This is a genomic window from Cupriavidus gilardii (genome assembly GCF_008801915.1).
Lineage (GTDB): Bacteria > Pseudomonadota > Gammaproteobacteria > Burkholderiales > Burkholderiaceae > Cupriavidus > Cupriavidus gilardii.
Window position 1 is genome coordinate 1 of the sequence record NZ_VZOV01000012.1, and the last position, 112,215, is coordinate 112,215.

At 65.1% G+C, this 112,215-nt stretch carries 110 protein-coding genes and 2 pseudogenes (1 of these 112 only partly in view); 70 read left to right on the plus strand and 42 right to left on the minus strand.

Annotated elements, in window-relative coordinates:
- The 3 genes and pseudogenes from F7Q96_RS15240 to map form a co-directional block, all read right to left on the minus strand.
- Positions 1-812: pseudogene (locus F7Q96_RS15240) on the minus strand (pseudouridine synthase); the annotation flags it as partial.
- Positions 813-833: 21 nt separating this feature from the next.
- Positions 834-3,419 (minus strand): [protein-PII] uridylyltransferase, encoded by a 2,586-nt coding sequence (locus F7Q96_RS15245; RefSeq protein WP_053821657.1) that lies wholly within the window; start codon positions 3,417-3,419, stop codon positions 834-836.
- A 145-nt stretch (positions 3,420-3,564) separates the two neighbouring features.
- A complete protein-coding gene (gene map, locus F7Q96_RS15250) occupies positions 3,565-4,383 on the minus strand; it encodes a type I methionyl aminopeptidase (protein WP_053821658.1) in 819 nt (272 codons plus the stop codon).
- Positions 4,384-4,770: 387 nt separating this feature from the next.
- Between map and rpsB the strand changes: the two genes are divergently transcribed.
- From rpsB to F7Q96_RS15330, 16 genes are all read left to right on the plus strand, one after another.
- On the plus strand, positions 4,771-5,514 hold the full coding sequence (gene rpsB / locus F7Q96_RS15255) for a 30S ribosomal protein S2 (RefSeq protein WP_053821659.1): 744 nt from the start codon (positions 4,771-4,773) through the stop codon (positions 5,512-5,514).
- Between the two features lie 275 nt (positions 5,515-5,789).
- A complete protein-coding gene (gene tsf, locus F7Q96_RS15260; RefSeq protein WP_053821660.1) occupies positions 5,790-6,668 on the plus strand; it encodes a translation elongation factor Ts in 879 nt (292 codons plus the stop codon).
- A gap of 285 nt (positions 6,669-6,953) precedes the next feature.
- Entirely contained in the window at positions 6,954-7,664 is a 711-nt protein-coding gene (pyrH, locus tag F7Q96_RS15265; RefSeq protein WP_006578101.1) for a UMP kinase, read from the plus strand.
- A gap of 110 nt (positions 7,665-7,774) precedes the next feature.
- Positions 7,775-8,335, plus strand: coding sequence for a ribosome recycling factor (gene frr / locus F7Q96_RS15270; protein ID WP_053823064.1), 561 nt, complete (start codon positions 7,775-7,777; stop codon positions 8,333-8,335).
- 68 nt (positions 8,336-8,403) lie between these two features.
- On the plus strand, positions 8,404-9,174 hold the full coding sequence (locus F7Q96_RS15275; protein ID WP_006578099.1) for an isoprenyl transferase: 771 nt from the start codon (positions 8,404-8,406) through the stop codon (positions 9,172-9,174).
- A gap of 44 nt (positions 9,175-9,218) precedes the next feature.
- A complete protein-coding gene (locus F7Q96_RS15280; RefSeq protein WP_053821661.1) occupies positions 9,219-10,040 on the plus strand; it encodes a phosphatidate cytidylyltransferase in 822 nt (273 codons plus the stop codon).
- Between the two features lie 19 nt (positions 10,041-10,059).
- Entirely contained in the window at positions 10,060-11,256 is a 1,197-nt protein-coding gene (ispC, locus tag F7Q96_RS15285) for a 1-deoxy-D-xylulose-5-phosphate reductoisomerase (RefSeq protein WP_053821662.1), read from the plus strand.
- A 14-nt stretch (positions 11,257-11,270) separates the two neighbouring features.
- The gene (rseP, locus tag F7Q96_RS15290) at positions 11,271-12,686 is read left to right on the plus strand and encodes an RIP metalloprotease RseP (RefSeq protein ID WP_053821663.1); all 1,416 of its coding nucleotides are present in this window, start codon (positions 11,271-11,273) and stop codon (positions 12,684-12,686) included.
- A gap of 130 nt (positions 12,687-12,816) precedes the next feature.
- Positions 12,817-15,117: an outer membrane protein assembly factor BamA gene (gene bamA / locus F7Q96_RS15295; RefSeq protein ID WP_053821664.1), complete on the plus strand. Its 2,301-nt coding sequence runs from the start codon at positions 12,817-12,819 to the stop codon at positions 15,115-15,117.
- Positions 15,118-15,130: 13 nt separating this feature from the next.
- Entirely contained in the window at positions 15,131-15,658 is a 528-nt protein-coding gene (locus F7Q96_RS15300) for an OmpH/Skp family outer membrane protein (RefSeq protein ID WP_006577559.1), read from the plus strand.
- A 34-nt stretch (positions 15,659-15,692) separates the two neighbouring features.
- On the plus strand, positions 15,693-16,799 hold the full coding sequence (lpxD, locus tag F7Q96_RS15305; protein ID WP_053821665.1) for a UDP-3-O-(3-hydroxymyristoyl)glucosamine N-acyltransferase: 1,107 nt from the start codon (positions 15,693-15,695) through the stop codon (positions 16,797-16,799).
- The gene (gene fabZ / locus F7Q96_RS15310) at positions 16,796-17,248 is read left to right on the plus strand and encodes a 3-hydroxyacyl-ACP dehydratase FabZ (RefSeq protein ID WP_006577561.1); all 453 of its coding nucleotides are present in this window, start codon (positions 16,796-16,798) and stop codon (positions 17,246-17,248) included. Before lpxD ends, fabZ begins: the two co-directional genes overlap by 4 nt.
- 96 nt (positions 17,249-17,344) lie before the next feature.
- Complete coding sequence (gene lpxA, locus F7Q96_RS15315) at positions 17,345-18,148, plus strand: acyl-ACP--UDP-N-acetylglucosamine O-acyltransferase (RefSeq protein ID WP_053821666.1); 804 nt, start codon at positions 17,345-17,347, stop codon at positions 18,146-18,148.
- A gap of 107 nt (positions 18,149-18,255) precedes the next feature.
- Entirely contained in the window at positions 18,256-19,389 is a 1,134-nt protein-coding gene (gene lpxB / locus F7Q96_RS15320) for a lipid-A-disaccharide synthase (RefSeq protein ID WP_226994891.1), read from the plus strand.
- A 164-nt stretch (positions 19,390-19,553) separates the two neighbouring features.
- On the plus strand, positions 19,554-20,300 hold the full coding sequence (rnhB, locus tag F7Q96_RS15325; protein WP_082371621.1) for a ribonuclease HII: 747 nt from the start codon (positions 19,554-19,556) through the stop codon (positions 20,298-20,300).
- A gap of 49 nt (positions 20,301-20,349) precedes the next feature.
- On the plus strand, positions 20,350-21,129 hold the full coding sequence (locus F7Q96_RS15330) for a TrmH family RNA methyltransferase (RefSeq protein WP_053821667.1): 780 nt from the start codon (positions 20,350-20,352) through the stop codon (positions 21,127-21,129).
- Positions 21,130-21,241: 112 nt separating this feature from the next.
- Here F7Q96_RS15330 and ppsR read toward each other — a convergent pair whose 3' ends face one another.
- Entirely contained in the window at positions 21,242-22,093 is an 852-nt protein-coding gene (gene ppsR, locus F7Q96_RS15335; protein ID WP_053821668.1) for a posphoenolpyruvate synthetase regulatory kinase/phosphorylase PpsR, read from the minus strand.
- A 276-nt stretch (positions 22,094-22,369) separates the two neighbouring features.
- Here ppsR and ppsA point away from each other — a divergent pair, with 276 nt between their 5' ends.
- The 3 genes from ppsA (at position 22,370) to F7Q96_RS15350 (ending at position 26,428) form a co-directional block, all read left to right on the plus strand.
- Positions 22,370-24,754 carry a phosphoenolpyruvate synthase gene (gene ppsA, locus F7Q96_RS15340; RefSeq protein WP_053821669.1) on the plus strand — a complete coding sequence of 795 codons (2,385 nt, stop codon included), beginning with the start codon at positions 22,370-22,372 and terminating at the stop codon, positions 24,752-24,754.
- A 189-nt stretch (positions 24,755-24,943) separates the two neighbouring features.
- Entirely contained in the window at positions 24,944-25,369 is a 426-nt protein-coding gene (locus F7Q96_RS15345; RefSeq protein ID WP_053821670.1) for an NfeD family protein, read from the plus strand.
- A gap of 126 nt (positions 25,370-25,495) precedes the next feature.
- Entirely contained in the window at positions 25,496-26,428 is a 933-nt protein-coding gene (locus F7Q96_RS15350; protein ID WP_053821671.1) for an SPFH domain-containing protein, read from the plus strand.
- A 117-nt stretch (positions 26,429-26,545) separates the two neighbouring features.
- Here the strand turns inward: F7Q96_RS15350 and smpB are convergent, their stop codons facing one another.
- Positions 26,546-26,998: an SsrA-binding protein SmpB gene (smpB, locus tag F7Q96_RS15355; RefSeq protein ID WP_006579356.1), complete on the minus strand. Its 453-nt coding sequence runs from the start codon at positions 26,996-26,998 to the stop codon at positions 26,546-26,548.
- 226 nt (positions 26,999-27,224) lie between these two features.
- Here smpB and F7Q96_RS15360 point away from each other — a divergent pair, with 226 nt between their 5' ends.
- Positions 27,225-27,662, plus strand: coding sequence for a type II toxin-antitoxin system RatA family toxin (locus tag F7Q96_RS15360; protein WP_053821672.1), 438 nt, complete (start codon positions 27,225-27,227; stop codon positions 27,660-27,662).
- A complete protein-coding gene (locus F7Q96_RS15365) occupies positions 27,649-28,017 on the plus strand; it encodes an RnfH family protein (RefSeq protein WP_082371445.1) in 369 nt (122 codons plus the stop codon). Before F7Q96_RS15360 ends, F7Q96_RS15365 begins: the two co-directional genes overlap by 14 nt.
- Positions 28,018-28,033: 16 nt before the next feature.
- Here F7Q96_RS15365 and F7Q96_RS15370 read toward each other — a convergent pair whose 3' ends face one another.
- The gene (locus tag F7Q96_RS15370; protein WP_082371446.1) at positions 28,034-29,089 is read right to left on the minus strand and encodes a DMT family transporter; all 1,056 of its coding nucleotides are present in this window, start codon (positions 29,087-29,089) and stop codon (positions 28,034-28,036) included.
- A 136-nt stretch (positions 29,090-29,225) separates the two neighbouring features.
- On the opposite strand from F7Q96_RS15370, the gene guaB reads away from it, so the two are divergent.
- The 6 genes from guaB to F7Q96_RS15400 all read left to right on the plus strand — a co-directional run bounded on the left by guaB (position 29,226) and on the right by F7Q96_RS15400 (position 35,479).
- On the plus strand, positions 29,226-30,689 hold the full coding sequence (gene guaB / locus F7Q96_RS15375; RefSeq protein WP_151022927.1) for an IMP dehydrogenase: 1,464 nt from the start codon (positions 29,226-29,228) through the stop codon (positions 30,687-30,689).
- Positions 30,690-30,838: 149 nt separating this feature from the next.
- The gene (locus F7Q96_RS15380; RefSeq protein ID WP_053821674.1) at positions 30,839-31,453 is read left to right on the plus strand and encodes a hypothetical protein; all 615 of its coding nucleotides are present in this window, start codon (positions 30,839-30,841) and stop codon (positions 31,451-31,453) included.
- Positions 31,428-33,047 carry a glutamine-hydrolyzing GMP synthase gene (guaA, locus tag F7Q96_RS15385; protein ID WP_023264342.1) on the plus strand — a complete coding sequence of 540 codons (1,620 nt, stop codon included), beginning with the start codon at positions 31,428-31,430 and terminating at the stop codon, positions 33,045-33,047. Before F7Q96_RS15380 ends, guaA begins: the two co-directional genes overlap by 26 nt.
- A gap of 310 nt (positions 33,048-33,357) precedes the next feature.
- Positions 33,358-34,614, plus strand: coding sequence for a tyrosine-type recombinase/integrase (locus tag F7Q96_RS15390; protein WP_054668696.1), 1,257 nt, complete (start codon positions 33,358-33,360; stop codon positions 34,612-34,614).
- A gap of 60 nt (positions 34,615-34,674) precedes the next feature.
- Positions 34,675-34,950: a hypothetical protein gene (locus F7Q96_RS15395; RefSeq protein ID WP_082394034.1), complete on the plus strand. Its 276-nt coding sequence runs from the start codon at positions 34,675-34,677 to the stop codon at positions 34,948-34,950.
- Between the two features lie 4 nt (positions 34,951-34,954).
- Positions 34,955-35,479 carry a helix-turn-helix transcriptional regulator gene (locus F7Q96_RS15400; protein WP_054666242.1) on the plus strand — a complete coding sequence of 175 codons (525 nt, stop codon included), beginning with the start codon at positions 34,955-34,957 and terminating at the stop codon, positions 35,477-35,479.
- Positions 35,480-35,495: 16 nt separating this feature from the next.
- Here the strand turns inward: F7Q96_RS15400 and F7Q96_RS15405 are convergent, their stop codons facing one another.
- Positions 35,496-35,873 (minus strand): helix-turn-helix transcriptional regulator, encoded by a 378-nt coding sequence (locus F7Q96_RS15405; protein WP_082394032.1) that lies wholly within the window; start codon positions 35,871-35,873, stop codon positions 35,496-35,498.
- A 445-nt stretch (positions 35,874-36,318) separates the two neighbouring features.
- Between F7Q96_RS15405 and radC the strand changes: the two genes are divergently transcribed.
- Positions 36,319-36,828, plus strand: coding sequence for a RadC family protein (gene radC / locus F7Q96_RS15410; protein ID WP_054666238.1), 510 nt, complete (start codon positions 36,319-36,321; stop codon positions 36,826-36,828).
- A 41-nt stretch (positions 36,829-36,869) separates the two neighbouring features.
- Here radC and F7Q96_RS15415 read toward each other — a convergent pair whose 3' ends face one another.
- Positions 36,870-37,634, minus strand: coding sequence for an abortive infection family protein (locus F7Q96_RS15415; protein ID WP_082394030.1), 765 nt, complete (start codon positions 37,632-37,634; stop codon positions 36,870-36,872).
- 262 nt (positions 37,635-37,896) lie between these two features.
- Between F7Q96_RS15415 and F7Q96_RS15420 the strand changes: the two genes are divergently transcribed.
- The 3 genes from F7Q96_RS15420 (at position 37,897) to F7Q96_RS15430 (ending at position 42,034) form a co-directional block, all read left to right on the plus strand.
- Positions 37,897-38,289 (plus strand): hypothetical protein, encoded by a 393-nt coding sequence (locus F7Q96_RS15420; protein WP_054666236.1) that lies wholly within the window; start codon positions 37,897-37,899, stop codon positions 38,287-38,289.
- Positions 38,290-39,060: 771 nt separating this feature from the next.
- Positions 39,061-39,888 (plus strand): DUF932 domain-containing protein, encoded by an 828-nt coding sequence (locus tag F7Q96_RS15425; RefSeq protein WP_054666224.1) that lies wholly within the window; start codon positions 39,061-39,063, stop codon positions 39,886-39,888.
- A 79-nt stretch (positions 39,889-39,967) separates the two neighbouring features.
- Positions 39,968-42,034, plus strand: a complete 2,067-nt coding sequence (locus tag F7Q96_RS15430; RefSeq protein WP_054666222.1) for a ParB/RepB/Spo0J family partition protein — start codon at positions 39,968-39,970, stop codon at positions 42,032-42,034.
- Positions 42,035-42,416: 382 nt separating this feature from the next.
- On the opposite strand, the gene F7Q96_RS15435 is transcribed toward F7Q96_RS15430, so the two are convergent.
- On the minus strand, positions 42,417-42,851 hold the full coding sequence (locus F7Q96_RS15435; RefSeq protein WP_054666219.1) for a hypothetical protein: 435 nt from the start codon (positions 42,849-42,851) through the stop codon (positions 42,417-42,419).
- Positions 42,852-43,673: 822 nt separating this feature from the next.
- Here F7Q96_RS15435 and F7Q96_RS15450 point away from each other — a divergent pair.
- Positions 43,674-43,988 carry a DUF736 domain-containing protein gene (locus F7Q96_RS15450; protein WP_054666217.1) on the plus strand — a complete coding sequence of 105 codons (315 nt, stop codon included), beginning with the start codon at positions 43,674-43,676 and terminating at the stop codon, positions 43,986-43,988.
- A gap of 36 nt (positions 43,989-44,024) precedes the next feature.
- Here F7Q96_RS15450 and F7Q96_RS15455 read toward each other — a convergent pair whose 3' ends face one another.
- From F7Q96_RS15455 to F7Q96_RS15465, 3 genes are read right to left on the minus strand one after another with little or no spacing between them, the layout of a single operon-like run.
- On the minus strand, positions 44,025-44,900 hold the full coding sequence (locus F7Q96_RS15455) for a DNA adenine methylase (protein ID WP_075806994.1): 876 nt from the start codon (positions 44,898-44,900) through the stop codon (positions 44,025-44,027).
- 2 nt (positions 44,901-44,902) lie between these two features.
- Positions 44,903-46,591: an AAA family ATPase gene (locus F7Q96_RS15460; RefSeq protein ID WP_082394029.1), complete on the minus strand. Its 1,689-nt coding sequence runs from the start codon at positions 46,589-46,591 to the stop codon at positions 44,903-44,905.
- A gap of 37 nt (positions 46,592-46,628) precedes the next feature.
- Positions 46,629-46,925, minus strand: a complete 297-nt coding sequence (locus F7Q96_RS15465; protein WP_054668695.1) for a helix-turn-helix domain-containing protein — start codon at positions 46,923-46,925, stop codon at positions 46,629-46,631.
- A gap of 230 nt (positions 46,926-47,155) precedes the next feature.
- On the opposite strand from F7Q96_RS15465, the gene F7Q96_RS15470 reads away from it, so the two are divergent.
- The 9 genes from F7Q96_RS15470 (at position 47,156) to F7Q96_RS15520 (ending at position 54,540) form a co-directional block, all read left to right on the plus strand.
- Positions 47,156-47,506 (plus strand): DUF2958 domain-containing protein, encoded by a 351-nt coding sequence (locus F7Q96_RS15470; protein ID WP_054666214.1) that lies wholly within the window; start codon positions 47,156-47,158, stop codon positions 47,504-47,506.
- 308 nt (positions 47,507-47,814) lie between these two features.
- A complete protein-coding gene (locus F7Q96_RS15475) occupies positions 47,815-48,576 on the plus strand; it encodes a DUF2285 domain-containing protein (RefSeq protein ID WP_054666211.1) in 762 nt (253 codons plus the stop codon).
- A gap of 83 nt (positions 48,577-48,659) precedes the next feature.
- Positions 48,660-48,941, plus strand: coding sequence for a helix-turn-helix transcriptional regulator (locus F7Q96_RS15480; protein WP_054668694.1), 282 nt, complete (start codon positions 48,660-48,662; stop codon positions 48,939-48,941).
- A 26-nt stretch (positions 48,942-48,967) separates the two neighbouring features.
- Positions 48,968-49,825 (plus strand): replication initiator protein A, encoded by an 858-nt coding sequence (locus tag F7Q96_RS15485; protein WP_054666210.1) that lies wholly within the window; start codon positions 48,968-48,970, stop codon positions 49,823-49,825.
- Positions 49,826-50,078: 253 nt separating this feature from the next.
- Positions 50,079-50,717 carry a ParA family partition ATPase gene (gene parA, locus F7Q96_RS15495; RefSeq protein ID WP_054666209.1) on the plus strand — a complete coding sequence of 213 codons (639 nt, stop codon included), beginning with the start codon at positions 50,079-50,081 and terminating at the stop codon, positions 50,715-50,717.
- Positions 50,714-50,986 (plus strand): hypothetical protein, encoded by a 273-nt coding sequence (locus F7Q96_RS15500; RefSeq protein WP_054668693.1) that lies wholly within the window; start codon positions 50,714-50,716, stop codon positions 50,984-50,986. Before parA ends, F7Q96_RS15500 begins: the two co-directional genes overlap by 4 nt.
- On the plus strand, positions 50,983-51,516 hold the full coding sequence (locus F7Q96_RS15505; protein ID WP_054666208.1) for a DUF2840 domain-containing protein: 534 nt from the start codon (positions 50,983-50,985) through the stop codon (positions 51,514-51,516). The genes F7Q96_RS15500 and F7Q96_RS15505 overlap by 4 nt, the downstream gene beginning before the upstream one ends.
- Positions 51,513-52,109, plus strand: a complete 597-nt coding sequence (locus F7Q96_RS15510; RefSeq protein WP_054666207.1) for a S26 family signal peptidase — start codon at positions 51,513-51,515, stop codon at positions 52,107-52,109. Before F7Q96_RS15505 ends, F7Q96_RS15510 begins: the two co-directional genes overlap by 4 nt.
- 448 nt (positions 52,110-52,557) lie before the next feature.
- Complete coding sequence (locus F7Q96_RS15520; protein ID WP_054666206.1) at positions 52,558-54,540, plus strand: relaxase/mobilization nuclease domain-containing protein; 1,983 nt, start codon at positions 52,558-52,560, stop codon at positions 54,538-54,540.
- 100 nt (positions 54,541-54,640) lie between these two features.
- Here F7Q96_RS15520 and F7Q96_RS15525 read toward each other — a convergent pair whose 3' ends face one another.
- The 14 genes from F7Q96_RS15525 to F7Q96_RS15590 form a co-directional block, all read right to left on the minus strand.
- Positions 54,641-57,013, minus strand: a complete 2,373-nt coding sequence (locus tag F7Q96_RS15525; protein ID WP_054666205.1) for a phosphoketolase family protein — start codon at positions 57,011-57,013, stop codon at positions 54,641-54,643.
- Positions 57,014-57,096: 83 nt separating this feature from the next.
- On the minus strand, positions 57,097-58,305 hold the full coding sequence (locus tag F7Q96_RS15530; protein ID WP_054666204.1) for an acetate/propionate family kinase: 1,209 nt from the start codon (positions 58,303-58,305) through the stop codon (positions 57,097-57,099).
- A 54-nt stretch (positions 58,306-58,359) separates the two neighbouring features.
- On the minus strand, positions 58,360-58,821 hold the full coding sequence (locus F7Q96_RS15535) for a cytochrome c (protein ID WP_235499705.1): 462 nt from the start codon (positions 58,819-58,821) through the stop codon (positions 58,360-58,362).
- Between the two features lie 60 nt (positions 58,822-58,881).
- Complete coding sequence (locus F7Q96_RS15540) at positions 58,882-60,081, minus strand: lipid A deacylase LpxR family protein (protein WP_015912927.1); 1,200 nt, start codon at positions 60,079-60,081, stop codon at positions 58,882-58,884.
- Positions 60,078-60,944 carry an LOG family protein gene (locus tag F7Q96_RS15545; RefSeq protein WP_054666200.1) on the minus strand — a complete coding sequence of 289 codons (867 nt, stop codon included), beginning with the start codon at positions 60,942-60,944 and terminating at the stop codon, positions 60,078-60,080. The genes F7Q96_RS15540 and F7Q96_RS15545 overlap by 4 nt, the downstream gene beginning before the upstream one ends.
- Positions 60,941-62,353: an MBL fold metallo-hydrolase RNA specificity domain-containing protein gene (locus tag F7Q96_RS15550; protein ID WP_054666197.1), complete on the minus strand. Its 1,413-nt coding sequence runs from the start codon at positions 62,351-62,353 to the stop codon at positions 60,941-60,943. Before F7Q96_RS15550 ends, F7Q96_RS15545 begins: the two co-directional genes overlap by 4 nt.
- 16 nt (positions 62,354-62,369) lie before the next feature.
- Positions 62,370-62,570 carry a YgaP family membrane protein gene (locus tag F7Q96_RS15555; RefSeq protein ID WP_015912930.1) on the minus strand — a complete coding sequence of 67 codons (201 nt, stop codon included), beginning with the start codon at positions 62,568-62,570 and terminating at the stop codon, positions 62,370-62,372.
- A 20-nt stretch (positions 62,571-62,590) separates the two neighbouring features.
- Complete coding sequence (locus F7Q96_RS15560; protein WP_054666194.1) at positions 62,591-64,135, minus strand: efflux transporter outer membrane subunit; 1,545 nt, start codon at positions 64,133-64,135, stop codon at positions 62,591-62,593.
- Complete coding sequence (locus tag F7Q96_RS15565) at positions 64,132-65,250, minus strand: ABC transporter permease (RefSeq protein WP_054666191.1); 1,119 nt, start codon at positions 65,248-65,250, stop codon at positions 64,132-64,134. The genes F7Q96_RS15560 and F7Q96_RS15565 overlap by 4 nt, the downstream gene beginning before the upstream one ends.
- Positions 65,251-65,254: 4 nt before the next feature.
- Positions 65,255-66,424 carry an ABC transporter permease gene (locus F7Q96_RS15570; protein ID WP_054666188.1) on the minus strand — a complete coding sequence of 390 codons (1,170 nt, stop codon included), beginning with the start codon at positions 66,422-66,424 and terminating at the stop codon, positions 65,255-65,257.
- Positions 66,421-68,178: an ATP-binding cassette domain-containing protein gene (locus tag F7Q96_RS15575; protein WP_235499704.1), complete on the minus strand. Its 1,758-nt coding sequence runs from the start codon at positions 68,176-68,178 to the stop codon at positions 66,421-66,423. Before F7Q96_RS15575 ends, F7Q96_RS15570 begins: the two co-directional genes overlap by 4 nt.
- A gap of 19 nt (positions 68,179-68,197) precedes the next feature.
- Positions 68,198-69,241, minus strand: a complete 1,044-nt coding sequence (hlyD, locus tag F7Q96_RS15580; protein WP_054666184.1) for a secretion protein HlyD — start codon at positions 69,239-69,241, stop codon at positions 68,198-68,200.
- A gap of 27 nt (positions 69,242-69,268) precedes the next feature.
- On the minus strand, positions 69,269-69,688 hold the full coding sequence (locus F7Q96_RS15585; protein WP_054668692.1) for a hypothetical protein: 420 nt from the start codon (positions 69,686-69,688) through the stop codon (positions 69,269-69,271).
- 68 nt (positions 69,689-69,756) lie between these two features.
- Positions 69,757-70,365 (minus strand): TetR/AcrR family transcriptional regulator, encoded by a 609-nt coding sequence (locus F7Q96_RS15590; RefSeq protein ID WP_151022930.1) that lies wholly within the window; start codon positions 70,363-70,365, stop codon positions 69,757-69,759.
- 322 nt (positions 70,366-70,687) lie between these two features.
- Here F7Q96_RS15590 and F7Q96_RS15595 point away from each other — a divergent pair, with 322 nt between their 5' ends.
- From F7Q96_RS15595 to F7Q96_RS15715, 24 genes are all read left to right on the plus strand, one after another.
- Positions 70,688-72,445: a PHA/PHB synthase family protein gene (locus F7Q96_RS15595; protein ID WP_054666180.1), complete on the plus strand. Its 1,758-nt coding sequence runs from the start codon at positions 70,688-70,690 to the stop codon at positions 72,443-72,445.
- Between the two features lie 108 nt (positions 72,446-72,553).
- A complete protein-coding gene (locus tag F7Q96_RS15600; protein ID WP_054666179.1) occupies positions 72,554-72,997 on the plus strand; it encodes a phasin family protein in 444 nt (147 codons plus the stop codon).
- Positions 72,998-73,007: 10 nt separating this feature from the next.
- Positions 73,008-73,754: an acetoacetyl-CoA reductase gene (gene phbB / locus F7Q96_RS15605; protein ID WP_054666176.1), complete on the plus strand. Its 747-nt coding sequence runs from the start codon at positions 73,008-73,010 to the stop codon at positions 73,752-73,754.
- A gap of 68 nt (positions 73,755-73,822) precedes the next feature.
- Positions 73,823-74,386, plus strand: coding sequence for a universal stress protein (locus F7Q96_RS15610; protein WP_082394023.1), 564 nt, complete (start codon positions 73,823-73,825; stop codon positions 74,384-74,386).
- The gene (locus F7Q96_RS15615; protein WP_082394021.1) at positions 74,379-75,353 is read left to right on the plus strand and encodes a bifunctional enoyl-CoA hydratase/phosphate acetyltransferase; all 975 of its coding nucleotides are present in this window, start codon (positions 74,379-74,381) and stop codon (positions 75,351-75,353) included. Before F7Q96_RS15610 ends, F7Q96_RS15615 begins: the two co-directional genes overlap by 8 nt.
- Before the next feature lie 73 nt (positions 75,354-75,426).
- The gene (locus F7Q96_RS15620; RefSeq protein ID WP_123676507.1) at positions 75,427-77,454 is read left to right on the plus strand and encodes an esterase/lipase family protein; all 2,028 of its coding nucleotides are present in this window, start codon (positions 75,427-75,429) and stop codon (positions 77,452-77,454) included.
- Positions 77,455-77,645: 191 nt separating this feature from the next.
- The gene (locus tag F7Q96_RS15625) at positions 77,646-78,572 is read left to right on the plus strand and encodes a LysR family transcriptional regulator (protein ID WP_054666170.1); all 927 of its coding nucleotides are present in this window, start codon (positions 77,646-77,648) and stop codon (positions 78,570-78,572) included.
- Positions 78,573-78,585: 13 nt separating this feature from the next.
- Positions 78,586-78,813 (plus strand): EexN family lipoprotein, encoded by a 228-nt coding sequence (locus F7Q96_RS15630; protein WP_054666167.1) that lies wholly within the window; start codon positions 78,586-78,588, stop codon positions 78,811-78,813.
- A gap of 242 nt (positions 78,814-79,055) precedes the next feature.
- Positions 79,056-81,065 (plus strand): conjugal transfer protein TraG, encoded by a 2,010-nt coding sequence (locus tag F7Q96_RS15635; protein WP_054666165.1) that lies wholly within the window; start codon positions 79,056-79,058, stop codon positions 81,063-81,065.
- A complete protein-coding gene (locus F7Q96_RS15640) occupies positions 81,062-81,526 on the plus strand; it encodes a ribbon-helix-helix protein, CopG family (protein ID WP_054666163.1) in 465 nt (154 codons plus the stop codon). Before F7Q96_RS15635 ends, F7Q96_RS15640 begins: the two co-directional genes overlap by 4 nt.
- The gene (gene trbB, locus F7Q96_RS15645) at positions 81,523-82,578 is read left to right on the plus strand and encodes a P-type conjugative transfer ATPase TrbB (protein ID WP_054666162.1); all 1,056 of its coding nucleotides are present in this window, start codon (positions 81,523-81,525) and stop codon (positions 82,576-82,578) included. The genes F7Q96_RS15640 and trbB overlap by 4 nt, the downstream gene beginning before the upstream one ends.
- Positions 82,575-82,967, plus strand: coding sequence for a TrbC/VirB2 family type IV secretion system protein (locus tag F7Q96_RS15650; protein ID WP_054666159.1), 393 nt, complete (start codon positions 82,575-82,577; stop codon positions 82,965-82,967). Before trbB ends, F7Q96_RS15650 begins: the two co-directional genes overlap by 4 nt.
- Positions 82,964-83,236: a VirB3 family type IV secretion system protein gene (locus tag F7Q96_RS15655; RefSeq protein WP_054666156.1), complete on the plus strand. Its 273-nt coding sequence runs from the start codon at positions 82,964-82,966 to the stop codon at positions 83,234-83,236. Before F7Q96_RS15650 ends, F7Q96_RS15655 begins: the two co-directional genes overlap by 4 nt.
- 15 nt (positions 83,237-83,251) lie before the next feature.
- Entirely contained in the window at positions 83,252-85,717 is a 2,466-nt protein-coding gene (gene trbE, locus F7Q96_RS15660) for a conjugal transfer protein TrbE (protein ID WP_054666146.1), read from the plus strand.
- A complete protein-coding gene (gene trbJ, locus F7Q96_RS15665) occupies positions 85,714-86,469 on the plus strand; it encodes a P-type conjugative transfer protein TrbJ (RefSeq protein WP_054666143.1) in 756 nt (251 codons plus the stop codon). Before trbE ends, trbJ begins: the two co-directional genes overlap by 4 nt.
- Positions 86,470-86,480: 11 nt before the next feature.
- Positions 86,481-86,807 (plus strand): hypothetical protein, encoded by a 327-nt coding sequence (locus F7Q96_RS15670; RefSeq protein WP_054666141.1) that lies wholly within the window; start codon positions 86,481-86,483, stop codon positions 86,805-86,807.
- A complete protein-coding gene (gene trbL, locus F7Q96_RS15675) occupies positions 86,804-88,156 on the plus strand; it encodes a P-type conjugative transfer protein TrbL (protein WP_054666138.1) in 1,353 nt (450 codons plus the stop codon). The genes F7Q96_RS15670 and trbL overlap by 4 nt, the downstream gene beginning before the upstream one ends.
- Positions 88,157-88,173: 17 nt before the next feature.
- Positions 88,174-88,878 carry a conjugal transfer protein TrbF gene (gene trbF, locus F7Q96_RS15680; RefSeq protein ID WP_054666135.1) on the plus strand — a complete coding sequence of 235 codons (705 nt, stop codon included), beginning with the start codon at positions 88,174-88,176 and terminating at the stop codon, positions 88,876-88,878.
- Complete coding sequence (trbG, locus tag F7Q96_RS15685; RefSeq protein ID WP_054666133.1) at positions 88,875-89,879, plus strand: P-type conjugative transfer protein TrbG; 1,005 nt, start codon at positions 88,875-88,877, stop codon at positions 89,877-89,879. Before trbF ends, trbG begins: the two co-directional genes overlap by 4 nt.
- A 2-nt stretch (positions 89,880-89,881) precedes the next feature.
- The gene (locus tag F7Q96_RS15690; protein ID WP_054666130.1) at positions 89,882-91,147 is read left to right on the plus strand and encodes a TraB/TrbI/VirB10 family type IV secretion system protein; all 1,266 of its coding nucleotides are present in this window, start codon (positions 89,882-89,884) and stop codon (positions 91,145-91,147) included.
- Positions 91,144-91,371, plus strand: coding sequence for a DUF2274 domain-containing protein (locus F7Q96_RS15695; protein ID WP_054666128.1), 228 nt, complete (start codon positions 91,144-91,146; stop codon positions 91,369-91,371). Before F7Q96_RS15690 ends, F7Q96_RS15695 begins: the two co-directional genes overlap by 4 nt.
- A 127-nt stretch (positions 91,372-91,498) precedes the next feature.
- A complete protein-coding gene (locus F7Q96_RS15700; RefSeq protein WP_054666126.1) occupies positions 91,499-92,236 on the plus strand; it encodes a type IV toxin-antitoxin system AbiEi family antitoxin in 738 nt (245 codons plus the stop codon).
- Positions 92,233-93,153, plus strand: a complete 921-nt coding sequence (locus F7Q96_RS15705; protein WP_054666124.1) for a nucleotidyl transferase AbiEii/AbiGii toxin family protein — start codon at positions 92,233-92,235, stop codon at positions 93,151-93,153. Before F7Q96_RS15700 ends, F7Q96_RS15705 begins: the two co-directional genes overlap by 4 nt.
- A gap of 526 nt (positions 93,154-93,679) precedes the next feature.
- Positions 93,680-94,162 (plus strand): DUF3592 domain-containing protein, encoded by a 483-nt coding sequence (locus F7Q96_RS15715; RefSeq protein ID WP_082371447.1) that lies wholly within the window; start codon positions 93,680-93,682, stop codon positions 94,160-94,162.
- Positions 94,163-94,305: 143 nt separating this feature from the next.
- Here the strand turns inward: F7Q96_RS15715 and F7Q96_RS15720 are convergent, their stop codons facing one another.
- From F7Q96_RS15720 to F7Q96_RS15740, 5 genes are all read right to left on the minus strand, one after another.
- The gene (locus F7Q96_RS15720; protein ID WP_053821675.1) at positions 94,306-95,292 is read right to left on the minus strand and encodes a Bug family tripartite tricarboxylate transporter substrate binding protein; all 987 of its coding nucleotides are present in this window, start codon (positions 95,290-95,292) and stop codon (positions 94,306-94,308) included.
- A gap of 87 nt (positions 95,293-95,379) precedes the next feature.
- Positions 95,380-96,231: an enoyl-CoA hydratase-related protein gene (locus tag F7Q96_RS15725; protein ID WP_053821676.1), complete on the minus strand. Its 852-nt coding sequence runs from the start codon at positions 96,229-96,231 to the stop codon at positions 95,380-95,382.
- A gap of 13 nt (positions 96,232-96,244) precedes the next feature.
- Entirely contained in the window at positions 96,245-97,462 is a 1,218-nt protein-coding gene (locus F7Q96_RS15730) for a CaiB/BaiF CoA transferase family protein (RefSeq protein ID WP_053821677.1), read from the minus strand.
- A gap of 148 nt (positions 97,463-97,610) precedes the next feature.
- On the minus strand, positions 97,611-98,495 hold the full coding sequence (locus tag F7Q96_RS15735; RefSeq protein ID WP_053823066.1) for a LysR substrate-binding domain-containing protein: 885 nt from the start codon (positions 98,493-98,495) through the stop codon (positions 97,611-97,613).
- 60 nt (positions 98,496-98,555) lie between these two features.
- Positions 98,556-99,935 (minus strand): NAD-dependent succinate-semialdehyde dehydrogenase, encoded by a 1,380-nt coding sequence (locus F7Q96_RS15740; RefSeq protein ID WP_151022932.1) that lies wholly within the window; start codon positions 99,933-99,935, stop codon positions 98,556-98,558.
- 239 nt (positions 99,936-100,174) lie between these two features.
- Here F7Q96_RS15740 and F7Q96_RS15745 point away from each other — a divergent pair, with 239 nt between their 5' ends.
- Positions 100,175-101,098 carry an AraC family transcriptional regulator gene (locus F7Q96_RS15745; RefSeq protein ID WP_053821678.1) on the plus strand — a complete coding sequence of 308 codons (924 nt, stop codon included), beginning with the start codon at positions 100,175-100,177 and terminating at the stop codon, positions 101,096-101,098.
- Here F7Q96_RS15745 and F7Q96_RS15750 read toward each other — a convergent pair.
- The 4 genes from F7Q96_RS15750 to F7Q96_RS15765 all read right to left on the minus strand — a co-directional run bounded on the left by F7Q96_RS15750 (position 101,087) and on the right by F7Q96_RS15765 (position 103,763).
- Complete coding sequence (locus F7Q96_RS15750; protein ID WP_053821679.1) at positions 101,087-101,353, minus strand: hypothetical protein; 267 nt, start codon at positions 101,351-101,353, stop codon at positions 101,087-101,089. The two genes, F7Q96_RS15745 and F7Q96_RS15750, sit on opposite strands and share 12 nt — an antisense overlap.
- Before the next feature lie 91 nt (positions 101,354-101,444).
- Positions 101,445-101,948 carry a hypothetical protein gene (locus tag F7Q96_RS15755; RefSeq protein WP_053821680.1) on the minus strand — a complete coding sequence of 168 codons (504 nt, stop codon included), beginning with the start codon at positions 101,946-101,948 and terminating at the stop codon, positions 101,445-101,447.
- A 119-nt stretch (positions 101,949-102,067) separates the two neighbouring features.
- Positions 102,068-102,655, minus strand: a complete 588-nt coding sequence (locus F7Q96_RS15760) for a TetR/AcrR family transcriptional regulator (protein ID WP_144425885.1) — start codon at positions 102,653-102,655, stop codon at positions 102,068-102,070.
- A 166-nt stretch (positions 102,656-102,821) separates the two neighbouring features.
- Positions 102,822-103,763, minus strand: a complete 942-nt coding sequence (locus F7Q96_RS15765) for a LysR family transcriptional regulator (protein ID WP_053821682.1) — start codon at positions 103,761-103,763, stop codon at positions 102,822-102,824.
- Between the two features lie 112 nt (positions 103,764-103,875).
- On the opposite strand from F7Q96_RS15765, the gene F7Q96_RS15770 reads away from it, so the two are divergent.
- Complete coding sequence (locus tag F7Q96_RS15770) at positions 103,876-104,196, plus strand: nuclear transport factor 2 family protein (RefSeq protein WP_053821683.1); 321 nt, start codon at positions 103,876-103,878, stop codon at positions 104,194-104,196.
- 204 nt (positions 104,197-104,400) lie between these two features.
- On the opposite strand, the gene F7Q96_RS15775 is transcribed toward F7Q96_RS15770, so the two are convergent.
- The 3 genes from F7Q96_RS15775 to F7Q96_RS15785 all read right to left on the minus strand — a co-directional run bounded on the left by F7Q96_RS15775 (position 104,401) and on the right by F7Q96_RS15785 (position 105,677).
- Positions 104,401-104,811, minus strand: coding sequence for a type II toxin-antitoxin system death-on-curing family toxin (locus tag F7Q96_RS15775; RefSeq protein ID WP_053821684.1), 411 nt, complete (start codon positions 104,809-104,811; stop codon positions 104,401-104,403).
- Positions 104,808-105,032 carry a hypothetical protein gene (locus F7Q96_RS15780; RefSeq protein WP_144425779.1) on the minus strand — a complete coding sequence of 75 codons (225 nt, stop codon included), beginning with the start codon at positions 105,030-105,032 and terminating at the stop codon, positions 104,808-104,810. The genes F7Q96_RS15775 and F7Q96_RS15780 overlap by 4 nt, the downstream gene beginning before the upstream one ends.
- Before the next feature lie 165 nt (positions 105,033-105,197).
- On the minus strand, positions 105,198-105,677 hold the full coding sequence (locus F7Q96_RS15785; RefSeq protein WP_053821686.1) for a winged helix-turn-helix transcriptional regulator: 480 nt from the start codon (positions 105,675-105,677) through the stop codon (positions 105,198-105,200).
- A 122-nt stretch (positions 105,678-105,799) separates the two neighbouring features.
- Here F7Q96_RS15785 and F7Q96_RS15790 point away from each other — a divergent pair, with 122 nt between their 5' ends.
- Together F7Q96_RS15790 and F7Q96_RS15795 are read left to right on the plus strand one after the other, a co-directional pair.
- Positions 105,800-107,053 (plus strand): MFS transporter, encoded by a 1,254-nt coding sequence (locus F7Q96_RS15790; RefSeq protein WP_390885759.1) that lies wholly within the window; start codon positions 105,800-105,802, stop codon positions 107,051-107,053.
- Between the two features lie 43 nt (positions 107,054-107,096).
- A complete protein-coding gene (locus tag F7Q96_RS15795) occupies positions 107,097-107,366 on the plus strand; it encodes a hypothetical protein (protein WP_053821687.1) in 270 nt (89 codons plus the stop codon).
- Between the two features lie 19 nt (positions 107,367-107,385).
- On the opposite strand, the gene F7Q96_RS15800 is transcribed toward F7Q96_RS15795, so the two are convergent.
- Positions 107,386-108,003: a LysE family translocator gene (locus F7Q96_RS15800; protein WP_053821688.1), complete on the minus strand. Its 618-nt coding sequence runs from the start codon at positions 108,001-108,003 to the stop codon at positions 107,386-107,388.
- A gap of 80 nt (positions 108,004-108,083) precedes the next feature.
- On the opposite strand from F7Q96_RS15800, the gene F7Q96_RS15805 reads away from it, so the two are divergent.
- The gene (locus tag F7Q96_RS15805; protein ID WP_053821689.1) at positions 108,084-109,031 is read left to right on the plus strand and encodes a LysR family transcriptional regulator; all 948 of its coding nucleotides are present in this window, start codon (positions 108,084-108,086) and stop codon (positions 109,029-109,031) included.
- A 56-nt stretch (positions 109,032-109,087) separates the two neighbouring features.
- Here F7Q96_RS15805 and F7Q96_RS15810 read toward each other — a convergent pair whose 3' ends face one another.
- From F7Q96_RS15810 to F7Q96_RS15820, 3 genes and pseudogenes are all read right to left on the minus strand, one after another.
- Positions 109,088-109,924, minus strand: a complete 837-nt coding sequence (locus F7Q96_RS15810; RefSeq protein WP_226994854.1) for an alpha/beta fold hydrolase — start codon at positions 109,922-109,924, stop codon at positions 109,088-109,090.
- 29 nt (positions 109,925-109,953) lie between these two features.
- Positions 109,954-112,066, minus strand: a pseudogene (locus F7Q96_RS15815) (acetate--CoA ligase family protein).
- A 61-nt stretch (positions 112,067-112,127) separates the two neighbouring features.
- Positions 112,128-112,215, minus strand: the end of a protein-coding gene (locus F7Q96_RS15820; protein ID WP_053821690.1) for an acyl-CoA dehydrogenase family protein. The gene runs 1,076 nt beyond the window's last position; the window shows 88 of its 1,164 coding nt (coding positions 1,077-1,164); the start codon falls outside the window, past its right edge; it ends in the stop codon at positions 112,128-112,130.

A 112,215-nucleotide genomic window follows, 5' to 3' on the forward strand; every position in this document is an offset into this window, starting at 1 on the left:
GCCGGGGCGGGGCGCCGCGCGTCGTCGCGGACACGGTCGCTGCCGGGTTTGGGGGCACGGCCGGCGCCGGCGCCGAAGCCGGAGCGGGCCGGGCGCAGTTCGCCGGCTTGCGCCTGCGGTCGGCGGGGACGGTCGCGCGATTCGGCTGCCGCGAAGCGTGGCGGACGCTCGCCGCGCTCGCCCGGACGGCCGCGCTGAGCGCGCTCGCCATGATCGGCGCCGAACTCGCGGCGCGGACCGGCACCGGGGCGGGCGCCGGGCCCGCTGCGATCCGCGCCAAATTCGCGACGCGGGCCGGCACCACGTTCGGTGCGTTCGCCGCGCTCGAAGCGCTGCGGCCGTTCGGTGCGCTCGCCGCGCTCGAAGCGCTGCGGCCGTTCGGTGCGTTCGCCGCGCTCGAAGCGCTGCGGCCGTTCGGTGCGCTCGCCACGCTCGAAGCGTTGCGGCCGTTCGGTGCGCTCGCTGCGTTCTCCCCAGCGTGCCGGCCGTTCGCGCGCTTCGTCGCCGAAACGGCGCGGGCCGCGTTCTTCGCCGCCCGCGCGGCGCGGACCGCGCTCGTCGCCACCAGGCCGGCGCAGGCCGCCCGCTTGCGGCGCCGGACGGCCGCCGCCTTCCTTGCGCGGCTTGCCGCCGGCTTCGGCGCGCTGCTGCGCGGCGCGCACGCCTTCGGCTACCGTCTGCACGCGGCGCCGGTTCAGGTCGGACACGCGTACCGGCCGGGTGGCACCGCTCTTGCGGGCCGGGCTGGTACCCGCGCTGGCGGCGGATTTCAGTCCCAAGGTCTTGCGCTTGGGGGAGGGTTGATCGCTCATGGTTTTCAATGGTGTCGCGGCTCAGATGTCGAGTGCCGCGAGCAGGTCCTGTTCAAGCTGGATTTCGAGCCGGTTGTCGGCGGCGAGGCGGCTGCCGTCGACCAGGAACATGTCCTCGACCCGTTCTCCCAGCGTGTTGATGCGTGCGGTATGCACGGAGATATGGTGGCGGCCCAGCACGCGGGCGATCGCGTACAGCAGGCCGGTGCGGTCGTTGGCCGACAGCTCGAGCAGGAAGTACTGCCCGCGCTCGTCGGGCCGCAGATCGACGCGCGGCTTGATCGGGAAGCTGCGCGACTGCCGCGACAGCCGGCCCTGCGACGGCTCGGGCAGCGGCGCCTGATGGGTCAGCCGCTCGCACAGTTCGTGCTCGACCAGCGCGATGATGTCGCGATAGGTGTCGCGCCCGCCGCCGACGACGCCCGGATCGAATACCTGAAAGGTGTCCAGCGCGTAGCCATGCCGCGTGGTGTGGATCTTCGCCTCCTGGATCGAGAAGCCCTTGCGCTCGAAGTAGCCGCAGATGCGGGCGAACAGGTCGGGCTGGTCCTTGGCGTAGACCGCGACCTGCAGCCCCTCGCCGGCCGGCGACACGCGGGCCTTGACCACCGGCTGCTCGCTGTCGACGCGGTGGGCCAGATGGCGCGTCAGCCAGGCGATGTCGCGCGCGTCGTGGCGCAGGAAGAAGGCCACGTCGAGCCGTTCCCACAGTGCCTCGGCGCGGGCCGGATCGAATGCCTGCAGCCGCAGCGCGGCAATGGTTTCCTCGCGCCGCTGCGCCCACAGCGAATGCGGATCGACGCGCGCGCCGCCGAGCACCCGCAGCGTGATCCGGTACAGATCCTCCAGCAGCTTGCCCTTCCACGCGTTCCAGACCTTGGGGCTGGTGCCGCGGATATCGGCCACCGTCAGCAGGTACAGCGCGGTCAGATAGCGCTCGTTGCCGACCACGCGGGCGAAGGCATGGACCACCTCGGGATCGGTCATGTCCTGCTTCTGCGCGACGTGGCTCATCGTCAGGTGGTGCTCGACCAGCCAGGCGATCAGGTTGGCGTCCTCGCGCGCGATGCCGTGCTGGCGGCAGAAGCGGCGCGCATCGGCGGTGCCGAGCTTCGAGTGGTCGCCGCCGCGGCCCTTGGCGATATCGTGGAACAGCGCGGCCAGCCACAGCACCCACGGCTTGTCGAAGTTCGCCATCAGCTGGCTGCAGAACGGGAACTCGTGGGTGTGCTCGACGATCGCGAAACGGCGCATGTTGCGCACGACCATCAGGATGTGCTGGTCCACCGTATAGACGTGGAACAGGTCGTGCTGCATCTGCCCGACGATGCGGCGGAAATTGATCAGGTAGCGGCCCAGCACGCTGGTCTGGTTCATCAGCCGCAGCGCATGCGTGATGCCCTGCGGCTCCTGGATGATGGCCAGGAACTGCTGGCGGTTGACCGGGTCGTTGCGCCAGCGCGCGTCCATGACCGTGCGCGCGTTGTACAGCCCGCGCAGCGTGCGCGGCGACAGGCCCTTGACGCCTGGGGTGCGCTCGTAAAGCAGGAACGTTTCGAGGATCGCGTGCGGATTGCGCTCGTACAGGTCGTCGCTGGTGATCTCGAGCATGCCCTGGCGCTCGACGAAACGCTCGTTCAGCACGCGCGTGACCTTCGACTCGCTGGGAAACAGCATCGCCTCGATATTGAGCAGCAGCACGCTGTTGAGCTGGGTCACCGCCTTGGCGGCCCAGTAGTAGCGCCGCATCAGCTGCTCGCTGGCGCGCTTGTTGGCGTTCTGCCGATAGCCGAAGGCCTCGGCCAGCGCGGTCTGCAGGTCGAACACCAGCACGTCCTGGCGGCGTCCGGCCAGCAGATGCAGGCGCGCGCGAATGGTCTTGAGCAGGCGCTCGTTGCGCGTCAGCTCCTGTGCCTCGCGCTCGGTCAGCAGGCCCTTGTCACGCAGCTCCTTCCAGCTGTCGCCGTAGCCCGCCGCCTGCGTCATCCACAGGATCACCTGCAGGTCGCGCAGGCCGCCCGGGCTTTCCTTGCAGTTCGGTTCGAGCGCATAGGGTGTGTCCTGGTACTTGGCGTGGCGCTGGCGCAGCTCGAGCAGCTTGGCCTGGAAGAAGGCGCGCGCGTCGAGCTCGGCGCGATAGCGCGCCTGCAGTTCGGCGAACAGCGTGCGGTTGCCGGTCACCAGCCGGGCTTCGAGCAGCGCGGTGCGGATCGTCACGTCCGCGCGCGCCTCGCGCATGCAGTCGTCGACGGTGCGTACCGACGAGCCGATCTCCAGCCCCAGGTCCCAGCACAGGCCGATGAATTTCTCCATGCGGGCGACGGTGTCCGCGTCGGGCTCGGCCGGCAACAGCAGCAGCACGTCGACGTCCGAGTGCGGGAACAGCTCGCCGCGGCCATAGCCGCCGACGGCCACCAGCGCCATGCCGGCCGGCAGCCCGAGGCCGCGCCAGCATTCGATCAGCGCGTGGTCGACCGCCTGGCGCAGCCGCGTCAGCAGCGAGCCGACCTGGCCGCCGACGGTGAAGGCGTCGAACAGCGTCTGCTTGTCGGCCTTGAGCCGGTCGCGCACGCGCGTGGCGAGCAGCAGTTCCGGGGAAGTATCCATGGCTGGGACGGGTTGGGTCGACATGGGAGCTGAGGCGGAGCGAGGCGGCGAGGGCGCGGGGAAGCTGCGAGGGTGCGGTCGGTCGGCGAACGGGCGAAATCGGCGTGGCGCAAACGACAGGGGCGCCTTCCGGCGCCCCCTGCGATCAGGCCGCGAGCGTGTCGGTGATGAAGGCGGGCGGCGCCTGCGTGCCGGCCGACACCGTCAGCACCTCGTAGCCGGTGTCGGTCACCAGCACCGTGTGTTCCCATTGCGCCGACAGGCTGCGGTCGCGCGTCTTGACGGTCCACTGGTCGGGCATCGTGCGGATGTCGCGCTTGCCGGCGTTGATCATCGGCTCGATCGTGAAGATCATGCCGGCCTGCAGTTCCATGCCGGTGCCCGGGCGGCCGTAGTGCAGGATCTGCGGGTCCTCGTGGAAGTTCTTGCCGATGCCGTGGCCGCAGTATTCGCGCACCACGCTGTAGCCGGCCGCCTCCGCGTGCTGCTGGATCACGTGGCCGATATCGCCGAGCCTGGCGCCCGGGCGGACCTGGGCGATGCCCTTCCACATGCATTCGAAGGTCACCTGGACCAGGCGCTTGGCCAGGATCGAGCCCTCGCCGACGATGAACATGCGGCTGGTGTCACCGTAATAGCCTTCCTTGGTGATCACCGTGATGTCCAGGTTCACCGCGTCGCCGTTCTTCAGCACGCGATCGCCCGGGATGCCGTGGCAGATCACGTCGTTGACCGAAGTGCAGATCGCGCCGGGGAAGGGCGGATAGCCGGGAGGCGCATAGTTCAGCGGCGCAGGTACCGTGCCTTGTACGTCACGCATATAGGCGTGGCACAGGCGGTCGAGCTCGCCGGTGGTGACGCCGGGCTTCACGAACGGCGTGATGTAGTCGAGGACTTCGCTGGCCAGCCGGCAGGCGACGCGCATCTGGGCGATGTCTTCGGCGGTCTTCAAATGGATGCTCATGCTGCGACGCGGAAAATGTGTCACGGGCGCCAAGTGGGGTTGGCGCCCGTTTCTGGATTGGCAAACCGGGATTATCGCACCATCGGCAGCCCGCCGCACCCCGCGGCGGCGAGAAGCCGGCGCCGCACCGTGACGGTGCTCACGGATCGCCGGCGTCGGTCAGGCTTGAGCGATGGCCGGGATGTTGCTACAATCGCGGGCTCGCTTGGCTTCGCCTCGCCCCTTGAATTCCTGACCTTGGGAATTGTTGGGTGCGCAACGGCGGTCCGGGCGGGTGCGGGGTGGCGCAGCCTGCCACGTCCGCGAAATCGCGAGTCCGCCCATCCGGGGTGTTCCTGTTCAGGAATGTCGGGGCGGACTTCAGACCGAACCCTTATGGAGAATTCAATGTCCGTCACCATGCGTGAAATGCTGGAAGCCGGTTGCCACTTCGGCCACCAGACCCGCTTCTGGAACCCCAAGATGGCCCCGTTCATCTTCGGCCATCGCAACAAGATCCACATCATCAACCTGGAAAAGACGCTGCCGATGTTCCAGGACGCGCTGAAGTATGTGCGTCAGCTGGCAGCGAATCGCGGCACCATCCTGTTCGTCGGCACCAAGCGCCAGTCGCGCGAGATCCTGGCCGAGGAAGCGGGCCGCGCCGGCATGCCCTACGTCGACGCCCGCTGGCTCGGCGGCATGCTGACCAACTTCAAGACGGTCAAGACCTCGATCAAGCGCCTGAAGGACATGGAAGCCGCCAAGGAAGCCGGCGCGCTGGACACCATGAGCAAGAAGGAAGCGCTGATGTTCGAGCGCGAGATGGAAAAGCTCGAGAAGTCGATCGGCGGCATCAAGGACATGGGCGGCATTCCTGACGCGATCTTCGTGGTCGACGTCGGCTACCACAAGATTGCCGTGACCGAAGCCAACAAGCTGGGCATTCCGGTGATCGGCGTGGTCGATACCAACCACTCGCCGGACGGCATCGACTATGTGATCCCGGGCAACGACGACTCGAGCAAGGCGGTGGCGCTGTACGTGCGCGGCGTCGCCGACGCGATCCTGGAAGGCCGTGCCAACGCGGTGCAGGACGTGGTCGAAGCGGTCCGCGGCAGCGACGACTTCGTCGAAGTCGAGGAAGCCTGAGGCCAGCCCCGCCGGCAGGCGGGACGGCCCGGACGGCCCTGACAGACCCGTGGCGCGCGCCGGCATCGCCGGCCGCGCGACCACCAGAAAAGGGGGCGACATGGTACGCCCCCTTTTTTGAATGCGCGCGGTGCGCGCGCAGCAAGCAGGAATGATTGTCATCCGATGTGGCTACGATCACGGCGGGTGAGTCTTTGAACACCACGCGGCCGGCCGCGGCGCGGGACATCCAGGTCCGGCGGGCGGCGGTGCGTGAACCAATCAAGGAGTGACAAATGGCGGCAATTACCGCAAGCATGGTGGCTGAACTGCGCGCGAAGACCGACGCGCCGATGATGGAGTGCAAGAAGGCCCTGACCGAGGCCGACGGCGACCTGGCCAAGGCCGAGGAACTGCTGCGCGTCAAGCTGGGCAACAAGGCCAGCAAGGCCGCTTCGCGCGTGACCGCCGAAGGCGTGGTCGCCGCGTTCATCGACGGCACCACCGGCGCGCTGGTCGAACTGAACTGCGAGACCGATTTCGTCTCGAAGAACGACGACTTCCTGGGCTTCTCGGCCAAGGTCGCCGAGCTGGTCGCCAAGCAGAACCCGGCCGACGTGGCCGCGCTGTCGGCGCTGCCGCTGGACGGCCAGACCGTCGACCAGGTCCGTGCCGCGCTGATCGGCAAGATCGGCGAGAACATGACGATCCGCCGTTTCGCCCGCTATGACGGCGGCGGCAAGCTGGTCTCGTACCTGCACGGCACCCGCATCGGCGTGATGGTCGAGTTCGACGGCGATGAAGTCGCCGCCAAGGACGTCGCCATGCACATCGCGGCGATGAAGCCGGTGGCGCTGTCGTCGGCCGACGTGCCGGCCGAGCTGATCGCCAAGGAGCGCAGCATCGCCGAGCAGAAGGCCGCCGAGTCGGGCAAGCCGGCCGAGATCACCGCCAAGATGGTCGAAGGCTCGGTGCAGAAGTACCTGAAGGAAGTCTCGCTGCTGAACCAGCCGTTCGTGAAGAACGACAAGCAGACCGTCGAGCAGATGCTCAAGGCCGCCAACACCACGGTCAAGGGCTTCACGCTGTACGTGGTCGGCGAGGGCATCGAGAAGCGCCAGGACGACTTCGCCGCCGAAGTGGCCGCGCAGGTCGCCGCCGCGCAGAAGGGCTGATATCCCGGGCGGGAGGCAGGCGCCGGTCTGGCGCCATGACGGCCCGCCGTATAATCCCGAGGGGCACCGCGAGGTGCCCCTCGGCACAAGAAGAGAGAACAATGGCGCGTGCCGGCCTGCGAGCCGCACGCGGAGCCCGTTTTCGCCGTCGCCCGTTTTGACTGGCATCGCCCTCGAGGCCCTGCCGACGCGCCCGGGCCACGGGGAAAGCCGGCTTGGTCCCGGCGGCATCCGCCCTCCGGGGCAAGGCCCAGATCGAAGACTCGAACCAGCCCGAGGGTGAATATGCCAGCCTACAAGCGCGTCCTTCTGAAACTGTCCGGTGAGGCCCTGATGGGCGACGATGCCTTCGGCATCAACCGGTCCACGATCGAAGGCATGGTCAATGATATTGCCGAGATCGTGAAGCTCGGCGTGCAGGTGGCAGTGGTGATCGGCGGCGGCAACATCTTCCGCGGCGTCGCCGGCGGCGCCGCCGGCATGGACCGCGCGACTGCCGACTACATGGGCATGCTGGCCACGATGATGAACGCGCTGGCGCTGCAGGACGCGATGCGGCACGCCAATATCGAGGGCCGGGTGCAATCGGCGCTGCGCATGGACCAGGTGGTCGAGCCCTATATCCGCCCGCGCGCGATCCGCCAGCTGGAAGAAGGCAAGGTCGTGATCTTCGCCGCCGGCACCGGCAATCCGTTCTTCACCACCGATACCGCGGCCGCGCTGCGCGGCTCCGAGATCGGTGCCGAGGTGGTGCTCAAGGCCACCAAGGTCGACGGTGTCTATACCGCCGATCCGAAGAAGGACCCCAGCGCCACGCGCTACACCACGATCAGCTTCGACGAGGCGATCTCCCGCAATCTGCAGGTGATGGACGCCACCGCCTTCGCGCTGTGCCGCGACCAGAAGCTGCCGATCAAGGTGTTCTCGATCGTCAAGCCGGGCGCGCTCAAGCGCGTGATCCTGGGCGAGGACGAGGGTACGCTGGTCCACGTTTGAGGCGCCTTGCGGGCCCGCCGCGAGGTGGCGCACGCAACGGCACAGAGTAGAATGATTCGTTTTCGGCCCCGTCCGCCGGGGTCATGGCAGCCAGTTTTCCGGAGGTTATGATGAGCGTCGCCGACATCAAGAAGAGCGCCGAGCAGAAGATGCAGAAGACCATCGAAGCGTTCAAGGCCGATCTGGCCAAGATCCGCACGGGTCGTGCGCACACCGGTCTGCTCGACCATGTCCAGGTCGAATACTATGGCTCGCCGGTGCCCATCAGCCAGGTCGCCAATATCGGCCTGGCCGATGCCCGCACCATCAGCGTGCAGCCGTGGGAAAAGAAGATGGTCGCCGCGGTCGAGAAGGCCATCCGCGACGCCGACCTGGGCCTGAACCCCGCCACCATGGGCGAGGTGATCCGCGTGCCGATGCCCCCGCTGACCGAGGAGCGCCGCAAGGAGCTGACCAAGGTGGTCAAGGGCGAGGGCGAGAGCGCCAAGGTGGCGGTGCGCAATCTGCGCCGCGACGCGAACGAACAGTTCAAGAAGCTGGTCAAGGACAAGAGCATCTCGGAAGACGACGAGCGCCGCGGCCAGGACGAGGTGCAGAAGCTGACCGACCGCTATGTCGCCGAGATCGACAAGCTGGTCGCCGAGAAGGACAAGGAGATCATGACGGTCTGAGCCACGGCGCAGCGCGCCAGCCCCGCAGGGACTGGCGCGGCGCCGCCGCCCGGGACCCGTCCACCATCATGCACATCAGTTCCACACTCGCCATCCCCGAGACCGGTTACGTACCGGCCCACGTCGCCATCATCATGGATGGCAACGGGCGCTGGGCCACGCAGCGGCATCTGCCGCGGGTCGCCGGCCATAGCCGCGGCCTGGATGCGGTACGTACCGTGGTGGAGGCGTGCGCGGTGCGTGGGGTCAAGTACCTGACGCTGTTCGCCTTCAGTTCGGAGAACTGGCGGCGGCCGGCCGACGAGGTCACCTTCCTGATGCGGCTGTTCATGATGTCGCTGCGGCGCGAAGTGGTGAAGATGCACGCCAACAATATCCGCCTGAAGGTGGTTGGCGACCTGACCCGCTTCAGCCCGCGCATCCAGCAGCTGATTGCCGACGCCGAGCGCCGCACCGCGGGCAATACCGGCCTGACGGTGACCATCGCGGCCAACTATGGCGGCCGCTGGGACCTGCTGCAGGCAGTGCGCAAGATGCTGCTGCAGCAGCCGATGCTCGACCCCTCGACGATCGAGGAATCGACGCTGGCGCCGCACCTGGCAATGGCCTACGCGCCGGAGCCGGACCTGTTCATTCGCACCGGGGGCGAGCAGCGCATCAGCAATTTCCTGCTGTGGCAGCTGGCCTATTCCGAGCTGTATTTCACCGACGTGTTCTGGCCCGACTTCGATGCGGCCGAACTGGACAAGGCGTTCGCCTCGTACCGGCAGCGCGAACGGCGTTTCGGCCGCACCAGCGCGCAGGTCGTGGCGCCGTCCGGGCTGTCCGGCACCGCTTGAGCGGGCCGGCCGCTCGCCATCGAACCAACCCGGACTCGCAGCGCATGCTCCTTACCCGTGTCATCACCGCCCTGTGCCTGTTGCTGCTGATCCTGCCGATCCTGTTCCTGGCGCCGCCCGCGGCGCTGGCCGGCCTGATGGCGGTGATCGTCGCGCTGGCCGCCTGGGAATTCGGCCGCCTGCTCGGCCTGCGCGGCGCTGGACCGTGGATCTACGCGATCGCCTGCGTGGTCGCGATGATCGCCTGGCATGACCTGCCGGCGCGCGGCGCGATGCTGTGGCTGCTGCAGGCCTCGGTGGTCGCCTGGGGCGTCGCCATCGTGCTGCTCGCGCGCGGCGTGCGCAAGGCCACGCCGGCCTTCGCGATCGTGGCCGGCCTGGTCGGCCTGGTGATCCTGCCCGCGTTCGGCCATGCCGCGATGCTGTTGCGCGGGCTCGGCGTCGGCGTGCTGCTGTCGGCCGCGGCGCTGGTCTGGGCCGCCGATATCGGCGCCTATTTCGTCGGCAAGGCGATCGGCCGCCGCAAGCTCGCGCCGTCCATCAGCCCCGGCAAGTCGTGGGAAGGCGCGATCGGCGGCTGGCTGTTTGCGCTTGCCGTCGCGCTGTCGCTGGCGGCCACCCATGCGTTTGCACCGACCTGGTTCGATCGTGTCGCCGACCGCAGCGGTCTGCTGACGGTGGCGCTGCTGACCACGCTGATGGTGATCGCCAGCGTGGTAGGCGACCTGTTCGAATCGCTGCTCAAGCGGCAGGTCGGCAAGAAGGACAGCAGCCGGCTGCTGCCGGGCCATGGCGGCGTGCTCGACCGCATCGACGCGTTGCTGCCGGTATTGCCGCTGGCGGCGTTGCTGATCCTGTATCTCTGATTTTCCCCAGGCCTCTTTCATGCGTCGCATTACCGTCCTTGGCGCCACCGGCTCGATCGGCGACAGCACGCTGGACGTGATCCGGCGCCATCCCGAGCGCTACGCCGTACATGCGCTGACCGCGCATCGGCAGATCGACAAGCTGGCCGAGCGCTGCGCCGAGTTCCGTCCGGCGCGGGCGGTGGTCGGCAGCGACAGCGCCGCGGCCGAACTGCGCGAGCGGCTGCGCCTCGCCGGCGTCGGCACCGAGGTGCTGCACGGGGACGCGGCGCTGGCCGAGGTGGCCGCCGACGCCGAGGCCGATACCGTGATGGCGGCGATCGTCGGCGCCGCCGGGCTGCGGCCGACGCTGGCCGCGGCGCAGGCCGGCAAGCGGGTGCTGCTGGCCAACAAGGAGGCGCTGGTGATGTCCGGCGCCATCTTCATGGACGCGGTGCGCGAGCATGGCGCGACGCTGCTGCCGATCGACAGCGAGCACAACGCGATCTTCCAGTGCCTGCCGTTCGACGATCCGCGCTATCGGGCCGGCGTCGCCCGCGTGGTGCTGACCGCCTCGGGCGGGCCGTTCCGCACGCGCGATCCGGCCTCGCTGCACGACATTTCCCCCGACGAGGCCTGCGCCCATCCGAACTGGGTGATGGGGCGCAAGATCTCGGTCGATTCGGCCACGATGATGAACAAGGGCCTGGAGGTGATCGAGGCCCACTGGCTGTTCGGCGCGCCGGCCGAGCGCATCGACGTGCTGATCCACCCGCAGAGCATCGTCCATTCGATGGTCGCGTACGCCGACGGCTCGGTGCTGGCGCAGCTGGGCAACCCCGACATGCGCACGCCAATCGCTTACGGTCTCGCCTATCCCGAACGGATCGATGCCGGCGTCTCGCCGCTGGACCTGGTCGCGGCCGGCACGCTCGCTTTCGAGACGCCGGACCTGCAGCGCTTTCCGTGCCTGGCGCTCGCCTTCGACGCGCTGCGCGCCGGTGGCGTGGCACCCGCGGTGCTGAACGCCGCCAACGAGATCGCGGTCGACAGCTTCCTGCAGGGCGCGATCCGCTTCACCGAGATCGCCAACGTGGTCGCGCGCGTGCTCGAGCAGGGCCCGCGCCATGCGGCCGACTCCCTCGACGCGGTGCTGCAGGCCGACCGGCAGGCCCGTGCGCTGGCCCGGACGCTGGTGCACGCAGGCGCCAGCGCCGGCGCGGCCACGCCAGGCTGAACCGGATCGCCGCCATGCAGACCATTCTTGCCTTCATCGTTGCGCTCGGCATCCTGATCTACGTGCACGAGATGGGCCATTACCTGGCCGCGCGCGCCTGCGGCGTCAAGGTGTTGCGCTTCTCGATCGGCTTCGGCCGTCCGCTGCTGCGCTGGGTGTCGCGTCATCGCGACCGCACCGAATGGACGCTCGCGGCGATTCCGCTGGGCGGCTACGTCAAGATGCTCGACGAGCGCGAACGCGATCCCGAGCGCGATCCTCCCTACGATCCCGCCGACCTGCCGCGCGCGTTCAACCGGCAGCCGGTCGTCAAGCGCATCGCCATCGTCGCGGCCGGGCCGGTCGCCAATTTCCTGCTGGCGATCGTGCTGTATTTCACGCTGTTCGCCGGCGGCATGCAGGAGCCCGCGCCGGTGCTGGCCGCCCCGGTGGCCGGTACCGCGGCGGCCCAGGCCGGCGTGCGCGAGGGCGACCGCGTGCTCGCGCTGACCGCCAACGACGAGACCGAGGCGGTGCGCTCGTGGAACGATCTGCGCATGGCCGTGATGGCGCAGGGATTCGATGGCGCCGGCGCGGTGCTGCGCGTGCGCGGTGCCGACGGCGCCGAACGCGACCTGACCATCGCGCGGCTGCCCAGCACCGGCGGCGATCCCGAGCGCGATCCGCTGGCGACGCTGGGGCTCGCGCTCAAGGGCGGGCCGGTGACGATCCGCGAGGTGCTGCCCGATTCGGCCGCCGAACGCGCCGGCCTGCGCGCCGGCGACCGCGTGCTGGCATGGCAGGGCGAACCGATCCGTCAGGCCGATCAGCTGATCCGCGCGGTGCGCGCCAATCCGGGCGTGCAGGCGACGCTGTCGATCGAGCGCGATGGCAGCGCGCTGCAGGTGCCGGTGAAGGTCGACGCGGTGCCCGACGACAGCGAAGGGGCGCAGCAGAAGGCGAAGGAGGGCGGCGGCAAGGCCGCGACCGCCGGCAAGCTCGGCGCGGCGCTGACGCAGGCCGTGCAGATGGAGACCGTGCGCGATGCCCCGCTGCAGGCGCTGGCCCGTGCCGGCCAGCAGGTGTGGGACACCAGCGTGCTGTCGCTGAAGCTGCTCGGCCGCATGCTGATCGGCCAGGCCTCGCTGCAGAACCTCAGCGGTCCGCTGACCGTCGCCGATTACGCAGGCAAGGCGGCGAACCTCGGCTGGCAACCGTTCGTCGGCTTCCTGGCGCTGGTCAGCGTCAGCCTCGGCGTATTGAATTTGTTACCCATTCCGGTATTGGACGGGGGGCATTTGCTGTATTATTGCGTTGAATTTTTGACTGGCAGGCCCGTTCCAGACCACTGGCAGGCTGTGCTGCAGAAGGTCGGCATTGCCTGCATCTTGCTCCTGACTTCGCTCGCCTTGTTCAACGACGTCAGCCGCCTGTTTCTCGCGCGCAGCTAGAATCCGGTGCGCAATGACGTAGCGGCGTGCCGCGGCACCGGCCACGGCGACCCGTTGCGGACCTCGTCGCGAGGCCGCCCGGCGAAGCATCAGAGCCCAATCCTGCATGGAATCAAAGAGGGGATCAAGATTGATCAGACATAAGCGCATCTCGCTTAGCATGCTGGCGAGTGCCATCATCGCGGCCTGGGCACCGGCGGGCTGGGCCGCGGATCCGTTTGTGGTCAGGGATATTCGGGTCGAGGGTCTGCAACGGGTCGAGCCCGGCACGGTCTTCGGCTATCTGCCAGTCAAGGTAGGCGAGACCTTCACCGACGACAAGGGCGCCGACGCGATCCGCGCGCTCTACAACACCGGCTTCTTCAAGGACGTGCAGATCCGCGCCGAGGACGGCGTGCTGGTGGTCCACGTCGAGGAACGCCCGGCCATCTCGCAGCTCGAGTTCGTCGGCATCAAGGAATTCGACAAGGATACGCTGCGCCGTTCGCTGCGGGCCGTCGGCGTGGCCGAGGCGCGCTACTACGACCGCGCGCTGATCGACAAGGCCGAGCAGGAACTGAAGCGCCAGTACGTCGCGCGCGGCTACTACGCGGCCGAGGTGCAGACGACGATCACGCCGGTGGACCGCAACCGCGTCTCGGTCGTGTTCAACGTCGACGAAGGGCCGATCGCCAAGATCCGGCAGATCAATATCGTCGGCAACAAGGCCTTCAAGGAAGGCACGCTGCGCGACGAGATGCAGCTGTCGACGCCGAACTGGCTGTCCTGGTACACCAAGAACGACCTGTATTCGAAGCAGAAGCTGACGGCCGACCTCGAGGCGCTGCGCTCGTTCTACCTGAACCGCGGCTATCTCGAGTTCGCGATCGAATCGACCCAGGTGTCGATCACGCCGGACAAGAAGGACATCTACCTGACGCTGAACATCAAGGAAGGCGAGCAGTACAAGGTGTCCGACATCCGCCTGGCGGGCGAGCTGCTCGGCAAGCAGGAAGAAATGGAGAAGCTGCTGACCCTGAAGAAGGGCGACATCTTCTCGTCGGAAAAGCTGACGCAGAGCACCAAGGCCATCACCGACCTGATGGGCACCTATGGCTATGCGTTCACCACGATCAATCCGCAGCCGCAGATCGACCGCGAGAAGCGCGAGGTCGCGCTGACGCTGATGGTCGACCCGGGTCGCCGCGTCTACGTGCGCCGCGTCAACGTGGTCGGCAACAGCAAGACGCGTGACGAGGTGGTGCGCCGCGAGATGCGCCAGATGGAAAGCTCGTGGTTCGACAGCGAGAAGCTGACGCAATCGCAGGCCCGCATCAACCGCACCGGCTACTTCACCGACACCAACATCACCACCGAGGACGTGCCGGGCGCGCCCGACCAGGTCGATGTGAACGTCAACGTCACCGAGAAGCCGACCGGCCAGATCAGCCTTGGCATGGGCTTCTCGTCGACCGACAAGCTCGTGCTGCAGGCCGGCCTGCGCCAGGACAACGTGTTCGGTTCGGGTACCAGTCTGGGCCTGGACGTCAACACCGCGAAGTCGTTCCGCACGATTGCCCTGACGCAGTACGACCCGTATTTCACCGTCGACGGCATCAGCCGCTCCACCGACATTTACTACCGGACCTCGCGCCCGCTGTACTACATCGGGGACCAGGACTACCGGATCGTGTCGACCGGCGGCGGCTTCAAGTTCGGCGTGCCGTTCTCCGAGAACGACACGGTGTTCTTCGGCATCGGCTACGAGCGGACCGAACTGACGGTGTCGAACAATACGCCGATCCAGTACCAGCGCTGGGTGCGCGAGAACGGTGACGTCACCAACAACTTCCCGTTCACGATCGGCTGGGCGCGCGATCGCCGCGACAGCGCGCTGATCCCGACCAAGGGCCCGTACACGCAGGCCAACCTCGAAGTGGGCCTGCCCGGCATCGGCGATACGCAGTACTACCGCGCCACGCTGCAGCAGCAGTACTACTATCCGCTGTCGAAAGCCTTCACGCTGGCATTTAACGGCGAAATCGCCTACGGTCACGGCTATGCCGGCAAGGACTTCCCGGTCTTCAAGTACTTCTACGCCGGCGGTATCGGCTCGGTGCGCGGCTACCAGACCAGCACGCTGGGCCCGAAGGACCAGAACGGCAACCCGATCGGTGGCGCCTCGAAGGTGATCGGCAACGTCGAATTCATCTTCCCGCTGCCGGGCTCCGGCGTGGACCGCACGCTGCGGCTCTTCACGTTCTTTGATTTCGGTAACGTGTACCAGGAAGGCGAGGCGCCGCGCTTCAGCGACCTGCGGTATTCGACCGGTCTCGGCCTGTCGTGGCTGTCGCCGATCGGTCCGCTGAAGGTCAGCGTGGGCTTCCCGCTCAAGCGCGAAGAGGGCGACCGCACCCAGCGCTTCCAGTTCCAGATCGGTACCGCGTTCTGACAGAGGTCGATTCATGAAAAATACAACCCGCATCATCCAGTCGTTCGCCGTCGCCGCCGCAGCGGCGGCCGCGCTGACGGTGGCCGCGCCCGCCGGCGCGCAGGAAACCCGCATTGCCGCCGTCAATTCCGAGCGCATCCTGCGCGATTCGCAGCCGGCCAAGCAAGCCCAGGTCAAGCTGGAGCAGGAGTTCTCCAAGCGCGACCGCGAGCTGCAGGACATGGCCCAGAAGATCAAGGGCATGGCCGACCGGCTCGACAAGGACACCGCCGTGCTGGCGGACGCCGACCGCCAGCGCCGTCAGCGCGAGCTGGCCGACCTGGACCGCGAATTCCAGCGCAAGCAGCGCGAGTTCCGCGAGGACCTGAACCAGCGCCGCAACGAGGAACTGGCGCAGGTGCTCGAGCGCGCCAACCGCGTGATCCGGCAACTGGCCGAGCAGCGCAAGTACGATCTGATCGTGCAGGAAGCGGTCTACGTCAATCCGCGCATCGACATCACCGACGATGTGATGAAGGCCCTGAACGCCGGCGGCAAGTAAGCCGTCCGCGTTCGTCGTTCCAGGAAGTACCGCGATGAAGACACCCACACTGGGTCAGCTCGCCACGGACACCGGCGCGCAAGTTGTGGGTGATCCCACGCTGGCCGTGCGCGGCCTCGCGCCGCTCGATCAGGCAGGGGAAGGGCAGCTGTCCTTCCTGTCCAATCCGCTGTATCTGCCCCAGGCGCTGACCTCGTCGGCCGCCGCGGTGATCGTCTCGCCGGCCGACCTCGACCGCATTCGCGAGCAGGGCCGAGCCGACGGCCGCAACTGGCTGGTCGCGCGCAACCCGTACGTCTGCTTCGCGCGCATCGCCCAGCAATTCGACCGCGCCGCCAACCAGGACCCGCGTACCGGCATCGATCCGCGCGCCAGCGTCGCGGATGATGCGGTGGTGCCCGCCTCCTGCCATATCGGCCCTAATGTCGTGATCGAAGCCGGCGCCCGGCTCGGCGAGCGCGTGCGCGTGCTGGCCAATACCTATATCGGCGCCGGCGCGCAGATCGGCGACGACACGCTGCTGTACGCCAACGTATCGATCTATCACGGTTGCGTGGTCGGGCAACGCTGCATCGTCCACAGCGGCGCGGTGATCGGCGCCGACGGTTTCGGTTTTGCGCCGGACATCCGCCCGGACGGCGTCGAGTACGTCAAGATTCCGCAGACCGGCCGCGCGGTGCTCGGCAACGATGTCGAGATCGGCGCCAACACCGCGATCGACCGCGGCGCGATGGGCGATACCGTGGTCGAGGACGGCTGCAAGATCGATAATCAGGTCCAGATCGCGCATAACGTGCGCGTCGGCGCCCATACCGTGATCGCCGGCTGCGCCGCGATCGCGGGCAGTACCAAGGTAGGCCGCTTCTGCGTGATCGGCGGCTCGGCCAATTTCGCCGGCCATCTGCAGATCGCCGATCGCACCACGGTATCGGGCGGGACCTCGATCACCAAATCGATCGCGAAGCCGGGCCAGCATTTCACCAGCGTGTTTCCCTTCCTGCCGCATGGCGACTGGGAGCGCAACGCCGCCATCGTGCGGGGGCTATCCAAACTGCGCGAACGCGTGGTGCAACTGGAGAAGCGCCTGCGCGGGCAGGGCCCGGACGCCACGACAAAGAATACGGAAGAGAAATCATCATGACCGCCACCGACATCGACATCCGCCAGATCCTGAAGCTGTTGCCGCATCGCTACCCGATCCTGCTGGTGGATCGCGTGCTCGAATTCGAACCGCAGAAACGGATCAAGACGCTGAAGAACGTCACCATCAACGAGCCGTACTTCCAGGGCCATTTCCCCGGCGCGCCGGTGATGCCGGGCGTGATGATCCTCGAAGCGCTGGCGCAGTCGGCTGGCCTGCTGACCTTCGGCGCCGACATGGAGCGCAAGGAAGGCTCGCTGTACTACTTCGTCGGCATCGACGGCGCGCGCTTCAAGCAGGTTGTCTATCCTGGCGATCAGCTGCATATGCATGTCTCGGTCGAGCGCTATATCCGCGGCATCTGGAAATTCAAGGCCCACGCGACCGTCGACGACAAGGTCGCCTGCGAGGCCGAGCTGATGTGCACCGTCAAGCAGGCCGACGCCTGAAGCCACGGCGCCCGGCGCCGTCTTGACGCGGCGCCCGTGAACGCGAATGCGAACGCGGGCGCGCCGCCCACCACAAGATCGATAGGACTTTCACGCATGACGCAAATCCATCCCACCGCCCTGGTCGACCCGAAGGCCGAACTGGCGGCCGACGTCAGCGTCGGACCGTTTTCCATCGTCGGTCCCCATGTACGGATCGGCAGCGGTACCGTGATCGGTTCGCACACCACGATCGACGGCCACACCACCGTCGGCGCGGACAACCGCATCGGACCGTACGCCTCGGTCGGCGGCGCGCCGCAGGACATGAAGTACCGCGACGAGCCGACCCGGCTGGTGATCGGTGACCGCAACCGCATCCGCGAATTCACCACGATCCATACCGGCACGGTGCAGGACGAGGGCGTGACCAGCATCGGCAACGACAACTGGATCATGGCGTACGTGCATATCGCGCACGACTGCCGCGTCGGCAACCACACCGTGTTCTCGAGCAATGCGCAGATCGCCGGCCACGTGCAGGTTGGCGACTGGGCCATCCTCGGCGGCATGAGCGGGGTGCACCAGTTCGTGCGCATCGGCGACCACGCGATGCTCGGTGGCGCCTCGGCGCTGGTGCAGGACGTGCCGCCGTTCGTGATCGCGGCCAGCGACAAGAACGGCAACAAGGCCACGCCGCACGGCATCAACGTCGAAGGGCTGCGCCGGCGCGGTTTCGACGCCGGCCAGATCGCCGCGCTGCGCCAGGCCTACAAGCTGCTGTACAAGTCGGACCTGGGCTTCGACCAGGCGCAGGCCGAGATCGGCCAGATGCTGGCCCAGGCCGATGCGAGCACCGCCGTGCCGCTGCGCGCCTTCCTCGAGTTCATCGCCGCGACCAAGCGCGGCATCGTGCGCTGAAGCCCGGCGTCGCCATGGCCGACGCGAAAATGCAGCCGATTCCGGTCATCGAACCCCAGGCCGCCGCCGCGGCGTCGGCGCTGCCCGGATTGCGTGGCGAGATCGCGATGGTGGCCGGCGAGGCCTCCGGCGATCTGCTGGCCTCGCTGCTGTTGTCCGGGCTGCGCGCGCGGCTCGGCGACGCGGTGTCCTACTCGGGCATCGGCGGCTCGCGCATGATGTCGCAGGGCTTCGTCTCGCATTGGCCGATGGAGACGCTGTCGGTCAACGGCTATGTCGAGGTGCTGGGCTCGCTGCGCGAGATTCTGGCGACGCGGCGCGCGATCCGCGACCGCCTGCTGGCCGATCCGCCGCTGTGCTTCATCGGCGTCGACGCGCCGGACTTCAACTTCGGCCTCGAAGTGCCGCTGCGCCGCGCCGGCATTCCGGTGGTCCACTTCGTCAGCCCGTCGATCTGGGCCTGGCGGGGCGGGCGCATCCGCACCATCGCGAAGGCCGTCGACCACATCCTCTGCCTGTTCCCGTTCGAGCCGGAGATCTACGCCAAGGCCGGCATTGCGGCGACCTATGTCGGCCACCCGCTGGCCGACGTGATCCCGATGGTGCCCGACGTCGACGGCGCGCGGGCCAGGCTGGGCCTGCCGGCCGGGCGCCGCGTGGTCGCGGTGCTGCCGGGGAGCCGGCAGTCCGAGGTCCGGCACCTGGGCGCGACGTTCTTCGCCGCGATGGACCAGATGCGGCAGATGGACAACGCGCTGGCCTTCGTCGTGCCGGCCGCCAATGCCTCGCTGCGGGCGGTGATCGAATCGCATGCCGCCGAGTATCCCGAGCTCGATGTCACGATCGTCGATGGCCAGTCGCATCTGGCGATGGAGGCGGCCGACGTGGTGCTGCTGGCCAGCGGCACCGCGACGCTGGAGGCGGCGTTGTACAAGAAGCCGATGGTGATCTCGTACAAGGTGCCCTGGCTGACCGCGCAGATCATGAAGCGGCAGGGCTATTTGCCCTATGTCGGCCTGCCGAATATCCTGTCGGGACGCTTCGTCGTTCCGGAGCTGCTGCAGGACGACGCCACGCCCGAGGCGCTGGCGCGCGAGACGCTGCTGCAGCTGAACGATCAGGACAACACCGCCTTCCTGTACGAGCACTTCACGCAGATGCACCAGACCCTGCGCCGCAATACCGCCGACATCGCCGCCGACGTGGTGGTCGATCTGCTGTGCAGCCGGAGGGCCGGCTGATGGCGCGGCTGCCCGCGCGCCAGCCCGGCTCCGGCACCCCTGCCGCCAAGGCAGCCAAGACGGGTGCGGCTGCCAGGACCACCAAGGCGACAAGGTCTGGCAAGGCGGCCCGGGCCGCCGCCGCCGAGGCGCAGCTCGGCCTGTCGCTGTCGCCGGCCGCGGCGATGGCGCAGCGGCTGTGCGGCGTCGACGAGGCCGGACGCGGGCCGCTGGCCGGCCCGGTGTTCGCCGCCGCGGTGGTGCTCGATCCGGCCAGGCCGATCGAGGGCCTGGCCGACTCCAAGATCCTGACCGCGGCCCGGCGCGAAGCGCTGTTCGACGAGATCTGTTCGCGCGCGATGGCGTGGCATATCGCCTTTGCCACGGTGGAGGAAATCGACACGCTGAACATCCTGCACGCGACGATGCTGGCGATGCAGCGCGCGGTGCACGGCGTCGCCGCCTGCGGCATCGCGCCGGACCTGGTGCAGGTCGACGGCAACCGCTGCCCGCACGTGCCGTATCCGGTCGAAGCGGTGATCAAGGGCGATGCCACCGTGCAGGCGATTTCCGCCGCATCGATCCTCGCCAAGGTCGCGCGCGATCGCGAACTGGTCGCGCTGCACGCGCAGTTTCCCGAGTACGGCTTCGACAGCCACGTCGGCTACGGCACGCCGCAGCATCTGCTGGCGCTGGCGCGCTTCGGCGCCACGCCGCATCACCGCCGCTCGTTCGCGCCGGTGCGCGAGGCGCTGGCGCGCGGGCCACTCGGCCCGGACGCATTGCTGCCAGCGGGCGGGTTGGACAGCGCCGCCGCTGGCCTGCGGCCTTCGCCGGACGAACTGGCCGAGACCATTGACGCGTTCGATGCGCTCGACGCGATCGAGGACGCCCTCGGTGCGGCCGTCAGCCCCGGGGCGGCGCTGTCGTGAGCCGCTGCGGCATGACCTTGCGGCATAACGTAGAACAACGTGGATTAACGTGAAGCACGTCAGCTCGCGCGACAACGCGCTGTTCAAGCACCTGAAGGCCCTGACCGGCTCGACCCATCAGCGGCGCAAGGCCGGGCAATCGGTGCTCGACGGGGTTCATCTGGCCGACGCCTATCTGGCCGCGCTGGGCCAGCCGGTCAGCTGCGTGGTGTCGGAGCGCCATCTCGACCACCCCGAGGTCGCCGCGCTGCTGGCCCGCATCGACGATCAGCGCATCGTGGTGCTGGCCGACGCGCTGTTCGCGCAGATTACCGGTGTGGTCAACGGCATCGACCTGATGCTGGTGATCGATACTCCCGCGGGGCACCTGCCGGCAAGCATCGACGCCGACTGCATCGTGCTGGACGGCGTGCAGGACGCCGGCAATGTCGGCTCGATCCTGCGCAGCGCCGCGGCCGCCGGCATCCAGCACGCGTTCCTCGGCACCGGCTGCGCCTTCGCGTGGTCCACCAAGACGCTGCGCGCGGCGATGGGCGCCAACTTCCACCTGAATATCGTCGAGCACTGCACGGTCGAGATGCTGGCGCCGCGGCTGGCGGTGCCGCTGCTGGCGACCTCGTCGCACGCGGAAGCGGCGCTGTTCGACACGGACCTGCGCGGGCCGGTCGGCTGGGTGGTCGGCAATGAAGGGGCGGGGGTCAGCGCCGAATGGATGGCGCACGTGCAGCGCACCGTCGGCATTCCGCAGCCCGGCGGGCTCGAATCGCTGAACGTCGCCGCCGCTACCGCGGTGTGCCTGTTCGAGGCGGTACGGCAGCGGCGGGGGTAGCCGGGCAGGGCGACGCGACGTATGCGGGCCGGCGACACGGCGTGCATGCCGCCATCGCGCTCCCCGCTCCCGCACGGCGGGAGAAGGGGAAAGCAAAGAGGGAAACGCTCCCTCAGTAATTGTCCCGATCGACCTTGATCTCCTGCAGGATCGTGGTGGCGATCTCCTCGATCGACTTGTGCGTCGACGACAGCCATTTGATCCCTTCGCGGCGCATCATGATCTCCGCTTCGTTGACCTCATAGCGGCAATTCTCCAGCGATGCGTATTTGCTGCCGGGTCGCCGTTCATTGCGGATCTCGGACAGCCGTTGCGGATCGATCGACAAACCGAAGATCTTCGGCTTGAAATCGTACAGCGCCGACGGCAGCTTGCCGCGTTCGAAATCGTCGGGAATCAGCGGGTAATTGGCCGCCTTCAGCCCATATTGCATCGCCAGGTACAGGCTCGTCGGGGTCTTGCCGCTGCGCGATACGCCCACCAGGATCACGTCGGCCTCGGCCAGATTCTTGTGCGACTGGCCGTCGTCGTGGGCCAGCGAGAAATTGATCGCCTCGATCCGGTTCTTGTACGCCTCGGTGTCGGCATTCTGGTGAAAGCGTCCGATCGCATGAGTCGATTTCAGCCCCAATTCCTTTTCGAGCGGCTCGATAAAGGTCTGGAACATGTCCAGAATCATGCCCTTGGCGCGGCGCAGCGCCTTGTTCGACTCGGCATTGACCAGCGTGGTGAAGACGATCGGCGGCACGCCTTCGGCATAGAAGGCCTCGTTGATCTTGCCGACCGCCATATGCGCCTTTTCCGGCGTATCGATAAAGGGCATTCGCACCTTGCGAAAGCGCATCTCGAACTGGGCCAGGATCGAATGACTGAATGTTTCGGCGGTGATCCCGGTGCCGTCCGAGACGATAAATACGGTGCGGACGGCCGGCTTGTCGGCGCGCGGCGCGGCGGGGGAATCCATGTCTGAACAATTATTTTGGGGCCTGCCGCACGCGAAAGTGCGGTGCGGCACGGTAGAATAGCGGCGATCTTTTCGCTAAGCAATTGCACGGCGCGCCACGCGCGGGACGATTCGGCGCGGGATTGTCGACAAATGGGTTCGACAGCATTCCGCCAACTTCACGGTCCCACGGTCCCTCGGTGCCCGGATTGTTTAGCAAAGCGATCCGCCCGGTAGCAGAACTCCAACGACATTCCGGCGTGAGCGACAGGTTTCCTACTTTGTTTTGAGGCTTTTATGACCAACCTGGCAAATGACGGCGCCTACGTGCTGCCGTTCGAGCAGCTGCGCATGGCGGATGTGGAAGTGGTGGGGGGCAAGAATTCGTCGCTCGGCGAAATGATCTCCCAGCTGGCAGGCGCCGGCGTGCGCGTGCCCGGCGGCTTCGCCACCACCGCGCTGGCCTTCCGCGACTTCCTGGCCCACAACAACCTGACCCAACGCATCTCCGACCGCCTGAAGGCGCTCGACGTCGACGACGTCAAGGCGCTGGCCGAGGCCGGTGCCGAGATCCGCAACTGGGTCGCCACCGCACCGTTCCAGCCGCGCCTGGAGCAGGAGATCCGCGAACACTACGCACGCGTCGCGGAGCGCGAGGGCGCGGAAGCTTCGTTCGCGGTGCGCTCGTCGGCGACCGCCGAAGACCTGCCTGACGCCTCGTTCGCCGGCCAGCAGGAGTCCTACCTGAACGTCAGCGGCATCGACGACGTGCTCGACAAGATCAAGCATGTGTTCGCCTCGCTGTACAACGACCGCGCGATCTCGTACCGCGTGCACAAGGGCTTCGCCCACGACGTGGTGGCGTTGTCGGCCGGCGTGCAGCGCATGGTCCGTTCGGACCTGGCCGCGTCCGGCGTGATGTTCACCATCGACACCGAATCGGGCTTCCCCGACGTGGTCTTCATCACCTCCAGCTATGGCCTGGGCGAAACGGTGGTGCAGGGCGCGGTCAATCCGGACGAGTTCTACGTCTTCAAGCCGACGCTGCAGGCGGGCAAATATCCGATCATCCGCCGCTCGATCGGCTCGAAGCTGATCAAGATGGAATTCACCGGGCCCGGGGAAGCGGGCCGCGTCAAGACCGTCGACGTGCCGAGCGAACTGCGCAACCGCTACTCGATCACCGACGAGGACGTCAGCGAGCTGGCGCGCTACGCGATGATCATCGAGAAGCATTACGGCCGCCCGATGGACATCGAGTGGGGCAAGGACGGCAAGGACGGCAAGATCTACATCCTGCAGGCGCGTCCCGAGACCGTGAAGAGCCAGTCGGCCGGCAAGGCCGAGCAGCGCTTCAAGCTCAAGGGCACGTCCGCGGTGCTGGCCACCGGCCGCGCGATCGGCCAGAAGATCGGCACCGGTCCGGTTCGCGTGATCAACGACCCCAGCGAGATGGAGCGCGTGCAGCCCGGCGACGTGCTGGTCGCCGACATGACCGATCCGAACTGGGAACCGGTGATGAAGCGTGCCTCGGCCATCGTGACCAACCGCGGCGGCCGCACCTGCCACGCGGCCATCATTGCGCGCGAACTGGGCGTGCCGGCCGTGGTGGGCTGCGGCGACGCCACCGATGTGCTGAAGGACGGCACCCTGGTCACCGTCTCGTGCGCCGAAGGCGACGAGGGCCGCATCTACGACGGCCTGCTCGAGACCGAGGTCACCGAGGTGCAGCGCGGCGAGATGCCGGAGCTGGACGTCAAGATCATGATGAACGTCGGCAATCCGCAGCTGGCGTTCGACTTCGCGCAGATCCCGAACAGCGGCGTCGGCCTGGCCCGCCTCGAATTCATCATCAACAACAACATCGGCGTCCACCCGAAGGCTATCCTCGACTATCCGCAGGTCGACTCCGACCTGAAGAAGGCGGTCGAGAGCGTGGCCCGCGGCCATGCCAGCCCACGCGCCTTCTACATCGACAAGCTGGCCGAGGGCATCGCCACGATCGGCGCCGCCTTCTATCCGAAGCCGGTGATCGTGCGCCTGTCGGACTTCAAGTCCAACGAGTACAAGAAGCTGATCGGCGGTTCGCGCTACGAGCCGGACGAGGAAAACCCGATGCTGGGTTTCCGCGGCGCCTCGCGCTATATCGCCGAGGATTTCGCCGAGGCGTTCGAGATGGAATGCAAGGCCATGAAGCGCGTGCGCGACGAAATGGGCCTGACCAACGTCGAGATCATGGTGCCGTTCGTGCGCACGCTGGGCCAGGCCGAGAAGGTCATCGACCTGCTGGCCAAGCATGGCCTGAAGCGCGGCGAGAACGGCCTGCGCGTGATCATGATGTGCGAGGTGCCGTCCAACGCGATCCTGGCCGAGGAGTTCCTGCAGTACTTCGACGGCTTCTCGATCGGCTCGAACGACCTGACGCAGCTGACGCTGGGTCTGGACCGCGATTCGGGCATGGAGCTGCTGGCCAAGGACTTCGACGAACGCGACCCCGCGGTGCGCTTCATGCTGTCGCGCGCGATCTCGACCGCGCTGCGGCTGAACAAGTATGTCGGCATCTGCGGCCAGGGGCCGTCGGACCATCCGGACTTCGCCGCGTGGCTGGCCAAGGAAGGCATCAAGTCGATCTCGCTGAATCCCGATTCGGTGATCGACACGTGGCGGCAACTGGCGTCGTAATTTGAAAGGACGACAGGCTCGGTGCCGTCCGCCGCGCCCTACCTCGGTAGGACGCGGCCATGCCCCCGCAGGTGCTACGGTGCCGCGGGGGTTTTTCGCTTTGGCAGGGCGCGCCCGCGGTCGACACACAGGGCCGCGCCCGTGCATCAGAACAAGAACAGCAACAACGAGATCGAGGGGTGAATCGCCATGGCGGACTACCACATCTGGTTCGGCCTTGCGGTACTGCTGGTCATCGCCGAACTGGCCAGCCTGACGCTGTATCTGCTGATGGTCGCGCTGGCGGCCGTTGCCGCGGGCATCGCGGCGCTGTCGGGGCTGGGCATCGCGGCGCAGTTCGGCGTCGCGGCGGTGATTGCGCTGATCGGCTTCGCGGCGCTGCGCCGCTCGCGCTATGGCCGCGCGCGCCGCGGCGCGGCAGCCACCGATCCAAACGTCAATCTCGATATCGGCCAGGAGCTCGACGTGCCGGCCTGGGGCGCCGATCGCCGCGCGCGTGTGCCGTACCGCGGCGCGCAGTGGCAGGTCGAACTGGGCGCGCCCGGCGAGGCATTGCCGGGCCGCCATCGCATCGTCGAGGTCCGCGGTAACACGCTCGTCGTGGTGCCGCGCTAGCCCGTCGCCGGCGCGGGCAGCATCGCTTCGCCCGGGCGGTGGCGCCGCCCGCGTGGGCCATGCCGCCTGCGGCATTCTTCCCTTGTCGTCCCTTTGTCCTTCCCTGCAACAACCGATGGAGTCCCCATGCTAGATGTCGCCGGCAGCGTGCTGCCTCTCCTGGTCCTGATCGCCGTGATCGTGCTGCTCGCGCAGAGCTTCAAGATCGTGCCGCAGCAGCACGCCTGGGTGCTCGAGCGCCTGGGCAAATACCGTGCGACGCTGACGCCCGGGCTCAACGTGGTGCTGCCGTTCATCGACCGCGTTGCCTACAAGCACATCCTGAAGGAAATCCCGCTCGACGTGCCCAGCCAGGTCTGCATCACCAAGGACAACACGCAACTGCAGGTCGACGGCGTGCTGTACTTCCAGGTCACCGACCCGATGAAGGCCTCGTACGGCTCGAGCAACTTCGTCGTCGCGATCACGCAGCTGGCGCAGACCACGCTGCGCTCGGTGATCGGCAAGCTGGAGCTCGACAAGACCTTCGAGGAGCGCGAGTTCATCAATCACAGCATCGTCAATGCGCTGGACGAGGCGGCCTCTAACTGGGGCGTCAAGGTGCTGCGCTACGAGATCAAGGACCTGACCCCGCCGAAGGAGATCCTGCATGCGATGCAGGCACAGATCACCGCCGAGCGCGAGAAGCGGGCGCTGATCGCGGCCTCGGAAGGCCGCCGGCAGGAGCAGATCAACCTGGCCTCGGGCGCGCGCGAGGCGGCGATCCAGCAGTCGGAGGGCGAACGCCAGGCCGCGATCAACAAGGCGCAGGGCGAGGCCGCCGCGATCCTGGCGGTGGCGGAGGCCAATGCGCAGGCGATCGAGAAGATCGGGCGCGCGATTCGCGCCGAGGGCGGCGTCGAAGCGGTCAATCTGAAGGTCGCCGAGGAATATGTCGGCGCGTTTGCCAATCTGGCCAAGACCGGCAACACGCTGATCGTGCCGGGCAATCTGGGCGAAATGAGCTCGATGGTCGCGTCGGCGCTGCAGATCGTCAAAAGCCAGAAAAGCGCGGGCTGAGCGATCGCGCTTCGTGTCCCGTCGTCCCCGCGAACGCGGGGACACGGCGGCATCGAACCACCGTTGAAAGACGCTGGATTGCCGCCTTCGCGGCAATGACAGCGTGGCGCAGGGGGCTTACTCCTTGCCGCCGCTCTTGATGATCCGCGCCTTTTCGCGCTGCCAGTCGCGATCCTTCTCGGTCTCGCGCTTGTCGAACAGCTTCTTGCCCTTGGCCAGGCCAATCTCGCATTTGACGCGGCCGCGCGTGTAATGCAGGTTCAGCGGCACCAGCGTATAGCCGCGCTGCTCGACCTTGCCGATCAGCTTGCGGATCTCGTCGGCCTTGAGCAGCAGCTTGCGGGTGCGCACCGGGTCGGGTTTGACGTGCGTGGAGGCGCTCTGCAGCGGGCTGATATGCGCGCCGATCAGGAACAGCTCGGCGTCGCGCACCACCACATAGCCCTCCTTGATCTGCACGCGCCCGGCGCGGATCGCCTTGACCTCCCAGCCTTCGAGCACGATGCCGGCTTCGTATCGCTCCTCGATGAAATAGTCGAAGAAGGCCTTCTTGTTGTCTGCGATGGTCATGCGTGGTGGTGGATGGTAGGGGGCGGCGGCGCCGTTCTGCGGGCTCCGCCGGTTCGGCGGACGCCGGTGGCGGCCGCTGGTACGATGATTGGCGCCGCGGCCGAAGGCGGCGGCCCGGCCGGAGCGTACGCCAGGCAGGCGCGCGTCGGCTAAAATCCGGATTCTAGCAAACAGACCGGCCCCGGTTGTCGCCCGTGGACAGCCATCGGCCCAGAATCGTCAACTCATGGCAGACGTCCATAAAACCGTGCTGCTCGGTTATTCGGCCGAGCGAATGTACGCCCTGGTCACGCGCGTCGAGGACTATCCCAAGTTCCTGCCCTGGTGCGGCGGCGTGGAAGTGTTCGAGCAGACCGAGACGCTGCTCGACGCCAAGCTGCATATCCATTTCAACGGCATCAAGCAGTATTTCCATACCCGCAATACGCAGCATCGGCCGACCCGCATCGACATGAATTTCGCCGATGGTCCGTTCAAGACCTTCAACGGCTACTGGAATTTCATTCCGCTGCGCGAGGACGCCTGCAAGATCGAATTCCATCTGCATTACGAGTTCTCCAGCATCATCCTCGAGAAGATCATCGGGCCGGTGTTCAGCATGATCGCGAATACCTTCGTCGACGCCTTCGTCAAGCGTGCCGAGGTCGTCTATGGCAACAGCTGAGCAAGGGCCGGCCACCGTGCGTGTGGCCGTCTGCCACGCGAAGCCGGACACGGTCTTCCTGAAGGAAATCGAACTGCCCGCCGGCACCACGATCGCCGCGGCGATCGAGGCCAGCGGCGTGCTGACGGCCCATCCGGAGCTCGATCCGGCGGCACTGCGCGTCGGCATCTTCGGCAAGCTCAAGACGCTGGACACCGTGGTGCGCGAGGGCGATCGCATCGAGCTGTACCGGCCGCTGGTGGCCGATCCCAAGACCGCGCGCCGGCGCCGCGTACAGAAGGCGCGCGAGGCCGGGACGCGGGAAGGGCAGAAGTGGATGCGCGGCGGCGGGGACAGCGAGGCGGCGGGCCGCTGAGCGGTCGATCGGCGCGTCAGGCCGGCCGCTTGTCCGCGTGGCCGGACTCGGTGGCTGCGGCTGCGGTCGCTTCGGCGGCTTCCGCGTTCGTCGACTCGTCCGCCGCTGGCGCCGCGCTCTTCTCGCCCGCATGCAGCCGCACCGACCAAGCCACGCCGATCATCAGCAGCACGATGGCCGCGAGTTCGAGGCCGCGCGGCCAGCGCTGCTCGTAGAGGAAGCCGTAGGCCAGTGCGAACAGCGTCTCGAACACGATCATCTGGCCTGACAGCGTCAGCGGCAGCCGCCGGCTGGCGATATTCCACAGGTTGTTGCCGATCAGCGAGGCGCCCAGCGCCACCGCCGCATTGACCCACCAGAACCATTGCCAGTCGCGCCCGCTGCCCGGGGCGGTCAGCACGTCGCGGAACAGCAGCCAGCCGACCAGCGCCAGCAGCGCGGAGACGATACCGGTCGACAGTCCGTACAGCGCCGACCATTCGTTGCCGCTGTATTGCGGATTGCGCTGCAGGTAGCGGGCATTGTCGACAGCGTACAGCGTCCAGCAGACCAGCGCGCCGGCCGCGCAGACGACGCCGGCCAGCTTCTGCCAGACCGGTCGCGCCGCTTCCGCCGCGGCCGCGCCGTGCCCGCCGTGGCCGCCGCCCGCGAACAGATCGAGGTTGATGCAGGCGATGCCCGCGGCGACCACCAGAAGCGGCAGCAGCAGCCGCGACAGCGGCACCGCGCCGTGGTCGCGCCGGCCCATCACCGTGACGGAGATCGGCAGGATGCCGATGATCAGCGAGGTCGGTCCGACCCCGGCCAGCTGCACGCCGAAGGCCAGCAGCACGTAGTACAGCAGATTGCCGGTGAAGGCCTGGCGCAGCAGGGCGATGCAGTCGGCGCGGGTCAGCTTGCGCGCGATGCGGCGCATCAGCGGCGCCGCGGCGACGGCGGCCACCAGCCCGTAGGCCAGGTAACGGCCGATCGCCAGCTCCCACGGCGAAAACACCGGCAGCAGCTTGGGCGCGATGAACACCATGCCCCAGAACGCGCCGGCCAGCAGGCCGCACAGTACGCCGATCCCCATCCGTTTTGCCGCGCTGGACGCGCCTCCGCTCAGAAAAGCCTCAAAGGATAGCATTGGCCCGGCAGATTCCGGGCACGCGCCCATCATGAAAGGGGCGGTTCCTGTATAATTCGATTTTGCGCCTAGAGGAATCGCTATGCGTCTTGTCCAGAAAGCACTCACGTTCGATGATGTGCTGCTCGTCCCGGCCTATTCGGCCGTCCTCCCCCGGGATGTCTCCCTCCGCACCCGCCTGACCCGCTCGATCGAATTGAACATTCCGCTGGTTTCCGCCGCCATGGATACCGTGACGGAGGCGCGTCTGGCCATCGCCATGGCACAGGCGGGCGGCATCGGCATCGTTCACAAGAACCTGAAGCCGGCCGACCAGGCGCGGGAAGTGGCGCGCGTCAAGCGCTACGAATCGGGCGTGCTGCGTGATCCGATCACCATTTCGCCGGACATGAAGATCCGCGACGTGATCGCGCTGTCGCAGCAGCACGGCATTTCGGGCTTCCCGGTGCTGGAAGGCAAGACCGTGGTGGGCATCATCACCAACCGCGACCTGCGCTTCGAGGAAGAACTCGACGCCCCGGTGCGCGCCAAGATGACGCCGCGGGAGAAGCTGGTCACGGTGGCCGAGGGCGCCAGCCTGGACGAGGCCAAGCGCCTGATGAACCGCCACCGCCTGGAGCGCGTGCTGGTCGTCAACGAAGCCTTCGAGCTGCGCGGCCTGATCACCGTCAAGGACATCCAGAAGGCGGTCGAGCACCCGCTGGCGAGCAAGGACGACCACGGCCAGCTGCGCGTTGGCGCGGCGGTCGGCGTCGGCCCGGACAACGACGAGCGTGTCGAGCTGCTGGTCAAGGCCGGGGTCGACGTGATCGTCGTCGATACCGCCCACGGCCATAGCCAGGGCGTGCTGAACCGCGTCCGCTGGGTCAAGGACAACTTCCCGCACGTGCAGGTGATCGGCGGCAACATCGCCACCGGCGAAGCCGCCCGCGCGCTGGTCGAGCATGGCGCCGATGGCGTCAAGGTCGGCATCGGCCCGGGTTCGATCTGCACCACGCGTATCGTCGCCGGCGTCGGCGTGCCGCAGATCACCGCGGTGTCGAACGTGGCCGAGGCGCTGGCCGGTACCGGCGTGCCGCTGGTGGCCGATGGCGGCGTCCGCTACTCGGGCGATATCGCCAAGGCGCTGGCCGCCGGTGCGCATACCGTGATGATGGGCGGCATGTTCTCGGGCACCGAGGAAGCACCGGGCGAAGTGTTCCTGTATCAGGGCCGCTCGTTCAAGAGCTACCGCGGCATGGGCTCGGTCGGCGCGATGAAGGACGGCGCGGCGGACCGTTACTTCCAGGAAGACAACACCGCCAACGTCGACAAGCTGGTCCCCGAAGGCATCGAAGGCCGCGTGCCCTACAAGGGCTCGGTGATGGCCATCATCCACCAGCTGACCGGCGGCGTGCGCGCGTCGATGGGTTATTGCGGCAGCAGCTCGATCGCCGAATGGCACGAGACCGCCCAGTTCGTGCAGATCACCGCCGCGGGCATGCGCGAGTCGCATGTCCACGACGTGCAGATCACCAAGGAAGCACCGAACTACCATATCGACTAACGTCAGCGACGGACCGGCGAGCGCCGCGCCATGCGCGATGCCGGTGATGCGCGGCTGCACGGCTTCAGGGCGGTGCGGCCGCGCTTCATATCGGGGCCGCGTATCGGCTCCGGTCGTCGGTGCACCCCTGAGTCCGCCAAGGAGATTCGATGAAGGTCCTGCTCCGCGCCGTGTTGTTCTTCGACGCCCTGTTCGATCTCGCGCTCGGCGCCGTGCTGCTGCTCGCGCCGTTCGCCACCTTCTATGCCGCGCTGCAATTGCCGCAGCCGCAGCCGGCGCTGTACGGCCAGCTGCTCGGCTTCACGCTGCTCGGCGTGGCGTGGCTGCTCGCTCAGGCCGCTTTCCGCGGTCAGCTGACCGTGCCGGTGGCCCGCATGGCGGGGCCCGTCAATCTGGCGTGCGCGTTGCTGATCGCTGCGTGGCTGATCTTCTTCGATCTGCAGGTGCAGGGCGCCGGCAGAATCTGGCTCGGGCTGCTGGCGGCGATGCTGGCCTTCTTCGCGCTGGTGCAGATTCCGCTGGCCAAGCGCATCCGCAATCGCGAACGGGCGGAGCTGCTGCGCCGCGAAGCGGAACTCGCGGCGGCCAACCGGCCGGCTCCCGCTGCCCCGACCATTCATCCATCCCCATCCCCCGAAGTCCGGCGCGAGCCGGTCATCACGCCGCCGCCCGGCTACGGTCCCGGCACCGAAGTGGTGACCGATGTCGAACCGGTCGACACGTCAATCGCTCCCCATCATGCACGACAAAATCCTCATCCTTGATTTCGGCTCGCAGGTTACGCAGCTGATCGCGCGACGCGTCCGCGAGGCGCACGTCTATTGCGAGATCCACCCGAACGACGTGTCGGACGAATTCGTGCGCGAGTTTGCGCCGAAGGGCATCATCCTGTCGGGCAGCCACGCCAGCACCTATGAAGACCATCAGCTGCGCGCGCCGCAGGCGGTGTGGGACCTGGGCGTGCCGGTGCTCGGCATCTGCTATGGCATGCAGACCATGGCCGTGCAGCTGGGCGGCAAGGTCGAGTGGAGCGACTCCCGCGAATTCGGCTACGCCGAGGTGCGCGCGCACGGCCATACCGAGCTGCTGAAGGACGTGCAGGATTTCGTCACGCCGGAAGGCCACGGCATGCTGAAGGTCTGGATGAGCCACGGCGACAAGGTCACCGAACTGCCGCCGGGCTTCAAGCTGATGGCCTCGACCCCGAGCTGCCCGATCGCCGGCATGGCCGACGAAGCGCGCGGCTACTACGCGGTGCAGTTCCACCCCGAGGTCACGCACACGGTCAAGGGCCGCGAAATGCTGGAGCGCTTCGTGCTGAAGATCGCCGGTGCGCGCCCGGACTGGGTGATGCGCAATCATATCGACGAGGCAGTGGCGAAGATCCGCGAGCAGGTCGGCGACGAAGAGGTGATCCTGGGCCTGTCCGGCGGCGTCGACTCGTCGGTCGCCGCGGCGCTGATCCATCGCGCGATCGGCGACCAGCTGACCTGCGTGTTCGTCGACCACGGCTTGCTGCGCCAGGACGAAGGCAAGCTCGTGATGGAGATGTTCGCGGGTCGCCTGCATGCCAAGGTCGTGCACATCGACGCGTCGGAACAGTTTCTCGGCCACCTGGCCGGCGTCACCGATCCCGAGCAGAAGCGCAAGATCATCGGCCGCGAATTCGTCGAGGTGTTCCAGGCCGAGGCCAAGAAGCTGACCCGCGCCAAGTGGCTGGCCCAGGGCACCATCTACCCGGACGTGGTCGAGTCGGGCGGCACCAAGACCAAGAAGCAGACCACGATCAAGAGCCACCACAATGTCGGCGGCCTGCCCGAGACGCTGGGCCTGAAGCTGCTCGAGCCGCTGCGCGACCTGTTCAAGGACGAAGTGCGCGAACTCGGCGTCGAACTCGGCCTGCCTCCCGAAATGGTCTACCGCCACCCGTTCCCCGGTCCCGGCCTCGGCGTGCGGATCCTCGGCGAGGTCAAGCGCGAATACGCCGACCTGCTGCGCCGCGCCGACGCGATCTTCATCGAAGAACTGCGCGGCACCATCGCCACGGCGCAGGACGCCGCCGCGGGCCTGTGCACCGAAGACCAGGTGGGCAAGAGCTGGTACGACCTGACCAGCCAGGCCTTCGCGGTCTTCCTGCCGGTCAAGTCGGTCGGCGTGATGGGCGACGGGCGGACTTATGACTACGTCGTCGCGCTGCGGGCGGTGCAGACCACTGACTTCATGACCGCGCACTGGGCGCACCTGCCGTATGCGCTGCTGGGTCGCTGCTCGAATCGGATCATCAATGAGGTGCGGGGTTTGAACCGGGTCGTGTACGACGTTTCGGGGAAGCCGCCGGCGACGATCGAGTGGGAGTGAAATCAGGTCCTTCAGGGACTATCGCCAGCTATCGAAGAACTGATATAACGTGTTGATTTAGAAAGAAATACGTCACGACAGCTATCGGTGGCTATCGCCGGCCAGCAGAAAAAGTTGACGGTAGAGCTGACGGTAAAAATCGAGGCTGGATTAAGACACTCTCGTTCACTATTCAGACTTTTACCGTCTTTGACGGTAAAAGCCTTCTCGGGAAAGCTTGTTTCATGGGGCTTTCCGGGCATCAGCAGGTCTCCAGGTCCCTGACGGTAAAACCTGACGGTAAATCCGTCACATGCCGGAGGAAACCTCGATGCTGACCGACGCTGCACTACGCAATTTCAAACCTAAGTCCAAGATTTATAAGGCTTCTGACCGAGACGGGATGTATGTGACGGTATCGCCTGGCGGAACGATCACGTTCCGCTACGACTACCGGCTCCACGGCCGCCGCGAGACGCTGACCCTCGGACGCTATGGCCCTGGTGGCATCTCGCTGGCAATGGCGCGCGAACTGCTGCTGGACGCGCGCAAAGCCGTTCTCAAGGGTGTCTCGCCCGCGCTGGAAAAGCAGCGTGAGAAACGCCGGATGGTCGCCATCAAGACCTTCGGCGCGGCGATGGAGACGTGGCTGGCCAACGCAAGGCTGGCTGACAGCACCCGCGCCATGCGCAAGCACATCATCGACCGGGACATCCTGCCGGTCTTCCAGAATCGCCTGCTGACCGAAATCCAGGCCGAAGACCTGCGGGCCTTGTGCAACAAGGTCAAGGAGCGTGGGGCGCCGGCCACGGCGGTACAGATTCGGGACATCGTGAAGCAGGTCTACATCTACGCCATCGCCCACGGTGAGAAGGTGGACAACCCCGCCGACAGCGTGGGCGCGGCCTCGATCGCCACCTTTGTGCCGAAAGATCGCGCCTTGTCGCCGCTGGAGATTCGGTTGTTCATGCAGCAGATGGAATCGGTGGCGACCTATCCGACCATCAAGCTGGCGCTGCGCTTGATCCTGCTGACGTTGGTACGCAAGAGCGAACTGATCCACGCCACCTGGGATGAGGTCGATTTCGAGAGCAAGACCTGGACGATTCCTAAGCAGCGGATGAAGGGGCGCAACCCGCACGTGGTCTATCTATCGCGCCAGACGCTCGACATCTTCGTGACGTTGCACGCCTGCGCGGCGGGATCAAGGTTCGTTTTTCCGTCTCGCTATGACGCAGAGCGGTGCATGTCCAACGCCACTTTGAATCGCGTCACGGGGCTCGTGGTGGAGGCGGCAAAGACCAAGGGGCTGCCGCTGCAACCCTTCACCGTCCATGACCTGCGCCGCACCGGCTCGACGCTGTTGAACGAAATCGGCTTCAACCGCGACTGGATCGAGAAGTGCCTGGCGCACGAGGACGGGCGTTCCTCGCGCTCGGTTTACAACAAGGCCGAGTACGCCGAGCAGCGGCGCCACATGCTGCAAGAGTGGGCCAACCTAGTCGATGCCTGGGGCGGTGGGCAGACCTACGTGCCGAAGCTGTTACCGGCGAACGTAGTGGTGCCGGCGTTGAGCGCGATAGCCTGAAACAGTGGCTTGGTTGTCACTTGACAACTAAGCCATTCATCCCCATACTGAAGATTATTGATGGCTCGTTCCCCTCATCCGAAGAAAGATGTTGAGGAAGCTCTCAGGCACGCCGAAGGGCAGGGCTGGCGCGTCGAAGTCGGCGGCAGCCACGCTTGGGGGCGGATGTATTGCCCTTACAACGATGAAGAATGTCGCTGCGGCGAGTTCTGCATCACCAGCGTATGGAGCACGCCGAAAAATCCCGGCAACCACGCGCGCGCCTTGCGGCGCGTCGTGGACAACTGCACCACGCACCGGTCGCAGCGCGACGCTGATGATGGTGCCAAGGAGTAGCGCGATGGAATACACCTTCACTCTGAAATACCAGCTCACGGACGATGACCGCGACGCCGATGCACTGGTGGAGCGCCTGGGCGAAGCCGGCTGCGACGATGCCTTGGTCGGCATCGGGCAGCCGGGTCGATTGGCGCTGGAGTTCACCCGCGAGGCTGCGGATGCGGACGAGGCCGTGCGTAGCGCGCTGGCCGATGTGCGCTGCGCCGCGCCGACCGCGCGATTGATCGAAGTAGCGCCGGATCTGGTGGGTCTGACTGACGTGGCCGACATTGTGGGCGTGTCGCGGCAGAACATGCGCAAGCTGATGCTGGCGCATCCGGGCAGCTTTCCGGCGCCGGTGCATGAGGGCAGCGCGTCGATCTGGCATTTGGCAGACGTATTGGCGTGGTTGCAGGCCAAAGGCAGCTACTCGCTGGCCAAGGACGTGTTTGAGGTGGCGCGGGTGGCCTTGCAGGTCAACGTGGCGAAGGAGGGGCGGCGATTGCCGCGCTCGGCATCGAAGGCACTGGAGGCTTTGATTGGATGAGTGCCGCTGCTTGGCCTTATGCCTTGCTCGAACCCGCCCGGACAGGGCGGGTTTTTCGTAGGTGGACATCCGGTTTCGACACGCCGGCGCGCGGAGCCTGCTTTCGTTCTTCGACCCAGGCTTCCACTTCTGCCAAGTCCCATACGACGCAGCGTGGCGTCAGGTTGAAGCGACGTGGGAACTCACCGCGACGCTCCATTTCGTAGATCGTCGTTTCGGCGAGGGGAACGATCTGCCGCAGTTCCTGCCGGCGAATGGTGCGACGGAAGGGAAGGACACTGCGCTTTGGAAATTGCGGCAAAGCCTCGTAGGCATCCGTGCCTGGCAAGGGGAGGCCGACATCGGTGCCGGCGGTATTGGGGGCTTGCGATAGCTGTTCCACCTCGGACTCCATGGTTCTGCTGCATGGAGACATGGTGAAGTTCAATACCTATCGGGACAACTTGCTGTGGCGTAGTGGAGCGGGTTCGATGTGGTATTTCGATGTTGCGTCCCGGCGTGCCGCCGTCGCGCTGTCGTGCTTGCGCATCAAGTCGCCTGCGGCGTCTCGCCCCTTCGGGCTTCCATCGTTCCCTCGCTTCGCTCGGCTGACGCCTCCGGCCCGGCTTGTTGATCCGGGCCTGCGCGCTCCGCTTGCCCCAAAAGCCGACTGTGTGCAGTGGGCGGGTGTGGGCGGTCTTGCTGTTCCCTTCACCGTATCACGGCGTTCTCGCCGTCAAGGGCGGCACGCGCTTTTGCGCGCTTGCGTCCTGGCGGCCGTCTGCGCCCCCTGACTGCTTGCGCTGCGCCGTGCTGGCCACGGTTCCGGGCAATTCCGCCCGAGCAACCGGAGCACGATCATGTCGCAACTGTCCTTTTCCTCGTTCAATGCCTCGCTGATGGTGCGCGATGCACAAGGCCGCTACCTGCTGGCGACGGCCGACCAGATTCTGGAGGCCGCGCGCCAGGCCATCGAGCACAAGATGCAGCGCGGTGCGTCGTTCAGTTCGCCGGCGGCGGTCAAGGAGTACCTGCGCGCCAAGCTGGCTGGCTTCGAGCATGAGGTGTTCGCCGTGCTTTTCCTCGATACACAGCATCGCCTGATCGAATACGCCGAGATGTTCCACGGCACCATCGACAGCGCATCGGTGTATCCGCGCGAGCTGGTCAAGCAGGCGCTGCGGCTCAATGCGGCGGCGGTCATCGTTTCGCACAACCATCCGAGCGGCAATCCAGAGCCGAGCAGAGCCGACGAGGTACTGACCCAGCGGCTCAAGGAGGCGTTGGCGCTGGTGGATGTTCGCACGTTGGATCACATCATCGTGGCGGGCAGCAGCATCACGTCATTTGCCGAACGCGGCCTGGTTTGACCGAGGGGGCTTCGGCCCCCTTTTTGCTGCGTCCGAGGATATTAGGTCGCAGCCTCGTTGCGTGCTTCCCACGTCGCCAAGAGGTAATTCGCCAGTGTGCCGGAAAGATTGACGGCCAATTCAGCATGACGGGGTGCAGGCTTGATGCCGATCCGCCCTTTGCCATGAGCATCGCTCAACCTGTTGCGAAGAGAGCCAAGACCTTCAACCACCGACGTGCAGCCACCGAGGATCTGTTTGAAGATTTGCTCTGTATGCTGAGAAGGTGCCAGCTTGAGTATTTCTGCTGTCTGCTTGTATAGCTTGGGAAGGTCGGCCGTATCGTCATAGCTGACCTTGGCCTCGTCCAAGATGTGTTTGCATACTGATTCGATCAGTGTCCGCGCCGAGGTGATTGCACCTTCTGGGTCGGATGATCGTCGATCCAATGCCTTCGACCATGCTGCTTGCACGTGGGCGGCATCGAACTTCTCCAAGGCCGTGGTTACTGAGGAATCAGAAGGTGCCAGTCCGCCACGCTCCAGGGCATCCAATATCGGACGAAATTCGCTCCACAGACAGTTTCGGCGTTCGGCGTAAGTCTTGTACTTGTACTTGATGAACTGCCAAAACTGGGCAAGGCTGCGGCAGGTTCGGAGAAACTGGGGAACCAGTGAATCCAAGGCTGTATTGGAAAGCAGAGCCTGCCTCAGGCGAACGAACTCCGCATCATCTTCGCTCCCGCCAGTGGCTTGAGAGATCAATAGATTTTGCAAGGCTTCCGCCTGTATCGAAAGCTCATTAGCCATCTTTAGATCACCCTCCATTCGGCTCCTGTCCGAGTGCTGCTCAGTTTACTGCTAGCAGCTTCTGGCCTACGCGCTCCGCTTGCCGAAAAGCCAGTGCGTGGATGGTGTGAGGGGAGGCGGTCTTGCTGTGTCCCTTCACCGTATCACGGCGTTCTCGCCTTCAAGGGCGGCGCGTGCCAGCACGCTTGCGGCCCGTGGCCGTCTCCGACCCCTGACTGCTGCGCTGCGCCGTGACTGCGACGGTTCCGGGCAATTCCGCCCGCGCAACTGGAGAACAGTCATGAACGACAAATCACACGTTTCCCTCGAACAGCATGTTTGCCTTGTTTGCGGCACGGCGTTCGATACCGGCGCCATCCTGCTGGACAAGCGCCTGCGCGCGAGCATGGAGCGCCACACGGCGACCGGCTGGGGCCTGTGCCCCGATCATCAGAAGCTGGCCGACGATGGTTTTGTCGCGCTGGTCGAATGCGATCCACAGCGCAGCGACTTGCAGGCCGGTGGGCACATGAAGCCCGAGCAGGCGTACCGGACGGGCCGATTGGCTCATCTGCGGCGCACGGTGTTTGCGCAGGTGTTCAACGTGCCGATCGCGGCCGAGCAGGCTTGCGTGTTTGTTGAGCCTGGCGTGATCGACCAGTTGCAGTCGATGACTGCGCCGGCGGCGAACTGATCGCGCCGCGCTGCCTCGGGTGCGTCGTCTCTGCGGGAGCGGCGCACTTTTTTTCTGCTGCGCCCGGTACCGATGCTTTCGCGCCTAGTGCGCTGCGCGCTTCGCTTGCCTCCAGGGGAAAGCCCTGCGGGCTATCCCCGCCGCGCAATGCTTGGCGCCCCTCAAGGACTGCCGAACCGGCTGCGCCGGCTCGGCCAGACCACGGCAGTCGCTGTCGAACCTGTTTCCCGATGACTGGCGCATGAGCTTGTGCATCGAGCCTTGAAGTCCGGGCGTCCCTGGCCTAGAAACATGGCCGGTCGCGCTGTCGTGCTGCGCATCGAGCCGCCTGCGGCGTCTCGCCCCATTCGGGCTTCCATCGTTCCCTCGCGCTGCTCGGCTGACGCCTCCGGCCCGGCTTCCAGATCCGGGCCTGCGCGCTTCGCTTGCCGTGCGGTCGGCACATAGAGGCGGCCGTTGCCTTGTCCAGCCGTCTCCCCTGACTTCATCACCTTGTCCGCGACTGTAGCCCGCGGCCGTGTGCCGTCAAGGCGCGCAGGGCCGTGTCCTCGGCTGCGCCTGCGGGCCGCACCAACCCTGCGCTTGCCTCCTTGACGGTCCTCGTCCGCGCGCTCCTGACCGTCGCGGGCGATGAACTCAGGAAAGACGGTGGCAACAGGGCCAACCGGGTTCCTCGTGCCGACCGCACCGAACAGCCGAAAGGCTGGGCTCCGAATCTAGGAATCCGGTGTGCGGTTTGAACAGCAAACCCTTTTCGTCAGGAGAAAGACCATGCAACTCGCATCCCGTTTCGCTTCCCACTCCCCGGCACTGCGCAGCGACTACCCGCTGTCCGATGACCAGATTCGCAGGGTGGCTCCATCCATCTTCGCGGACGCACCGCACGAAAGCCGTTCCGAGCGGTACAGCTACATCCCCACCGCCGCCGTGCTGACCGAGCTTCGCAAGGAGGGGTTTCAACCCTTCATGGCGACGCAGACCCGCGTGCGCGATGAAGGCAAGCGCGAGCATACGAAACACATGCTGCGCCTGCGCCATGCCAGCCAGATCAACGGCGCGGAAGCCAATGAAATCGTGCTGCTGAACTCGCACGATGGCACGAGCAGCTATCAGATGCTGGCCGGCATGTTCCGCTTCGTGTGCAGCAATGGCCTTGTCTGCGGCGACACCGTGGCGGACGTGCGCGTACCCCACAAAGGCGATGTGGCCGGGCACGTCATCGAAGGCGCTTATCAAGTGCTGAGCGGCTTCGAGCGCGTGAAGGAAAACCGCGAAGCAATGCGGGCCGTCACGCTCGACGATGGCGAGGCCGAAGTATTCGCCCGTGCCGCATTGGCCCTCAAGTACGACGACCCGAATAAGTCCGCGCCCGTCACCGAGTCGCAAATCCTGATGCCGCGCCGGTTTGACGACCGCCGCCCCGACCTGTGGAGCGTGTTCAACCGCGCACAGGAGAACTTGACCAAGGGCGGATTGCATGGCCGCAGCGCCAACGGACGCCGCCAGCGCACCCGCCCCGTGCAGGGCATTGATTCCGATGTACGCCTGAACCGCGCCCTGTGGCTGCTGGCCGATGGCCTGCGCCAGTTGAAAGCCTGATTCCCCCACGGCAGGGGCAGGCAGCAGCCCTTGCCGTCTTTCTCGCTGCTGCATCCCTGAACCGATAGGAGTTATCACCATGAACGCCATGACCCAAACCGAAGCCCGCGCCGTCAATACCACCGCCGCTGTCCCGCTGGAAGCCGCCGACCCGACCAAGAACCTGATTCTGGTTCCGCTGTCGCGGCTGGTGCTGCGCCCCACCGGCCGCAACGTGCGCAAGACCCCGCGCATGTCCATCCCCGAACTGGCCGCGAGCATCCAGCGCGTGGGCCTGCTGCAAAACCTGATCGTGATTGCATCCGCCGATGGCGAGCATTACGAGGTGGTCGCCGGTGGCCGCCGCCTTGCAGCGCTCAAGCTGCTGGCGAAGAAGCACCGCATCAGCAAGGAATGGGAGGTGCCTTGCCTGCAGGTGGCCGATGGCACGGCCCGGACGGCCAGCCTCACCGAGAACGTACAGCGCGAAGCCATGCACCCCGCAGACCAGTTTGAAGCCTTTGCGGCACTGGTGGCCGAAGGCCGTCCCATCGAGGACATTGCAGCGGATTTCAGTGTCACGCCGCTGGTGGTGCAGCGCCGCTTGAAGCTGGCGAATGTCTCCCCGCGCCTGATGGCCGACTATCGCGCCGATGCCGTGAGCCTTGACCAGTTGATGGCCCTTGCCATCACCGACGACCACGCGGCGCAGGAAGCCGCGTTCTACGATGCACCGCAGTGGCAGCGCCATCCCTCGCACTTGCGCGAGCGCCTGACCGAGCGCGAAATCGACGCCACGCACGCGCTGGTGCGCTTCGTCGGGCTGGACACCTACCAGCAGGCAGGCGGCGGCATCCGCCGCGACCTGTTCGCGGAAGGCGATGCCGGAACCTACCTCACCGATACCGCAGTGCTGGAAACGCTGGTGCGCGACAAGCTGGCAACACTGGCTGAGGACGTGCGCGCCGAAGGCTGGGCATGGGTGGAGGCCGTGCCGCATCTGGCCTACGAGGAACGGCAGGCGTTCCAAAACGCCCCGCGCCACCGCCGCGAGCCGACCACCCGCGAGGCCCGCCGCATCGCCTCGCTGGAAACCCGCCTCGAAAAGATCGACGCCGAACTGGAAGAAGCTTGCCAAGGTGAAAGCAGCGAGGACGAGGCCGAGGCCGAGAAGCTGGAACAGCGGCGCGAGCAGGTGGCCGGGGAACTGCAAGACGCGGAGGATGCCTTGCAGGGCTACGCGCCCGAAGTGCGCGACGTGGCCGGTGCCATCGTCACCATCGACCGCAGCGGCGAGGCCGTCATTCACCGCGGCCTGCTGCGCGAAGCCGAGGCCAAGGCACTGCGCACGCTGGACAAGCTGCGGCGCGGTTTCGGCAGCGTGGAAGGCGAAGCCACCAACGACGAAGGCGAGGACGCCGACGACGCGCCCAAGGCCGCGAGTCTGTCCGACCGGCTGGCGCAGCGCTTGAGCGCCCACCGCACGGCGGCGCTGCAAATCGAAGTCGCCCGGCATCCGCATGTTGCGCTGGCCGCGCTGGTGCATGGCATGGTGCAGACCGTCTTGCAGGAAAGCCACTACGGCCACGACTTGCCGCTGGGCGTGAGCCTGAAAGTGCAAGATCGGCTGGAAGGCTTGGCCCCGGACTGGCCGGAATCGCCCGCCGCCGTGGCGCTGCGCGAACTGCAACAGGTGGCAGGTGTTGCCTTGCCGGAGGACAGCGCCGAACTGTTCGCCGCGCTGCTGGCGAAGTCGCAAGACGAGCTGGTGCGGCTGCTGGCCGTGTGCGTGGCTTCCACGGTGAACGTGGTGACGCCTCGCGCCACGCTGCACCAGCCTGGCGCGGAACTGGCGCAGGCCGTGGGCCTCGACATGGCCGCATGGTGGAAGCCGACCGCAGAAGGCTACTTCAAGCATGTTTCCAAGGCCGTGATTCTGGATGCCGTGGGCGCGTTTGCACCGGAATCCGTCACCCGGCTGGCGAAGCTGAAGAAGGCCGACATTGCCAGCGAAGCCGAGTGGCTGGCCGATGGTACGGGCTGGATGCCCGCCATCTTCAAGGCCGCAGGCCTGCAGGATGCCGCGCAGGAGGCAGACCCGGAGCAGGACGCCCCGGAAGATACCGTGGCAATGACGGATGAACCCGCCGAGGCGCTGGCCGCTTGACCCGTGCCGAAGGCAAGCGCCCCGGCCTCGATCGGGGCGCTTTGCTGGAAGGAAAAGCCCCCATGACCCGCACCACCACCAGCCGCCCCCGGCACGGTACGCGCCCGCCGCTGGCACGGCGAAGGCGACGTGCGCGGCTACCGCCCGCCCTCGGGCTGGTCGGCCCGCGCCAATCTCACCGACATTCATCCCATCACGGGCCGCGCCTTGCTGCGTGCCGTGTGGTGGTTCATCGAGACGAAGGAATAACCGTGATCAGCACCGCGCCCAGGCCGTTCCGTCCTGGGCGCGGTAAAACGCAAATCCGGGCGCGGCAGTGGCCGCGCCCGGTGTTCAAGGCCAACAGCCGAATCAGAACGCCGCCGCCTTCCCGGCGGCGGCATCAGACGATGCCGTGCTGCCTCAGCAGCGCCTGTTCATCACCTGACACCCAGCCGAATATCTTGGGTTCGTCGTCAAGCTGCAACACGAGGTAGTGGACGTCGAAGTCGATGGACACGCCCGGGGCCTCGCCCCGGTCATAGGTCGCCGTCCAGGCGACGTGCGCGACGCAGTGATGTTCGTCGATGGGGTTGATGCGAACGCCGCGCAGCGTCATGTCCTTCGTGCCGAGCTGGCGGTAACGCTCGAATCCTTGGCGCATGACCTGTTTCAGTTGCCCGTCGTTCTGGCCCGTCATGACCCCGGCCGGTGAGGCCGCGATGAAGGCAGTGGCGTAGGACGAGGCGACTTGCTCCATGTCCGCTTCGTTCTTCAATCCTTGGCGGAAGAAGTCCTGGTATCGCTTGAAGAACTCATGGATGCGCTTTTCTTTCATCGGTGCTTCCTTGGGTATGGACTTCGCTGTTCGTACTCGTCATGGTAGGGCGTGTCGGCGCACGGCGCCGCCGGGCTTTCGGGCTGCACCCCGTGCCGACTTCGCTGTCACGGCCATTCGGCTTCAATCCCTCACGCCTTCGCGCCTGCGGCGCTGCGCGCTTCGCTTGCCTCCAGGGGAAAACCCTGCGGGCTATCCCCGCCGCGCGCAGCTTGGCGCCCCTCGGCACTGCCGAACCGGCTGCGCCGGATCGGCCCGGCCAGCGCCCCGCCGCAATGGACGGGGCGATGGCGAACACGCTGGAGCCTGCTGCGGCAGGTTGTGCAGATGCGTGCCGTCCTCAACGCTGGCGGTTCTCGCCCATCACGTCACGAAGGACGGTTCACGGACAACCCGCCCGGCATCGCTATGGAGCTTCCACGCCACGCCTCAAGACCGGCACCGCAAGGTGTGGCGGAGGCGTTCTCGCCTGTCGTCGGGTGGTTGACCTGGCCCGCGTCAGCGGGCGAGCCGGAGAAACCTTCATACGGGGATGCCGAGCCGGCCCCATCTCCTTTCGGAGCGGTTCGGCCCAAGGCGTCCTTGTCTCGTTGTGAATCCTGGCGGTGGCACGGCTGTGCCTCGGGCTTCATGGCTGCAACCGTGCGGCGAAAACAATTTTCCCTGCGCTGCGCGCATTCCTCGCGGGCCAAATTCTTTTCGCCTTCCGGTTCTCCACTGCGTTTCGACCGCAAGCGGTGCAGCCCGCCCGTCCCCCGCCGGCCGGATCACAACAAGGACGCGATGGGCGCGAACCTTGTTCAACCGAAAGGAGAAAACATCATGGCCAACATCGGCACCTTCACCGCAGACAAAGACGGCTTCACCGGCACGCTGCGCACCCTGACGCTCAACGTCAAGGTCAAGCTGGTTCCCAACGACAAGGGGGACAGCGAGAAAGCCCCGGACTTCCGCGTTCAGGCCGCCAGCCACGACATCGGCGCGGCGTGGAAGAAGACCAGCGAGGCCGGCCGGGAGTACCTGTCCGTGACCCTCGACGATCCTTCGTTCCCGGCAACGGTCTATGCCCGCCTGATCGAAGGCGAGGACGGCACGCACGACCTGATCTGGTCGCGCAGCAAGCCCCAGGCGGCGTGACCGCCGCAGCGCCCCACCCATTGCGGCGGGGCGTTTTTAGCTCACGGCCCTAGTTTGAGGAATGGCTTCATCAGGCACTGTCAAGTTCTGACTGAAGAACATTACCTCATTACCAACATATCGTCTTTGTGCGGTGTAGTTCAGACCATAGCTCAACGATTGGCTCATGCGATACATGGCACAAATTTCTTCCGCGTTGTCATAAGACACAACCCAAGGCCATTTGAACTTCTTCTGTTGAATGACTTTGGCAATGGCCGCGTGGTCATCATGCTCGTAGTAATTTCGATACAACCCCTTTCCCTTAACGTAGTATGGGGGGTCGAGGTATATCAGAGATTGTTTTGGCAGAAAATCCGAGCAGCGATTCAGAAGGCGCAATGAATCTTCACGATACACCGATATGTCACTCTGTCGCCGGGCGATTTCACGAATGCGTGAAGCAACAACGTCCTTCTTAAATCTAGCATCCAGCTTGTAGTTCCCGTTCTGACTCTTTCCGCCAATGACGCCTGCCTTGAGAATTCCAGATCGATTCGTCCGATTCATGAATAAAGTCGCAAATCCTTTCTCGACTAGGCTGGCAACGCAATCTTCGCGCAAAATGGTTCGCCATCTAAACCATTCTTCAATGGTAATAGGGGTGGATTCGAGTAAATCAAGAAGCTCAGTTGAATGCTTTGTTACAGCAACCCAAAAAGCGTATACGGCAGGATCAGCATCGTTGATATGGATATGACTTGCGTGCCCATGAAAGAGTAGATCAAGTGCAACGCCTGCCCCGCCAGCGTATGGCTCCAAGTAATGCCCTCCCGTGACACCATTCGTTTCCATTATTTTTGCAATGAATGGAGCAAATGGCGCCTTCCCGCCAGGGTAGCGCAGAGGGCTATACAGTCTGTTTGAGAACATCGTTATACCTTTCTTGGCTTAACTTCCAAGGCGGCCAACTTGGTGACGTCCACAGCATACCCTATGCTCATCACACCGTGAACAGCCGTCTTGAAATTTTCCAAGAATTCGTTAATAAGCACTGGATTGTTATCTGCCCAATGCTTCCAAGGATTGTAGGGCTTGGCTCCAGAGGTGAGCAATTTCTGAAATTCGACACTCTTATAAAAACGCTTAAAAACCTCTCTCGGCTTCTTGGTTCCAGTGTATGCAGCCACCCGCTCCTTCACCTCAACAGAATCCCCGTTGATTGAAAACTCGTTCAAAACCTCGCGAGCTGCATTGGTGAAAACATCTCTTGTGAACTGCAAGTCATTTTTCCAAAATGGATGGGCGGCAGGGAGATTGTACAAGTGCTCGAATACAAGTTGGTCAGGCGGGAGATGCCCGGGCAAGAGAGTCACTGTCTTATAGCTCTTCCCTGTAACTTGAGAGCCTTGATCTGCATCCAGACAGACGATGCTTCTTTCCGAGAACTCAGGGATTTTCTTCTGGATCAACTGAAGATAGTTGGAGCATCCGAGTGACACTTCCGACATCGGGTTTGTGAACTTCTTTATTGGCTGCCTGTACAGCAAAGTTGCAAAAAAGTCTTCAGCCTCTTTATCTTCGAAATAGATATTGATGCGAGGCAGTGAAACTCCAGACGATGTATCGATGGTCTTTGTGTTGATGTCTGCACTAATCTGCGCCCATGACCAGTCTTGCATCACCTGGACATTGCCATAGGTGTTGCTCAAATAAATGGTCTTGTACTTTCTTCTGAACTGGCGACTTTGCTCATATGCATACTCAATCAGAACTGGCGAATGCGAAGTCATGACAACTTGAAGATCCAAGTTCTTGCACTCGCGATCAAGCATCTTCAGTAGATTTACTTGTGCAGTCGGAAATAGCCCAGCATCAGCCTCGTCGATTAAAAGCAAACCGCCTTTATAGTCAGCATAATCTTCCTTCAGCTTTCTGAAAGACATCAAGGCCAATATGATCTGGCCTGCATTGTCCTCACCCGCCGAAACAGAGTCTTGGTCGTAGTTCTCCCCGTGCGCCACCGCAGAACTGATTGTTCCATCAGTCCCTGTTGCAAGCGATGCGTTGCGATTGAGAAGTTCGTTCGTTAGCGCAATGAAATCTTTCTTGTGTTGCTCTAGATAATCAAAGTCGCCTAGCTTGTAGTCTCTGGCCGCGATAGGGTAAAGACGCTTCAAGCTAAGAAAAATCACCGGATGAGTAAAATTCCTGCTCGTGTTGCTGCTTCCGGCCGCTGTACTATTATTCCTAACCACAGGCCTGGGTGACTTCCCTCTTTTCATCAGCTCAAGTTTGGCGGTCGCAGCCTGATTTGTATATCCATCAAGCAAATCAATGTTCACGGACATGGAGCCGGGGACATCAAACTTTTCGGATATCCTGAAATGGTCACTGTATTGAGACTTGAACATCCCTCCTGCAATCTGCCGGAATGCAAGGGACTCATCCTTGACGTAATCTTTTTCAAAGCTAAAAATTTGCGCAGCTATGCCCAGTATCGAGGACTTTGATGTGCCATTTTTCCCGCAAACAACAGTGATGTAATCGCCGAACTCAACCGCCACATCGTTCAATGCGCGGAATTTCTCGATTGTTAGCTTTTTTAGTTGAGTCTTAGGCATGGTGTGCGGAGTTTGTTTTTAAGTCCCTTGAAGAAACCTATCTTTGGCCGGAATCATCCACAGCCAATTCTTTGAGTTCCTGTCGAACTAACATTAAAAGGTGATCGGCTTTCTGTTCGCTGTCGCCGGCGTACGCCAAGGTCAGCAACGTGAGCGGGTGGATCTTCATCACTTCGCACAGTTCGGCCAGCTTGTGCAAGGTCGGGCTTTTCAGGTCGCGCTCCAGGGTACTCATGTAGGTGCGGCTAGACACGTCAGAGAACGCTTCCTGGCTCAAGCCGCGCGCCTTCCTGACCGTCTTCAATGCCTTCGCCAGCGAGTAAGTTGTTGCCACCTTGGGTTCCCCACAAATACCAAGATGACACCCCATTGCATCCTATAGAGCTACAATCTATAGTGTTCATTCAATGCCTGTGCTTTTACGGAAATCCGTATCGGCGGGTTCCTGTAGAGCCACGGAACCGCATCCGTGCTTGCGCACGAAGGCGCAAATCCGGTTTCGCGGTTCTGCGCTTCGACGTGGAACCGCGTTCGTGCACCATTGGATTTGTGGGATTGCCGACCATGCCGCAGCCGCTCACCACCGCCCCGGAACGCGCGCAACTGCTCGCCAACGGCGAGGTCCGCGCCGCTGGCCAGGCCATCGACCTGGTGCCCGTGGTGCGGCTGTTCACGCCGGACGCGCATGTGACCTGGCTGCTGGCCGCACTCGATCCCGCCGATGGTGACACCGCCTGGGGCCTCATCGACCTGGGGATCGGCATGCCGACGCAGGGCACCGTCAAGCTGTCCGATCTGGCCAGCATCGTCGGGCCGCGCCAGCAGCCCGTGATGCGCGACCTCCATTTCCGCCCCACGCGCACGCTGTCGGAGTACACCCGGCTGGCCGAGCGCGACGGAGCGATCCCGGACTGAATGCGGCCTACTGTGACTTTTTCAGTCTGGTGTCATACCGGGTAAGTCTCAATCGGGATTCTTGCGGCGTAGCCGCACCAGTCTGATCCAAATAGCCATGATGCGTGGCGCGGGCTGCGGCAGGCTGGCTTGTGCAGCATCCCCGGTCGGGGCGCTGCCGCCGCAGCATTGAGACGAATACCGCAACACATCGGAGCCAATCGGTCTTGACAGCCCCATCCGCCTTTTTAACCCATGACGTTCCGACGAGGGCAATGTAGCGCGTAGTTCTTCCGTGGCGGCGAGTCCTGTTCGCAGGAGGAGGCGTCATGGTCAATCCTCACCACCTCGCGCATTGGTATCCCACTGCCGCATACCTGTATGTCTTTTGGCTGGATGCGCTCGCGCTCGCTTGGGAATACCTGCGCAGGCATCCCGACTACCGGCTCGACTGGCTGCGCCGTCATCGCCGGCCTGGAGACGCGCATCGCTGGGGTTTGCGGCTGCTGGAAGATCCAATGCTGGATGCGCGTGACGCACATCCAGCTTGGCTGCCTGGTCATGCTGCCGTGGTGCAGCTCTACCCCGACGCTGATCCGCCGCAGGATGCCACCGCCTTCGCGTTCTGGCGCATCCCCGGCCACAAGCAATTGCTCCACGACGGCAAAGGTCTGGCGCTGACCGCGCGCAGCCCCGGCCATTGCCTGCGCTTCGCGCTGGCGCCCGGCCTCGAAGACGGCATGGCCGTGGCCTATGCCCGGCGGGGCGGCACTGCCGCGCCTGTGCGCAGTCATGCGCCCGGCGCGACCTTCGCTGCCACCACGCCCAGGCCAACACCCTCCGCGCTGTTGGAGCTGCACACCTTGCAGGCGCTCGACGCGACCCTGGCGGGCGCGTCCTTGCGCGATGTGGGCGAAGGACTGTTCGGTGCCGACGCTGTGGCCGACTGGTACAGCGACGGCGGCCTGCGCTCGAAGGTGCGCCGCCTGGTGCGGCGCGGCGATGCGCTGATGCGCGGCGGCTATCGCCGCCTAGCACAGCTTCCGCTGCTTGAGAAGGGTCGTTTTGATGTGGACGCAAAACGGCCCTGATCGAAAACCCCTCGCTTCTTGAGACTGCCTCCATCCGGTCGCGCTGTGTGGCCGGGCGCTTTCAACCGATGGAGGTTCACACCATGCGTCCCGCTCCCTTGCGGCCTGCAGCCGCTGCCTCAACCGCTGCTGCGCAGCCCCAACGCTATCTCACCAACGACGAAGCCGCCGAGTACCTGCGGCTGTCGCCGCGCACGCTGGAAAAGCAGCGCGTGATCGGCGGCGGCCCTCGCTTTCGCAAGTTCGGCCGGCGCGTCATGTACGCCGTGGCCGACCTCGATGCCTGGGCCGCCGACCGCAGCTTCGAGACGACTTCCGATCCCGAATACGCCGAGCACCACTCGGCCGACAGCCGTGCGCGCTGATCGGCGGCGCGCGGCAGGCCATCGCCATGTCCAGCACCGCGTTGCCGTCCCGGCAGCGGCCGATGCAGGAGCGCGAACAGCTCGACCTGTTCCGCGCCTTGCCCGGCGACATGGCGCCGCGCGACAGCCAGGATTTGATGGCCTATCCGTTCTTCTCGCTCGGCAAGTCCAAGCGGGTCAAGCCCATCGACTTCCGTGCGGGCAACGTGACGATCCGCGTGGAAGGCACGCAGGAGCACGGCATCGCCACGATTTGGGATGCGGACGTGCTGATATGGGCGGCCTCGCAGATCGTGGAGGCGAAGGACGCAGGCTTGCGCCCGTCGCGGCTGATGCGCGCTACGCCCTACGAGATCCTGCGCTTCATCGGGCGCGGCAAGTCGCTGCGCGACTACCAGCGCCTGAAGGCCGCGCTGGATCGCCTGCAATCGACCACCGTGGCCACGTCCATCCGCGAGACGACCGGGCGACGCCTACACCGCTTCTCGTGGATCAACGAATGGAAGGAGCTGGCCGATCAAAGCGGCACGCCGTTGGGTATCGAGCTGATCCTGCCGGACTGGTTCTATGCCGGCGTGCTCGACGCCGCCCTGGTGCTGACGATCGACCCTCTGTACTTTCGGCTGACCGGCGGCATCGAGCGGTGGCTATACCGGCTGGTGCGCAAGCACGGCGGCAAGCAGGCATACGGCTGGCAGTTCGACTTTCGCTATCTGCACCAGAAATCGGGCAGCACCGCGAAGCCTTACGACTTCGCCTGCGACCTGCGCGCGCTCGTCGCGCGGCAGTCGCTGCCCGGCTACGTGTTGGGAATCGAGCGGATGCCGGACGACGGAACGGAATTGCTGACCTTCCGGCCCGTGCCGCAGACGGCACGGGGATAACTCCGGGAGAGCCTGTGAATGGTGTCGTGCTATCAGGCGTGCCGGGTATCGTGCTATCAGGCGTGGGACTATCGTGCTATCAGGCGTGCCGATCGGCCGAAAACCCGCGCCAGCATTGGGTTTGCGCGCCCTCTAACTTCCCTAACTTAATTTCTCTAACTTTTAGTAGGGAAACGCCGCTGCGGTGGATAACCACCACGCGGCCACAAGCGCAGCAGCAAAAGCCCGGCTTTCCAACACGGAGGGCCGCGCCATGATTGTCGCTCTGCTCAACCAGAAAGGCGGCGTCGGCAAGACCACGCTCGCCACCCACATCGCTGGCGAGCTGGCGATGCGCGGCCAGCACGTCGTTCTGCTGGATGCTGACCCGCAAGGCTCATCGCTGGACTGGACGCAGCGCAGAAGCCAGCAAGGCTTGCCACGGCTGTTCAGCGCCGTGGGACTGGCACGCGAAACGCTGCATCAGGAAGCACCAGAACTCGCCAGGCGGGCCGATCACGTCGTCATCGACGGCCCGCCGCGCATCGCGGCGCTGGCGCGCTCCGCACTGCTGGCGGCAGAGCGCGTGCTGATTCCCGTGCAGCCCAGCCCCTACGACCTGTGGGCTAGCGCCGAGATGGTGGCACTGATCCGCGAGGCGCAGGTGTTTCGGCCGCTGCTCGCCGCAGCCTTCGTCATCAATCGGCGCGTCAGCACCACCGTGATCGGACGCGAGGCACGCGGCGCGCTCGCCGAGCAGCCGCTGCCTGCGCTGCGCGCCGAGGTTCGTCAGCGCATCGTATTCGCCGACAGCGTGGCCGCCGGCCGGCTCGCCCGCGAGACGGCGCCGGATAGCGCTGCCGCGCGCGAAATCACCGCGCTGGTGGACGAACTGCTGCGGTGGCCGGCATGACAGCGAAGCCAGCACCACGCACCAAGCGCGTCGGTATTGGCGCGCGTCCGCCCGCGAATCCACAGGCCGAGGCGTGGATTCGCCAAGGCGACGCCGATGCGCTGAACAAAGGCGACCTCTACACGGCCCGCCTGACCCTCGACATCACGCCCGCGATGCGGGCGCACATCAAGGTTTCGGCTTTCACGCAAGGCGTGACCGTGGCCGACCTGCTGCGCGGCCTGCTGGAGCGGGAGTTTCCAGAACACCGCAGGGAGAACACCCCATGACCGCATCCGCTTCGCCTGCCGCTGGCGCGGCCACGGCTGCGCTCGCAGCACCTTCCGGCCGGCCTGCCAGCGCGCCGCTGACGCGCGTGGCACTGGCCTACATCGAACTGCGCTTCAAGATCTACCTGCGCTTCGGTGAACCCGCGCGCACGCACCAGCTCGACCGCTGGCGGCGCTGCGCGGTGTTCCTGCCGGGCGCCATGTTGTGCCGTATCCGCTGGCAGGCCAACGACTACGGCACCGTGCGCTGGCAGCTCATGGTCATGCAGGCTTGCACGCCGCTGGATGCGGCGCAGCGCATCCCTGGCGTGCAGCCGGGCGCGCGCCTGCTGCTGCACGCCGAGGGCGAAAACCATGTGCGCGGCGTGTTGGCACGCATCGACGCCATCGAGGCGCTGGGCATCGCGCCCGTCGCCGTCTCGCCCGCGTACTGGCGCACGCTTGCCAACCGACTCGCTGCGCGCCTGCCGCTGCCCGAATACACCGCCGAGCGGCACGCCGCATGGCTGATCGGGAAAGAACTGCCATGACCGCCGTTTCCACTGACGGCACCGCATCGCGTCCTCGCTCGCCCCGCGCACGTTGGCGCGCTCGCATCGTGCTGGCGGGCTTCGCCGCCGTCGGCCTTGCTGCGCTGGCCTGGGCGGCGTTCGTGCAGCCGCTGCCGCGCCTGATCTACAACCCGTCCGACAGCGTGCCGGTCGGCTGGTATCGCGTGCAGCCGCTTGACCATCGGGCCGCCTTGCTGCCACGTTCCTTGTCCGTGGGCAGCATCGTCCTGACCAGATTGCCTGCCGACGCTGCCGCGCTCGCCGCGCAGCGCGGCTACCTGCCATCGCACATCCCGCTGCTCAAACGTGTGGGCGCGGTCGCGCCGCAACACGTCTGCATCGTCGCCGGTCAGGTACGCATCGACGGCGTGCCTGCGGCCGCCGCGCTGCCTGCCGATCGGCTGGGCCGACCGCTGCCATCCTGGCCGCATTGCCGGCCACTGGCCGAGGGCGAACTGTTCCTGTTGAGTGTCACCAATCCGGCGTCGTTCGACAGCCGCTATTTCGGGCCGGTCAGCGCATCCGCCGTGATCGGCGTCGCGCATCCGGTTTGGCTGGAGACACGCCCATGATGGCCGCCGATTTGCTGCACGTTGCCGTGCCTCTCATCGTGCCATCAGGCATGTCGTCCCGGTTGCTGCCGCCGTGTCGTCGCGCGTGCAGCGCGAGCGCATCCGCGCCGCGCTTCGCGCAACATCCGGCGCAGCCGTCCAACGTGCAGGCGTCTTGCCTTGAACACGCCCGGCCTGCGGCCATTGGCGCGTTCGCCGACGGGCTGGCTGCAAGCAGCACAGCGCCGCCGGGCCGCCGACACCCGGAACGACAGCGAAGGGCAAAGGCGGAAGGCAAGACAAAAGGGGGCGGCACCTGTCGGCCCGCAAAGCCAGTCTGCACGTGGGGGTGGCGCGGCACGGAGCGGTTTCGCCGCCGTGCCGCTTGGGGCGCGAGGCCCGCGCCGATGCAAGCATGTCCGCGTGCTTCGCACGCCCGGACACGCCATAGCTTGCAGGGAGCGCAGCCATGACCAAACGCCGCGACGATGATTTCCGCGTCCGCCCCAGTGCACCGAAGAACCGGGGCCAGGGCTTCGTCTCCGAGGTGCTCAAGCAGGCGGGCAAGGCCAGCGGCGGCAAGTCCACGGTGCGCCGTCCTGGTGGCAGTGGCAAGGGCGCCGGCACCGGCCAGCGGCCCGGCTCGCGCCTGGGGCGCGGCCACACGGCGGCGCGCTTCGCGGGCGCGAAGCTCACGCCCATGTCGCGGCGCGTGACCATCAAGACGCTGCTGGTCAACCAGCAGCGGGCCAGTCCGCAGTCGCTCGCCAAGCACCTGCGCTACATCGAGCGCGACGGCGTGGGCCGCGATGGCGAGCCGGGCCAAGCCTACGGGCCGCAGACCGATGCCGCCGACCTCGACGCCTTCAGGGAACGCTGCGCTGACGACCGGCACCATTTCCGCTTCATCCTCTCGCCCGAGGATGGCGCCGAGCTGGAAGACCTGCGTACCTATACGCGGCACCTCATGGGCCGGATGGAAGCCGACCTAGGCACGCGCCTCGATTGGGTGGCCGTCAACCACTGGAACACCGACAACCCGCATACGCACATCGTCGTGCGCGGACGCGACGACACCGGCAAAGACCTCATCATCGCTGGCGACTACATCGCCGATGGCTTCCGCCATCGCGCCGCCGAACTGGCAACCGAATGGCTGGGGCCGCGCACCGAACTGGAGATCCAGCAGACCTTGCAGCGCGAGGTGGAGCAAGAGCGGTGGACTAGCCTCGACCGCACGTTGCAGCGCGAGGCCGGCGAGGATGGTCGGGTGCAGATCGAACGGTTCAACGAACCCCGGCTGCAACGCCAGCGCCTGCTGCTGATCGGCCGCCTGCAACGCTTGCAGCGCCTGGGCCTGGCCGACGAGATGCAGCCCGGCACCTGGGCCGTCCATGCCGACGCGGAAAAGACCCTGCGCGCCCTGGGCGAGCGCGGCGACATCATCCGCACCATGCAGCGGGCCATGCGCGGCGAGACGCGCGAGTTGGAGGTGTTCGAGCCTGGGGACGATGGCCGAGCCATCCTCGGGCGCGTGGCCGCCAAGGGCCTGGCCGACGAGCTGCGCGACCGGGGCTATCTGGTCATCGACGGGGTGGACGGCAAGGCCCACTATGTCGCGCTCAACGCCCGCGACGAACTGGCGAACTATCCGGCCGGCGCCGTGGTGGAGGTGAAGGGATCGGCCGACGTGCGCGCGGCCGACCGCAACATCGCTGCGCTGGCAAGCGGTGGCCTGTACCGCACCGATCATCACCTTGCCGTGGTGCAAGGTCAGGCCGTTCCTGGCCGCGATCCGCAAGAGGTTGTAGCCGCCCACGTTCGACGGCTGGAAGCCCTGCGCCGCGCCGGCGTCGTGGAGCGCGTGGCCGAAGGGCTATGGAAGGTGCCGGACGACCTGCCCGAGCGTGGTCGCCAGTACGACGCGCAGCGCCTGGGCGGCGTGGCAGTGGAGCTGAAATCGCACCTGCCCATCGAGCGACAGGCGCGCGTGATCGGGGCCACCTGGCTCGACCAGCAGTTGATCGGTGGTGGTTCGGGCCTGGGCGATCTGGGCTTTGGCGGCGAAGCCAAGCAGGCGATGCAGCAGCGCGCCGATTTCCTGGCCGAACAGGGTTTGGCCGAGCGGCGCGGGCAGCGCGTGATCTTGGCGCGCAACCTGCTGGGCACGTTACGCAACCGGGAACTGGCGCAGGCCGCCAAGGACATTGCCGTCGAAACTGGTCTGGAGCATCGCCCGGTAGCCGATGCGCAGCGCGTGGCCGGCATCTATCGGCGCAGCGTGATGCTCGCCAGTGGGCGCTACGCCATGCTTGATGACGGCCTGGGGTTCAGCCTGGTGCCGTGGAAGCCGGTGATAGAGCAGCGACTGGGGCAGCAGATCGCGGCGACTATGCGCGGCGGCGTTGTGTCGTGGGATGTGGTGCGGGGACGTGGGATGTCGATCGGCTGAAACCACCTCAAGAGAAAGTTCATCACGACGTCTCCGTGGCATATCGTCAGGCAGTGCTGTCGGCACACTTCGTGGTCGGCACAGGGCTCGCGCGCCTGACTCACGGGCTCAGTAAATCACCTGGTTTGCCGGTGCCATCAAGAGCTGCGCGCTGCGCATGGTCGAGCAGTGCTTCACGATTCCAGCCGGCCACGGTCGCTGCGGCATCCACCGCATGCGCCCAGGTGCAGCGGTTGGCGAACAGCATGCCGGCAACATCGAAGGTACCGCCGCGGCTGATGTAGCCGAGGGCGTGCGTCCTGGCGGGGCCGCTGTCGATGCGGCGCAGGATGCCGAGCATGGGTTCGGGGCGGGTGTGAGTGAGGATCACGCGCGGCAGGCCCGGCGGGAACAGTGCGTTGACAGTGGCGTCGTCATCGACGAATTCGGCTTCCATGGCGTCGCGCGGGATGCGCAGGCGGCCGGGTTCCAGGATGACGGTGACGCAGGCGCACCTGTCTAGCTCGGCAAGGTGCTGCTGCGCCTTGATGGCCTCGTCGAGCTGGTAGGCGCCCAGCGCGATGAGCTGCACCTCAGCCTTGGCAGGGTCGCCGATCAGATGGGCGGCACCGTCACGGATCAGGCGTTGCGCCGATTCGGCGTCGAAGCGGTTTTCCACGTCGCGCTTGGAGACGATCAGGCAGGCCAGTTGGCCGCGTCCGGCATAGACGTCGCGCAGCGCAGCGGCGGCGGTGTTGCCATCCACCGGGAACAGTACGCGCGAGGTGTCCGACATCTCGCCCAGCAGGGCTTCGCCGATGGTCGGGTCTTGATGCGACTGTTCGTTCTTGGCGTTTTCCCAGGTGTGCGAGGTGACGATGAGCGGCACCGACCGCCAGCCGGCTGGTCGGCCGACCTGACGCTGGTGGCGGGCGAAGATTATTTCCTGCCGCATCAGGCCGAGCATCTTCACGGCGAACGCTTCGTAGCTGACGATCAGGTTCAGCCCGCCCTTGTTGCCGAGTGCGGCGGCGGCCACAGCTTCTTCGTTGAGCGCGGTGATGATGGCGCCGTGCAGGTCCTCGGGCACGCCGGGTTCGGGCTCGTTGACGCGGTGCTTGAGCAGCGCCAGCGTGCTGCCCATCTTGTTGCTGGCCAATTCGTCAGGGTTGCCGATGCGCATGCGCATCTCAGGATTGGCCTTGGCGAATTCTACGAACCACTGGTCCAGCGCCGTCATCGCACTGCCTTTGCTGCCAGGTGTTTCCCAGCACGGTTCGGGCAGCTTGGGCGCGGCGGGATGGCGGTGCGCCATCGGATGCGCGCTTTCCAGCGGACGTTGCTGGGTGGCGTGGGTCGCGAAGGCGGCGAGCGCGGCGTCGAGTTCGGCCGGCGCAACGAACAGCGCAGCCGCGCTTTCGTTGAACAGCTCACGCATGGCGGCATCGGTGTGAGGGTTGCCGCCCAGCGGCAGGTTGTGCGCGACGTTGCTTCCTGCGCCGGGGAAGCCGAAGCCCTTCTCGGTATCGGCGATCACGTAGGGCAGAGGCGCCGGATAGCGGCGATCCGGATCGGCGGCGAAGGCGCGCAGTGCGTCCTCGGATTCGATGATCGCCCAAGCGATTGCGGCCGGGTCGCGGCCATCGACGATCACCGGCTCGAAGCCGTTGTGACGCACGTCTTCGGCCAGCCATTGCGCACCGCCCTCCTGCATGATCTGGGTGCGCTGCTCGATGCGGCGGCCGTTGAGGATCATCACCGGCACGGCGAAGCCGCTGTCCTGCGCGCGCCACCAGCGCGGCGCCCAGTCCGGGCCGCGCTGTTCCTCGAAGGCACCATCGCTGAGAAAGGCGACCAGCGATTCGCCAGGCAGCGGCATGTGGATGTATTGCAGTTCGGCAAAGCCGAGATAACCGCCTTCGGAAACGGCCCCGGCGGTGTTGGGGCCGGCATGGCTGCCCAGCGGTACCGCCGGCAGGCCCTGCGCATCGATGGCGTAGGAATAGAAATCGGCGCACAGGCGCGACAGGCCTTCCTCGCTGCGGTCGTAGCGACCCCGCTGCGCGGGCGAGACGTCGCCGGTCAGCGCATTGACGGCTTCGATGGCGGCGACGCAATGGCCTTGGCCCATGATCCAGCCGCGCGTGCTACCGGTGAGCGCGTTGGCGAGCAGGTAGCCGACGAAGGCCAGCACCATGTTCAGTGAGCCGCCGGTGTGGCCTTCGGGCGTTGGCTTGAAGTCCTCGGCTGACAGCACCGCGCCGGAAAGATCGATGCGGCGCGCATAGGTCATGTGCGCGACCACGTTCATGGCCACGCAGCCCAGGCGGTCGGCGGCGGCAAGCAGGGTGTAGGCCGTTGCTTCGTCTGCAACGCGGCCGTCAGCGATCAAGCGAGCCACCAGCGCCTCGACACGTGCGGCGGTCTCGTCGCGATGGACGATGGGGCCGTGGCCGGTCAGCCAGCGCTGGCGGAGGGTGGAAGCGGTGGTCATGTGATTTTCCTTCTTTGGTGCCGACGAATCCCTATGTGGCTACAGAGTCCGTTGAGCTGAGCGCGCTCGGCCTGACTGGGACATCACGCAGCGGTCATCAATTCCTGCGTATAGCGTGCTGCGACCCATTCCTCGTTGGTAGGCTCCACCGCGACCAGTACCCGGCTGTCGGTGGTGGAGATGACTGGGGCATCAATGGCGTTGGCATCCGTATCCAGTTTGATGTCGAGAAAGGCCAGGTCGCGGCAGACGCGCTCGCGCACGAAGGCGTTGTGCTCACCGACGCCGGCAGTGAACACGAACAGATCCAGGCCGCCAAGGACTGCGACCAGCGCGCCAATCTCGCGCACGATGCGGCGCACGTAGAGCGCTAACGCGATGCGGGCTCGTTCGCCGGCTTCGCCAGGATCAGCCTCGTGCATCACCACGACGCGCGGTTCGGCCGAAATTCCGGAAACACCGAGCAGGCCGGACTGGTTGTAAAGCGTGCGGCCCACTTCTTCCAGCGAGAGTTTTTCGATCTCCATCAGGTAGATCAAGGCACCCGGATCGAGCGAACCTGTGCGGGTGCCCATCATCAGGCCGTCGAGTGCGGAAAAGCCCATCGTGGTGGCGACGCTTTGCAGGTTCTGCATCGCGCACAGGCTGGCCCCGCTGCCGAGATGCGCGACGAGGGTGCGGCCGCGTGCCAGATCGCCGTGGCGCTCGGGGAGAACGTGGCTCATGTAGTCGTACGAAAGGCCGTGGAAGCCGTAACGGCGCAGACCGCGTTCCCAGGCCGAGTACGGCAGCGGCAGGATCTGCTCCACCTTTGGCACCGTGCGGTGAAAGGCTGTATCGAAGCACGCTACCTGAACAATTCCGGGCCACTGCTCGAACAGCAAACTCATGGCCTTCAGAGGAAAGGGTTGGTGCAGCGGCGCCAAAGGAATCAAGGCCCGCAGCTCCGCGATGGTGCCAGCGGTCACCAGGGTTGGCTCGAAGTACCTGCTGCCGCCATGAACGACACGATGCGCGATGGCCACAATGCGGCGGCCATCGAGTCGGGCCACGATGCGCGCTTGAATCAACGCCAGAGCGGCGGTGTGAGGGTGTTCGTGATCCAGATGGATGCGCTGCTGTGCAGTGCCACTGTCGCTGTATTCAGGCACAAGCCCAGTAATCCCTTGCACCTTGCCGTGCCAGAACGGCTTGCGCGGCAACGGGCGCGCCTGTGCATCGAACAAGGCGAACTTGATGCTTGAGGAGCCGCAATTGAGTACCAGGATGAGGCTCGGCTGTGAGTTGCTCATCGTGACGCTCCCAATCGTGATGTCCCATACAAACCGGTCTGGGACAAATGCGTGTCAGCGACTCTCATAAAATTGCTTCATGAACGATTGTCGGAAGCTTTGGTGGCAAGCGAGGCAGCTTTGTTGCGTCTTGGAGAATGCCGCGATCACGGCCTGGCCGTCACCGCGTTTGGCGGCATCCCCCATGGAGCTCGCAGCGTCATGGACCTGTCCATCGAAACCCCGAAACTTGCCGGCGTCCGAGCCAAGCCAGCCAAGAATGCGCATCTTTTCGCCCAGGGGCGGTTCGGCATGCTTGGCAATTTTTGGCGCCAACTCGGCGACCAACGTCCATTCCTCCTTGGAAATCGCGCCGGTGACGGCTTGCATGTCACGGCCAAGCTTCTCCATGACGCTGCGAAGCGCCATCGGCTTTGCGGCCTCGGCGGACTGCGCACCAAGCCCCGTGGCGGCGGTAGCCAAGGCTACTGATAAGGCGATCGTCAAAAGCTGTCGATGGTTCAAGAGGTGACTCACGAGGTTCTCCATTGAGGTTGTTGGTGAATGCTTCGCAGACGAGCGCATGACTTCGGGCTTTCAAAATTCCATGCTCAGCGCAATCGATCCGAAGGCGTGATGGCCGATCTGCTGGTCGAACTCGCGGGTTCTCCAGACGCGCATCACGGCAAGCCGCACGCCATGCCCGGCAACAATCCATTGGCTGCTGATGCCAATGGCTGCCTGAGCGACCCAGGGTCGTCGACTGACGTGGTGGCTGTGCCGAAACAGATTCCCGTCGAGCGAGAAGTCCCAGGCAACGGCTTTGGCCTCCAGGTTCAGGAATGCATGCGCTCCGGGTTTGGGCGCGCGCGCCGATTGCGGCTCGGTCCTGCGCAGGTCGGAAACGCCCGAGGGCGGGCGGTTCTCAGCGCCGGGTCGAATCGGATAGCTACCGAAATCGTTCGGAATGTTCCAGCCCGCACGCAATTCCACGCCGGTACTGGCTGCGGTTTCAATGTTTCCGATCCGCAGGGCATAGCTGCCGATCACGTCGCCGCTCCATCCCGGCCGGACGGCACCCTCCGTGTACGACTTGAACTTGCGCTCCATGGCCATCTGGAACGCGGGTTCGTTGCGCAACTGGTTGTCCCAGCCGCGAAAGCGATCGATGCCCCGCACCCGATGCACCAGATCCTGTGATTGCTCCGCCAACGACCAAGGGCCAATCACGCCCAGGGTCAGTTCGCGCACGTCAAGCATTTCGTAGCTGGCGGCCTGTGGTTGGACGCGGCGATTCCATGCCAAGCCCAGGTACAGCAGGCCGGCGTACGGGCGATCGTCGGAAATCAGATCGGTGCGCGTCTTGTCCTCGGGCGTGTACATGGACTGGCCGAAGCGCACGACGATGTTTTGCGATGCCGACCGGGCTCCAGAGTCCCGCCAGAACTCGGGATCAGCCCAGCCGATGAAGCGGGTATACCAGGCAATCGGTTGGGGCAGACATTCCGGGCGGAGCGCGCCTTGCAGATCGCGCGAAACCACGCTCAACGCCACGCCATTGGTGTAGTTGCGGTCGGTACCGGTGAACAAATCGTTCTCCAGGCGCAGGGTGCCTCCTCTCCAGTGCAGGGACTGCTCTGGCAGGCAGCGGGAAGAATCAGCTGAGGGTGTGAGTTCCGTGCCATGGGCGGCAACCGGACCGAGCACCGCGCAGGCAACCATCAGCGTGACACTGCGCACCGGCCGCCGCGCATTGGCCTTGGGCAGGCGCGCGTGACGGCTGCCGATGCGCATCATGATGGCGTACCGTCTGTTGCCCTATCGATGTAAAAGCGTTCCAGGGCGCCAATGATTTCTTCGGCTGTGTCCACGCAGGTAAACAAGTCGAGATCGGATGGTGATACGTAGCCTTCGTCGAGCAGAAGGTCGAAATCAACAGCCCGGCGCCAGAAGATGCGACCGACCAGAACCACCGGAATCCGCTGCATCTTGCCGGTTTGGATCAAAGTCAACACTTCGAATAATTCATCGAGCGTGCCGAAGCCGCCCGGAAAGGTCACCAGACCACGCGCATGCATCAGGAAATGCATCTTGCGCAGCGCGAAATAGTGGAACCGGAACGCCAGCTCCGGACACATGTAGGAGTTCGGGGTTTGTTCGTGCGGCAACGTGATGTTGAGCCCGATCGAGCGAGCCCCGGCATCGAAAGCACCGCGATTGGCTGCCTCCATGATGCCTGGCCCGCCACCGGTGATGACGACGAAATCGCACCGCTCCTGTTGCTGGAAGCGCTTGGAAATCAGGTGGGCGAAGCGCTGTGCCTCTTCGTAGTAGCGCGCCTGTTCCACGCGGCGGCGGGCTCGGGAGAGCTCTTGTGTCAGCTTGGAATTCTGCGGCGTGGTGCGCGCCTGCTGCTCCAGCGCGTCAAGGCGGGCGGTGGCCGTCTCGGCGTCGCTGACGCGTGCACTGCCGAAGACCACCACCGTCGAATGGACGCCTTGTTCGTGCAGGATGCGCTCGGGCTTGAGCAGCTCAAGCTGCAGGCGCAATGGCCGAAGCTCTTCCTGGCCAAGCAAATCGATGTCTTCGTACGCAAGACGGTACGTAGGTGAATCGAGGATGGCGCGCAGGCGCTCGTCAGGATCAGCGGATGGGGTCATCGCTCGATCGCCAGAAAATCCGGCCAGGGCACCACCTGGCCATGTTCAGGCACCGAGACCTGCCAGCCAAGCTGCTGTTGCAGGAGTTCCGCAAAATTCTGCGCAGCGGACGGCTCCCCATGCACCACGAAGGTTTGCTCCGGGGCTTGCTTGAAGCCGCGGGCCCAGGCCATCAGGGCCGGTTGGTCGGCGTGCGCCGAGAGCCCATCGACACTGTGGATCGCCGCGCGCACCGGAATGTCGTCGCCGAAGATGCGCACGCGTTGAGCGCCATCGACCAGTTGACGGCCAAGTGTTCCCTGCGCCTGGAAGCCGGAGAACAGGACACTGCATTCCTTGCGCGGCAAATTGTGGCGCAGGTGGTGCCGGATGCGCCCCGCATCGCACATGCCGCTGGCGGAAATGATGATGGCGCCCGAACGAATCTGGTTCAGCGCCATGGACTCTTCGGCACTTTCCGTGAAATGCAGATACGGCAGGTTTTCGCCGCGCGCGTGCCATCCTGCCAGGCGCTTTGCCTGCTCATCGAACAGCTCAAGGTGCTCGCGTGTGATGCGCGTGGCTTCCGTGGCCATAGGCGAATCAACGAATACCTTCGGTTGCCGCAGTCGCCCCTCGCTGGTGAGACGGTGCAGGTGGTAGAGGACTTCCTGGGTTCGACCGACCGCGAAGGCCGGCACGATGACGTTGCCACCGCGCTCGAACAGGGTTTTCTCGACGATGCCGATCATCTCCTCTTCGGTGGCCGAGAGGTCCTTGTGCTGGCGGTTGCCATAGGTGGACTCGATGACGAGGATGTCGGCGTCCTCGATGGGTGTCGGGTCGCGCAATATCGGGCGTCCCGGCTGGCCAAGGTCGCCACTGAATACCAGTTTCGTCGGGTAGCCATACTCGGTGACCCAGACTTCGATAATGGCCGATCCGAGGATGTGTCCGGCATCGCGAAAGCGTGCGCGCACCCCGACACGGGGCGCGAACTCCCGGTCGTATTCGATGCCTCGTACTTGTTGCAGGCATTCGCGCGCATCCTGCAGCGTGTACAGCGGCGGCAGCGCATCCTCTCCACGGGATCTTTTGGCACTGCGTTTTGCATCGCTCTCCTGGATGTGTGCGCTATCGGGCAGCATCACGCCCAGCAGATCAACCGTAGCGGGAGTGGCGTAGATGGCTCCTTTGAACCCAGCGCGCGTGAGTTTGGGCAACAGTCCGCTATGGTCGATATGGGCATGGGTCAGGAGCACGAAGTCGATCGACGCCGGATCGAACGTGAACGGCTCGCGATTGCGCGCCGCCGCCGTGCGCCCGCCCTGAACCATGCCGCAATCCACCAGGAAGCGCAGGTTGAGCGCCTCCACCAGGAAGCACGATCCGGTGACTTCACGCGCAGCGCCCAGAAAGTTCAGTTTCATAGGATGCTCACTCGGGTTATTTCTTTTGCATCGGGCAGGTGCTCACGCCGAGCAGGCGGTAACCTAGGCAGCGACCCGCCAGGCCGGTGATCAACGGCATGATTCCAATGAGCCCCAGCCAGCGCCACGGTGAATCCAGCCACAACGGCAAGCTGAGCAGGATCAGGCCGATGACGACGCGCGCGATGCGGTCGAGATTTCCTACGTTGATTTGCATGGTGATCTCCTTTCGTTGAATCAAGGAACTGAGGGTGCTGCGAGCACAGTTGCGATCGGCTTCAGGGCTGGATTCGTGGTTTGCGATGTCATTGCAGGTGCATCCCAGCCACCACCAAGCGCCTTGTACAGCGCCACCAACTGCACCGCGGCGCTGGTATGCGCGCGGGCGGCCGCGGTCTCGGCGTCGTGCAAGCTGCGCTGGGCGGCCAGCAGTTCCACCAGTGCAACATCGCCCGCGGCGTAGCGGGCCTTGGCGTAGCCGTAGCTGGTTCGTGCCGCGTCCAAGGCCATGGCGCGGCGCTCCAATGTGTCCAGCCCGCCGTGATAGTCGCCAAGCGCACGCTCGGCGTCGCCCAGCGCCGCCAGCACCGCCTGCTCATAGGCCAGCGCAGCCTGCTGCTCGGCTGCCTCACGTGCCCGGATTTCAGCGCGCACGCGGCCGCCGTCGAACAGGCGCCAGGAAATCAGCGGCAGGATGGAAAAACGTGAGCTGGATGCATCGAACCAATCGCCCGTGCTGAGCGCCTGAAACCCGCCTCCAACACCGATGGAGAGCTTGGGGAAGAGCTCGGCCGTGGCCACGCCGATGTCAGCGGAACTTGCTGCCAGTCGCCGTTCCGCAGCCAGCACGTCAGGGCGTCGGCGCAGCAGGTCGGCACGCTCGCCCACCGGCAAGGCACGCAGCGTGCACGGTGCCAATGGGCCGTCGAGCAATGCCAGTTCACGCTCGGGCGGGGAGCCTAGCAGCACACCCAGGCCAAGCACCGCGGCGCGCTGGCGTGCCTGGATGTCCGGCAGCAGCGCGTTGACGGCGGTCCACTGCGCGTAGGCCGCCTCTACATCGGCGGCGGATGCGTCGCCCAATGCATGCCGCAGGCGCACCAACTCCAAGGTCTGCTGCAGCGTGTCCAGCGTGGCTTGTTGTGCATGCAGCTCGTATCCAGCGCCAACGGCAGTGAACCAGGTGCGCGCAACCTCGGCCGCGACGCGCATGCGCACACCCTGTGCTTCGACTTCGGTGGCTTGCAGGCGGGCGCTGGCGCCTTCCAGGGCGCGCCGCTTGGCGCCGAACAGATCGGCCTCCCATGCCGCGTCGAAGCCCGCGTCGTAAATGGTCTGGGTGGCGTCAAGGCCAGGGATGGAGCCAACGGGTAAGGGGCCGTTTTCGCTTTGACGGCGCCGGTTGACGCTGGCCCCAGCGCTAACGGTGGGAAGCCGATCTCCCGCCACACGGTCGCGTAGGGCGCGCGCCTCGTCGATGCGTGCCGCGGCTTGGCGCAGATCCAGGTTCTGTGCCAGCGCCGCGCCCATCAGACGGTCAAGGATGGGATCGTCGAGTGCAGACCACCAACGGGCCAGGTCTGCGGACTGCGATTCGCTCGCCAGAGGCAAGGTCCAGCCGTTGCCGATGTCCACCGGAGGCGGCTCGCGGTAGTCGGGGCCCACGGTCGCACAGGCGGTCAGCAGCGCGCAGGACAGGGCCAGCGCGAGCGGGCGCAAGCGCCTGGACGTCGGCTGTGCGGCTGGCGTGCGCGAGGAGAGGTGGCGGGTTTTGGTTTTCATTGCAGGCGTCCTCGGACGAATACGGTGGCCATCGTCAGCGTGGCGAGGGCGATGACCGCCAACGGCCAGAGGCTGGCGAGAATGTCGCCGGGCGGCATGGCCTTGAGGAAGCTGCCTTCGACGATGATGAGGAAGTGGGTCAGTGGAATGGCCTGGGCCATCCATTGCAGGACGAGGGGCATGTTTTCCACCGGCGTCGCAAAGCCTGACATCAGCACCGCCGGCACGCCGATGGCGAACGCACCCAGGATGGCCTGCTGCTGCGTCATGCTGACTGCGGAAATCATCAGGCCGATGCCGACCACCGACAGGATGAACAGCACCAGGCTGGCGAGCAGCAGTGCGAACGAGCCGGTGAACGGAATGCCGAACAGGAACACGCCTGCGCTGATCATGAACAGGCCGAGTAGCGTGCCGATCGCCAGTGCCGGCAACGACTTGGAAATAATGATTTCCGGCGTGGAGGTGGGCGACACCAGCAGCTGGTCGAAGGTTCCAAGCTCGCGCTCGCGCGCGATCGACAGCGAGGTGATGAGCAGCGCGCTGAACAGTGCCAGGATGCCGGTCAAGCCGGGCACGATGAACCAGCGGTAGACCAGGTTCGGGTTGAACCAGTGGCGCACGACCACCGGCGTCGGTGCCTGCGCGTCGGGCACAACCTCGGCGCCGACGTCGGCGGCAATGGTGGACAGGTAGGCCACGGTGATCTGGCCCGAGTTGCTGCGGCGGCCATCGACCACCACCTGTGCCTTGCCACTGCCACCGGCGGCGATGGTGCGCGAGAAGTCCACCGGAATGGCGAGTGCGGCGATGACCTCGCCCCGGTCGATCATCTCGTGCAACTGCCGCTGGCTGTCCACATGCCGGACGTGGGTGACGAAGCGGGCGCTGTCCAGGCGCTGCACCAGTTCGTGCGACCAGCGTCCGGCGTCCTGGTTGTAGACGGCGATGTCGACGTTGCGCACTTCCAGCGTCGCGGCAAAGGCGAATACCAGCAATTGCAGGATGGGCGGCACGAACACCACCATGCGGCTGCGCGGGTCGCGCAGCACGCTCAGCACTTCCTTGATGAATTGGGCGCGCAGGCGGGTGAACGAGAAGGCGGAGGTCAACATGGCTTCACTCCAGGTTCTTGCGCGTGGCGCGCTTGGCGATCATGAAGAACACAGCCCCGATCGCCGCCATGGCTGCCAGATTGGGCAGGAATACGGCCCAGATGTCGCCGGCGAGAAACACGGTTTTGAGCGAGTCGACGAAGTAGCGCGCCGGAACCGCTCGGGTGATGGCGCGGATCGGCGCCGGCATGGCATCGATCTCGTACAAAAAGCCCGACAGCATGAAAGCCGGCAGAAAGCCCGTGAACAGCGCAATCTGCGCCGCCAGGAACTGGTTACGCGCCAGCGACGAGATCAGCAGACCCTGGCCCAGCGCCGGCACCATGAACACGGCGGACAAAAGCAGCAGCGCCGCCAGCGAGCCACGCATCGGGACGCCGAACACGAACACGGCCAGTGCGGCCGCGCCCAGTGTGGACAGCATGCCGAGCACGAAGTACGGCAGCAGCTTGCCGATCAATATCTCCGCCACCGAGGCCGGCGTGGAGAGCACCGCCTCCATGGTGCCGCGCTCCCATTCGCGCGCCACCACCAGCGCGGTCAACATGGTGCCGATGATGGTCATGACGATGGCAATCGCGCCCGGAATCAGCGCGCGCCGGCTTTCCAGCTCGGGGTTGAACCAGTAGCGCGGCTCCAGCACGACGGACTGCGCGGGTGCTGCGACATCCAGCCCGGCGCGCCACGTTTGCACCACGCCGCGGGCGTAGTTTTCGACATAGTTGGCGGTGTTTGGGTAGGAGCCATCGGTGACGATCTGCACCAGCGGCTCGCTGCCGCGCTGGGCCAAGCGTTGTTCGAAATCCTGCGGGATGACGACGTAGCCGCGCAGTGCACCGGAGACGAGCTGTTCGGCCACTTCGCGGCGGTCATGGGCGAAGTGCGTATTCAGGAAGCGGGTACCCGAAAAGGCGGCGGCCAGCGACTGAGCCGACGCACCGGGCGACTCCAGTACGACACCGACACGAACCTCCTTGGCGTCCAGCGACACCGCATAAGCGAACAGCAGCAGCAACACCACCGGCAGCACGAAGGCGATCAACAACGTCGATGGGTCACGCAACGCCTGGTAACTTTCTTTGGTGACCAAGGCCACCAGGCGCCGCAGGTCAAAACGGCGCAAGTCGCCCTGCATCGGGCCAGCGCCGTCCTTGTGTTTCTCAACGACGTTCATGCGGCAACCTCCATCTCACGGTCGGCAGACTCCACCAGGTGAATGAAGGCGTCCTCCATGGTCGGGTCGGGATGTTCGGCATTCGCGGCGGCACGCTTGAGCGCATCGGGCGTGTCGAGCGCGATCAGGCGCGCGCGAGAGAGCATGGCGACGCGGTCGCAGTATTCGGCCTCGTCCATGAAGTGGGTGGTGACCATGATGGTCACGCCCTTGCGCGCCAGGCCGTTGATGTGGGTCCAGAATTCGCGCCGGGTGATCGGATCCACGCCCGAAGTAGGCTCATCCAGGAACAACACGGGAGGCCGATGCATGAGCGAGCAGGCCAGCGCCAGGCGCTGTTTGTGCCCCAGCGGCAGGGAATCTGGCGTGGCGGACAACCAGTCGCCCAGATCGAAGGTTTCGATCATTTCCCCGATGCGCTCGCGCCGGGTGTTGCCCTCCAACCCGTAGACGCCGGCCGAGAACTCCAGGTTCTGCTGCACCGACAGCAGGCCGTAGAGCGAGAATTTCTGCGCCATGTAGCCGAGCCGGCTCTTGGCCGCGCCGGTGGCGCGGCGCAGATCGTGCCCCACCACGTGCGCCTCGCCCGCAGTGGGTTTCAACAGGCCGCACAGCATCTTGAAGGTGGTGGACTTGCCGGCGCCATTGGGGCCGAGCAGACCGAAGATTTCGCCTTTGCGCACCTCGAAGCTGACCTGGTCGGTGGCGGTGAACTCGCCGAAGCGCTTGGTGAGATTGCGGCAGGAGACGGCAATGTCCGAGCCCAGTTCGACCGGTGACAGGCGTTCGGCCAGTGTCGAAGTGCCGCCGGGGCCGCCACCGAGGAGATCGATGAAGGCGTCTTCGAAGCGCGCGGGCACCCGGGCCAGCTGCACTTGGGCACGATCAGCCAGCGACTGGATTTGGCTTGCCTGCGCACCCTCGCGCAGTACCACGCGCACGCCGGCGCCCTGGATCACGCCATCGCTCACGCTCTCCAGATCGAGTGCCTCGGTCAGAACCGCCCGGCGCTCGGCGCCGACGTTTTCCAGGCGGAAGCTGCGGCCTTCGAGCTGCGCGGTCAGTGCTTGCGGCGGGCCATCGAACAAGAGCTGCCCCTGGTTCAGCAACAGCACGCTCTCGCAGCGCTCGGCCTCGTCCAGATAGGCGGTAGACCAGACCACGGCCATGCCCTCATCGGTCAGTGCCTGCACCATGCGCCACAAATCCTGGCGGCTGACCGGGTCAACGCCCACGCCGGGCTCGTCCAGCAGCAGCACCTTGGGCCGCGCCATGAGCGCACAGGCCAGGCCAAGCTTCTGCTTCATGCCGCCGGAGAGCTTGCCGGCCAAGCGCTTCGTAAAAGGTCCCAGCCGCGTGAAGTCCAGCAACTCGGCAAATAGATCGGCATTGCGATCCGCATCCATGCCGCGCAGCTGCGCATACAGGCGCATGTTCTCCATCACCGACAGGTCTTCGTACAGGCCGAAGCGCTGTGGCATGTAGCCGCTGGCCACGTGAATGGCGTCGTTGTCCTTGACCACGTCATAGCCGGCCAGGGTGACGCGGCCGGCATTGGGCACCAGCAGGCCGGTCAGAATCCGCATCAGCGTCGTCTTACCGGCTCCGTCCGGGCCGACCAGACCCGTCAGCCGCCCATAGTGGATATGCGCGCTCAAACTCCGCAGGGCTTGCACCTTGCCGAAATGCTTGTCCACGCCTTCGATGACGACGGCAGCGGCATCGGCGCTCGCGCTTGTCGGCGTGGCAGTCATGGCTGCGTTTGCCTGCATCTCAACGCTCCCCCACGCGCGTGCTGGAGGCTGGTTTGGCATCGACCTCTATCGTCACCGGCATGCCTTGACGCAAGGCGGCGTCGCTGTCGGCTTCGTCAATGACGATGCGCAGGCGATACACCAGATCCGTGCGCAAGTCCGTTGTCTCCACCGTCTTGGGCGTGAATTCGGCGCGCGGCGAGATGAAACCGATCTGGCCGCGATAGACCTTTTCCCCGGAATCGCTCTTGACGTGCACCGCGGTGCCGGGTGCGATGCGGCCCAGATCCCGCTCGCCCACGTAGGCGCGCACGTACACGGGCTTGTCCAGGCTCAGGCTGTAGACCGCACTCTGGCTGGCCACCATGCTGCCGGGTTCACGCACCCGCGCGATGATGGTTCCATCGCTGGGTGCCATGAGTTCGGTGTCCGCCAGGGACGTGGTGGCTTGCGCTGCGGCTGCCTGCGCGGCTGCAAGGCGAGCCTCTGCTGCGGCGATGTCTTCCTTGCGAAAGCCTTCGGCTGCTTGCGATAGGGCGGCCTTGGCTGATTCGACGCCCGCGACGGCTTGATCCCTTACGGTGCGGGCGGCATCGACCGTGCGCTGACTGCTGGCACCCGATGACAGCAGGCCGCTTTGGCGCTGAAAGTTGCGCTCGGCATCAAGGGCGAGCGCCTGCGCTTTCTTAAGCGCCTCGCGCGCCTGTGTGATTTCCTGCGGCCGCAGGCCGCGGCGCAGCTTGGCCAGTTCCGCTTGCGCCACCTGCACCTGGGCCTGCGCCGCTGCAAGGGCTTCTCGATACGGCTGCGCGTCAAGCGTGGCCAGGCGCGCGTCGGCTGTCACGGAATCGCCCTCGTCGAAAGCCATTTGCGTGACGCGCCCGGGCTGGCGGAAAGCCAGTTGAACCTCGCGGATGTCGACGTTGCCGTAGAGGCGCAATGCATCTTGATTGTCAAGGCCGCGCGTGAACCAAAACGCCAGTGCACCGCCAAGAACGAGCAGGGCAACAACAATGATCACGACCCAACGGGCTTTTTTTGTAGGGAGGTTCGGAGTTGTCATGGATGGGTTTCCACTAAAAAAAGATGCTCACTGCTCGCGCGTGGCCGGTGCATTCGCCGTTGATCGACGCCAAGCAATGGCCGCGATGCCGACCCACACCAGCGTGCGCAGCGTCATGGCAATGACCGTGCGCCGCTCCCAGGCGCCGCCGAGCGCCACATGCACTCCGAAGGCCAGGAATACGAGTGCCGTCGCAACTGCGATGGCCATGGCCAGCCATGTGGCCCAGCGCCGACGCATCCACAACCCGACGCCAGCGATGACGTAGGCGAACCCGGCCAGAAAGTTGAACCAAAGCACGAAGGGCACATAGCTTCCGGCCGCGTCACGCCCTGCACCGTCATAAAACAGGACGGCGCCGCCTTCCCGGATGGTCATCAGGCCAAAACCGATGGCAATCAGGGCGATCACACGCATCCAGATGCCGCGCCCGTTGTGTGCTGTCATGTTCATTGCTCCCGGTTCTTCGGAGGGTTTGCTGGATCGTCGTGCCGTTTGAGGACTGGACGGGTGCTTCATGTGCCGCTTTCGATGCCACGGCGATAGATGGCGAACACGGCGGGCGCATCGCGACGAATCCGACTGACCTTGCCGGCCAGCAGGGACTGCATGACCAGCCCCTGGATCGTGCCGATGAACAGCACGGCGGCGGCATCCACGTCCAGATCCGCATCCAGCTCGCCCTGCGCCTTGCCCGCTTCCATCAGGCGGCGCAGGCGCTGCTCGTACTGGCGGATCAGGGTTTGCACCATGCGCTTGGCGAGCGTCTCGCCAGAGCGCTGCAACTCTCCGAACAGCATGCGTGGCACGCCCGGGTGCTTGGACACGAAGTCGATGTGCGTCATGAACATGGCTTCGAGCGCCGCGCCAGGAGATGCGGCGCCTTCGGCCGCCTTGTCCACGCTGACCAGAAGGCGTTCGCCGACCCAGGACATCGTGGCTTCCACGATGGCTTCCTTGTTGGGGAAGTGACGAAACAACCCGCCCTGCGTCAAGCCCATTCGGTCGGCAATCGCGGTGGTCGTGATCTCGGCCGGGTTTTGTTCGGCTGCCAGATCGACCACGGCTTGCACTGTGGCTGCGCGCCGATCTTCGGCGGACAGGTACTGGGGGCGTTGGCTCACGATTCAGACTCCATGTAGTAAGAGACTTATAACTATCTTAGCACGCAAAATCACCATGACGCAAGATCGGAAACTTTGCGGGTGAGGCAGGACTGCGGACCCTTTCATATGAAGAACGGATCGGTCAACTTGATGCAACTCAAGAAGCTGGATCGCTTACAAGGCAGATCGGAAGATGCGTGATCGTTGGGCCTGGAGCTTCAGCCGCGGCAGTGATTGCGTTTGTGAAGGATGAAAACGTTTGCGCCCCTGCGGAAGGCTTGCAACTTTTCCTGCAAGCGATAAGATAGTAATATGTTACTCGCTAAATGAAAGGCTGGAAATGAGCAACGTCGCAATACATGGCAGGGCCGATCTGACGCAGCCCGAAGTCTGTCGCCCTGACGCCCTGGATACGCTTGCGAACGCCTGGCGGGCGCGCAGCACGGGTGGGTTGTCGCCGGCGGCTGGCCTGCTGGCTTGGTACGACTGGGCGCTGCACCTGAGCCTTTCGCCAGGCAAGCAACGCAGCTTGATGGAAAAGGGCTTGCACAAACAGCAACGCCTTGCGCGCTATGCCTTGCGTGTTGCCAGTGCGCACGACTGTCCGACCTGTATCGAGCCCCTGGAGCAGGATCGGCGCTTCGCCGCCCCGGCTTGGCAGCAGTGGCCCTTCAACGTGATCCACCAAGGCTTTTTGCTGCAGCAGCAGTGGTGGCACAACGCCACCACGGGCGTGCGTGGCGTGTCGCGCCATCACGAGAACATGGTCACGTTCGCCGGGCGGCAGTGGCTGGACATGTGGTCGCCTTCGAATTTCATCTGGACCAACCCCGAGGTGCTGCACGCCATCACGCAAAGCGGTGGCGCAAACCTGTGGCGCGGCGCCATGAACTTTCTGGAAGATGCAAGACGCCTCGCGCTCGACGATGCGCCTGCAGGGGTCGAAGGGTTCGAGGTGGGCAAGGACGTGGCGATCACTCCAGGCAAGGTGGTGTTTCGAAACCACCTGATCGAGTTGATTCAGTACTCACCCACGACGCCGGATGTGCATGCGGAGCCGGTACTGATCGTGCCCTCCTGGATCATGAAGTACTACATCCTCGACCTGTCGCCGCACAACTCGATGGTGAAGTACCTGGTCGATCAGGGGCACACGGTGTTCATCCTTTCATGGAAGAACCCGACGGCGGCCGATCGCGACCTCGGTCTGGAGGATTACCGCTGGCTGGGGGTCATGGACGCGTTGGATGCGGTCACGGCCATCGTGCCCGAGCGCAAAGTGCAAGCAGTGGGCTATTGCCTGGGCGGCACCTTGCTCACGATCGCCGCCGCCGCGATGGCGCGCGATGGCGACGAGCGGCTGCAAAGCCTGACGCTGTTGGCGTCGGAGATCGATTTCCGCGAATCGGGCGAGATCGCGCTCTTCATCGACGACAGTCAACTGGCCTGGCTTGAAGCCGGTATGTGGGACAAGGGCTATCTCGACGGCAGGCAGATGGCCGGCGCGTTCCAGATGCTCAACTCGCGCGACCTGATCTGGTCGCGACGGGTGCGTGAATACCTGTTGGGTGAGCGCCAGACCTTCAATGACCTGATGGCCTGGAATGCCGACGTGACGCGCATGCCGTACCGCATGCACAGCGAGTACCTGCGGCGCTTGTATCTGGACAACGACCTGGCCGAGGGGCGCTACCGCGTCGGCGGGAGACCCGTGGCGCTGGCCGACATCGAGGTGCCCATGTTCATCGTCGGCACGGTGCGCGATCACGTCGCTCCCTGGCCATCCGTGTACAAGATGCATCTGCTCAGTGATGCGGAGCTGACCTTCGTGCTGACCAGCGGCGGGCACAACGCCGGCGTCGTCAGCGAGCCAGGGCACCCCCGGCGCAGCTTCCAGATTGCGACCCGTGCCGCTGGCGATCGCTATATCGATCCGCAATTGTGGCGTGCCGAGACCCCGCTGAACGAAGGCTCCTGGTGGCCGGCATGGCAGCAATGGTTGGCCGGGCGCTCGGCCGGGCGCGTCGCTCCGCCTGCCATGGGCGGGACGCAACCACCGCTTGGCGATGCGCCGGGAACCTATGTGGCCATGCGATGACATGGCAAAACGCGTCCACGAACACATCACTCAACTTTCATCGGGTCGTTGCGCAGGCATGGCCCACACCCGCCCCAGAGGGGCACATCACCACCGTGGAGAATTGAAATGAACAACGAACTGCCCATCCAACTCTACAAGGCCAATGCCGAGTTGCAGCTTCAGATCACTCGCTTGCTGCAAGAAAGCGGCCACCACTGGTTCGAAGCCATGCAACAGCTCAGTGCTGGCGGCGTGCTGGAGACCACCTCGCGCATCCAGAACCTCCAACAGGCGGCGGACTGGCAGGCGCTTGCCACCTTGCCATCCGAGGTGTTCTGGCGATTGTGTCAGGGCCGTATGGGCGATACACAGGCGGTCGGCCAGGCTGCTGCCAAGAGCCAGGCGGCATTCGCTGATGGCCTGCGCGAGGCGCTGACGACCTGGCAGGCATCCGTCTCCGAAGTATTCGGCGCCAGCGGTGGCACAGCCTCTTTCGCGCAGTTTTGTCAGCAATGGACGCAGCCCTGGAGCGCGCCAGGCGCCGCGCCTCAGGGCAAGGCCAAAAAGTAAGGAGGTGCACATGAGCAGTTCCGGACGAACCGCCCTGGTCACTGGCGGCAATCGCGGTCTTGGCGCGGCCATTGCCCGCGCCCTGGACGACGCGGGCCACCGCGTCATCATCACGCACACGCCCGGCAACGATAAGGTCGCTGCCTGGCTCGACGCGCAGGACACCAAAGGCTACCGGTTCGTGGCCTACGGCGTCGATGTCGGCGACTGGGAATCGACCCAGGCTTTGGCGCGTCAGATTCAGGCGGACGGCTACCACGTTGACATCCTGGTGAACAACGCCGGCATCACCCGTGACGCGACCTTGCGCAAGATGGACAAATCCGGCTGGGACGCCGTGCTGCGCACCAACCTGGACTCCATGTTCAACGTCACCAAGCCGTTCATCGACCCGATGGTGGAGCTTGGCTGGGGACGCATCATCAATATCTCGTCGATCAACGGCAGCAAGGGCCAGTTCGGCCAGACCAATTACTCGGCGGCCAAGGCCGGCGTGCACGGCTTCACCAAGGCGCTGGCGCAGGAGGTGGCGCGCAAGGGCGTGACGGTCAACACCGTCTCGCCGGGCTACCTGGCCACCGAGATGGTGATGGCGGTGCGTGAGGATGTGCGCCAGAAGATCATCGATGCGATTCCAGTCGGCCGCCTCGGTCATCCGGACGAGATCGCGGCGCTGGTGGCCTTCATCGCCAGTGAGGCTGCCGCCTTCATGACGGGCAGCAACGTGGCGATGAACGGTGGCCAGCACATGTCATGAGTTGGGAGAACCCGCGGCCCTCGCGGGCGGTTTCCGACGCGGCAGTCACCAACTCCTGGAGGAGTTCCATGTATTCCCGATTTCTGGTGCCGCTGGACGGTAGTTCCACATCCTTCCTGGCCCTCGATCATGCGGCAGAACTGGCACGCCTGAGCGGCGCCACCGTGATCTTGCTGCATGTCGTCGAACCAACCCGGCATAGTACGGGCTTCGAGCGTCCCGAGGTCTACATCAAGGATGTCCGCCCACGCTTCCTCGAAGCCGGCCAGGCGTTGCTGGATGAAGCTGCGAGTCGGCTTCGTCGGAACGGAATTGCCACAGAGACGGTGCTGCTTGAAAGCGGCACCGCACGCGTGTCGGAACAGATCGCACAGCAGGCCGAGGTGAGCGATTGCGACTTGGTCATCCTGGGCACCCATGGGCGTCGCGGCATGAACCGGCTGCTGCTGGGCAGCGATGCAGAGCAAGTGGCGCGCATCGCACCAGTTCCGGTAATGCTGGTGCGCCAGTCGAGCCGAGATGGTGACCAGACACGCTCAGCCGCACGGACGCCAGTCGAGGCCAGCGACAACGCCGGTACGCAACGCCGGCATCCAACTCGCGCAAACAAGCTAAAAAAACCACATGAATGAACAAGCCCCTGAGGGCGTTCGCGCCGATCCTCCAAGTGGTGTCGAGCGTCTTATCGCCCATGTCAAAACCTTGGCCCCGGTTCGCACTGCGGTGGTGCACCCTTGTGACGCGCTCAGCTTGGGCGGTGCCTTGGACGCGCGCGATGCCGGCGTCATCACGCCAGTATTGGTGGCGCCGCTCGGCAAGCTGCGTGCCGTTGCGGCCGACACGGGGTTGGAACTGGGAGACAGCGAGGTCGTCGATGTGCCGCACAGCCACGCTGCAGCGGCCATCGCCGCCCGGCTGGCTGGCAAGGGCGAGGTGCAGGCACTGATGAAAGGCAGCTTGCACAGCGACGAGTACCTGGGTGCCATCCTGGCGCCCGAAGCCTGCCTGCGCACCGAGCGCCGATTGACGCACTGCTACATCATGCAGACGGCCAGCTACCCACGGCCCTTCATCATCACCGACGCCGCCATCAACATCGCTCCAACGCTCGAAATCAAGGCCGACATCGTGCGCAACGCCATCGACTTGGCGCACGCCATCGGCATTGCCGAGCCCAAGGTAGCGATCCTGGCGGCGGTCGAGACCGTCAACCCGCGCATGCTTTCGACCCTGGACGCAGCGGCACTGTGCAAGATGGCCGATCGCGGCCAGATTGCCGGAGGTGTGCTCGACGGGCCGCTGGCCTTTGATAACGCCGTCTCTCCCGATGCCGCGCGCGTCAAGGGCATCAAGTCGAACGTGGCCGGGCAAGCTGACATCTTGGTCGTTCCCGACCTGGAAAGCGGCAACATGCTGACCAAGCAACTGGAATACATGGGCCAAGCCGACAGTGCGGGGATCGTGATGGGCGCGCGTGTGCCGATTGTGCTCACCAGTCGCGCGGACTCGCGCCGCACGCGAATAGCCTCATGCGCCATTGCGCTGATCTTGGCGCATCGTCAGCGTGCTCTTGTTCAGGGCAAAGAGAACCGCGTATGAAATGCAATTTCACGGGTAATGTCGCGCTCGCTTCAGGTGTTGATTCTGCGATGCTGGTACGCAGCTCCCGGTCATGATCCACGTAATCCACGTGATCCTTGCATTTTTCTGGCGATGGTTGATCGTGATCGCTGCCGCGTTTGCGCTCGGTGGTTGCGCGGTTGTCAGTGAATTCAAACCTTCTGTCGCTGTACGCGCGATGACGCCGGATGAATACGTCGCCCTACGACGCGGCGATCTCCTCGGCAAAGGCAAACTCAGCGCCCTGACCGTGCAGACGATTCGCGTTACCGGGCTCGATGAACGGGCCTGCGCAGCGAACGCCTCGCTCACTTGTATCGAGGCGTTGACCATGATGAAGGACTTGGATGGAGAAACCAGGTTGTCGGCACTGGCTGAACTATGGCTGCAGCATGCCATGTCGATCTCGACAACAGTCCCAAACAGTCGCACCGCTTCTACTTCCGCTTGGATCGAGACAGCTCGGCACGCTTACGCGTATCTCTTTTTCACTGGGCGCTCGCCCGGCGAGCGCGCGTTTGAGGAGCGGCAGACGCAGGTGCGCGATTGGTACAACTACGCGGTGCAAAAAACGGTCACGCAATTGTTTGGCCTACAGCACCAAGCACTTCGTGCGCATGCTGGCGGAGCCAAAGCGGTATTCCGCTTGGGTGACTGGGTTTTGCGAGTCGACTTGAACGCCCGGCTGCCCAATGATGCGACCACGCCACGCGAGTTGCTGCCTGCGAACGTTCTGGCATTCCAAGGCCTGCGCGGCATCTATCGCAGGGATGGCTTGGGTGCCGAATTGGTGGCCGTAACGGATGCAGAGCCAATATCACTGAACGACTCAGACGGGTCTCCCGCCGGCAACGAGCGCCCGAGGACATTTCCCGCCTGGAGCGAAATGCCAACGCCCAACGTGACGGTAGTGCTTCGCTTTGATGCACTCACCGTCGATGAGCTGCTTGCCTCGCATGAACTCATCGTCGGTGTGTATGACCCCCTGGTCCAGGACTATTTGCAACTCCACGGCCAACGCGTTCCGCTGGCTGGTAACTTTACGGCTGGCTACGGCTTGTGGTTGGCGCGTTCGGGGTTCAACCAGCAATCCGTGCGAGGGTTGTTTGGGCGTGAGCGTGGCATCGATCACCCGCATCTGTATCTGATGCAGCCGTTCGACCCGCGGCGGCGCATCATCGTGATGATGCATGGATTGGCGAGCAGCCCCGAAGCATGGGTCAACGTTGCCAATGAGCTTCTGGCCGATGAAGAGCTGCGATGCGAATTCCAAGTGTGGGAGGTCTATTACCCCACGAATATGCCTGTACCAGCCAGTCATGCAGCAATCCGCCAAGTTCTGGCGGCCGCTTTGCATCACTTCGACCCTGATGAGGAAACCTTGGCTTCCCACGGGCTGGTGTTGATTGGTCACAGCATGGGAGGAATGCTGGCGCGGCTGATGGTCTCCACGGCTGACCAGCAACTGTGGAAGTGGGCCGCATCGGACCCCAGGATCGATCTGGATCGTCTTGGGAGCACCCGCTCTCAACTTGACCCTCTTTTGCGCTTTCGGCCATTTCCAGGTGTTGATCGCGTGGTATTCGTTGCCACACCGCACCGTGGAACCGTGGTTGCCGGACAAGGACTTGGGCGTTGGGTTGCCGGATTGATCCGCTTGCCATTGACGCTGCTGTCAACCCTCGGCGACGCCTTCCCGGCGCGCGCGGAGACCACGGCACACGCCACGATCTTGCAGAACATCCCCAACAGCATTGACCAACTCGACGAAAACGACCCCTTCGTCAAAGCTACGAGCGAGCTTCCAATCTCGGATCAGGTGGCTTATCACTCGATCGTTGCGAGGCGGCAGGCTAACGGTCCTCTCGCTGAATCGGACGATGGTTTGGTTCCCTATCGAAGCGCGCATCTGGATGGCGCCGAGTCGGAAAAAATCATCGTGTCCGGACACAGCGTGCAGGAAACCGCCGCATCCATCGTCGAAATCCGGCGAATCCTGCGCGAAGATATTTCCAAGCATCGGTTGACAGCCGCTGATTCGTCTTCCGTCCGGGGAGGGAGCTGCCCAGTCCAACGGTGAATTTAGTCATTGATTTTCCGAAGCATAGTAAGTAATATATCACTTACTATGCAGTCTTGGCTGAATCACTTGCATCGCACCTTGGGCATTTTCGGTTTGGAAGGACAGCGTTCTTGGTGTTCTCACATGCGTGGAGCATCCGGCTGCATCCCACGGGACGTGGACGATCTGAAACGCTAGGAAGGGCAGAAGTGGAGTTACGCCACCTTCGATGCTTTACCGCAGTCGCGGAAGAGCTTCATTTTGCTCGGGCTGCTGAACGGTTACACATCGACCAATCGCCGCTATCTCGCACCATCAAGGAGCTGGAGGAAGACCTTGGTGCGCGCCTGTTCGTTCGTACTACCCGCAGCACGCAATTGACCCGTGCGGGTCGATTGCTGTTGGAGCACGTACCGCGCATCTTCGCTGCGCTGGAGCAAGCACGCGATAGCGTCAGGTCTGCCTCCAATGGCTATCACGGGCAATTGCGCATTGCCTTGTCCGATGGCATCACGCCATCCCGCTTGCCGGCGCTACTTGCGCAGTGCCGCGAAGAAGACCCCGAGGTCGAGGTTCGGTTATTTGAAGTTTCGATGGCCCAGCAAATCAAGGGTCTGCACGATGAGCTATACGACGCAGGATTTTCGATGGCCGAAGACGTAGGTGATGGCATCGTGGTCACACCTGCTTGGGAGGATGAGTTGATGGTGGCGGTGCCAGCTCGCCATCCCGTTCTGGCCTTCAAGCAGATTCCGCTGGAGGAGGTTCTGCACTACCCGCTGGTGCTGGGCGACCCGTCGATTTGCGAAGGGCATGCACGTCAGGTCGATCGAATCTTGCGCAAGTACGAACGGGAGCCGCTCATAGTTCAGCACGTTGCCTCTTTTGACCTCATGATGACCTTGGTTTCCGCCGGGCTGGCCTTGGGCTTGGCCGGAGCGGCACACGTTGCGTCCAGCCGTGAGCTTGGTGTAGTGGCTCGGCCGTTGGCGGGTAAACCGCCAATGCTGACGACCTATCTACTGTGTCGGGATACGGAGGCTCCAGAGATGTTGGCCCGATTCATCGACCGGGTAGCCTCCATTGATTCAGCAGAACCTCTGAGCAGTATCGGGAATCCCCGATCCACCCGATGAAAGGATTGGAACCGTGAACAACGTGATGTTGCTGATGCTGGCCGCCACCTTGACTGCATGTGGCCCCTCTCAACCTTCGGAATCCGTGGACACGCTCGTCGCCAATCCCGACCGCATCAAGGAGATTCAGCGCCAATGCAAGGAAGATCGCTCGAAGGTCGGCGACGAACTCTGCTTGCGTGCGGCGGAAGCCGCCAACCGGCGTTTCTTCGGTGATCGGCCTGAGAAAAAATCCAAGTAACTTCCTTGCCGCCGTTTCACAGCACGAAGTTCTCGCTGATACCTCACCACGCCGTAACGCGCTCGCGTCTGTGGTGTTTCTATTGCTTTCGCTTCCGCGCGAAATCTGGCTCTTTCAGCCTCAATCCCCGCCATAACGGCCTTTGACCGGCACTGACCCGGCACCGATCCTGACGCCTGCGGCACGTTCCTGTGCCGCGATTTCCATAAGGAATCAGCGCAGGAGAAATCGGAGGCCAGGTCATGCAAGGGACGAACGTGCTGTTCGGTCAGATCGCCGTCGTATTCGGCACCGTGATCGCCGGCGTGTGGGGCGCCACACAATGGACAGCAGCGGCCCTTGGCTATCAAGTACGCCTTGGCTCGCCCTGGTTCGACTTCCTTGGCACGTCGATCTACCACCCGTGGAAGCTGTTTGAGTGGTGGTTCTTCTTCGGCGCCTATGCGCCGGAGGTCTTCGACACTGGCGGCACCATTGCGGGCGCCAGCGGTATGGCCGCCGTGGGCGTTGCCATCGCCATGTCGGTCTGGCGTTCGCGCCAAGCGCGCCTCGTCACCACCTACGGCTCTGCGCGCTGGGCTAACGCGCAGGACATTCGCAAGGCGGGCCTCACGCAGCCGGCCGGCGTGTTCCTCGGCCAGCACGACCGCCAGTACCTGCGGCATGAAGGTCCGGAACACGTCCTGACCTTCGCGCCTACGCGCTCGGGCAAGGGCGTGGGCCTGGTGGTGCCCACTTTGTTGAGCTGGCTAGCATCGGCCGTCATCCACGACATCAAGGGCGAGAACTGGAGCATCACCGCAGGCTGGCGCTCGCGCTTCTCGCATTGCCTGCTGTTCAACCCGACCGATGCGCAGTCGGCGGCCTACAACCCGCTGCTGGAGGTGCGGCGCGGCGCGCACGAAGTGCGCGACGTGCAGAACATCGCGGACATCCTGGTCGATCCCGAAGGCGCGCTGGAGAAGCGCAACCATTGGGAAAAAACCTCGCACGCGCTGCTGGTCGGCGCCATCCTGCATGTGCTCTACGCGGGCGAGGACAAGACGCTGCGCGGCGTCGCCAACTTCCTCTCCGATCCAGCCAGCCCATTCGAGCTGACCTTGCATCGGATGATGACCACGCCGCATCTCGGCGATGGGACGCATCCGGTCGTGGCCTCGGCTGCGCGCGAAGTGCTCAACAAGTCGGAGAACGAGCGTTCCGGCGTGTTGAGCACCGCCATGTCGTTCCTCGGCCTGTACCGCGATCCCACGGTGGCCGAAGTCACATCGCGCTGTGACTGGCGCATCGCCGACCTGATCGCCGCCGAGCATCCGGTGTCGTTGTATCTGGTGGTTCCGCCTTCGGACATTTCGCGGACGAAGCCGCTCATTCGCCTGATCCTCAACCAGATCGGGCGGCGGCTCACGGAATCACTCGATGGCTCCGACGGCATCGAGCGTCGCCACAAGCTGTTGCTGATGCTCGACGAGTTTCCGGCACTCGGGCGGCTCGATTTCTTCGAGACGGCGCTGGCCTTCATGGCCGGCTACGGCATCCGCAGTTTCCTCATCGCGCAGTCGCTCAACCAGATCGACAAGGCGTATGGGCAGAACCATTCGATCCTCGACAACTGCCATGTGCGCGTGACGTTCGCCACGAACGACGAACGTACCGCCAAACGGATTTCCGAGACGCTGGGCACCGCGACCGAACTGCGCGCGCAGCGCAACTACGCCGGCCACCGGCTGGCGCCGTGGCTGGGGCACCTCATGGTGTCGCGCCAGGAAACGGCCCGTCCGCTGCTGACGCCGGGCGAAGTCATGCAACTGCCACCCGATGAAGCGGTGGTGATGGTCTCCAGTGTGGCGCCGATCAAGGCCAAAAAGCTGCGCTATTACGCGGACGCCAATTTCAAGCGGCGCGTGCTGCCCCCGCCCACGCTGGCGGACGGGCTGTACGCAGACACGCCGCCGTCTCGGCCCGACGACTGGAGCGGGCTGGCGATTCCGTCGGTGCCCGCAGCGTCTGCCACGGCATCTGCCGATGGCCTGGAGAACTTGGGTTCGGCCGACGACGGCGGCCCACGCCGTCAGCCCGAGCTAACTGAGGCCGTCGCCTACGACCCCGGGCTGGCCGCGCCCGTGGCCGACCTTGGGCTGCTCGATGACGACGACGACCTTCCGCTTCCACTTCCTCGCCAGCTCGATCCGGCCATGCAGCGCACGGCCCGGCTGGCATCGCTGAACCCCAACGACGGAATCGACCTATGAGCCAATACCGCCTCAATCTGTTCATCCAGAACGAGCACGCCAAGCGCCTGGACGAGCTGGCCGCCAAGAAAGGCGTGTCCAAGTCGTCCATCGTCGCGGCGGCGCTCGCATCGTGGCTGTCGCCCGGTGCGGCCGACCAGCGCGAAGCGGCGATTGCCAAGCGGCTGGATCGTCTGTCGCGCCAGGCCGAGCGCATGGAGCGCGACCAGAACATCGCCATCGAGACGCTGGCTCTGTTCATCCGCTACTACCTGACCGTGAGCACGCCGGTTCCCGAGGCGCACCAAGACGCGGCACGCGCGCAGGGCAAAGCGCGCTTCGAGCAGTTCACCGAGCAGCTTGGCCGCCACCTGCTGCGGGGCCGCAGCCTGGTGCGCGACGTGGTGGAGGAACTGCATCCCGACCCGATGCGAATGGAGGACGCGGCGGCGGCCACGCAAGCGCAGGAGCGCGCGTCATGAGCGCGGTGCCGAAAATCCCGCCCGAACCACGTTCGTCCGCTGCGACTTCGATGGATCGCCGTATCCAGATGCTGCGCACGGCGATGGGGCCGCTGATCGCCGCCGCGCTCGAAGACCCGGACGTGGTTGAAGTCATGCTGAATCCCGACCGGACGCTATGGGTGGATCGGCTTTCATCAGGCCGTGCGCCGATGGGCGTGGAGATGTCCGAAGCGGACGGTGAACGCATCATCCGGCTGGTGGCAGCCCACGTCGGCGCGGAAGTGCATCGCGGCCAGCCGCTGCTGTCGGCCGAGCTGCCCGAAACCGGCGAGCGCTTCGAGGGCATCTTGCCGCCCGCCGCGCCGGGGCCTGCCTTCGCGTTGCGCAAGCGCGCCATCGGCGTGATCCCGCTGGAGCGGTACGTCATCGACGGGATGATGACCAGCGCCCAGGCGGGCTTTCTCGTTCGCGCCGTGCGCGAGCGCCAGAACATCCTGATCGCCGGGGCCACCAGCAGCGGCAAGACCACGCTCGCCAATGCGCTGCTGGCCGAGATCGCCGCCACGGGCGACCGCGTGCTGGTGCTCGAAGACACGGTGGAGCTGCAATGCGCGGCGCGCGACCACGTTCCGCTGCGCACCCGCGCAGGCGTGGTGTCGATGACCGAGCTGGTGCGTTCCTCGATGCGCCTGCGCCCGGATCGCGTCGTCGTTGGCGAAGTGCGCGGCGCCGAGGCGTTGGATCTCATCAAGGTGTGGGGCACAGGTCATCCCGGCGGCATCGCCACGATCCATGCCGGCTCCGCGCTGGGTGCGCTGCTGCGCCTGGAGCAACTGATTCTCGAAGTGGCGGTGAATCCGCCCCGTGCGCTGATCGCCGAGGCGGTCAATGTGGTGATCCACATCGCTGGCCGTGGCCGCAATCGCCACGTCGAAAGCATTGCCCGCGTCGTCGGCTTTGACGGCGTGGGCTACCAACTGGCGGACGCGATGGATATGCCGTTTCCCGAGCTGCCATCGCAGTCCGACTTTTCTTCCCCGTCCCTCAACCACCTTGGAGAACTGCCATGACGCAGATGCACGTTCCTGCTTTCCGTATTTCCGTAAATCCGCTTTCTCATCTGACCGGCCTGGCACGGCTGCGCAGCCTGGCACGCCCTGCGGGGCAAGGGCTGCTGCTGGCCGCGCTGCTGCTGTTCCTGGCCGGAACGGCGCAGGCCGCCGGTTCCTCGATGCCGTGGGAAGGCCCGCTGCAATCCATCCTCGAATCCATCCAGGGTCCGGTGGCGCGCATCGTCGCGGTCATCATCATCATCGCCACGGGCCTGGCGCTGGCCTTCGGCGATACCTCGGGCGGCTTTCGCAAGCTGATCCAGATCGTGTTCGGCCTGTCCATCGCGTTCGCCGCGTCGAGCTTCTTCCTGTCGTTCTTCAGCTTCTCCGGCGGGGCGGTCGTATGAGTGCCCTGGACACCTTCGCGGACGGCTTCGAGGTGCCGCTGCATCGCTCGCTGACCGAGCCGATCCTGCTGGGCGGTGCGCCGCGCACCGTGGCGATTGCCAACGGCACGCTGGCCGCTGCCGTCGGCCTGGGCCTGCAACTGTGGATTCCGGGTGTTGTGCTCTGGATCGTCGGCCATTCGCTGGCGGTGTGGGGTGCGCGCGTTGATCCGCAGTTCATGCAGGTCTTTGCCCGGCACATCAAGTACCGCCCGCTGCTGGACGTGTGAGGGGAGGACGCCGCGATGCTGAACCTCGCCGAATATCGCCAGCGCCCAGCCTTGCTTGCCGACTGGCTGCCCTGGGCCGGGCTGGTCGCACTGGGCGTCGTCTTGAACAAGGATGGCAGTTTCCAGCGCACGGCCCGGTTTCGCGGGCCTGACCTCGACAGCGCGACGCAGGGTGAGTTGATCGCTACGTCGGCACGCTTGAACAACGCGCTGCGCCGCATGGGTTCGGGCTGGGCGCTGTTCATTGAAGCCGAGCGCCGTCCCGCTGCCGACTATCCACACTCGGAGTTTCCCGAGCCGCTGTCCTGGCTGGTGGACGAGGAACGCCGCGCGACCTTCGAGGAATCTGGCAATCACTTTGAGAGCGGCTATCACCTGACGCTGCTTTACCTGCCGCCGGAAGAATCCCGCGCCCGTGCAGCCAAGATGCTCTACGAGAACACGCCGACGAATGGCGTGGACTGGCGCGAGCGGCTGCAAGCGTTCGTCGCGGAAACGGATCGCGTCTTTGACCTGCTCGACGGCGTGATGCCGGAAATTGACTGGCTCGACGACGGGCAGACGCTGACCTACCTGCACGCGACCATCTCAACGCGGCGCTATCGCGTGGGCGTGCCCGAAGTGCCGTTCCACATCGACGCGCTGCTGACCGACTCCGCACTGGTCGGTGGCCTGGCGCCCATGCTGGGCGAGCAACACCTGCGCGTGGTGTCGGTGCGGGGCTTTCCGACCTCAACCTGGCCGGGGATTTTGGACGACCTCAACCGCCTGGGCTTTGCCTATCGCTGGAGTACGCGCTTTCTGTGCCTGGACAAAGCCGAGGCGGAAAGAGAACTCGCCCGCCTGCGCCGCCAGTGGTTCGCCAAGCGCAAGAACGTTATCGCGCTGCTGCGCGAAACCATCTTCCAGCAGGAATCGCCGCTGGTCGATACCGACGCCAGCAACAAGGCCGCCGATGCCGATGCCGCCTTGCAGGAGCTGGGCAGCGATCAAGTCGCCTTTGGCTACCTCACCGCCACGGTAGCGGTGCTCGACGCCGATCCTGCGGTGGCCGACGAGAAGCTGCGCATGGTGGAGCGCGTCATCCAGGGTCGGGGTTTCGTCACCATCCCGGAAACGCTCAACGCCGTGGATGCGTGGCTGTCGTCCATTCCGGGCAACGCCTACGCCAACGTGCGCCAGCCCATCGTTTCAACGCTGAACCTGGCGCACATGATGCCGGTATCGGCGGTATGGGCCGGACCGGAGAAGAACGAACACCTCGACGGCCCCCCGCTGATCGTGACACGCACCGACGGCGCCACGCCGTTCCGGCTTGTGACGCACATCGGCGACGTGGGCCACACGCTGGTCGCGGGGCCGACCGGCATGGGCAAGTCGGTATTGCTCGCCACGCTGGCAATGCAGTTCCGCCGCTATCGCGGTTCGCGCATCGTCGCATTCGACATGGGCCGTTCCATGCGCGCCACCATCCTGGGCCTGGGTGGCGAGCACTACGACCTCGGGACGGATGGCGAAATCGCCTTCCAGCCCTTGGCACGCATCGACCGCGAAGGCTACCGCACCTGGGCGGCAGAATGGATCGAAGGCCGCTTGCTGCATGAGGGCGTGGCGGTCGGCCCCGACGAAAAGGCGGCCATCTGGTCGGCGCTGGGAAGCCTCGCCGGTGCGCCGTTGGAGCAGCGCACGATGACAGGGCTTTCCGTGCTGCTGCAATCGAACGCGCTGCGGCAGGCGCTGTCGCCGTATGTGCTCGGCGGTGCCCACGGCAAGCTGCTGGACGCCGATCATGACCGGCTGGGCATGGCCGACGTGCGGTGCTTCGAGATGGAGGAGCTGATGCACAGCAAGGCCGCCGTCATGGCCGTGCTGCATTACCTCTTTGCGCGTTTCGATGAACGCTTCGACGGGGCGCCCACGCTGCTGATCCTCGATGAAGCGTGGCTGTTCCTCGATGACCCGGTGTTTGCCGCGCGCATCCGCCAGTGGCTCAAGACGTTGCGCAAGAAGAACGTCTCGGTGATCTTCGCCACGCAGAGCCTCGCCGACATCAAGGATTCGAGCATCGCGCCCGCGATCATCGAGAGTTGCGCAAGCCGCATCTTCCTGCCGAACCCGCAGGCCACCGAGCCGCAGATTCGCACGATCTACGAGGGTTTCGGCCTCAGCAGGCGGCAGATCGAGATCGTCGCCACCGCGCAGCCGAAGCGCGACTACTACTACCAATCCCGCCTCGGCAACCGCCTGTTCGACCTCGACCTGGGCGCCGCGACGCTGGCCTTCGCGGGTGCCTCCACGCCGCAAGACCAGCGCGACATCGACGCGGTGCTCGCTGCCGCTTCATCCGCATCCACTCCGTTCGCAGCCGCATGGCTGCGCCACCGCAGCCTTGATTGGGCGGCCGATCTGCTGCGCGATTTCCCCGGCCCTGCGCCGTGTGCCGCCCTCATCCCCAGCCATCCACAGGAGAACCAGCCATGAAAACCTATGTCCCCAAGCTCGCCGCGCTGACCGCCGCCTGCGTGCTCGCCTTCGGCGTCGCGCAGCCTGCGCACGCGCTGTTCGGCGTCGGCGACATCGTGCTCGACCCGACCAATCTGGTGCAGAACACGCTCACGGCGGTTCGCACGCTGGAGCAGATCAACAACCAGATCCGCCAGCTCCAGAACGAAGCGCAGATGCTCATCAATCAGGCACGCAACCTGGCCAGCCTGCCGTCCAGCGTGGTGGGCCAGTTGCGCGCGAACCTGGCAACCACCCAGCGCCTCATCGCACAGGCCAAGGGCCTGGCCTATGACGTGACGAGCATCGACCGCGAGTTCGCACGTCTGTATCCCGAGAAGTACGCCGCTACAGTGAGTGGCAACCAGATGTATCTCGACGCGCAGGAGCGTTGGAAGAACACGCTCAACGGACTGCAAACCACCATGCAGATGCAGGCCCAGGCGTCGCAGAACCTGAGCGATGACGAAAGCGTGCTGGCCGATCTCGTGGGCAAGAGCCAGTCGGCCGAGGGTGCGCTGCAAGCGATGCAGGCCATGAACCAGTTGTTGGCTTTGCAGGCCAAGCAGTCGATCCAGACGCAACGGCTGCAGATCACGCAAGACCGCGCGGCCTCGCTGGAGCTGGCGCGGCAGGCGGCGGCCACGGAGCGCGGGCGCGAGGTGACGCGCCGCTTCCTGGGCGAAGGCACGCCATACACGCCGCAATCCGTGAACTTCTACAACCGCTGACGGAGGCTGCCATGCAACGCACGCCCGTCGTGTTTGCTTTCGCCGTTCATGCGCTTGTGCTGGCCGGCTGTGACCAGCCGCAGCGGCTGTCGGTGGATGCGCTGGCCGCCGATGCGTCCCGGCTGCGTGCGTTGCGCGCGCAGTGCCGCGTGGGCGAGCACGACGGCGCGTTTTGCACGCAGGTGGCGCAGGCCGACCTGCGGCGCTTTCTCTCCGGCCACGCTGGGCCGGGCGAGTACCAGACGCTGGCCGACCTGCCGCCGATCCCGCCCAGCTTCGATGAACCCGCCGATGGCAGTGGGGCAATCGCTCTGCCTGAGCAGGAGGGCTCGCCATGAACGACGTGACGGTCATCGACCGCTTCCTCGATACCTTCTCGCGCTACATCGACTCGGGCTTCGGCCTGCTGCACGGCGAGGTGGCGTTTCTGACCGCCACGCTGATCGTCATCGACATGACGCTTGCCGGGCTGTTCTGGGCGATGGGCCATGCCACCGGCCAAGGCGAGGACGTGATCGCCAAGCTGATACGCAAGGTGCTGTACGTCGGTGCCTTCGCCTACATCATCGGCAACTTCAACTGGCTGGCCGGCATCGTGTTCCGCTCATTCGCGGGCCTCGGCCTGACGGCCAGCGGCTCGACCCTGAGCATGGAGAGCTTCCTGCAACCGGGCCGACTGGCGAAGGTCGGCATCGACGCCGGGGCACCGATCCTGAAGCAGATCGGCGACATGGCGGGCTTTCCCGAGGTGTTCGTGAACATCACGCCCATCGTCGTGATGTTCCTGGCGTGGCTGATCGTCCTCCTGTGCTTCTTCGTGCTGGCGATCCAGCTTTTCATCACGCTGATCGAGTTCAAGCTGACCACGCTCGCGGGCTTCGTGCTGGTGCCGTTCGCACTCTGGAACAAGACCGCATTCCTCGCGGAGAAGGTGCTGGGTAACGTGGTGTCTTCGGGCATCAAGGTGCTGGTGCTGGCGGTGATCGTGGGCATCGGCTCGGGACTGTTCGCCGAGTTTCAGGTACAGCCGGCCGAGCCATCCATCGACCACTCCGTGGTCGTGATGCTGGCCTCGCTGACGCTGCTGGCCTTGGGCATCTTCGGGCCGGGCATTGCAACCGGGCTGGTGTCCGGTGGGCCGCAGCTCGGCGCGGGCGCGATGGCCGGTGCCGCGCTGGGTGCAGCCGGCGCGGCCGTTGCGGTGGGCGCTGCGGCCACGGGTGTCGGCGGCGCAGTCGCTGCCGGTGCGCGTATGGCGCCCGCAGCCGCCAAGCTGGCCGGCAGCGGAGCGCGTGCCGCCGCTTCGACGGCCAGTAGCGCACGGTCGGCGTTCCAGGCTGGCTCTGCATCCGCCGGCGGAGGCCTCAAGGGCGCTGCCGCCGGCGTGGGCAATGTCGCCAAGACCGGCGCGCAGGCGGCCGGGCAGAAGGTGGCCGATGGGGCGCGCTCGATGAAGGAGCGTGTCGCCGCCGCCTTCCGGCCGGGCGACGCCGGATCGGCGTCGGGAGCCAGTGCCGCACAGACTGCGAACGAGCCAACCCCATCCACCGCGCAACCCGCCTGGGCCAAGCGCCTGCATCGCAGGCAGCAGCTCACCCATGCAGCGACGACCGCCGCCCACACGCTGCGCGGTGGCGACGGCGGCAGCTCTAGCCAAGGCCCGAGCCTGCGCGATTCCGATTCCTGATCTTCAAGGAGAACCCCATGCGATTCAAACGACCACAGGTGCGCTACGCCGACACGCCGCAACCTGCCACCCCATACCAATCCGCCGCGCAGGTCTGGGACGAGCGCATCGGCTCGGCCCGCGTGCAGGCGAAGAACTGGCGTTTCATGGCCTTCGGCTGTCTCACGCTGGCGGTGCTGATGGCGGGCGGCCTGGTGTGGCGCTCGGCGCAGTCCATCGTCACGCCCTACGTCATCGAGGTGGACAACGCGGGCCAAGTGCGCGCCGTCGGCGAAGCCGCCACGCCGTACAGGCCCAGCGATGCGCAGATTGCCTATCACCTCGGCCGCTTCATCGGCCTGGTGCGCTCGCTGTCCATTGACCCCATCGTGGTGCGACAGAACTGGCTCGATGCCTACGACTACACGACCGACAAAGGCGCCGTGGTGCTCAACGAGTACGCCCGTGTGAACGATCCGTTCGCGCGCATCGGCAAGGAATCGGTGACGGTGCAGATCAGCAGCGTGACTCGCGCCAGCGACACGTCGTTCAACGTGCGCTGGACGGAGACGCGCTTCGTCAACGGCGCATTGGATCGCACCGAACGCTGGAACGCGGTGATTTCCACGGTGCTGCAAGCTCCGCGCACCGAGCAGCGCCTGCGCAAGAACCCCTTGGGTATCTACGTCAACGGCCTGTCGTGGAGCCGCGAACTGGAAGCGAACGAAGGAGCCAAGCCATGAATGCACTTTTCCGTAAATCCGCCTTGCTGGTGATGCTGTTGGCTTCGACCGTACTGTTCTCGGGCTGCGCCACGCAGGGCAAGCCGCCGCCGTCCATCTCGCTTGATGAGCCGGTGCAAGCCCAGCCGCTGCCCGAGGCGCCGAAGCCGGTGGAAGTGGTGGCCGTGCCGCAGGTGCTGCCGATGCCGACGCAGATGAAACCCATCCCGGATGCCAAGCCCGCCGCGGAACCTGCCGATGAAACCGTGCGCGTGTCCCGCGCCAATGCCGAAGCGCGCATTGCGCCCACGCGCGAAGGCTACGTCAACGCGATTCAGGTGTGGCCTTTCACCGATGGTGCGCTGTACCAGGTCTATGCGGCCGTGGGCCGCGTGACCGTGATCGCTCTCCAGCCGAGCGAGGAACTGGTGACGGTGGCCGCCGGCGACACCGTGCGCTGGATCGTCGGGGATACATCGAGCGGCAGCGGTGATGCGCTGCGCGTCAATGTGATGGTCAAGCCCATCCGTTCGGGCCTCAAGACCAATTTAGTCATCACCACGAGTCGGCGTACCTACCTGCTGGAGCTGACATCGACCGAGAAGACGTGGATGGCGTCGGCCTCCTGGGAATATCCCAAGGACAAGATGCTGGCTTTGCAGCGCCAGGCACAGGCGGCCAGCGCCGCCGCACCGGTCGATGCCGGGCTATCGCTGGAGAAGATCCGCTTCCGCTATGCGGTCAGTGGCAGCAACCCGCCGTGGAAGCCGCTGCGCGCTTTCGACGATGGCGAGAAGGTCTACATCCAGTTTCCGCCGGGCATCGCCCAGGGCGAGCTGCCGCCGCTGTTCGTGATCGGTGCCCAGGGTGACGGGCAGTTGGTGAACTACCGCTTTCGCCCGCCGTACTACATCGTGGATCGCCTGTTCGGCGCGGCCGAGCTGCGCCTGGGCGGTGACAAGGGCGACGTGGTGCGGATCGAGCGCACAGATGGTGTCTCGGGTGGCACGCGGAGGAACTGACCATGAGCCAGGACGATTCCCCTGATCTTGCACCGCAGGCGGGCAAGGTCGCGCCCGAGGCGGTGGTGCTGCGCGCACAACCGCGCCCGGTCACGCGCCTGAATCGGCGCACCTTGGCCATCCTCACGGGCGGCCTGTCGGTCGCCGTGCTCGGGGCCACGATCTGGTCGTTGCAGCCGCACCGGCGCGCAAGCGAGCAGACCGAGCTGTACAACGTGGATCGCGTCTCGAAGTCCGAAGGGCTGGATGGCCTGCCGGCCGACTACTCGAAGCTGCCGCCGAAGGTGCCCGAGTTGGGGCCGCCGCTGCCGGGCGACCTGGGGCCGGCCATCGTGCATTCGCAGCAACCGGTGACGCCCACCTATGCGCCACCGGGCCACGACCCGGCCGACGCGCTGCGCAAGGAGGCCGATGCGGCGGCGGCTTCGTCGGTGTTCTTTCGCTCCGGCAACCAGGGCAAGGCCGCTGCGCCAGCCACGGCGCAAGTCGCTGCGACCGGCCCGACATCGGGCTTGGCGGGATTCGATCCGCTGGCGGCTGGCCCGGCCTCGACGGCGGCCCAGCCCGCCGACCCCACCGCTGTGCAGAACCGGCAAGACCAGAAAGAGGCCTTCCTGAAGGACGGTTCTACGGAAACCCGCAATTCCGGCAATCTGCAAATGCCGTCCTCGCCGTACCAGGTGATGGCCGGAACGGTGATCGCCGGGGCGCTGGTGACGGGCATCAAGTCCGATCTTCCGGGCGACGTGATCGCCACGGTGACGGAGCCGGTCTATGACACGGCCACGGGCAAGTTCCTGCTGATCCCGCAGGGATCGCGCATCCTTGGGCGCTACAACAGCCAGGTCAGTTATGGGCAGAGCCGCGTGCAGGTGGTGTGGAACCGGGTCATCCTGCCGGACACGTCTTCGCTGAAGCTCGACAACCTGGCTGGCACCGATCCGGCCGGCTATTCCGGCCTGGAGGATGGCGTCGATTGGCATTGGGGGCGCATCTTTGCGGGTGCGGCGCTGACCACGCTGCTGGGCGTGGGTGCCGAGCTGGCCGCGCCGGAGAACCGGCAGGATGGCAACCGCATCGTGATCGCTGGGCGCGACAGCACGCAGGACAGCATCAATCAAGTCGGCCAGGAGATGACCCGGCGCAACATGAACATCCAGCCGACGCTGACCGAGCGGCCGGGCCTGCCGGTGCGGATCATCGTCAACCGCGATTTGGTGTTGCGGCCTTACCAGCCGATGTTCTTCCAGCGGGGGGCGATGCAATGAGCATGACCAAGAAGCTGCGGCTCGGGCCGCTGCCCAAGACCGAGAGCATCAAGCTGACCTTCGCCTGCCCGGCCAGCCTGAAGGCCGACCTTGACCGCTACGCTGCGCTGCACGCGCAGGCGTATGGTGAGACGGTCGATGCCATGACGCTGATCCCGCACATGCTGGAGGCGTTCATGGCGGCGGATCGGGGATTCAAGCGGGGCAGGGGAGACGACAAGTAACCGTCTTTCCGCGCCGCTGCGCCGAATGGATGAGATTTTGGATATGTTGCCATCATCGTATTCAAACTACGACTGGGTACGCCATATTAAATTGACTATCGCTTGGAAAAGTTGTAAAAACCGTAGCATGGCTACGACTAATTCAAGCAAGCTAAACGCGCTCTACACCCGGCTGGCACCGGGAACGCCGCTGACCTCTGAGGACTTGGCGGCGTTGGGCATCTCTGCCGACCTGGCCGTTCACTACGTCCGGGCAGGGTGGCTCACGCGCCTGGCGCGGGGAGTGTTCTGCCGTCCGAACGACGTCCCGGCGCTCCATCCCAGCCTGCTGCTGTTGCAGCGCCAATTCGAGGGGTTGCACGTCGGCGGCAAGTCGGCGCTGGACTGGTACGGTGTGCGGCAGTACGTGTCGCAGCAGCCGGTGCTGCACCTGTATGGCTGGAAGGCAGCGCGCTTGCCGCAATGGTTCACCGAACGCTTCCCGGCCGAGTACCACCGCAAGCGGCTGTTCGATGAGCAGCCGGACGCCTTGCTGCACGTCGGCCCGTTCGAGAAGCGCAGCGGGGCGCCGCAGGTGTCGGCGCCGGAGCGCGCATTGCTGGAACTGTTGAGCGAGGTTGGCGTGCGCCAGCCCTTGCAGGAAGCCCGCGAACTCGTCGAGAGCGCCTACGGCCTACGCGCCGATGTGCTGCGCGAACTGTTGCAGCACTGCACAAGCGTCAAGACCGTGCGGCTGTGCCTGCAACTCGGCCGCGAGGCGTCACTGCCTTGGGCGGCCAAGCTCGATCCGGCCACGCTTCCGACGGGTAGCGACCGGCCCTGGGTGTCCCGGTCGTCCGACGGCCTGCTGGTGCTCAAGCCATGAACCAGACCTATCTCGATACCGCGCGCCTGCTGACGCAGGTAGCGCCGCTGGTGTTCGCGGATGACACCTTTGCGCTGAAGGGCGGCACGGCGATCAATCTGTTTGTGCGCGACATGCCGCGTCTGTCGGTCGATCTCGATCTGGTCTTTCCCGATCACACGCTGCCGCGTGACGAGGCGTTGGCGCGTATCAACGAGGCCGTTCGGCAGGCCGCCGAGCGGTTAAAGAAGCGGGGATTCCAGACGCACGCACCAGCGGCAGCAGCAGGGGAGACGAAGTTGCTGGTGCGTCGCGGCTCGATTCAGGTCAAGGTCGAAGTCAACTTCGTCATGCGCGGCACGGTGCAACCGGTGCGCCGCGCTTCGCTGACGCCGATTGCCCGCGACACTTTGCTGGCTGATCTGGAGATCCCGGTGGCGTCGCTGGAGGACGTGTACGGCGGCAAGCTGGTGGCGGCACTGGATCGGCAGCACCCACGTGACCTGTTCGACGTGATGCAGCTCTTTGCGCATGAGGGCATCACGCCCGGCATCCGGCGTGCCTTCGTGGTCTACCTGGCCAGCAGCAATCGGCCGATCCATGAAGTGCTATTCACGCCCCTGCGGGACATCCGGCATGACTATGAGCACAACTTCCAAGGCATGACGGCCGAGCCCGTGCCGCTCGATGCGCTGCTTGCTGCCCGCGAGCGCATGGTGCGCGAAATCCAGCAGGGCTTGGACGACGACGAGCGGCGCTTCCTGCTGTCGCTGGCCGCTGGCACGCCGGAGTGGTCGCTGCTGGGCATCGCACACCTCGAACATCTGCCTGGCATCCGCTGGAAGCTGCGCAACCTGGCGCAGTTGCAGAAGACCGATGCGAAGAAGTTTGCCGAGCAGGCCGACTTGCTCGCTACGCGACTGGCTGCGGTATCCTAAGCGCTGATTGATGATGAGCCGATGCCGCGTAAACCCGCGCCAGCAAAGGACCTGTTTTTCTGACGGTAAAAGCGACGGTAACGGCCTATGTCGATCAAAGCAAATCCCTTTAACCACGCGGACTTGCGTGAGCTGTTGATGATCGAGTGGGAATGATTCCCCGTCCGGCATAGGCCGGCAGAGCGGCACGATCTACGTCCTGCGCTCGGGGAGCGGTTTCTCGTTCCCCTGTTCGTCATCGACGAGGCTGTGGTGCGCATCAAGGATGGCAGCATCACCGGGTACATCTACGATCCCAAGGCAGCGAAGCTGGTGAAGGCATAGGACAGAGCAATTGCACGAATAGCCAATAGCCCTGGCCACTCGCCAGGGTGAACGCCAGGGGAGGAAGCCGCATGAGGAGATCGGATCAGGAGAACCAAGCCCGGTTGATCACCACCAGAGACGTGTTCGAGCCAACCGGCCACGTCATTACAACGAACCAGCCGCCGATCCCGACGGGCTTCGCCGAGGACGGGCTGGAGACTTGGCCCAGCGTTCTCCGACCATGAAAGGCCTTCACGGCGCGCCGGTTCTGGCTGCGGTCGGCATACTGTTCCTCATGCTCGGTGTGGCTTTCGTTCGCAGCGGATCGCAATTCCGGCGACGACCGGATCGCGTCGGCTGGCGCCGCGCCGAGGGCGTCATCGTCGGCTACAGGCCTGGACCGTGGACTGGCCCGGCCACCGAGCAAGAGCGGCTGCTTTTTCCTGTGGTGCGTTATGTGTTGCCGGACGGATCGGAACGGGAGTTCGTGAACCCGACCACGGTGGACACGGGCCTATACCGCACCGGTATCACGCGGCCAATCCTTGTGAACCCAGCCGATCCGTCACAAGCGGAACTTGCAAGTTCCCGCGCGGTTCGTGCCTCGCTTCACTGGGGGCACGTTGTCCTTGGAGGGGTTTTCTGCATGGGGGGCGCGGCGATGCTCGCGGTCGCCGTTCTTCTATTAGCGCTTGCCCGTTGACGGGTGAGCTTCTTGTTCAGCGACAGGCAGGCGGAGCGGCTGGGTCCGCCGCTGGGGGCGAGGTGGTGCGGAAGCAGCCGTCAAGAAAGGAATCGCTGCTGCAGCGGATGCGGCTCGCTAATTTTTGACTGTCACTCCGGCTGTCACTCCGGCTCGATGCCGGCTCCCTTGACCACACGGCCCCATTTCTGGATTTCCGCGTTCTGGAATGCCCGCAGCTCCGAGGGCGTCGTAGTCCAGGCCTGTGTCGCGGAATTGCGAAAGAATGCGCGGGCTCCCGGGCTGTCGACCGCGGCAATCAGTAGCTGTCGCAGCCTGGCAGCCGCCGGAGCAGGCGTTCCTGCCGGCACGTAGGCGGCGAACCAATACCCCATGTCGTAGCCTCTGATGCCGGCCTCATCCAGGGTCGGGACGTCCGGAAGCTCGGGCAGCCTTTCCCTGGTGGACGCGCCCAGCGCGCGGAGCTTGCCCGATTTGATCTGCGACAGGCCGGTGACCGTGTCGATGACCATCATGTCGATGTGGCCGCCAAGCAGATCGTTAAGGGCGTTCGGATTGCTGTTGTATCCGACCCAGACGATGTCCGTACCGGTCAGTTGCTTGAGCATTTCGCCGGCGATTCGGCTGGACGAATTCCCGCTGCCGAAGCTCAGTTTTCCTTTCGCCTTCCTTGCGGCCTGCACCAGATCATCGACGGTGCGGAAAGGAGAGTCGGCGCGCACGACGAGCACCTGACCGCCACGCCCCAATGCTGTCAACGGCAGGAAATCCGTGATGGGGTCGTAGTGCAGTTTCTTGAACAGGTGCGGATTGGCGGCTTGCGTCGTGTTCGTGGTAATCAGCACGGTGTAGCCGTCCGCAGCAGCCCGGGCCACATGCTGCGCGGCAATCATGCCGCTGGCACCCGGGCGGTTTTCGACGACGACAGCCTTCCCGGTCTGCTGTGCCATCGACGCCGACAGCGCGCGCGCGAGCAAATCGGTCGCGCTGCCCGCGCCGAACGGCACGACAAAGGTGATCGGCTTTTCCGGAAAGTCTGCCGCCGCTACCGATACCGCCCAGGCCAGGCCAATGAGCGCCGATGCCATCGCCGCTGCCAGACGGGCGATGCGCGTTGTGGTTCCGATCATGGTGTTTGTCTCCTGTTTTATGGGGACGTGGCGTCAAGCGGCTTCACTGTCCATCCACCGTCCCGGGCGAGCGCTGAGGCCGCGCCTTCAGCCGGGTTGCGGGGACAAGTTGCGTCGTGCGCGGTGCTCCAGAAAATGGCGCACGGCAGCCTTGTGTTCGTCCCCGCAAAGCAGGATCGCCTGCATGGCGGCCGCCGTCTCCAGCGCCACGGGCAATGTCGTCTCGGCCGCATCCAATACCAGGCGCTTGGCCATGCGCAGGGCTTGGGGTGGGTTGGATGCGATCCGGCGTGCCAGGGCGGTACTTGTTTCGTCCAATGCCTCGGGCGAAACGACACGGGACACCATGCCGAGCTGCAAGGCGGTGGCGGCATCGATAAATTCGCTGGTCAGCGTCAGTTCCAGTGCCTTCGCCGTGCCGACGAGCCGGGTCAGGAACCATGCGCCGCCGATGCCGGACACCAGCCCGAGGCGTAGAAAGCTCTCGGCGAAGGTGGCCTGCTCGCTTGCGATGCGCAGATCGCACATCAGTGCCAGGTCGCAGCCGGCGCCGATCGCTGCCCCATTGACTGCGGCAATCGACGGCACCTGCAGTGCCAGCAAGGCATGGGTGATTCGGTGCAACGTTGTCTTCAGCCGATCCCGTACCTGCGCCGCGGAACCCTGCATCAGATCCGACCCGCTCTCCATGTCCTTGACGTTGCCGCCGGTGCAGAAGTACTTGCCGGTTGAGCGCAGCAATACGCAGTGGACGTCTGGCAGGCGATTGGCCCTCTCCAGTGCTTCGGCAAGAGCTTCGGCCATGGACACCGACATGGCATTGCCCGTGCCCGGGTCATTGAGGCTCAACGTGAGGACCCCTTCGACGATGGCTTGTCGGACCAGCGTGTCAGGCTGGTCAGTGGCGGGGTGCAATGCGCCGGCTTCATCAGGTTTCATCGACGTATCCTGGTCAGGTAGATGGGTTTGGAGGAACGAAGAGGACGCCGCGTTCGAGCATGGCGTCGATTTGCGGCCGGCTATAGCCCAATTCCTCGAGAACTTCGCGGCCGTGCTGGCCCAACGTAGGCGCGGGCATATCGCGATCCTGTGCGGTAGGCGCATGCGTAGGCCCCGGTGCGAAGCCTGGCATGCGCACCTTTCCGGCGAGCGGGTGGTCGACCCAGCTGTCGATGCCACTGGCCGTGTACTGCGGGGATCGGAGGACATCCTGGTAGCTGGCAATGGGCGCGCACAGGATGTCGTGCGCGGCCAGCTGTTGTATCCACGCTTCGGTGGAGCGCTGTTGGAACAACGGCGTCAGTGCCTGGCGCAGCGCGTCGCGGTGGGCGACGCGGTCGGCATTGCGGGCGAAGCGCGGATCGTGCTCCAGGTCCGGCGCACCCAGCACGGCGCATAGCGCCTGCCAACGCTTCGGCTGGTAGGCAGCTACCATGAGCCAGCCATCACGCGTCTGGTACGCTTCATTGGGCGCGGCGTAGGGGGCTGCGCTGCCCGTCCTGGCTGGCACGGCATTGGTGGCGAAGTAGGACGCGTAGCCGATCTGCTGCAGCATCAGCGTGGCGTTGTACAGACTGATGTCCAGGTACTCGCCTTGTCCGCTTTGCCGAGCGGCGGTGGCCGCGGCAAGGATCGCGATCGTCGCCAGATAGCCGGCCACCATATCCGCGACCGGAATCGCGACTTTGATGGGCTCGCTGTGCGCTGTGCCAAGCGTACTCATCAGGCCGCTGGCTGCCTGGATGATGCCGTCCACACCGGCGCGCTCGCGCATCGGCCCGGTTTGGCCATAGGCGGAGATGGAGCAATACACCAGCTTGCGATTGCTGCCAGCCAGCGTGTCATAGTCCAGGCCCAATGTCCGCATGACGCCTGGCCTGAAATTCTCGACCACGACGTCCGCGTCCCGAATCAGTCGACGGGCGACTTCGCGGCCTTCCGCGCATTTCAGATTCAGTGCGATGCCGCGCTTGTTGCGGTTGACGCTCAGGTACACCGCGCTTTCGCCCGCGATCCACGGCGGGCCGATCTGCCGGGCCAGTTCGCCATCGGGCGGTTCGACCTTGATGACATCGGCACCCATGTCCGCAAGCATCATGGTGCAAACGGGCCCCGCGAGTACATGCGAAAAATCGATTACCCGCAGGCCTCTCAAGCTGCGCTTCAACATATTCCGGCTCCCGGATGACGCGGCTTCGCTGGTGGCCGCGATCACCTGTTATGGGGGGCAGAATAGGCAGGGGCACCCGAGCCGGCAATCGACTTTATGGGCCGTACGCTTTGACTTTTTGTAAAAGGGGATCGATCGCTCGAGCGGATCAGATCGCGACTAGCGTCGATAGCCAATCGCGAAATGCGCGCAATGCGCTCGACTGCGGTTTGGCCGTCGGCCACGCGAAGTAGTATGTGTAATCGCCGCGATCGAGCGTCGGACCGAGTGGCGCCACCAGCGTCTGGTCCGCCAGTTCTTTTTCGATCAATGCTTTCTGCGCGATGGCGACGCCATGCCCCTCGATCGCCGCCTGATAGGCAAGCAACGATGTTTCGTATTTCATGCCATCGGTGGCACTGACATTGCGCAAGCCTGCTGCGCGCAACCAAAGCATCCAGTCGTCGGGGCGCGCCATCGAATGCAGCAAGGTTTGCGTGGCGAGCTGCTTCTTGTGCGTCAGGCGCACTGCAGGCGAGGCCACGGGAACAAGCTCGTTGCGGACTAGTTGCAACGTTCGCATCCCAGGCCAACGGCCGTCGCCCAGCTGTATGCCTGCGTCAATATCCTCGCGCTCAAAGTCCAACGGCGTGAACGAGGTCATGACCTGAACGTCGATGTCCTTATGCAACCGATGAAAGCTCGCCAGCCGGGGGATGAGCCAGCGTACGGCGAACGTGGCGGGCGATCGTAATCGCAAGGTGTTTCGGCCAGGGCTGCTGCTGGTCACCGCCAGGGTGGCTTCCCGCAATGTTTCGAACAGGGGTATCAAGTCGGAAAGGTAGCGCGCGCCGGCCGGGGTCAATTCCAGGCCACCGTGTTGGCGGACGAACAGCGGCGTTCCCAGATAGCTCTCCAGCGCGCGCACCTGCCTGCTGACCGCGGCCGGCGTGACGCACAACTCATCGGCGGCCTTGGAAATGCTGAGCAGCCGCCCGGTCGCTTCGAATGCTCGGGCAGGATTCAGTGGGGGGAGTAGGGCGCGACGCACCATGGCAGTAACAGAAGGCGTAGGCTGGGTGGACGTCACCATGATGCCCTATCTCCCCGTGGATCAGGACTCCAACCCTCCCATCAGTACGTACTTGACCTCCACATACTCCTCGATCCCGTAGTAGCTGCCTTCGCGCCCATAGCCCGAATGCTTGACCCCGCCGAATGGCACCGAGGCTGTGCCGACTGAACCGGAATTCAGGATCACCATGCCCGCCTCGATATCGCGGGACAAGCGAAAGGCTCGGCCAAGATCGTGCGTGTAGGCATAGGCCACGAGCCCGTATTCGGTGTTGTTTGCCCTGTTGACCACCTCGGCTTCATCGCGGAAGCGATAGACGGCGAAGACCGGTCCGAAGATTTCGGTATGGGCGATCGGCATATCGTCATCGAGGTCGGCCAGCACGGTAGGTTGGTAGAACAGTCCGCCTTTGTCGTGCGGTTTGCCTCCGAGCAACACTTTCCCACCGCGCCGCTTCGTGTCTTCGACGAGCTGAACGACCTTGTCGAAGCCCGCTTGATTGATCAGCGGCCCCACGACGAATCCGGGCTGCAGTCCCTGGTCCACGCGAAATTCGGAGACCCGTTCAACGACGGCCCGGACAAAGCGATCGTAAATCCCATCCTGCACGTAGATGCGGTTCGGCGAAATGCAGACCTGGCCGGAATTTCGCAGCTTGGCGGTCACCAGGCCGGTGATGGCCTGGTCGAAATCGGCGTCATCGAACACGATGAACGGGGCGTTGCCGCCCAATTCCAGCGTCATCTTTTTCAGCGAGCGCCCGCTGGCCTCGGCCAGCAATTTGCCGACGGCAGTGGAGCCGGTGAACGAGATCTTCCGGATCCGATCGTCGCCGGTAAAGAGTGCGCCGATCTCTTGCGGGTTGCCGGTCACCATCTCGAACACGCCCTCGGGAATGCCTGCCTGGCGCGCGTACTCGAGCAGCTTGTACGCAGTCAGCGGTGTCTCTTCGGATGGCTTGATGACCATGGTGCAACCGGCCGCCAGTGCGGTCGCGACTTTGCGCGTGATCATCATGAAGGGGAAATTCCAGGGCGTGATGGCTGCAGTCGGTCCTGCAGGCTCCTTGATGACCATCACGGCGGCATGATCGGCGTGGGACGGGATGGTGTCGCCATAGACCCGCTTGGCTTCCTCGGCATACCACTCGATAAAGCCGAGCCCGTAGTCGATTTCGCCCAGCGCTTCGGCCAGGCACTTGCCGTTTTCCTTGACCATCAATTCGGCAAAGACGTGCTTGTCGTCTCTGACGAGTTCGAACCAGCGGCGAAGCAGCGCGCTGCGTTCCTTGGCGAGTTTGCGCGACCATGCCGGAAATGCGTTGCAGGTTCGGTCTATCGCTGCCTTCACCTGCGCTCCATTCATATGGGGCGCCGCCCCGATGCGCGATCCGTCTGCAGGGTTCAGTACGTCGATCATGGATATTCACCGCTCCAGTTGGGTGCAATGCGCGCCGCGTCACCACGACGCGGCTTTGCGCTGCGGATTGAATAATGGAATCCAATCCTGCATGCGACCATGGCTGCGGATCTCTGATGTTTGCCTGATCCTATGAACGGCAAGAATTTCGGTAATGGGGCTGCTAAGCTACGCCACAGTGCAGACAAAAGAGGTTGGCCATGACTCGATCTGGCAAAAACGAGGCGCCAAGCCTGGCGATGCTGGCGCGGCGCATGGTGTCCATGCTGGCAACGCTGGCGCCGCACGAGGGATACAACTTGTCGGCGTTGCCCGATGTCAGGTTCCTGCGTTCGAATCGCCCGTTGAAGGCGGTGCCGGTGCTCTACGATCCCGGCATCGTGATCGTTTGCCAGGGCAGGAAACGCGGGTACTTCGGCGATCAGATTTATCTGTACGACGATCGGCATTACCTCGCCGTTTCGGTGCCCGTGCCATTCACCATGGAAACGGACGCCAGCGAATCCGAGCCGCTGCTGGCCATTTACATGCACCTCGATTTCAAGCTCGCTGCCGATCTGATGCTGCAGATCGACCAGCATGGCGGCATGGAGCCGACCGAGCCGCGCGGCATGATGTCCACCCCGATGGACAGCCGGCTATGCGAGTCGCTGGTTCGATTTCTGGAGGCGATGAGCCGCCCTGTGGAAGCCCGGATTCTTGGCCCGGCGCTGGTGCGGGAAATCTACTTCCATGTTCTGACAGGAGAGCAAGGCGCATCGATGCGCGCCGCGCTCGCCATGCATGGGCAGTTCGGCAAGATCGCGCGCGCGTTGCGCCGGATCCATGCGTCCTTTCATGTCGACGTCAGTGTCGAACAGCTGGCGCGCGAAGCCGGGATGAGTGTGCCCAGCTTCCACGCCCACTTCAAGGCCGTCACCAAAACCTCGCCGGTGCAGTACCTGAAGTCGATACGGTTGCATCAGGCGCGCCTGCATATGGTCCGTCACGGCATGACCGCGGCCGCCGCAAGCGCCGAAGTTGGCTATGACAGCCCCTCGCAGTTCAGCCGGGAATTCAAGCGCCTTTTCGGGCGAAGCCCCGTCGAAGAGGTCAAGCGGATGAAGGCAGAATTTGCCGTGCCGCCTCCGCATGCCGGCTCGCCGTTCGTGTCATCGCACTGACGCCACTGATCGCCCTTGTTTGGGCGCCGCCAGCGCCGAACGCGCATGGCGGACCAGGCGTAGCAGCCAACCGGCCGACGTTTCGATCGTCGCGCCGCCTGCAAGGTCCTGTCCGCGCGGGCCGGCATGGATCGTCAGTTGCTGTCGGCTGAGCCAGGCCTCGATGCCCTCCAGGGCTTCATCGTCGGCCAGCATGCTCTCCAGATCCTCGACGCTCGACTCCGTTTCGGAAAAAGTGTCCAGCGGGAATGCCATGCTCCATCTCTCCTGGTTTGAACAGTGATGCCGAGGCGGGCAAGCGGGGCCCACGCGACATCCGAGGGCCGCGTGGGCCGCGTACCCGGAATCAGGACAGTGGCGCGCGCCGCCGTTGCGAATGCATCCACCAAGCCTGCAGCGCGGAGCCAAGCATAAAGACGACCAGCCACGCGGCCAGCGCGCCGCGCACCACCGGCGATTGCGGGCCATCGGCGAGAGGATGGGCCACGGGCAATCGTGTCAGCGTTTCGTTGATTCCGGGGACCAGCAGCAGGAAGAAGCTGAACGTGAATCCGAACTGGGACAGGTAGGGCTGGGCCCGGGGAAAGACCGGGACCCGTGGCAGCACCAGCGCGCCGAAGATGGCGAGCAGCGCCACGATGCCGAGCGCATGGCCGACGTTGAAGCCCCCGCTGCTGGACAGCCCGAATGACGTCAGCACCGACAACACCAGCCCGCCAAGGTAAATCCGGCCGGCATGGGTGCTGCTGTCGATCCTGAAGTAGCGCGCAAAGCTATAGAGGCCCGCGATGACGGGGACGATGCTGATCAGCGTGTGCCCGGACCCCAGGGCGGAAATCGGATGCGGCATAGGACGATGGCTCCTTCAAACCATGGGTTGAAACAACGAAATCTCACACGCAAGACAACCAACTAGTTGGTCGGTGTCGCGGTGAAAAAATAGCCGGCTCGCGGCCGGTAAAAAAGCGGTCAGTTCGACCCGGTCAGCCGTCTGATCGCCGCTTGCGAGATGGAGGCAAATGCCTCGGGATTGTCGAAAGCCCGTGCGGTCAACATTGCGCCGTGCACCGTGGACATAAAGGTCTGTGCCTCGACAAGCGCCGTATCGCGCAGATGCAATTGTCCTTTCGCGGCACCTGCCTCCAGGACCGTGGCCAGCCATGCGGTCAGGTCCTCGAAGTAGGCTCGAACCTCATGCGCGATCTCTTGCGGGATGATCGGCAATTCGGCAGCCAGCATCGCGCAAATACACATCGATGACGTGCCGTCGCGTATGCACCGCGACCAGTAATCGATATAGGCCGTCAGCCGCGCCAACGGATCGCCGATCTGGCCATCGAGAGCGGCCAGGCCTTGCCGTGCCTGCGCGCGGTGTAGCGCGACCACGGTCAGGACCAGGTCCGCCTTGCTCGGAAAATGATGATGGATGCTCGGCTTGCCGATACGCACGCGCTCGGACAGATCCGCATAACTGAATCCGTGATAACCGCCAGCGGCCAGCAACAGCTTCGTATGCTCGGCGATTTCGGCCGCGCGGGGGGAAAGTTCCATAGATATCAATAAGCGGGATTGCGGCCCACGCATGCAAGACATCGCTCGTGCAACTGCCCGGATGCCGCGCGTGGCATTCAATACGTTGACCAATCTACTAGTTGGTCGGTTGTGTTGTCAAGAATTTCCGCTTGCGACATGACATCGCGCGTTCGGCAACGCGATCGGCTGCTCAATGTCGACGGCGGTTTCGTCCGGCCGGCGATTGGCGGTCTGGCCCCCGCTCGGCCACCTCACGGGCCAACGCGAGGAATGCCTTCATTCCGGCAGAGTGGTGGCGCCGGCCGGGGTAATAGAGGCAGAGCCCAGGCAAAGGCGGCGTCCAATCGGCCAGCACGCGAACCAGGCGTCCTGCCTCGATATCGGTCTGCACGTCCTGCTCCATGAAATAGCCCAGGCCGATATTCCCCATCACGGCGGCCCGCGCCAGGCTCGCTTCGTCGAGCGTGATCGGGCCGCGCACGTCGATCTGCGCTGTTTCGCCGGCCTTCTCGAATTGCCACCGATACAGCGTCCCGTCGGGCAGGCGTACACGCACGCATTGGTGCTTCAGCAGATCGGGTGGGACGCGAGGCTTCCGATGGTTCTCGAAATACAAGGGCGATCCCACGACGGCATAGCGTTGGGGCCGGCCGAGCGGCACGGCAATCATGTCGCTGGGAACGAGGTTGGCAACCCGAACGCCGAGGTCGAAACCCTCGGCAACGATATCCACCAGCCGTCCTTCGGTCACCAGGTCGACATTCATGTCCGGGTAGCGGCGCAGGAATTCGAGCACCAGCGGGGACATGATGTCTCGCGCCGCAAATGCCGCGGCATTGATCCGCAGTGTTCCGGATGGGGTTTCCCGCTGCGACCGCACTGCCTCCAATGCGCCGTGAATATCGTGAAGCGCGGGCCCGACCTGCTCGACAAACTGTCGACCGGCATCGGTCAGCGAGACACTGCGCGTCGTGCGATTGAACAGGCGGACGCCTAGATGGGTCTCGAGCTTGCCAATGGCATGGCTCAGGGCCGTGGTCGACATCCCGAGATCGATCGCCGCTGCGCGGAATGTTCCACGGCGGGCGATCGCGAGGACGGCTTCGAGGTCGTGAAGGGAGGTTCTTTCCATTGTCCTGTTTATTTCATCGCCACATCCGGATTTATCTTGTTTATCCGGACAATGGTCAAGCTTAAACTGGCGCTGCAACATTGCCAGGCAAGCACAGATCAGGAGCAGAAGGATGGATATTCCGACCGTTGTGGGCGCGTATTTCGAAGCGGACAAGGGCAGCGATGCCGATGCGCTGGTATCGCTTTTTCTGCCCAATGCCGTTGTCAACGATGAGAGCGCGCGGCATCAGGGAAGGGAGGCGATACGCGCGTGGTGGCTGGCGGCCAAGGAAAAATATCGCCACGTCGCCGAGCCAGTCGAAGCCGCTGGCACCGACACCGAGGTCCGGGTCCGCGCCAGGGTGAGCGGGCAGTTCCCGAATAGTCCTGTCACGCTGGAATTTCTGTTCAGGATCGAAAAAGACGAGATCGCCGAATTGAGCATCCACTAAGCGCGGCGAACGGGCGATGACGCCTGGCGCCGCGCTCGTTTCGATCGAGCGGGGCGGGCACGGCGCCAGACCCGATGCGCCTGCTGGAGGCGTTGCGTCAGCGGAACGGCGTACTGCTACCGAACGACCTGGTCGCCGAGATGGCCCGGGACCAAACCGACGGCAGGAAGTGCCCGGTGCGTCAGGATCTGCTGGTCCTTGGGACTATTCCGCCGGTGGGCCGCCGGTCTCGTTGCACTCGGCCAACGAAAATAACAGAGTGGCAAAGTCGGACAGCGGTAGATCTCTCGTGGTCAGATCGACCATGGCGTCTTCCAGGTCGTCGTTCTTTTGGACTGTGATGCCATTCAATTCCAGGAATGTCAGGCATGTAACGAGGCCTGTGCGCTTGTTGGCATCGATGAAGCAATGGCCTTGGCCAATCGCGCGCGCGTAATGTGCGGCCAATTCGAAGAGGTCATCGACTCCTTCATAGAACTGCGCAGCCGCGATGCGATGGAGCGCGCCCTCAAGGTAGCCCTTGTGCTCGCCCGCCAGTCCAATCTCCGTTTCGAGAATCAAGTCGTGAATTTCACGGACTTGATCTGGCGTGAGTGAGATGAAGCCATTGGTCATCGCTTCGCCAAGCGCTCGATGACTTCGTGGTGTTTCTGGATGACCTTCCGAGCGGTTTCCTGAACGGTTGTCGAGTCGGCCTTATTGACCACAACGATTCGCCCGTCGAACACATGCTCGATCCTCGTGCTTGCGGCGACGCGCTCTGGGCTTGGGGCACTCGTGACTTTTGTTCGTTCCTTGATGGGGACGTTGTACTTCGAAAGAGAGACCTTGCTCATCTGAGACTCCAGAGGGTAAGTCGCGAGTATATCGGCGGCACGCCATCGCAGTGACAACGCCTCCAACGCAATCGGCCAGTCTGCCGCGGAAGAACCAAAGCATTCTCGCCGTTTCCCGCAAATTGGACGCCGCTCACATCAAATCCATGATCCGGTCATGACGTTTCAGTCACCCAATAAGGACGCCATTGAGTCCTCTCTTTTTGGCAGCCGTACCACCGTTTCCGCGGGACGCACCACCTTGCCGTCGGCCGCGCGTGGCTCCATCCTCGTCAGCGGTTTCCCGGTGCGCTTGTCGACCAGCACGGAATGCGCGTCTTTCGATTCGAACAAATGTTGCTCGCCCCATTGCCGCAACGCCACGATCACCGGAAATAGCCGCTCTCCCTTGGGTGTGAGCACATATTCCTGATACGAGGTGCCATCCGATGCCGGGCTGATCTCGAAGATGCCGGCCTCGACCAGCAGGCGCAGGCGGTCAGCCAGGATACTGCGGGCCACGCCCAGGCGCCGCTGGAATTCGCTGAAGCGGCGCACGCCATCGAAGGCATCCCGCACGATCAGCAGGCACCAGCGGTCGCCGATCAGGTCGAGCGAGCGGGCGACCGGGCAGGTTTCCGCCTGGCTGTCGCGACGTTTTGCCATCGATGCTCCTTCGGTAAAGGCATGTGCCAGATGTGGGTTTGTCTTGATGGTTTCATTTTAAGACCAGTTTGCCTACAATCAAACCGGTCTTGATTTGAAACCGCTTTGACGAAGGAACATCCATGCCGGGCGAACCGCCGACAGGGCCTGCACCCAAGCCTCCAACGCCATCCGCCAGCCCCATGCCGAGCGCATTGGTCGCGCTGTTCGCCTGCGCCTGCGGTCTGAGCGTGGCGAACGTCTACTACGCGCAGCCCTTGCTCGACGCGCTCGGCGGGGAGTTCGCGCTGGACCATGCCGCGGTAGGGGGCGTGATCACGGCCACGCAGATCGGCTGCGCGCTGGCCTTGCTGCTGCTGGTGCCGCTGGGCGACCGCATCGATCGGCGGCGCCTGATGCTGTGGCAGGCGGCTGCGCTGGTGGGGGCGCTGATTGCCGTGGCCGCGGCCGCGTCGGCGCCGGCCTTGCTGGTTGGCATGCTGGCCGTCGGCTTGCTCGGTACAGCGATGACGCAGGGGTTGATCGCCTACGCGGCGACCGCCGGCGCGCCATCGGAGCGTGGGCGGGTGGTCGGCGCCGCGCAGGGCGGGGTGGTCATCGGTCTGTTGCTGGCGCGCGTGCTGGCCGGCCTGATTGCCGATGTGGCAGGCTGGCGTGGCGTGTATCTGTTCTCGGCGCTGGCGATGCTGGCGCTGTCGCTGGTGCTGTGGCGCCGTCTGCCGGCACAGACCCCAGCGATTTCACGGCTGAGCTATCCGAAGCTGATCCTGTCGATGCTGACGCTACTGCGGCAACAACGCGTGCTGCAGATCCGCGGCACGATCGCGATGCTGATGTTCGCCGCATTCAGCGTGTTCTGGAGCGCGCTGGTGCTGCCGTTGAGCGCGCCGCCGTACGCGTTGTCGCACACGGCGATCGGCGCATTCGGGCTGGTCGGCGTGGTCGGCGCCTTGGCGGCCGCGCGGGCCGGGCGGCTGGCCGACCGCGGCCTGGGGCAGCGGGTCACCGGCGGGGCGCTGCTGGTGCTGTTGGCCTCATGGCTGCCACTGTGGTGGTTCGATGCGCACGGGCTGTGGTGGCTGGTGATCGGCATCGTCGCGCTGGACCTCGGCGGGCAGGCCATTCATGTCGCCAACCAGAGCATGATTTTCGCGGCGCAGCGCGATGCGCACAGCCGGCTGGTCGGTTGCTACATGCTGTTCTATTCGGTGGGCAGCGGGCTGGGCGCGATCGCGTCGACATGGGTTTATGCGCTGGCCGGATGGCAGGCGGTCTGCCTGCTCGGTGCCGGCATCAGTGCCGCCGCGCTGGCGTTCTGGGCGCTGACGCTGCGCCATATGCCAAAGGTCTCCGCAGCTTGCGCGCAGCCCGCCTAAGCTGAAGGTTTCGACAAAGCCAACGGGCACGCCGGAGGGCACCATGGACGAAGACGTCGACACGATGAGCCGCCAACAACTGGTTGAGGAAGTGAGGCGCTTGCGCGCCGGCATCCGCCGCCATCGGGATGCGTCGGGCCACGATCTGTGCTGGCATCACCCGAACCTGTGGGCCTTGCTGCCCGACGCGGCCACGCACACGCCCGCGGTCCCGGACTGGCCGCAGTTTCTGCGCGGCTGCGTCAAGTATCGGGAGTCGCTGGATCGGCAGTGTCCGCAGGCGCCGCGCATCCAGCAGGAATTCGGCGAGTAGACCGGCGCAGGATCGCGCTTCAACGCGCGCCGCGCGCCACCGCCAGCAGCACGCCAAACGAGACCAGCAGGGCGCCGAAGACACGGTCGATCCAGTGGCGCACGGCCAGCAGCCGAGCGCGTACGGGGCCCGTCGACAGGCACACCGCGACCAGGCTGAACCAGCCGATATGGGCGGCCGCGATGAAGGCGCCGTAGCCGATCTGTGTGGCCAGCGGCGTGTCGGGGCGCACGACCTGCATGAAAAGGCTGACGATAAAGACGGTGGTCTTCGGGTTCAGCGCATTGGTCAGCAGGCCCGTGCGCAATGCGGCGAGATCCGACAGCGGGGCGGTGCGGCCCTCGGCCAGCGAGCCGCCCGGCCTGGCGCGCAGCATGCCGATACCCAAATAGACCAGATAGATCGCGGCAATCCATTTGGCCGTCTGGAACAGCCATAGCGACTGCTGGATCAACACGCCGACGCCGAGGATGGTGTAGCCGACGTGGATCAGTACGCCAAGCCCGATGCCCAGTGCCGTCAGCAAGCCGGCGCGGCGCGACAGCACCAGGCTGTTGCGGCTCACCATGGCAAAGTCCGGTCCAGGGCTGATCACGGCGAGCAGCGTAATGGTGATCACGGCTAACAGTTCGGTCATGGTTGACTCTGTCGAATCCTGTGGCAAAGTGCCACGCATGGTTGCCCTATGTTAGGGAACCCGACGATCGACGAATAGCGATGTTTTCTGACCATCATGGTGAGTTCAGCTCACCATCGGGAGACGCCCGGCTTCCTTCCCTGCTGGCCCTGCGCTGCTTCGAGGCAGCGGCCCGGCTGGAGAACTTCAGCCGAGCAGCCGACGAATTGCATCTGACGCATGGCGCGGTCAGCCGCGCGGTGCGCACGCTCGAAGACGATCTCGGAGTGGCGTTGTTCGAACGGCGCAGCCGTCGCGTTTTCCTGACCGAGGCAGGGCGAAGGCTCGCACAGGCGGTGCGGGATGGCCTCGGCGTGATCCGACAGGCCACACGGGAGCTGCGTGCCAGTGCGAGGCAGGCGCGCCAATGGGTGCTGTCTTGCGAGCCAACCTTGCTGATGCGCTGGCTGATCCCGCGCTGGCCCGACTTCAAGGCGCGGCATCCCGAGCTCGACGTCCATCTGGTGGCTGGCGGCGGGGCGGTCGCGTTCGACAGCGGCATCGATCTCGCGCTTCGCCGCGATGACTTCGCCTGGCCCGACAGCGTCCACGCGGTGCCCTTGTTCGTCGAACGGGTCGGTCCGGTGTGCCGGCCGGACCAGGCCGGCGCATGGTTTGCCGCGCGCAAGGCCGGCACTGCCCTGCGTCCTTCCGCACCGCGCCTGCATACGCGGACAAGGCCGAACGCCTGGCAGACCTGGGCCGACATCACGGGACAGACGCTATCGCGCGCGCCGGAGCAGCGCTTCGAACATTTCTACTTCAGCCTGCAGGCAGCGGTGGCGGGCCTTGGTGTTGCCATCGGGCCCTGGCATCTGGTGCAGGACGATATCGCCAGCGGCATGCTGGCCGCGCCGATGGGCTTTGTCGAGGACGGTTCACGCTATTGTCTGTTGTCGCCGGTGCCCATCCGGGCCGGCACGCCCGCTGCCGCGGTGCTCGACTGGCTGAAGACAACGGCGGCGCTCGACCGGCTGCGTGCGGATTGAGCAGCCGCAACGCCAACGCCTACGTCCAGAAGGAGCTCGGCAAGCAAATCCGGGCGTCAGCGAGGTTCCGAGCCGAACCAGCGTGCCAGCAGCGTATTGATATCGCGATGGCGCTCGTACTGGACCCAGTGCCCGGCGCCGGGCACCAGGCACCAATCCCGGTGCGTCGCGGGCCCCGCGATTCGATTGGCCACATCGATCGGCGAGGCGGTGACGTCGTGCTCGCCCCAGATCAGCAGCGTGGGACCATTGAATGCATCCAGCGCGGTTTCGAGCAGCGCCTGTCGCGAGATCGCCTTGCTCCGAAATCGCGTCGCCCGGCACGCGAGCTCGTGCACCAGCATGGCGGTCTCATCGATGCTGGCTTGCTCGTGCAGCATCAGCGCGAGCAGATTGTGCCGCAGTGCGCTTCGCATGGCGTGAGGGTCGTCCTTGCGCCAGTCCATCATCTCCATGCGCTGGCGTCGCGTACCGCCGTGTCCCGCGGGCCCCAGCAGTGCGAGCCGCGCCGTGCCGCCACGCCGGGCCGCAACCTGGGCGGCCACCAGTCCACCGAACGAAAAGCCGGCGAGCGAGACGGTTGCGTCTACACCGACCAGACGGTCCAGCGCTGCGATCACGGTGCCGACCAGGCGATCGAGCCGGTCGGCCGCGTGCGGATCCCCGGGCAGCGCGTCGGACTCTCCGAATCCCGGCAGATCGGGAATCCACAGCGTATGCGTTGCCGACAAGGGCTCGATGTTGCGGACCCAATGCAGCCAGTTGCCATGGCCGCCATGGATCAGCACCAGCGGTGGCCCGCTGCCGAACTTGCGCCAGACCGTCTCGCGGTCCCCGTCACGTACGACGCAGGTCTGCGCGCGTCGGTCCAGGGCGGCCAGTTCGGCGTTCAACGCGGGGGCTGGGGGCAGGGCAGGCGTCTTCACGATGTCAGTACGAGGGCATCGACGGCGAGCACACCTTGCCCTTCGGGCAGCACCATCATCGGGTTGACCTCCGCTTCGGCGATGCCAAGCTCAGGGCGTACCGCGAGCTGGGACAACGCGGAGACGGCCCGTGCCAGCGCATCGAGATCGCCGCGGGTCCTGCCGCGCAGTCCCCCGACCGTCTTCAGTGCCTTCACTTCGGCGATCATCTCCCGGGCGACATCGACGGTGACCGGTGCCAGCCGAATGCTTCGATCGCGTGCGACTTCGGCCCAGATGCCCCCGGCGGCCAGCATCACGATCGGACCGGCGTCCGGATCGATGCGGTAGCCGACCAGCACCTCGGTCAGGCCCCTGGTCATCGGCTGCACCAGCACTTCATCGCATCGCACGGTGGGTGCGCGCTCGGCCAGGTTGGCCTTCAGCGTTGCCAATGCGCTGTTCAACTGGCCGGCGTCCCGAATGCCCAGTACGACGCCGCCCCACTTCCGTCTTGTGCGGGATCTCGGGCGAGCAGACTTTGGCGACCACCGGATAGTCGAACGGCAGCGCAGGGATGGGACCGCCGATCGGCAGTGTGATCGCCGGCGCGTAGGGCACGCCAAGCTGTTCCAGCACGGCGTATGCCTGCGCCTCGCTGAGCGCGCGCGGCGGCCGCTCGCCGGTCAGTCGCGCCGCCGGTTGCGTGCCGGGTGTGCGGCGTGCAAGCACGGCGGCAATGGCATCGGCACACGGTTCGGGCGATCGGAAGCAGGGCACCCCGGCGGCCGTCAGCGCGGCCAGCGCTTCGGGTGCGTCGGGCACCAGCATCGCGGCCAGCGGCTTGGCGCTGTCCGCGCTGTCGATGATCGGCTTGACTGCAAGCTGCGGCTGAAAGCGTGCGGAAGAGCCGACGACGGCAAGCACGATATCGAACTCCGGCGCCCCGAACATGATGTCGAGCGCGGTCTTCATGACCTTGTAGTTTGTGCCGGCCAGCGTCAGGTCCAGCACGCGTCCCGGCGATACCGCGATACCGGCGGCGGCGAGCCTGTCGAGCGTCGCCGGCGAGGCGGGTTCCACGGCGACATCGCGAATGCCCAATTGGTCGACGACCATCGCCGCGCCGCCGCCAGTGGTAGTCACCACGCCCACGCGGCGCGGCGGCACGCGTGGTTGCCCGCCCGGCTGGGCCAGCGGTATCCGCCGCGCCAGCGGGAACGCTTCCAGCAGTGCTTCAAGCACGCCGACGCGCGCAATGCCGAGGTCCTTGAGGAAGGCATCGGCGATGTCGTCCTCGCCGGCCAGCGCTCCGGTGTGGGTGGCGGCCATCTCGGCGGCGACGGCCGATCGCCCCAGCTTGTATGCGATCACGGGTTTGCCGCGCCGGGCGGCCTCGATCGCGAAGGCGCGCAGCTTGTCGCCGTGGCGAAGGCTCTCGAGAAACAGCAGATAGCCCTCGATAGCGGGATCGTCAAGCGTAGCGAGGCAGATTTCGCCAATGGACAGGTCGGCTTCGCCGCCGACCGATACCAGCCCTGCAAAGCCGACGCCGCGCGCCTTGCCGCGCGAAACCAGCGAGCCGATCATGCTGCCGCTGTGCGAGGCGACGAAGACGCGCCCTTGTGGCAGTTCCGGCTCGGCGAAGGCCGCATTGGCGGTCAGCATGACGCCCGCCTGCGGATGGATGACCCCGAGGCTGCTGGGGCCGAGCACGCGGATGCCGGTCTGCCGGCTCAGGGCTCGCAGTTCCGCCTCCCTGGCCGCGCCTTCGGGTCCGGACTCGGCAAAGCCGCTGGCGAGGATGGTCACGACCTTGACGCCGAGGCGGGCGCTCTCGCGCACCGCATCGAGCACGGTGTCGGTCGGCGTCAGCACGAAGACCTGGTCGGGGACTTGCGGCAGCGATGCGAGGCTGGGGTAGGCGGTTTCGCCCTGCACGGTATCCCGGTTCGGATTGATCGGATAGATCGTTCCGCGATAGCCGGCCGCACGCAGGAACTTCAATGGACGTCCGGCGGTCTTGGCCGGATCGTCGGACGCGCCGAACAGTGCCACGCTGCGTGGAGACAGCAGCGCCTGTGCGAGCGCCGAGTCGATGGGGCCGGATGCTGGAGAGGTCGAGTTCATTGCGGCTGGGAACGGGAGCAGGGAACAGGGAAAGTCGGGGAGCTCGGCTGGCGCGGCATGTTCAGTTCGGGGCAGGCCTGGGCGGACGCTGCGGAAACGATCGGCCGAACACGCCTTCCGCAATGCGGTTCTTCAGCATTTCGATGGAG

Excerpts from the sequence above, each read along its gene's own strand:
- F7Q96_RS15245 (WP_053821657.1), bottom strand. The coding sequence starts at position 3,419 with ATGGATACTTCCCCGGAACTGCTGCTCGCCACGCGCGTGCGCGACCGG.
- map (WP_053821658.1), bottom strand. The coding sequence starts at position 4,383 with ATGAGCATCCATTTGAAGACCGCCGAAGACATCGCCCAGATGCGCGTC.
- rpsB (WP_053821659.1), top strand. The coding sequence starts at position 4,771 with ATGTCCGTCACCATGCGTGAAATGCTGGAAGCCGGTTGCCACTTCGGC.
- tsf (WP_053821660.1), top strand. The coding sequence starts at position 5,790 with ATGGCGGCAATTACCGCAAGCATGGTGGCTGAACTGCGCGCGAAGACC.
- pyrH (WP_006578101.1), top strand. The coding sequence starts at position 6,954 with ATGCCAGCCTACAAGCGCGTCCTTCTGAAACTGTCCGGTGAGGCCCTG.
- frr (WP_053823064.1), top strand. The coding sequence starts at position 7,775 with ATGAGCGTCGCCGACATCAAGAAGAGCGCCGAGCAGAAGATGCAGAAG.
- F7Q96_RS15275 (WP_006578099.1), top strand. The coding sequence starts at position 8,404 with ATGCACATCAGTTCCACACTCGCCATCCCCGAGACCGGTTACGTACCG.
- F7Q96_RS15280 (WP_053821661.1), top strand. The coding sequence starts at position 9,219 with ATGCTCCTTACCCGTGTCATCACCGCCCTGTGCCTGTTGCTGCTGATC.
- ispC (WP_053821662.1), top strand. The coding sequence starts at position 10,060 with ATGCGTCGCATTACCGTCCTTGGCGCCACCGGCTCGATCGGCGACAGC.
- rseP (WP_053821663.1), top strand. The coding sequence starts at position 11,271 with ATGCAGACCATTCTTGCCTTCATCGTTGCGCTCGGCATCCTGATCTAC.
- F7Q96_RS15300 (WP_006577559.1), top strand. The coding sequence starts at position 15,131 with ATGAAAAATACAACCCGCATCATCCAGTCGTTCGCCGTCGCCGCCGCA.
- lpxD (WP_053821665.1), top strand. The coding sequence starts at position 15,693 with ATGAAGACACCCACACTGGGTCAGCTCGCCACGGACACCGGCGCGCAA.
- fabZ (WP_006577561.1), top strand. The coding sequence starts at position 16,796 with ATGACCGCCACCGACATCGACATCCGCCAGATCCTGAAGCTGTTGCCG.
- lpxA (WP_053821666.1), top strand. The coding sequence starts at position 17,345 with ATGACGCAAATCCATCCCACCGCCCTGGTCGACCCGAAGGCCGAACTG.
- lpxB (WP_226994891.1), top strand. The coding sequence starts at position 18,256 with ATGGTGGCCGGCGAGGCCTCCGGCGATCTGCTGGCCTCGCTGCTGTTG.
- rnhB (WP_082371621.1), top strand. The coding sequence starts at position 19,554 with ATGGCGCAGCGGCTGTGCGGCGTCGACGAGGCCGGACGCGGGCCGCTG.
- ppsR (WP_053821668.1), bottom strand. The coding sequence starts at position 22,093 with ATGGATTCCCCCGCCGCGCCGCGCGCCGACAAGCCGGCCGTCCGCACC.
- ppsA (WP_053821669.1), top strand. The coding sequence starts at position 22,370 with ATGACCAACCTGGCAAATGACGGCGCCTACGTGCTGCCGTTCGAGCAG.
- F7Q96_RS15345 (WP_053821670.1), top strand. The coding sequence starts at position 24,944 with ATGGCGGACTACCACATCTGGTTCGGCCTTGCGGTACTGCTGGTCATC.
- F7Q96_RS15350 (WP_053821671.1), top strand. The coding sequence starts at position 25,496 with ATGCTAGATGTCGCCGGCAGCGTGCTGCCTCTCCTGGTCCTGATCGCC.
- smpB (WP_006579356.1), bottom strand. The coding sequence starts at position 26,998 with ATGACCATCGCAGACAACAAGAAGGCCTTCTTCGACTATTTCATCGAG.
- F7Q96_RS15360 (WP_053821672.1), top strand. The coding sequence starts at position 27,225 with ATGGCAGACGTCCATAAAACCGTGCTGCTCGGTTATTCGGCCGAGCGA.
- F7Q96_RS15365 (WP_082371445.1), top strand. The coding sequence starts at position 27,649 with ATGGCAACAGCTGAGCAAGGGCCGGCCACCGTGCGTGTGGCCGTCTGC.
- F7Q96_RS15370 (WP_082371446.1), bottom strand. The coding sequence starts at position 29,089 with ATGGGGATCGGCGTACTGTGCGGCCTGCTGGCCGGCGCGTTCTGGGGC.
- guaB (WP_151022927.1), top strand. The coding sequence starts at position 29,226 with ATGCGTCTTGTCCAGAAAGCACTCACGTTCGATGATGTGCTGCTCGTC.
- F7Q96_RS15380 (WP_053821674.1), top strand. The coding sequence starts at position 30,839 with ATGAAGGTCCTGCTCCGCGCCGTGTTGTTCTTCGACGCCCTGTTCGAT.
- guaA (WP_023264342.1), top strand. The coding sequence starts at position 31,428 with ATGCACGACAAAATCCTCATCCTTGATTTCGGCTCGCAGGTTACGCAG.
- F7Q96_RS15390 (WP_054668696.1), top strand. The coding sequence starts at position 33,358 with ATGCTGACCGACGCTGCACTACGCAATTTCAAACCTAAGTCCAAGATT.
- F7Q96_RS15395 (WP_082394034.1), top strand. The coding sequence starts at position 34,675 with ATGGCTCGTTCCCCTCATCCGAAGAAAGATGTTGAGGAAGCTCTCAGG.
- F7Q96_RS15400 (WP_054666242.1), top strand. The coding sequence starts at position 34,955 with ATGGAATACACCTTCACTCTGAAATACCAGCTCACGGACGATGACCGC.
- F7Q96_RS15405 (WP_082394032.1), bottom strand. The coding sequence starts at position 35,873 with ATGGAGTCCGAGGTGGAACAGCTATCGCAAGCCCCCAATACCGCCGGC.
- radC (WP_054666238.1), top strand. The coding sequence starts at position 36,319 with ATGTCGCAACTGTCCTTTTCCTCGTTCAATGCCTCGCTGATGGTGCGC.
- F7Q96_RS15415 (WP_082394030.1), bottom strand. The coding sequence starts at position 37,634 with ATGGAGGGTGATCTAAAGATGGCTAATGAGCTTTCGATACAGGCGGAA.
- F7Q96_RS15420 (WP_054666236.1), top strand. The coding sequence starts at position 37,897 with ATGAACGACAAATCACACGTTTCCCTCGAACAGCATGTTTGCCTTGTT.
- F7Q96_RS15425 (WP_054666224.1), top strand. The coding sequence starts at position 39,061 with ATGCAACTCGCATCCCGTTTCGCTTCCCACTCCCCGGCACTGCGCAGC.
- F7Q96_RS15430 (WP_054666222.1), top strand. The coding sequence starts at position 39,968 with ATGAACGCCATGACCCAAACCGAAGCCCGCGCCGTCAATACCACCGCC.
- F7Q96_RS15435 (WP_054666219.1), bottom strand. The coding sequence starts at position 42,851 with ATGAAAGAAAAGCGCATCCATGAGTTCTTCAAGCGATACCAGGACTTC.
- F7Q96_RS15450 (WP_054666217.1), top strand. The coding sequence starts at position 43,674 with ATGGCCAACATCGGCACCTTCACCGCAGACAAAGACGGCTTCACCGGC.
- F7Q96_RS15455 (WP_075806994.1), bottom strand. The coding sequence starts at position 44,900 with ATGTTCTCAAACAGACTGTATAGCCCTCTGCGCTACCCTGGCGGGAAG.
- F7Q96_RS15460 (WP_082394029.1), bottom strand. The coding sequence starts at position 46,591 with ATGCCTAAGACTCAACTAAAAAAGCTAACAATCGAGAAATTCCGCGCA.
- F7Q96_RS15470 (WP_054666214.1), top strand. The coding sequence starts at position 47,156 with ATGCCGCAGCCGCTCACCACCGCCCCGGAACGCGCGCAACTGCTCGCC.
- F7Q96_RS15475 (WP_054666211.1), top strand. The coding sequence starts at position 47,815 with ATGGTCAATCCTCACCACCTCGCGCATTGGTATCCCACTGCCGCATAC.
- F7Q96_RS15480 (WP_054668694.1), top strand. The coding sequence starts at position 48,660 with ATGCGTCCCGCTCCCTTGCGGCCTGCAGCCGCTGCCTCAACCGCTGCT.
- F7Q96_RS15485 (WP_054666210.1), top strand. The coding sequence starts at position 48,968 with ATGTCCAGCACCGCGTTGCCGTCCCGGCAGCGGCCGATGCAGGAGCGC.
- parA (WP_054666209.1), top strand. The coding sequence starts at position 50,079 with ATGATTGTCGCTCTGCTCAACCAGAAAGGCGGCGTCGGCAAGACCACG.
- F7Q96_RS15500 (WP_054668693.1), top strand. The coding sequence starts at position 50,714 with ATGACAGCGAAGCCAGCACCACGCACCAAGCGCGTCGGTATTGGCGCG.
- F7Q96_RS15505 (WP_054666208.1), top strand. The coding sequence starts at position 50,983 with ATGACCGCATCCGCTTCGCCTGCCGCTGGCGCGGCCACGGCTGCGCTC.
- F7Q96_RS15510 (WP_054666207.1), top strand. The coding sequence starts at position 51,513 with ATGACCGCCGTTTCCACTGACGGCACCGCATCGCGTCCTCGCTCGCCC.
- F7Q96_RS15520 (WP_054666206.1), top strand. The coding sequence starts at position 52,558 with ATGACCAAACGCCGCGACGATGATTTCCGCGTCCGCCCCAGTGCACCG.
- F7Q96_RS15525 (WP_054666205.1), bottom strand. The coding sequence starts at position 57,013 with ATGACCACCGCTTCCACCCTCCGCCAGCGCTGGCTGACCGGCCACGGC.
- F7Q96_RS15530 (WP_054666204.1), bottom strand. The coding sequence starts at position 58,305 with ATGAGCAACTCACAGCCGAGCCTCATCCTGGTACTCAATTGCGGCTCC.
- F7Q96_RS15540 (WP_015912927.1), bottom strand. The coding sequence starts at position 60,081 with ATGATGCGCATCGGCAGCCGTCACGCGCGCCTGCCCAAGGCCAATGCG.
- F7Q96_RS15545 (WP_054666200.1), bottom strand. The coding sequence starts at position 60,944 with ATGACCCCATCCGCTGATCCTGACGAGCGCCTGCGCGCCATCCTCGAT.
- F7Q96_RS15550 (WP_054666197.1), bottom strand. The coding sequence starts at position 62,353 with ATGAAACTGAACTTTCTGGGCGCTGCGCGTGAAGTCACCGGATCGTGC.
- F7Q96_RS15555 (WP_015912930.1), bottom strand. The coding sequence starts at position 62,570 with ATGCAAATCAACGTAGGAAATCTCGACCGCATCGCGCGCGTCGTCATC.
- F7Q96_RS15560 (WP_054666194.1), bottom strand. The coding sequence starts at position 64,135 with ATGAAAACCAAAACCCGCCACCTCTCCTCGCGCACGCCAGCCGCACAG.
- F7Q96_RS15565 (WP_054666191.1), bottom strand. The coding sequence starts at position 65,250 with ATGTTGACCTCCGCCTTCTCGTTCACCCGCCTGCGCGCCCAATTCATC.
- F7Q96_RS15570 (WP_054666188.1), bottom strand. The coding sequence starts at position 66,424 with ATGAACGTCGTTGAGAAACACAAGGACGGCGCTGGCCCGATGCAGGGC.
- F7Q96_RS15575 (WP_235499704.1), bottom strand. The coding sequence starts at position 68,178 with ATGACTGCCACGCCGACAAGCGCGAGCGCCGATGCCGCTGCCGTCGTC.
- hlyD (WP_054666184.1), bottom strand. The coding sequence starts at position 69,241 with ATGACAACTCCGAACCTCCCTACAAAAAAAGCCCGTTGGGTCGTGATC.
- F7Q96_RS15585 (WP_054668692.1), bottom strand. The coding sequence starts at position 69,688 with ATGACAGCACACAACGGGCGCGGCATCTGGATGCGTGTGATCGCCCTG.
- F7Q96_RS15595 (WP_054666180.1), top strand. The coding sequence starts at position 70,688 with ATGAGCAACGTCGCAATACATGGCAGGGCCGATCTGACGCAGCCCGAA.
- F7Q96_RS15600 (WP_054666179.1), top strand. The coding sequence starts at position 72,554 with ATGAACAACGAACTGCCCATCCAACTCTACAAGGCCAATGCCGAGTTG.
- phbB (WP_054666176.1), top strand. The coding sequence starts at position 73,008 with ATGAGCAGTTCCGGACGAACCGCCCTGGTCACTGGCGGCAATCGCGGT.
- F7Q96_RS15610 (WP_082394023.1), top strand. The coding sequence starts at position 73,823 with ATGTATTCCCGATTTCTGGTGCCGCTGGACGGTAGTTCCACATCCTTC.
- F7Q96_RS15615 (WP_082394021.1), top strand. The coding sequence starts at position 74,379 with ATGAATGAACAAGCCCCTGAGGGCGTTCGCGCCGATCCTCCAAGTGGT.
- F7Q96_RS15620 (WP_123676507.1), top strand. The coding sequence starts at position 75,427 with ATGATCCACGTAATCCACGTGATCCTTGCATTTTTCTGGCGATGGTTG.
- F7Q96_RS15635 (WP_054666165.1), top strand. The coding sequence starts at position 79,056 with ATGCAAGGGACGAACGTGCTGTTCGGTCAGATCGCCGTCGTATTCGGC.
- F7Q96_RS15640 (WP_054666163.1), top strand. The coding sequence starts at position 81,062 with ATGAGCCAATACCGCCTCAATCTGTTCATCCAGAACGAGCACGCCAAG.
- trbB (WP_054666162.1), top strand. The coding sequence starts at position 81,523 with ATGAGCGCGGTGCCGAAAATCCCGCCCGAACCACGTTCGTCCGCTGCG.
- F7Q96_RS15650 (WP_054666159.1), top strand. The coding sequence starts at position 82,575 with ATGACGCAGATGCACGTTCCTGCTTTCCGTATTTCCGTAAATCCGCTT.
- F7Q96_RS15655 (WP_054666156.1), top strand. The coding sequence starts at position 82,964 with ATGAGTGCCCTGGACACCTTCGCGGACGGCTTCGAGGTGCCGCTGCAT.
- trbE (WP_054666146.1), top strand. The coding sequence starts at position 83,252 with ATGCTGAACCTCGCCGAATATCGCCAGCGCCCAGCCTTGCTTGCCGAC.
- trbJ (WP_054666143.1), top strand. The coding sequence starts at position 85,714 with ATGAAAACCTATGTCCCCAAGCTCGCCGCGCTGACCGCCGCCTGCGTG.
- F7Q96_RS15670 (WP_054666141.1), top strand. The coding sequence starts at position 86,481 with ATGCAACGCACGCCCGTCGTGTTTGCTTTCGCCGTTCATGCGCTTGTG.
- trbL (WP_054666138.1), top strand. The coding sequence starts at position 86,804 with ATGAACGACGTGACGGTCATCGACCGCTTCCTCGATACCTTCTCGCGC.
- trbF (WP_054666135.1), top strand. The coding sequence starts at position 88,174 with ATGCGATTCAAACGACCACAGGTGCGCTACGCCGACACGCCGCAACCT.
- trbG (WP_054666133.1), top strand. The coding sequence starts at position 88,875 with ATGAATGCACTTTTCCGTAAATCCGCCTTGCTGGTGATGCTGTTGGCT.
- F7Q96_RS15690 (WP_054666130.1), top strand. The coding sequence starts at position 89,882 with ATGAGCCAGGACGATTCCCCTGATCTTGCACCGCAGGCGGGCAAGGTC.
- F7Q96_RS15695 (WP_054666128.1), top strand. The coding sequence starts at position 91,144 with ATGAGCATGACCAAGAAGCTGCGGCTCGGGCCGCTGCCCAAGACCGAG.
- F7Q96_RS15700 (WP_054666126.1), top strand. The coding sequence starts at position 91,499 with ATGGCTACGACTAATTCAAGCAAGCTAAACGCGCTCTACACCCGGCTG.
- F7Q96_RS15705 (WP_054666124.1), top strand. The coding sequence starts at position 92,233 with ATGAACCAGACCTATCTCGATACCGCGCGCCTGCTGACGCAGGTAGCG.
- F7Q96_RS15720 (WP_053821675.1), bottom strand. The coding sequence starts at position 95,292 with ATGATCGGAACCACAACGCGCATCGCCCGTCTGGCAGCGGCGATGGCA.
- F7Q96_RS15725 (WP_053821676.1), bottom strand. The coding sequence starts at position 96,231 with ATGAAACCTGATGAAGCCGGCGCATTGCACCCCGCCACTGACCAGCCT.
- F7Q96_RS15730 (WP_053821677.1), bottom strand. The coding sequence starts at position 97,462 with ATGTTGAAGCGCAGCTTGAGAGGCCTGCGGGTAATCGATTTTTCGCAT.
- F7Q96_RS15735 (WP_053823066.1), bottom strand. The coding sequence starts at position 98,495 with ATGGTGCGTCGCGCCCTACTCCCCCCACTGAATCCTGCCCGAGCATTC.
- F7Q96_RS15740 (WP_151022932.1), bottom strand. The coding sequence starts at position 99,935 with ATGATCGACGTACTGAACCCTGCAGACGGATCGCGCATCGGGGCGGCG.
- F7Q96_RS15745 (WP_053821678.1), top strand. The coding sequence starts at position 100,175 with ATGCTGGCGCGGCGCATGGTGTCCATGCTGGCAACGCTGGCGCCGCAC.
- F7Q96_RS15750 (WP_053821679.1), bottom strand. The coding sequence starts at position 101,353 with ATGGCATTCCCGCTGGACACTTTTTCCGAAACGGAGTCGAGCGTCGAG.
- F7Q96_RS15755 (WP_053821680.1), bottom strand. The coding sequence starts at position 101,948 with ATGCCGCATCCGATTTCCGCCCTGGGGTCCGGGCACACGCTGATCAGC.
- F7Q96_RS15765 (WP_053821682.1), bottom strand. The coding sequence starts at position 103,763 with ATGGAAAGAACCTCCCTTCACGACCTCGAAGCCGTCCTCGCGATCGCC.
- F7Q96_RS15770 (WP_053821683.1), top strand. The coding sequence starts at position 103,876 with ATGGATATTCCGACCGTTGTGGGCGCGTATTTCGAAGCGGACAAGGGC.
- F7Q96_RS15775 (WP_053821684.1), bottom strand. The coding sequence starts at position 104,811 with ATGACCAATGGCTTCATCTCACTCACGCCAGATCAAGTCCGTGAAATT.
- F7Q96_RS15780 (WP_144425779.1), bottom strand. The coding sequence starts at position 105,032 with ATGAGCAAGGTCTCTCTTTCGAAGTACAACGTCCCCATCAAGGAACGA.
- F7Q96_RS15785 (WP_053821686.1), bottom strand. The coding sequence starts at position 105,677 with ATGGCAAAACGTCGCGACAGCCAGGCGGAAACCTGCCCGGTCGCCCGC.
- F7Q96_RS15790 (WP_390885759.1), top strand. The coding sequence starts at position 105,800 with ATGCCGGGCGAACCGCCGACAGGGCCTGCACCCAAGCCTCCAACGCCA.
- F7Q96_RS15795 (WP_053821687.1), top strand. The coding sequence starts at position 107,097 with ATGGACGAAGACGTCGACACGATGAGCCGCCAACAACTGGTTGAGGAA.
- F7Q96_RS15800 (WP_053821688.1), bottom strand. The coding sequence starts at position 108,003 with ATGACCGAACTGTTAGCCGTGATCACCATTACGCTGCTCGCCGTGATC.
- F7Q96_RS15805 (WP_053821689.1), top strand. The coding sequence starts at position 108,084 with ATGTTTTCTGACCATCATGGTGAGTTCAGCTCACCATCGGGAGACGCC.